The sequence below is a fragment of the Marinimicrobium alkaliphilum genome (assembly GCF_003259155.1).
In the GTDB taxonomy this organism is placed as follows: domain Bacteria; phylum Pseudomonadota; class Gammaproteobacteria; order Pseudomonadales; family Cellvibrionaceae; genus Marinimicrobium_A; species Marinimicrobium_A alkaliphilum.
The window spans coordinates 1-115,343 of the sequence record NZ_QGMQ01000010.1; the positions used below are offsets into that span (position 1 = coordinate 1).

Consider the following 115,343-nt stretch of genomic DNA (forward strand, 5'->3'; position numbering starts at 1 on the left):
ATCTATATAGTGCGCATGCGCAACAACACCCTGAACCAATTTATAAAAACCCTTCATAAAACATTGATTTAAAAAAGGATTCAACAGATTCAGATAAACCAAAGGAGGGATAAATATAAGCATGCTCATTTTCCCGCTGGCGCGTGCGCATTTACATCCCTGCCTCCATTGCTAAGTCCTTGACTATAAACCACCCTTTCCAAAATGCAAATGGGGATCTGCGCAATTTTAGGGGTAAAAATGCGCACCCAGCCTCGTCAATTTCCCGTCACGAACTACAGGACAACATCGAACACCCGGCCTTATGCCTTGCCCATTCCGGGCGTTTCGCAAAGTAATCTTCCTTGCCCGGTTGTTCGTCGTAGGGGTGGCGCAGCAGTTCGAGCAGGTTGTGTATCTCGGTGAAATCGCCCTGCTCGGCGCGGTCGATGGCTTGTTGGGCGAGGTAGTTGCGCAGGACGTATTTGGGGTTGGTGGCGTTCATGCGGGCGCGCCGGGTGCTGTCGTCGGTCCCGTGCAGTATCCGGTCCCGCTGCAGGCGTTCGCGGTAGTCGCGCAGCCATTGGGCGGTGCGTTTTTGCTGGTCGGGTTTCAGGGGTTGGTAGTAGGCCGGCTGGAGGGGTTCGATCAGTTCGGCATCACTACGTTCGTCGGTGTCCGTGTCCAGGCGTGGATCGAAGTCGGCGAGCAGGCGGTAGAAAATGGTCATGTCGGTTTCGGTGAGTTGCAGCACTTTGTGCAACTCCTCCACCCAGAGGTCGTCGTTCTGCAGTTGGGTCAGGCCCAGTTTGGCGGCGGTGTCGCGCTGGCGGCAGGTCTGGTATTCCTCGCGGTAGCTGTCCAGGGCGGCCTGCAGGGGCTCAACCTCGTCGATGAGTGGGTAGAGGGCGTTGCCCAGCTGGGCCAGATTCCACAGGGCGATTTGCGGTTGGTTGCCGTAGCGGTAGCGGCGGCCCTGGGCGTCGGTGGTGTTGGGGGTCCAGTTGGGGTCGAAGTCTTCGAGCCAGCCGTAGGGGCCGTAGTCGATGGTTTGCCCGAGGATGGACAGGTTGTCGGTGTTCATCACGCCGTGGACAAAGCCCACGCGCATCCAGTGGGCGATCATTTGGGCGGTGCTGCGGCAGACGTCTTCAAACATCGCCAGGTAGGCCGCCTTGCCCGGTTCGCCCAGGTGGGGGAAGTCGGCGCGCAGGGTGTAGTCGGTAAAACGTTTAAGCAACTCGTGTTCGCCCCGGGCGGCGTAGATCTCAAAGCTCCCGAAGCGGGTAAAGCTCTGGGCGACCCGGCACACCACGGCGCCCGGCTCAGGCTGGGGGTTGCCGTCGTAGAACATGTCGCGCACCACCTGCTCACCGGTGAGGGTCAGGCTGAGGGCGCGGGTGGTGGGCACCCCCAGGTGGTGCATGGCTTCGCTGCACAGAAACTCGCGCACCGAGGAGCGCAGTACCGCCAGGCCGTCGGCGCTGCGCGAATAGGGTGTGGGGCCGGCGCCTTTGAGTTGCAGGGTCCAGTGTTCGCCGCGCCGGTTGAGCACCTGCCCCAGGTTGATGGCCCGGCCGTCGCCCAGTTGTCCGGCCCAGTGGCCGAACTGGTGGCCGCCGTAGCAATTGGCGTGGGGATCCATGCCCGGCAGCAGGCGGTTACCGGTAAAGACCTGGGTAAAGGTGTCGGTCTCGCAGGCTTCCGGGGCCAGGTCGAGCAGCTCGGCCACCTCGCGGGCATAGGCCACGAGTTGGGGCGCTTTCACCGGTGTGGGTTTGACGCGGGAGTAACAGGCGCCGTACACCTGACGGCGGCTGTTGCTGTCGTCCGGGTCGGCGGGCAGCGCTTCGACAAACCGGTTGTCGAAGCGCAGTTGTGCGAGGTCGCTAATAAGGTCAGAAGTCATGGGCCCAGTCTAGCACCCTTTGACGGGCAATTGCCCTGGCCGTCAGGCTGCGGGATCGGCCAGTGCAGCGGAGCTGGCGTTGACCCGGAACCAGCCAGCGATACTGTAGCGCTCGCGCTGGGCGGCGAGCACTTCGTGGGGAAATTCCTCACTCAGAAAAATCACCAGCTTGCCGTATTCCGGCAGCACTTTTTCAAGTACCTGATCGGTGTTCGGGTCGTAAATCACCAGCTCGCCCCCATCGCCGGGCTGCCACACCGGGTTGAGGTAAAACACCGTCGACAGGACCCGGTTGGAGCGGCCTTTGAAAGCGTCCACGTGTTTTTTATAGAAGGCCCCCACGGGGTAGCTGGCGTAGTGGCATTCGTAGTCGAACAAGCCCAGAAACAGGCGCCGGTTGAGCGCCAGCTTGAGCGCTTCCATCCAGTCCAGAAATACCCGCGCCGACGGGGTTTCGCCGTCGAGCCAGCGCACCCGATCCGAGCGCACAAAGGGGTTGACCTGGAAGTCGCTCTGGCGGCCGATACCCGCGCGCTTGAACTCTTCCTCGTCGACGCTTTTCAGGTCCAGGAACAGGCCATCCACGGCGGCCAGGTCGAGCGCGTGGGGCAACACGATATAGCCATCGCGCTCCAGCGCCACGGCGATCTGCTCGTACAGGTCGCCATCGCCGGGGCCGCGGTCAAAAACAGGCTGTGTACTCATGGCGTTGCTCCAGGGAAATCGCGCCGACGGAAAGTTCTCGGGCGTATATACTACAAACACGCCTGCAAACCCAGCTTTTTCTGATTCGGAGCCGTCAGTGACTGACACCCCGCTGCACCTGTTGTTTGAACCTGAAGACCACGAGTTTGTTCACCAGTCTGTAGTGCCCCTGTTCGGGGCGCGAACGCCGATACTGATTCCCTACGGCGACGATGAAGCCCCCGTGCTGCCCGAGGGCGCCCGGGTGGTCACCTGGCTGAACGATCACCTGCTCAAACAGTTACTGCCCCTGTGCCTGACGCACCACTGGCAACTGGCGCTGCTGCCCCATCCGGACATGACCCACGCGCGCCTCGGTTTTGGCGTGGCCAATCGTCTGGAGCACGCGGTGGCGGATGTTCTCGCCAACGAGAGCGCGGTCGCCGTTGACCTGCTCTACTGCAACGATGAGCCGGTGCTGAACTCGGTGGTGATTGGCGATACCTACAGCCTGAAGCCGGCCCGGGTGGCGAGCGATTCGCTCTGGACCCGGCTCGGGCGCCTGGCCAAACTGCTGCCCAGCCTGACTCACCTGACCCTCAGTCCCTTTCGCCTGATTACCCAGAAGGACAAGGTAGTGGACACCGCCGCTCTGGGCATTGTCGCGGTCGAGCACGGGCGCAGCTCACCCCTGTCGCGACGTCTGCTGGACGACAGCAGCGCCAGCGACGGCATGCTCCACACCCTGGTTCTGGCTCCGCGCAGCGTCTTTGAGCTGATCCGGTTTTTGCTCACCTCGGCCGTCCTGCCCGCACGCAGCAGCCATAAACTGCCGCCCTTTGTCGGGCACATCAAAAGCCAGCGCCTGAGCATTACCAGCCCCAAACCGGTGCCCTACACCCTTGATGGCGTCAACCATGAGGAGAGCCAACTGTTGCTGCGAGTGGAGCAGAAACAGCTGCAACTGGTGCCCGGGCGCCATATCACCACCGAGAACGGCAACCAGGGCGATACCAAGGAGATCTTCAAGACCCAGGCGCTGCCCACCGGGGAGGCGCGCAACCAGTTGATCGCCCACCCCATGCCCTGGATTCACCACGCCGCCACCGAGGAGTTCCGCGAGCTGTTTTTGCTCCTGCGCGACAACGCCCGCACCTCCGAAGCCTATGTGATGTTGATGATCCTTTCGACGCTGCTGGCAACGGTGGGGCTGTTTGCCAATTCGGCCCCGGTGATTATCGGCGCAATGATTCTGGCGCCGTTGATGGCACCGATCATCTCCATGGCCATGGGCCTGCTGCGCCAGGACGAGCGGCTGATTTTCGACAGCGGTAAGGCCCTCGCGACAGGCATCGGCCTGGCCATCGCCTGCGCCATGCTCCTGGCGATCATCACGCCCCTGGAACATATCAACAGCGAAATCGGCGCGCGCCTGCGCCCGACCCTGCTCGATCTGGGTGTCGCGGTCATTTCCGGGGTCGCCGGTGCCTACGCCCACGCCCGCTCGGAGGTCGCCCGCAGCCTCGCGGGGGTGGCCATTGCGGTGGCGCTGGTGCCGCCGTTGGCGGTGACCGGGATCGGTTTGGGCTGGTTCAACTGGACGGTGTTTTCCGGTGCGCTGCTGTTGTTCCTCACCAACCTGGCGGGCATCATTCTGGCAGCGGCACTGACCTTTCTGTGGCTGGGCTACAGCCCTTTCAAGCGCGCCCGCCGGGGATTGCTGGTGTCGCTGGCGTTGGTGGTGTTGGTAAGCCTGCCGCTGGGGCTGGGCTTTCACCGGATGGTACAGGAGCACCGCATCATCAGCACCCTGACCGACTGGCAGACTCAGGGGGTGCGCCTGCGGGATATTCAGGTGCAGCTGGGCGACCCGCTCTATATTCAGGCCACGGTGGTCACCGAGGAGCCTCTGGCCGCCGGCCAGTTGAGCGCCATCAAGGCGTCGCTGGAAGCGCGGCTCAAGCGCCCGGTGCGCCTGGAAGCCATTACCGCTGTTGTGCGTTAGCCGCCTTGGGTACACTGGGATCATGATTGACTGGCAGCGCTGGCGCAGCGCGTTCAAACACCACTATACCGCCCCCCTGCACGCGAGCTTCAAACAGTTTCGCCTGGGTGTGGCGCTGTTTTTTCTCGGGTTGGTGATTCTCTACGGGGGCACGCAGATGCTCGAGCCCTCACTGACCCAGGAGTTGGTGGTCGCCCTGGCGGTGCTGGTGATCGCCTGTGGCTTTACCGTGTCCATGATGGCCCATGTGCGCATGGTGATCAGTCGGGTGTTGCGCTTCTGGTTTCGGCGTTGAGCCCGGCGGGCAGCGCTTTGAGTGGATAGATATCGTAACGGCTGGTCTTGCCCGCAAGCTGATAGCCCGGCTCTACCCCGGCCAGAAACGGCGCCTTGCGCGGGCGTTTGACCACCACCCGGTAGTGCGCCAGTGCCAGTGCCGGGGCCAGCAGGTCACCGGCGTCGTCATCGCGCCCCACCAGATCGTGAAACAGCGCCATTTCTTTTTTCACTTGCGCGCTTTTCTGGCGTTCGGGAAACATCGGGTCCAGGTACACCACATCCGGGCGCCAGGGCTGCGTCCAGTCCGCCAACGCCGAACGGGCATCCTGTGCATGCAAGGTCATACGCGCAACGATTCCGCGCAGCTCGCTGTCGCCCTCGGCGTACGCCCGTGCCAGGCCATCCGCCAGCAAGGTGGCGACCACCGGGGAGCGCTCAAACAGTTCCACCTGACACCCGAGGCTGGCCAACACAAAGGCATCGCGCCCAAGCCCGGCGGTGGCATCCAGCACCCGGGGGTAAACGCCGGCCTTGAGCCCCACGGCCTTGGCGATCATCTGCCCCTTGCCGCCGCCGAAGCGGCGCCGGTGATCCACGGCGCCCCCGGCAAAATCCACCCGCACGGCCCCCGGCGCCTTGCACCCGGTGGGTTGCAGAGCCCAGCCCTGGGCATCGCAGAGCAACGCCAGCGCGACCTCCCCCGGCAACTCGGTGGCGGCCGAGGGGTAAAAATCCAGACCGAGCTGTGTCGCCAGCGCCTGCGCTTCACTGTGGTGGGCGGTTGTCGGGCAGCACACCGCTACCGGTTTACTCTCTGTCACAAATAGGCTTCCACGGTTGACGTCGCCCGCTATCGGGCGGGCATTCCGTTGTGCATTGTCGTGCTATCCTGAAAGGCAATCAATACAAGGAGTCGGAGAGATCATGGCCAACTGGCTGAGCGCAACACTGACCGGAAAAACTGTGTGGAACGAGCGCCTCTGCTCAGTCCGATTTACGGCGGAGTTACCCCCCTTCGAAGCCGGGCAGTTCGTCAATCTGGCCTACACCATGGGGGACAAACAGATTGTGCGCCCCTACTCCCTGGTAAACCCGCCGGGCACCAAAGAACACGAGATTCTGTTCAACCTGGTACCCGAAGGCCAGTTGTCGAGCTGGCTCTGGACCATGACCCAGGGCGAGCAGTTTCTGTGCGGCCCGCGCGCGCAGGGTTTTTTTACGCTGGGGCATGTGCAACCCACTGAGGACCTGTGGCTGATGGCCACCGGCTCGGGCCTGGGACCCTACCTGAGTATGCTCGGCACCGATGCCCCCTGGGAGAAATTCCGCCAGGTAATTCTCGTGCATTCGGTGCGCGACCACCACGAGCGCGCCTATCTGGATGAGCTCAAGGCCCTGCAGCACCGCCACGCCGGACGCCTGCGGATTTTACACACACTGACGCGCGAACCCACCTGGCCGCTGCGCCAACGGATCCCGGCATTGATTGAATCGGGGTTACTGGAGATGGCGGCCAATACGCCCATCAGTGCCGAGCGTAGCCATGTGATGCTGTGTGGGAATCCGGGGATGGTAAAAGGCGCTCAGGCCCTGTTGGAGGTTCGGGGGCTGCGCCGTCACCAGCGCTTTGCCCCCGGGCAGATCAGCACGGAAATCTACTGATCTGCATCCTGTCGGCGATCAGTCACCGACGGGGATCAGTTCCAGCTCGACCCGACGGTTGGCTTCGCGGCCTTCGGCGGTGGCGTTGCTGGCGATCGGGTAGCGTGAACCGTAACCGACCGTATGGATACGGTCGCGCGATACGCGCTGACTGATCAGGTAATCGCCCACACTGCTGGCACGACGCTCACTGAGCGGATTGTTGATGGCATCGCTGCCGGTGGAATCGGTGTGACCACTCACTTCAATCACGGTTTTGTCGAACTCTTGAACCACCAGCGCCACAGAGTTGAGCACTTCAAAGAACTCGGAGCGCACGTGGTGACTGTTGACATCAAAGGTGATGTTGCCCGGCATAATCAGGTAGATGATGTCTCCTTCACGCTGAACCTGCACACCCGTGCCCTGCAGCTGCTCGCGCAATTTACGTTCCTGACGGTCCATGTAGGCGCCCACACCGCCACCAATGGCGCCACCGGCAATGGCACCGGTCACGGCACCGCGACGACGGTCGCTGCGGCTGGCTGAGGCCGCGCCAATCACGGCACCGGCCACGGCGCCGATGCCCGCACCGGCGGCGGTGCGGCTGGTCCGCTGCTCACCCGTGTAGGGGTCGGTGGTGGTACAAGCCACCAGGCCCAGGGCCGCTAAAATCACAATCCACGCTTTCATAGTCATTCCTCTTAACTCAAAAACACGTACGCTATTGTTAGACACTCATCGCTCAAAGTACGTACACAGGTTATACTTGGAGACGCCGCAACGCCATTTACCAAGACCCCTAGTTATAGCAGATTTCCCTATGTTGAGCGATAACCCACTTCGCACTTTGGCCCGCTGGCTCACCGCCCTGGCGCTGACAGCCACACTGACCGGGTGCGGCAACTATGCCCTGACCCTGAACGAGCAGGTGGTCTATATGCCGCCCTCGCTGCTGCGTGATATCGACGTCGCCGACGAGCGCCTGCGCGTGTGCATCGAGCAGACCATTCAGGACCAACGCATCACCGAGGCACGTCAACTCAAACACCTCAATTGCAGCAGCGCCGGCATTGAGACTCTGGCCGGGCTGGAACGTTTCAACGCCCTCGAGGAGCTGAACCTGGCCAGTAACGCCCTGGCGGAAGCGCCCGAGTTGGCCAAGCTCTCACGCTTGCGTATTCTGGTACTGCGCGACAACCCGCTGACCGACGCCGCGCCGCTGCTCAGTCTGTTGCGCCTGGAACAGCTCGATGTCAGCGACAATCCGGCATTGCCGTGCGGCGATCTGGCACAGCTCGCGGACGTCATGAACGGCGAATTGACCCTGCCCGAGCAGTGCGAATCCTGACCTTTCTTGAACTTGAGCGCGCCCCACAATCGTGAGCGCGTGCTCTACCGCGCACCAACCTCATGCACAAAGCCTTTGCATTTGCGTGCACCTTATCCCGCCTGAACAACCACTTTTCTCGTAAAAGCAACGACTTAACGTTGTTGGCACGAACTCTGCAAAATCCATTGTGACTCATCGTGAGTAGCCAACGTCGGCTTCTCCATAGCAGGTAATGATGCCCGCAGACCCCCGCCCTCAACGAGCGCGGTGATCTAGCGGGCTTTTTTTATGCGAGGAACAAACATGACTGACCGCACAAACAACAACGGACTGACCCGTCGGGGCGTACTCAAGGGCATGGCTCTGGCTGCCGGGGGCACGGCCCTCTCTGGTCTCACCGGACCCGGCTTCAATTCACTCGCCTGGGCCAGTAATGGCAAGCCCGAAACCCGCTCTGCGCGTTTGGGTTTTATTGCGCTGACCGATGCGGCGCCGCTGTTTGTCGCGGCGGAAAAAGGTCTGTTTGCCAAACACGGCATGGATGATGTGCAGGTACTCAAGCAATCATCCTGGGGCACGACCCGCGATAATCTGGTGCTCGGCTCCCGTCGCGGCGGTATCGACGGGGCGCATATTCTGACCCCCATGCCTTACCTGATGACTGCCGGCGCCATGAGCGATCAGGTGGACATGCGTATCGTTGCGCGTTTGAACCTGGCCGGACAATGCATCTCCGTGGGCAATGAATACAAGGACCTGAACGTCGGCCTCGACACCACCGAGTTTGCCAAAGCGCTGGCGGCGAAGCGCAGCGGTGGCGATGCCGTGCGCGCGGCCATGACTTTTCCCGGCGGCACCCACGATTTGTGGATTCGCTACTGGTTGGCCGCGGGCGGGATCGACTCCTATCGCAACATTGACACCATCGTGGTGCCCCCGGCGCAAATGGTCGCCAATATGCGGGTCGGCAGCATGGATACCTTTTGCGTATGCGAGCCCTGGAACCAGCAACTGGTGAACCAGAATATCGGCTACACCGCCAACACCACCGGCGAGCTGTGGCACAACCATCCGGAAAAAGCCCTCGGCCTGCGCGCCGATTATGTCGACAACAATCCCAACGCCACCCGGGCGCTGGTGATGGCGGTGATGGAAGCGCAGATTTTTTGCGAGCAAGCGGAAAACAAGGAAGAAGTCGCGCAGATCTGTTCGCGTCGTCGCTGGATTCACGCGCCTTACGCCGACATTATCGACCGCATGCAGGGCAACTTCGATTACGGCACCGGGCGCGTAGTGGAAAACCACCCGGATCAGATGCGTTACTGGAACGATCACGCCTCCTACCCGTTCAAGAGCCACGACCTCTGGTTCCTGACCGAGAACCAACGCTGGGGCAACCTGCCACTGGATCTGGATACCCAAAGCCTGGTGAACCGGGTCAACCGCGAAGATATCTGGCGCGATGCCGCCGCCCGTTTGGGGATCGACAAAGCGGATATTCCCGAGTCCACCTCGCGCGGTAAAGAAACCTTTTTCGACGGCAAGGTATTCGACCCGGAAAACCCCAAAGCCTATCTCGAAAGTCTGGCCATCACCCGCATGGGTTAAGCCGATTTACGTCAAGAGGAAGTCATTATGTCTGAATCAAAAACCCTTGCAGTGAGCTCGCCGGTGGCGCGCCTGCAACTGCCCAGTGCTGAAACTCTGGCCCAACACGGTCGGCGCGTCGGGCGGTTTTTCCTGCGTCAAATAGTGCCGCCGGTGGTGGTCATCGGTGCTCTGCTATTGCTCTGGGAAGTGCTCTGCTCACGCCCCGGCGCCATGCTGCCCGCGCCGTCGCAAATGCTGGACGACACCTGGGAGTTGATCGTCAATCCCTTTTACGATTACGGCGGCAACGACGTGGGCATGGGCTGGCAGGTATTGGCGAGCCTGGAACGGGTTGCCTACGGTTATTCACTGGCCGTGATTGTCGGCGTCGCCCTGGGCGTGTTGGTGGGCAAATCCACCTGGGCCATGCGCGGGCTGGACCCGCTCTTTCAGGTCCTGCGCACGGTGCCGCCACTGGCGTGGTTGCCCATTTCCCTGGCGGCCTTTCAGGCCAGTAATCCCTCGGCCATCTTTGTGATTTTTATCACCGCGATCTGGCCGATCATCATCAATACCTCGGTGGGTGTGCGCAATATTCCGGAAGACTATCGCAACGTTGCGCGAGTGTTACGCCTCAACGGTTTTGAAAACTTTACCAAGATCATGTTGCCCGCCGCCGCGCCCTATGTGTTCTCCGGTTTACGCATCGGCATCGGTCTGTCCTGGCTTGCGATTGTCGCCGCCGAGATGTTGATTGGCGGTGTCGGTATCGGCTTCTTTATCTGGGATGCCTGGAACGCCTCGCAAATCAGCGACATCGTGTTGGCACTGATTTACGTCGGACTGGTGGGTTATGCCCTGGATGCTCTGGTCGGTTTGGTCGGCAAGCGCGTCACCCGTGGCACCGCCTCTTAACCGCCACTGACTACTCGATTCCGCACAGGAGAAGATCATGAACAATCGTTACTTGAGTGTCGACAGCGTCGACAAGGTATTCGGCACCGAGCCCAACACCACCCGCGTTCTGGACAAGGTCAACCTGACGGTTGAGAAAGGCGAGTACATTTCCATCATCGGCCACTCGGGCTGCGGCAAGTCCACCTTGCTCAATATCATCGCCGGATTGCACACCGCCAGCAGCGGCTATGTGATTCTCGATGGCAAGGAAGTGAATGCGCCCGGGCCGGATCGCAGCCTGGTGTTTCAGAACCACTCGCTGCTGCCCTGGCTGACGGTGTACGAGAACGTGACGCTCGCCGTCAACAAGGTCTTCAAGAACAAAAAAAACGCCACCGAACGCAAAGCCTGGGCTCTGAAAAATCTGGAGATGGTGGGCATGTCGCACGCGCTCAACCGCTTGCCGTCGGAAATTTCCGGGGGCATGAAACAGCGAGTCGGTATTGCCCGGGCGCTCGCCATGGAGCCCAAGCTATTGCTGCTGGACGAGCCCTTTGGCGCGCTCGATGCACTGACCCGCGCCCACCTGCAAGACGAGGTGATGCGCATCCAGGCCGAACTGAACAATACCGTGTTGATGATCACTCACGATGTTGACGAGGCGGTGTTGCTATCTGACCGGATTGTGATGATGACCAACGGCCCGGAGGCCACCATCGGGGAAATTCTCGATATTCGCCTGCCGCGCCCGCGCGACCGCATCGCCCTGGCAGACAACCCCGAGTACAACCACTACCGGCGCGAGGTGCTGCGCTTCCTGCACGAGAAGCAACGCAAAGTCGCCCCGCTGCCCAAGGCCGATAAGGCCAACCCTGTCCCTCAGGCGAGCGCCAAGCGCGCCTGATACCCGGGAAACGGCCCCGATTACAGGCGTGTATCGGGGTCGGTTCTTTGGCTCAGCTTTTCGCGGTAAACAGATCTTCCATCGCCAGGGTGTCTTTGGCGACATCGGCCAGGCGGCGATTCTGCGCCATGGCGACCTTGCGTAAAAAGCGGTAGGCCTCGTCTTCGCTCAGGTCGCGACAGCGCATCAGCATGCCCTTGGCCTTCTCCACGCACTTGCGCTCTTCCAGTGCTGCCCTCGCCTGCTGTAATTCTTCGCTCATCGCCTGTAACTTGAGCGCCTGGCTCTGTACCAACTCAAACAGCGAGCGTCCGAGCTGGGTACCGGTGCATCCGGTGTCGTAGGTGTGGGGGGCACTTTCATTCAGGCCCGCCACCGAGTCGCGACTGAAGAACACCGCCATGGCGCCGGTGTCGCGGGCTTTCGCCAGCTGATCAATCTGTACTTTGTGGCAGGTAAGGTCCGAGCGCGCCGCCTTGATTTTGCATTGGCACAAAGCGGTGAGTGACAGCTCCAGAGTGTCCTCCAGAGCCTTCATGGCGTTGATCCGTTTTGAAGTGCAGGCGAACCAGGCATCGCTCAGATCCCGGTCGGCGACGCCATCGGCCACCGCGGCAAACGCAATTCGCCGAAAACGTTCCAGCTCGACCTGATGCACCGAGACGGTTTGCTGCCACTGCGCCAGAGCTTCGGATTCGGCAAAATCAAAAAAGATCTGAAAACAGCGTTCCTGATTGTCGATCAAGTGCCGCAATCGGCGCGAGAACTGTTGATCAAAGTTGCCCTGGGCAAACCCGGCCGAGCCCACAGCGCGCTCCTGCCCGGCGAACTCCTTGCCCTGCATCAGGTGAAACATGGCCACCAGACTGCGGGAGATGTCCGGATCCGAGGCCGAGTCCGCGGTTTCAAAAACAATCGCCAACAGGCTCTGTATCAACTGGCCGTAGCCATCGATGATACTACTGGGTTGGGGTTTGAGCTGATCAATGTCGATGCGTACCTGACCCAGTTCATCCAGCCCGTGCAGAGCACCGGCTATGCGGTTGAACAAACGGCTCGCGCCAGCGTTGCAGTGCGACTCGATATCGACTCCGGCAAGGCTTGCCCGAAACACCTGCTCGGCCACCCGGGCCTTGTCGATCTGGGTTTGCCGCACCTCGGCGCAACGCTGCCCGCCTGAGCCCAGGTACATGTTGGAGGCCCCGCGCTCCAGCTGCAGTGCATGTACCAGGTTGCTGATGGCCGCCACCAACTGGCCCGTCCCCAGAAGCAACTCCAGCCCGAGCAGGTCACAACGTTTGGAAGCCAGCAGGTATTCGGCCACGCCCGCTGAGGCGGGGGTGGCGACATTTGACGGCGTATCGCGCCGGGATTGATTCATGGCTCTGCCTCGCACAGGTAAGCGCACCCGCAACCGGGTACCACTGCCTATGACAAAGCAAATTTAAGACCAAAAGCGAAGAAGTGCCGACTTTTGGACAAAAGCGGCGGGTTTTGCACGCGTCCGATGCGCATTCAGGTCAACGCGCACCACTAGCGAACAAACGAGAGACCGATAGCGTTACGGTTTTGGTGCATAACGCGCATCCTGACCGGGTCCAGATTGATCGGACCCACGCTCTTTCGAAAGCGCACCTGTAGCTCGGTACCCACTGGCGGGCAAGGCTGGTTTTCGATTTCAACCCGGGCACCACCGTCGGATATGTCTTTGGTAAAGCCGACAATCAGGCCGATACTGGGATGCTGCATCTCCACCCGAATAGCGGCGGAGGTGCGCTTATATTGACGACGCTCTGGCATACAGGGCTCCTTGTTATAATGGCCGGGCAGCTCGTTGGCAGCCCGGCTTTTTCCTATGGAGTCTGGGGGGCCTGCGGGGTTAAAACGTCAATCCCAAACGTTGACCCACCAGCTCATAGGATTCAACCACATTGCCGAGGTTCTGGCGGAAGCGGTCTTTATCCAGCTTCTCGCGCGTGTCCTTGTCCCACAGGCGGCAGCCATCGGGAGAGAACTCATCGCCCAGAACGATTTCGCCGTTGAACAGGCCAAATTCGATCTTGAAGTCCACCAACAGCATGTTGCCACCGGCAAACAACTCCACCAACACATCGTTGACCTTGAACGTCAGCTCTTTCATTTTAGTCAATTGTTCAGGTTTCGCCCAGCCAAACGACTCGATGTGGTACTCGTTCACCATGGGATCGCCCAGAGCATCGTTTTTGAGAAAGAATTCAAAGGTTGGCGGCGTCAGGGCGATGCCTTCTTCAACACCGTAGCGGCGACAGATCGAGCCCGCCGCAAAGTTGCGCACTACACACTCCACCGGAATCATGTCGAGTTTTTTTACAAGACACTCGGTATCCGACAGCAGTTTTTCAAAGTGCGTGGGGATACCGGCAGCGGCCAGTTTTTCCATGATAAAGGCATTGAACTTGTTGTTGACCATGCCTTTGCGTTCGAGCTGCTCAATTCTTTTGCCGTCAAACGCCGAGGTGTCGTTGCGGAACAACAGCACCAGATAATCGGGGTTATCGGTGGTGTAAACGGATTTGGCCTTGCCGGCGTAAAGCTCGTCGCGCTTTTCCATGGGTGTACCTTTCAGTATCAATCGCTGTTAAGTCAGTGCCAGCCAGTCGAAGCCCTGGTCCTGGCACGCATAAATGGTTTGCTGGATGTCTGCCGTTACCCCGGCTAACGTCTGTTGCGCTACGGCCAGGCTATTGTTCTGCTGGCTGATATGGGCCACGACCAGATGTTGCAGTCGCTCGCGCTCCAGACGCTCAAGAAGGCCTGCAGCCTGCTGGTTACTCAGGTGCCCCCACTGTCCGCCTACGCGGCGCTTGAGTGACACCGGGTAAGGGCCGGAGGCAAGCATGCCCGGGTCGTGATTGGCCTCCAGCACCAGCGCGTCACAGCCCTGATAGCTGGCCTCTACGTGGGGCGTAATACTACCCAAATCGGTGAGGATTCCCAAGCGTTTGCCCGCCCGTTCGAGCACAAATTGTGTCGGTTCGCGGGCATCGTGGGGCACTGCGACAGGCTGAACCGCCAAACCGGCCAGCGAAAAGCGGCCGTAGCCTTCGATCAGGCGCAGATCGGGCAGACGCCCGTAGTCGCGGCTCTGGTAGGTGCCTGGGGTCATATAGACCGGCAGTTGATGGCGCCGGGCCAAGGCCGCGACGCCTTTGATGTGGTCCCCGTGTTCGTGGGTGACCAGTATCGCGAGCAGCTCATCGGCGCGACGGCCCAGGCGCTGGAGGCGGAGCTCCGCCTCTTTGGCGCTGAAGCCGCAATCAATCAGCAGCGCGCCCTCATCCCACTCCACCAGCGTGGCATTGCCACTGCTGCCGCTGCCCAGTGACGCAAAGCGCACTCGGCAGCGCCTTAAAGCAGGTTATTGCGCAGGATGGTCAGCAGCTCACGCGCCTGACGCGAGGGCAAGCGCTGGCCATAGGGGTCGCGCAAGTAGGCATCGACGCTGCCCGCTTCACCGCGCACCACCAGCAGGTAGCCGGGCGCATCCGGGGAAGCGCGTTCAGCACTGCCATCACCGGGTGCTTCGAGTACGTTCTCCGGCAGGTTGGCCAGCAGAGCATCCAAAGTATAGGGTGAGCTGGGTTCAGGCTGGGCCCGCCCCGCACGGGTAAAGGTACGCCGGAACCAGCCCGGCTCGGAATCCGGCGGACGGCGATAATGCAGATAATACACACCGGCACTGGAGTCACGATCAAGCTGGGTAAAGCCTTCCCGGTTGGTGGCATGGGTCAGGGTCGCGATGGCGCGCTCCATATCCAGCTCCAGGTTGAGCACCGGCTCGGCGCCGCGCATCTGCACGCCCGCCTTGGTGCGCCCGCCAATATCCTGAGCCAACAGCGAGGTGCCCACGGTATCGGCATCTGCCGCCAGGGTCGCGGCCAGCTCGTCGAGCAGCCAGCTTTCACGCTCGCCGCTGGAAGAGCGGCTCGGCCAGTCGGGAATATCGCCGGCCTGGACCTGCTCCTGCGGTGCGCTCATGTGCAGGATATGGATTTCCGTAGTATCCGCGTGAACGCCACGGTCAATCTGGATCCGGTAGCGATCGTAATTGGTCGGGTCGGTACGGAATTCCACCCAGCTGGTTTCCAGAAGCCCCAGACTGGTATCGGCGCGCTCCACACCCAGATCGTTCTGGTTCAGGAAGTGGCGCACCCGGGGCCATACTTCGCCGGGAGAAACATTCATCAGGATCCAGCGCTGCTCTTGCAGACGCTGAATACGCACCCGCTCTTCGAGCATGTTGGTGGACAGCGGTTGCGGCCGGGGTACGGCGTAGCGGTTGGCCTCCGGACGGAAGGCATCGTCGACCTCGGTAATGGGCGGAATCTCGTAGAGCTCGCCGATGCGGCCACTGTCGAGATCACTCGGAATGACCAGCGGCTGGATGTTATCCGCCTTCAGGTAGTCATCTTCGCGGTTGCGAAAGTAACCGTCGTCGCCCCAAAGGATACAGCCGTTGAGTGATGCCGCAGCAAAACCCAACAGCGCGAGGCGCCACAGGCGCGCCTTTTTAACACACATTATTGTCATGAAACGTCTCTTATAGCACTCCGGCGTTAACGAGGGCCGCACGGACCGGCTCGTGAAATTGTTCCGACAGGGGCGTCATCGGCAGGCGGATACCGCCCTGAATGAGGCCCATTTGCTGTACTGCCCATTTGGCCGGAATCGGGTTGGACTCCACAAACATGGCCTTATGCAGGGGCATCAACTCATCGTTGAGCGCCCGGGCGTCGTCGGCTTTGCCGTCGATCGCCAGCTGGCACAGGCGGGCAATGGCCTTGGGTACGACATTGGCGGTGACAGAAATATCCCCATCGCCGCCCAAAAGCATCAATTCCACGGCCGTAGCGTCGTCACCGGAGATGACCACGAAGTCCTTGCCGGTGTTCTCAATCAGGGTACGGGCGCGCACCATATCGCCGGTGGCTTCCTTGATACCCACGATATTGGGCACCTGGGCCAGGCGCAGGACGGTCTCAGGCAACATATCCACACCGGTACGGCCCGGCACGTTGTACAGCAATTGCGGCAACGCCACGGCCTTGGCGATATAGTCGTGGTGCAGAAACAGGCCTTCCTGGGTCGGCTTGTTGTAATAAGGGGTGACTGATAGACAGGCGTCTGCGCCCGAGTCCTTGGCGGACTGGGTCAGCTCCACGGCCTCGGCGGTGGAGTTGGCACCGGTACCGGCAATCACCGGGATGCGACCCTTGACCTGCTCGACCACGCGTTTGATGACCTGTTTGTGCTCTTTAAAGTCCAGGGTGGCCGATTCGCCGGTGGTGCCTACCGCCACCAGGGCGTTGGTACCTTGCTCGATATGCCACTCCACCAGACGCTCCAGACTGTCCCAGTCCAGGGCGTTGTCGGGGGTCATGGGGGTAACCAGGGCAACAATGCTGCCTCTAATCATCGCGGACTCCAGTGTCAGGGGTTGGCCCTTGGTGGGGCTGAGGTATCAAAACAAAGGCGCCATGGTACTGGCGCTACTTTTTGAAGTCCAGCATGCGTTGCAAGGGCACCATGGCCTGCTCCGCCAGGGCCGGGTCGACATGGATCTCGTTGTCGTCGCGCTCGAACACATCTGCCAGGTTTTCCAGGGCGTTCATGGCCATCCACGGGCAGCTGGCGCAGCTGCGGCAGGTGGCGCCGTTGCCGGCGGTGGGGGCGACATGAAAGGTCTTGTCCGGACACAGCTGCTGCATCTTATAGAAGATGCCCTGATCAGTCGCGACGATAAAGGTCTGGTTCGGCAGGGTCTGCGCCGCCTTGATCAGCTGCGAGGTAGAGCCCACCACATCCGCCAACGCCACCACCGAGTCCGGCGATTCCGGGTGCACCAGCACCGCCGCGTCCGGGTACAGGGTTTTCAGGTCTTCCACACCTTTGGATTTGAACTCTTCGTGCACGATGCAGGCGCCATCCCACAGGAGTACGTCGGCGCCGGTCTGCTTTTTGACGTAGTTGCCCAGGTGTTTGTCCGGTGCCCAGAGGATTTTTTCGCCGCGCTTGTCCAGGTAGTCCACCACGTCCAGCGCAATGCTGGAGGTGACCACCCAGTCGGCCCGGGCTTTGACTGCAGCCGAAGTATTGGCATAGACCACTACGGTGCGATCCGGGTGTTGGTCGCAGAAATCCGAGAAGGCCTCGACCGGGCAGCCCAGATCCAGGGAACAGGTGGCCTCCAGAGTCGGCATCAGCACGCGCTTTTCCGGTGTGAGGATCTTGGCGGTCTCGCCCATAAATTTGACCCCGGCGACAACCAGCGTGTCTGCCGGATGGTCCTTGCCGAAGCGGGCCATTTCCAGAGAGTCAGCCACGCAGCCACCGGTCTCTTCGGCCAAGGCCTGAATCAGAGGGTCGGTGTAATAATGAGCCACAAGCACGGCGTTATGCTGCTGTAACAGCACTTTAATCCGTTCGCGGTAAGCTTGTTCCTGCTCGGGTGTGTACTGGGGGGCGTGCCAGGCGCGCGCCAGATGCGCTTGAACCAATTCGCGCGCGGCCTCGCTGGCCACCTGCGCCTCCCGGCTCACCAGGGGTTGTTCAGCTGACATAACGTTCAATCCAGGTTGCAATAGCGGGCCATATTACCATAGACCGGGCGGGCCGCCCAAAGATCCAATTGCGCACAATTCAACGGCCAGAAACACAACAGGCGCCCGATTGGGCGCCTGTCACAAGATGGTGGGTCGTGATGGATTCGAACCATCGACCAATTGGTTAAAAGCCAACTGCTCTACCACTGAGCTAACGACCCGCAAAGCGGTGCTTTTTGAAAGACTCCGGCGGTGCCGAATGTCCGGGAATTGGGTGGTGGGTCGTGATGGATTCGAACCATCGACCAATTGGTTAAAAGCCAACTGCTCTACCACTGAGCTAACGACCCAACTCAAGGAGGCGCGTATATTAAAGATTTTGGCGAGAAATACAAGGGCTCAATCGCAGAAATTCGCTGATTTTTCCGCGCCTTACCCGCCAATCAAACCCGATAGCGGGTGGGGTCTGCGACCCCAGCCTGAACAAAGCCCTGGCGGCGCAAACGACAGGAGTCACAGCGGCCACAGGCGCGTCCATCCTCATCCGCCTGGTAACAGGACACGGTGAGCGCGTAGTCCACCCCCAGCGCCAGCCCCTGGCGAATGGTCTCGCCCTTGGTCAAGTCAATCAGCGGCGTACGGATGCTCAGGTGACCGCCTTCAGTGCCGACGCGGGTGGCCAGGTTGGCCATGGTTTCAAAGGCGGCAATATACTCCGGACGGCAGTCCGGGTAGCCGGAGAAGTCCACGGCGTTAACGCCGATAAAGATATCCTCGGCCCCCAGGACCTCGGCCCAGCCCAGTGCAATAGACAGGAAAACCGTGTTGCGCGCCGGCACATAGGTGACCGGCACGCCCTCGCTCTCTTCTTCGGGCACATCGATGCGGTCGTCGGTCAGGGCTGAGCCACCGATGCTGCGCAAGTCGAGCTTGACCACCTTGTGCTCCAGGCTGCCGTGGGCAGCGGCGGTGCGCTCAGCGGCGAGCAACTCGGCCCGGTGGCGCTGGCCGTAGTCGAAACTGATGGTGTAACAGTCATAGCCTTCGCTGCGGGCGATGGCGAGCACGGTGGTGGAATCCAGTCCGCCGGAGACCAGGACAACGGCTTTTTTACTCACGTCAGTATTCCTCGTTCGGTCAGTGGCCGGGCTTGTCGCCCCAGAGCAGTTTGTGCAACTGCATCTGGAAGCGCACCGGCAGGCGGTCCGCCAGGATCCAGTCCGCCAGGGTCGCGGGTTCGACCTCGCCGTGGCACGGGGAAAACAGCACCTCCCCGACCCGTTCAAGCAATTGGTGCTCATCGAGCTTAAGGCGCGCCCACTGGTAATCCTCGCGGCTACAGATCACAAACTTGACCTGATCCTGCGCCTGCAACAGGGGGATATTCTCCCAACGGTTGCGCGCCACCTCGCCGGAGCCGGGGGTTTTCAGATCCATGACTTTGCTCACCCGCTCATCGATGCCTTCCAGGGACAGGGCACCACTGGTTTCCAGAGACACCGCATAGCCGGCGTCGCACAGGGCATTGAGCAGGGGCAAACAGTCGGGCTGGGCCAGGGGCTCGCCACCGGTGACGCACACGTGCCGGGCACCATAACTGGCCACTTGGGCGAGAATTTCGTCCAGACTCAGGCGCTCGCCGCCGTAAAAGGCGTACTCGGAGTCACAATAGCCGCAGCGCAGCGGACAGCCGGTCAGGCGCACAAAGACCGTGGGCAGGCCCACAGTGCGCGCCTCGCCCTGGAGCGAGTAAAAAATTTCGGTGATCTTGAGGCTGGCCTGGCGAGTCATGGTCGGGCTACTGGGTGCGCGGAAAAATGAGAGCGCGCAGTTTACCCAAAAGCCACGCCGGATGCGAGGCTGGGGCGTTGCCGCCACCGGGCGCGACTGGTATTCTGGCCCGATGCCTCAAATTTTGCGCCCGGCGGGCCGCTAACGCCATGAAACCCACCAAAACCAAACACCAACTGCGCCAGGAGTTGAACCAGCAGCTGGACGCGTTTTTGCGTTCCGGCGGGAGTATCAATGAGGTTCAGCGGGGTTTGAGTGGCCGGGTAGATAACCAGCCCCTGAAGGAAGTCTTCCCTCCGCGCAGCGAGCCTGAGCCGCGCACCCTGGTCAACGAGATCGTGGCGGCCATCGAAGCCAGACGCAAACCCAAGCCACCCCTGACCGCCAAAGGTCAAGGGCATGGGCAGCGCCGGCGCGAACCGCGCAAAAAACTGATTATGGATGACTTTGGCCAGCCCCTGCGCTGGGAGTGGCGGGACGACTGAACCCTACCAGGGTAAATCGGTGCCGTCCCAGTGCACGAACCGGCCGTTGTCCTCGGCGCTGAGTTCTTCGATTACCCCGCACAGACGCTCTGCAGTCAGCTCGGCGCTGAACAGTTTTTCGGGTGGCAGGCTCTTGGAGAACGGCGCCGACAGCGGCGTTGCCGTCGTACCGGGATGGAGCGCGATGAGACAGGCCTTGCGGTGACTGCGGGCCAACTCGATGGACGCTGTTTTAATCAGCATATTGAGCGCCGCCTTGGACGCCCGATACCCGTACCAGCCACCCAACCGATTGTCGCTGATCCCCGCCACCTTGGCACTCAGAAAGACCACCCGGGCCGATGCCGCCCTATCCAGGCAAGGCACAAAATACTTGAGCACCATCGCCGGAATCACTGCATTGATTTCAAAATAATGACTCAGGGTCTCACGCTCAAGATCCGCGAGTTTTTTCTCCGGCATTTGGGTATCGCTGTGCAGGTGCCCGACGGCACAGAACACCAGTGTCGGGGCGCGCGGTGCGACTGCCAGCGCCACTCGGGCAAGACTGACTTCACTGTAATCACTCTGCCAGTACTCGTTCAAAGCACCGGGACCCGAAGGCCCCCGGCCAATACCGATCAATTCATAGTGGTCGCGCCAGCGCTCGATCATGGCTTTGGCGATTTGACTGTTGGCACCGACAATGACTGCCAGGGGCTTCATAGAACCTCCGCGGTTCAGGGTTAATCAACAGTCAGAGAATACGCATCGAACCTCTGCGCGGATAACTATGGCCCTACTTTCGTTTGCGCGGCGGGTACAGGGAAGGCTCGCCTTCCGGACGGGTTTTGAAGCGGCGGTGTACCCATAGGTACTGCTCGGGGCAACGGCGGATATTGGCTTCTACCACGCGATTGATTTGCGCGGCATCATCAACATCATCACCGCTGGGAAAGTTCTCCAGCGGCGCACCCAGCTCGATATGGTAGTGATTGTTGTCATCGCGGTAGTGGAACAGGGGAATCACAACGGCTTTGCCCATGGTCGCCAGGCGCGTCGCGCCGGTAATGGTCGAGGCCTGAATCCCGAAAAAGGGTGCAAACACGCTGTGGCTCGGACCGTAATCCTGATCCGGCGCGTACCAGACCGCATAGCCCTGACGCAGACGGCGGATCATGGTGCGGGTATCCTTGCGGTCGATGGAAATACCGGCAAAGCGCTCGCGTCGCTCGAGCACTCGCTGAAAAAATAATTTGTTGGGCTGGTCGCGGTAGATCATGTCGAACTTGACGTGCTGAGCAAGCATGCGCCCGGCGACATCCAGGGTGGTGTAGTGCCCGCCCACCAGTAAAATCCCCCGGCCTTCAGCCTGGGCGCGCTCGACATGTTCTGTGCCGGTGATGGTGTAGTGCGGCAAGCTTCTATTGGCACCACGCCACAAACTGATGGCCGTTTCCATAAAGCTCATACCAATATTTTCCATCAAGCGTTTGACCAGGCGCTCGCGCTCTTCCGGCGACTTCTCCGGAAAACACAAAGCAAAATTCACCTGGGCAATACGCCGACGAGAGCCCGCAACGCGGTAAAGCAATTTCCCCAACGCACGGCCCAGCGCCAACGAAACCGGCACCGGCAGGCGCCCCAAGACGTTAAACAGGCCGATCAACAACCAAGTGCCCCAATATTTGGGAGCCAGGTAAGCAAAGCGGAATTGCGCGTAGGGGTATTTAGTCAAGGCAGGCAAACTCTGTCGATGATCAAAAGCGGGATTATAGCAGGCGGATAAAAGCTACGCAGGGGCAAAGCGATCTGGTAGGGTTACCTTGACGCTGGGGACACAACTTCCGGAAGCTTTGGCCGGGTAGACCTTTCCGGGACCGTCTGCCGCCCGGACGACCCACAGGGAAGTGGGAAGTGTCCCGAAGCGCCTGGAGCGCGTAGGGACCGGCGGCAGTCGAGCCCCCAAGGATGGGTTTACGGCGTGTCCCGGAAAGGTCTACCCGGCCAAAGCTTCTAACCACCAAAAGTCACAAACTTCCCAGGTAAACAGATCTGGCCAACGAAAAAATAAACCGCCATGCAGATAGATGACCTCACCCAACGGGTAAACGACAAAATCAGTGAGCTGGACGAGACGCTGGAAGCGCGCCGCAAGGCGTTGCTGGCGAGTGAGGACAGTGACGAGCGTCAACAGTTGGCGGCGGATCTGGATGCGCTGATCGCCACCCGCCACAAGCTGCTCAAATCCCGGGATCTGGCCCGGCGCGCCCACGAACTGGCGCAGGCTTTGCCGGAAAGCCCCAGCCTGCGTCGTCGGCGACGCCTGGGACTGGGGTTATGCATCTTCAGCGCCGTCGCGCTGGTAGTACTGGCGGTGATCGCCGTGGCGATCAACCGCTAAGCGCGATTACTCGCTGGGCTCGTCGGCTGAGGCCTCGTCCAGTACCTTCTTCAGTTCACCGCTTTGGCTCATTTCCATAATGATGTCGCAACCGCCGATCAGCTCGCCCTTGACCCACAATTGCGGGAAGGTGGGCCAGTTGCCGTATTTGGGCAGGTTGGCGCGGATATCCGGGTTGGACAGCACATCGACATAGGCAAAGCGCTGACCGCAGGCCATGACCGCCTGGGAGGCTTGCTGGGAAAAACCACACTGAGGCGCGTTGGGGGCACCCTTCATGTAAAGAATGACCGTGTTGTCGGTAATCTGCTGCTTGATGGTTTCCATTATGTCCATAGGACGCGTTGTACCTCTTGGGTTCATCGAAAATTGGTGAGCTATTCTACCTTACTGACTGCCCGGCCACCAATGGGGTTACTCCTCTTGTCCCAACCGGCGCTTGGTCAGGGCCGTGGGCGCATGACCCAGCGGATCCTCGGGCCACGGATGCTTGGGGTAGCGCCCACGCATATCCTTGCGCACCTGGGGATAGGCCTGACGCCAGAAGGAGGCCAGGTCCGCCGTAATCGCCAGAGGGCTGCCATTGGGCGAGGCCAGGTGAATCCGCAGCGCCACCCGCCCTTCCGCCAGCCTCAGGGCTTCGCAGCCAAAAAACTCCTGCAATTTGGCGGAAATCTCCGGCAAACCCGCCTCCGGGTAACTGACCCGAACCGAACGGCCGCTGGGCAGGATCACCTGCTCGGGTAGCCAGCGATCGAGGGCCTCCTTGACCTCATAGCCCAGATAAAAGCTCAGCGCTTCGTGCCAGGGGAGCGAGTCGGGCCGGGTGTCGGCGCTGATAAACGGCAGCAGCCAGGTGTCCAGCGTGGCCAGCAGACGAGCGTCGTCAAGGGCCGGGATGTCGGCCAGCCCCTCGCGCTCGGCCAGCCGGGCGCGAGCGAGCAGTCGCTGGGCGGCTTCGCTCCACGGAAAGTGCGTCACGCCCTCGCGGACAATACGTGCGCACAGGGCGGGGCCGACCGCTTCCGGCGCCAGAGGCTCGAGCGCTTCGGTCACCACCTGCCCGCCCATCAACCACTGACAGCGGGCCTGCCAGCGCCCGCCCTTGTGAATCAGCTCGGTCACGGGTTCGCTCAAGGCCTTCTGCGTCGCCAGATCGAGGGTCAGCGCCAAACCGGCGCCCACATGCCCCTTACCCTGCGAGCGCACCTGGGGAATCAGGGCCCAGTCGCTATCGAGTTTACCGGCGCTGACACTGATGCCGCTGTTCAAGCGGTAGCGGCCAGAGCTTTGACGATAGCCGATGCGGTCGCTCATCACCTGCGCCAGGCGCACCGGATCGAGGTCACTGGCCGCGAGCTCGGCTTGCAGTACCCGCAGCCAGCGCTGGCGCTGCTGACGCCAGTGGGGATGACGCCCGGCTTCCTGCTTGGCCTGGGCCAGCCAACCCTCCACATCGTCGCCGGCGGGCAGGTCAAAGTGTAATGCCAAGGCGAGGGATAACACGTGTTCAGGCAGGCGACCCTTCTCAAGCTGACTCTGCAAGAGCGCGGCGATGCGCGGATGGGTGCCCAGGGCGCTGACCTGCGCGCCGGCCTCCGTCACCAACCCTTCAGCGTCCATCAGCCCCCAGCGTTGCAGGCGTTCCCGGGCCTGGGTCAGCGCAGTGGGGTTGGGCGCCTCAATCCAGGGCAAGTCCTCGGCGGCGCTGCCGGTGGCCGCCCAATGGCCCAGACGCAGCGTCAGGGGCAAATAATCGGTGACCCGAATTTCCGGCAAGTCGGCCGCCGCCAGGGCCTGATCCTGGGGCCAGAGGCGCAGGCAGTGCCCGGCCTGAACCCGCCCGGCCCGGCCCCGACGCTGCTCGGCACTGGCGCGGCTTACCCGCCCGGTGCTCAAGCGGCTGATGCCGGTACGCTGCTCAAAACTCGGGCGCCGTACCAGACCCGAGTCCACCACCAGGGTCACATCGGCGATGGTCAGGGACGTTTCGGCGATATTGGTGGCCAGAATCAGGCGCGGCCCTTGGGCGGGGTCGAGGGCCTGGCGCTGTTCAGCCGGCGGCACTCGACTGTGCAGGCGCAGCACCCGATGGCCCGGGTAACGCCGCGCCAACTCACCAGCGGCGGCTTCGATCTCGCGCCAGCCGGGCAGAAACACCAATACGGTTTCTTCCTTCCAGCGCGGGTAAATCGCCAGCGCCCGCAAGAGATGTTCGGACAAGGCCTCGGTGCGCCCGGCACTGATCTTCGCGGGCACATAGTCCACCGCCACCGGGAAGCAGCGCCCCGGCGCAAACAAGCGGGTATCCGCCTGCTGCTGGAGGGTCGGGTCGGGAGTCGCGGACATGAGTACCAGCGCCAGATCCTCACGCAGGATTGCGGCTTCCTGCAACCAGGCCCAGGCGGTGTCCTGATTGACCGAGCGCTCGTGAATCTCGTCGAGCATGACCGTGGCCACACCATCGAGCAGCGGGTCTGCCAACAGGTGCTGAAGCAGCACACCGGGCGTCATCACCAACAACCGGGTGGCGTCGCTGCACCGGCTGTCGTAGGGCACCTGATAGCCCACGCTCTGCCCCAAAGGCTCGCCCCGCAAGTCAGCCAAACGCGCGGCCACCGCTTGCGCGGCAAGTACCCGCGGCTGGACCAGCCAAACGGCCTGACCGACGGGTGCCATCGCCAGGGCCCACAAGGGCGTGAGTGTGGACTTACCCGCCCCCGGTTCCGCTTCCAGCAAGACGCTGCCCTGCCCGAGCGCCGCTTCGAACTCGGCCCGGTAGGCACTGATAGGCAATTCGGGCAGAGCCGGCAACCGGTTTAGCGTATCGGGCATCAGGCGTTACCAGACGTAGGTCAGATCGATACCGGCGCTGACATTGCGTTCCGGCGCCGGTTCAAAGGAGCGGCCATTGCCCTGATTGACGATCACCGAGCCCACATAGACCTCATCGGTGACATTGGCGAGCCGGGCCCAGCTGCGAATCTCAATGTCCTGCCAGCGGTGTTCCGCCGTCAGCGCCAGATCCACCGTGGTGGCTGAAGGCGCGAAATCGGTGTTGTCATCGCCGGTCGCCACGTCACCCCGGTGGCGCACCACCCCGGTAAGGGTCAGCACCGGAACCGGCTGCCAGTCGAGCTGGACATAGGCCTGGGTGCGAGCGATGCCCGGCAGACGATTGCCGCTGTACTCGCCTTCGGTGTATTCGGCATCGAGCCAGCTGGCGCTGTAACGGGCGCTGACACCGGGCGCCAGAAGTAAGCGCCCGCTGACCTCAAGGCCCTCGCGCTCGGTGGCTGCGGCATTGCGAAAGGTAGTGCGTCCGCCCACGGACTGGTCCACCACCAGTTCGTCGCGGCTGTCGATACGAAAGGCCGAGAGCACCAGCGCCTGGGCGCCCTGATAACGCAGGTTCAGCTCCTGCTGTCGGTTGCGGGACGGGTCCAGGTCGGTGTTGAGCCCGGTGCCGTCGCTGCGATAGGCCATCTCGGTCAGAGTCGGGGTCTCAAAACCCCAGCCGGCACTGACGCTGGCCTGCCACAGGGGCGCCAACTGATAGCTGAGAGAGAGCGCACCGGCGGCTTCGCGGTAATCGCGCGCGCCGCTGTCATCCGGGTTGCCGGGACTGTCGCCCTCGGGCGGCACAATAAAATAGTCGTCCACCTCAAACTCGAGCCAACTCTGGCGAGCCCCGCCCAGCAGCTCCCAGCGCTCAGCCGGTTGCCATTGCAAAATGCCATAGATATCCCGGCTGTCGACCCGCCCCAGTTCATCCCGGCGCAGGTCGCCGCTTTCGCCCTGATCGTTGACATAGCCCCGGCGACGATCCTTCTGCTGGGACCACTCGGCCCCGAAAGTGCCGCTGGCGGGGGTGTCGAGCAGACCAAAATCCCAGGTATGGCTGGCGTTGACCCCGGCAAAATCCCGGGTCAAATCTATCACCGCGCCGGAGCTGGTGATGGCGCCGCCCGGAAAAGCCAGCCACTGGTTGACCTCGCGCTGACCGCGCCAGGCGGCGGCCTGCCAGCGCTGATCGCCTTCGCGCTGGCGCACAGTGATCGAGCCCTGGCGGTGGGCTACAGTTTTGCGGGTATTGAAGGTTTGGGTGGCCGGGTTGCCCTGGCGGGGGTCCTCTCGCCAGTCCTCCGGGCTCAGGCCGAGCGGATCCTGCAGCAGCGGGTCACGGCTGGTGTCCAGGCGCACAACGGTTTCCAGACCGTTGGTCGACGTGTGATAGAAACTGCCCCCCAGGTGCTCGCGTTCAGCGCTGTTGTGAGGCCGATCGCCATCGGTGCTGAAGCGCGAAGCCTGGACGCGCGCGCCCAGATTATTTTCCCGCCACTGCCCGCGCAGTCCGGTGCGGGTGGCTCCGTTTTCGCCCGCCGAGGCACTCACCCGGGCATCGGTGCGCGTAGGCGCCTCGGTTTGAAGGGCGATAACGCCCCCGGCGCTGTTGCCATAGAGGGCCGATACCGGCCCTGTGAGCAGCTCGACCCGGCTGACTTCGTCGAGCAACACGCTCGAGAGCTGGCCCTGGCCATCGGGCGTCGACTGGGGAATGCCGTCGAGCTGTAAATCCACCCCGCGCACACCAAAGGCGGAGCGGGCACCGAAGCCGCGCACGGTGATCCGGGTATCCTGAGCATAGTTGGAGCGGCTGTCCGCCTGCAGGCCCGGCAGCCCCTGGAGCAGTTCAGCGCTGTCGATGCGGATACCGGGAATCTGTTCGTCGGCGCTGACGCTCACCGCACCCGCCCCCTGAAAGCTGTCGCTCGTCTGCTCGCCGCGCACCACCAGGGTGTCGATAATATCCGCCTGTGCAACGGGCGCCAGTGACCATGCAGCTACCAGAACCGGTAGTAATCGTCGTGTCGTTGTCATCAAAATTCCTGTGCAGTTAGCTGTCGGTACAGGCCTATACGCGCGTAAACGCCGACCCGATGAAGCACTCACTGTTCTCCGGGCAGCTATGGTACTCTTTTGCCGGAAGTCGTGAAAACAAACAGGATATACAACCGTCTCTATTGAGGAAGAACAGATATGACACGCACCCTTTTTTTGCTGGCAGGCCTGTGCTTGGCTCTGGTTGCCGGCTGCGCTACCCAGCCCTCCGCCGTCACCCCCAATACCCCCGCGCACCTGACCCTGGCCGATGAAACCCTGACCCTCGACATCGTCATTGAGCGCCCGGGTGCCTACGTGATCGAGACCCAGAGTGACCTGGATACCGTATGCCGCCTGCTCGATGCCAGCGGTGAGCAACTGGCCAGCGATGACGACAGTGGCGCCAACTACAATTGCCTGATGTTTGCCGCGCTTGAGCCCGGCCACTATAGCGCCCAGGTGTGGGGCTACGACAGCGACACGGATCGCGGCCCGGTGACCCTGCGGGTATTTGAGCCGCGCACCCCGGATTTGACGCTCGATACACCGACCTCGGTCGACCTGATGGACACCCAGACCCGGTTTTTCCGCTTGCACGTTGATACCGCCGGGCACTATCAAGTAAGCACTCGAGGCGAGCTGGATACCTTCTGTTATCTGTACGATGCCGAAGGCGGCTGGATCGCTTACAACGACGATATCGGGGAAGACCTCAACTGTACCGTGGCTGCCAACCTGGCGCCGGGGGACTACCTGGCACGAGTTTCCGCCTTTGATCCCGGCCGTTCGCGGGTGATCTTCGAGCCCCAGCAAGCCGAACAGCGCAGCATTCGCGTCGGCCGCACTATGCCCCTGCACTTCCCACTGCCGTTCGGGCTGGTGGACTTGACCGTGGATATCTGGGAAGACGGTGAGCACCGGTTTTACACCAGCGGCAGCACCGATACCGTGTGTGAGGTCTACAGCGAAGATGGCGAGCGACTGGCGGAAAATGACGACGACTTCGACCTTAACTGCGGTATGACCCTGGACCTGGAAGCCGGCCGTTACCGCTTCCGCATCTGGAGTTACGAAGGCGCCACCGGCCAGTTCAGCGCCCATGTGAGAGAGGTCCAGTGATTGCCGGGGTTACAAGCCATCTTGGGTGCCTCATTGTCGGATTACGCCCCTTCGGGGCTAATCCGACCTACTGGCGGATTGGCTCCAATGGGGTTGGAGGGTGTTTTTGTCGGATTACGCCCTTTGGGCTAATCCGACCTACGCAAACACTGGCACACCGTCTCAAGTAGGTCGGATTAGCGCAGCGTAATCCGACACCTGAGGCACCACCCCCGAACAATGCTCGCTCCGTGGGGCTTAACCTTTCCTGTAACCGCCGCCGCCCGGCGTCGCCACACTCAGGCGGTCGCCGGGTGCGACATTCAGGCTGACTTTGGGCGCCAAGCGCTCGCCGTTGAGCCGATTCTCCCCCATCGCGCCCGGCTCCCCTCCCGCCAGCCCCCAGGGGGCATGCCGGCGGCGCTCAGTGAGCAGAGTCACCTGGGTCGGGGCCAGAAATTCAAATTCCCGCACCAAACCCAAGCCGCCCGGAAATTGCCCGGCGCCGCCGGAACCGGGGCGCAATTCATAGCGCGTGATACGCAAGGGATAATGGGTTTCCAGGCTTTCAATCGGGGTATTGAGGGTGTTGGTCATATGGGTCTGCACCCCGGACCAACCCGGGCACTCGTGACCCGCGCCCATGCCGCCGCCATTGGTTTCGTAGTAATCCCAGGCGGGGCGTCCATCGACCGCCCGACTGCCCATGGCGACATTGTTCATGGAGCCGTTGCTGGCGGCTGGAATCCGCGCCGGGATCGCCTGGGCCAGCGCACCCAATACCGCATCCACCGTGCGGGTAGAGGTTTCCACATTGCCCGCCGCCACCGCCGCCGGGTAGCGGGCATTGAGCAGGCAGCCCTCGGGAGCATGCAGGCGGATAGGCCGGAAGCTGCCGGCACAGGCGGGGGTGTTGTCCGGCATCAGGCAGCGAAAGGCATAGAACACCGCCGCGGCAGCCACTGACAGGGGGCAATTGGTGTTGCCCGGCACCTGCCCGGCGGTACCGGTAAAGTCCACCTCGGCCCGATCGCCCGTCAGGCTGATGGTCACCGCAATGGCGATGTCGGTGTGGCCCAGTCCGTCGTCGTCCATCACATCGGTGAAGCGATAGACCCCGTCGGGAATTTCCGCCAAGGCCGAGCGCGCAAGACGTTCGGCATAATCGTTGAGCGCCACCAGGGCCTTGCCGTATTGTTCAACGCCCATGGCGTCAATCAGGGTCCCCAGGCGCTCGGCGCCCACCCGGCTGGCACTCACCTGCGCGGTAAAATCTCCCCGCGCCTGGGTGCTGTCACCGGCCAAGCGATCCATCACCTCTGGCACTGGTGCGCCAGCCCGGACGATCAGGGTCGGCGCAATCACCACGCCCTCCTCTTCCAGACTGCGGGAAATGGGCATGGAGCCGGGGCTGGTGGCCCCAATATTGGCGTGATGGGCGCGGTTGGCGGTAAAACCGAGCAGCACGCCGGCCACAAACACCGGGGCAATCACGGTGACGTCCGGCAGGTGCGTGCCGCCCATGTAAGGGTCGTTGACCACCGCCATATCCCCCGGCGCCCAATCGATACACCGAACCACATCGGCCATGGCATAGGCCATGCTGCCCAGGTGTACGGGGATGTGCGCCGCCTGGGCGCACAGCTGGCCCTCCGCATCGAATACCGCGCAGGAAAAATCGAGCCGGTCTTTGATGTTGGGCGAGAAGGCAGCGCGCTTGAGCACCGCGCCCATCTCGTCGCACACCGCCTCAATGCGGCTTGCGAAAACGCTCAACTGAATCGGATCCATCACTGGCTAGTCTCCGGGCTGCTGCTCATTCACGTAGCGCATGATGTTACGGTAGGTGTCGGTCCAGTAGATATCATCCGTGACCGACAGATACTGGAGTAACTGGTCGTGGGCATCCGTGCTCACCGACAGGTGATCACCGCCAATGCCGTGGAAGATGATATTGACCAGCGCATACTCGTCCGCCGCACGCTCCACAAAGGTGATCAGCTCTTCCCCGGTGATGTTCTCGGGTACCAGATAGGTGGCGAAGTTGGCGCGCGGGTAGCTCGCCGGGAAGGACTTGATGCCGATAAACAGATCCTGCACCGCTTCCACATAATTGCCGTCGGCAGCCTGCTGGTCGGTGCACGGGGGCGTAAACGTGCGCTCGGTTTCGCCGTCGATGGCGTACAGGAAGGCACTCGCCACTTCCACTTCCTTACGCATCTGCTGCACGCTGCGCTGGTCCAGGTCGTTGTCCGGGTCAACCCAGTCCCGACCCGGCTCGGAGCGCGAACAAGGGTGGAAGAGCGTGTGATTGCCCAGCTCGTGGCCATTGGCCGCCGCCGCACGCCACTCATCGAGCCGCTCGGTCAGCACCGGGGTATCCATAATAAGGTAGAAAGAGCCTTTCAAGCCGTAACGATCCAGCGCCGGAATCGCGTTATCCAGCTGGCTGTCGAGGGTATCGTCGTAAGACAGGCTCACCGCCGCCTCGACATTGTTAGGCCAACGGAAGTCGCTGGCGTTTGCGCCGGCAACCAGTAACAGCGACAGGGTCAGGCTGGCAGATACAGAGGAAACCAGAGCTTTCATCAGGGATATCTCCACATTCGGATAAGCTGCAAAACGATAATCATGCCACGAGCCTCCCCTTGGCGCCAACTGCCACAAACGCCAGCATTTGCCAAGAACCCGGTTTACTTATACTATTGAGGGCTTAATCTCCAGGCAGCCTTTTCGCTGCCTGTTTTGTTTTGCGTTCTGGACTACCCCCGCCCCTTATTGAATACAGCCCGGCCACGCACCGGGCGGTTGGCGGTTTTTCTGTTGGAGACCACAGACGGATGGGCACATTGATGAACACCTACGGCGCGCGCGCCGTGACCATTGCCAAGGGCGAAGGCAGCCGGGTGTGGGATACTGAGGGCAACAGCTACATCGACGCCATCAGCGGCATTGCCGTGTGTGGCCTGGGCCACTGCCACCCGGCGGTCACCCGCGCCATCAGTGAGCAGGCGGCAACCCTGCTGCACGTGTCCAACCTCTACAATATCCCCCAGCAGCAGCGCCTGGCCGACGCCCTGTGTGCCATTTCAGGCATGGACAAGGTGTTTTTCTCCAACTCCGGTGCCGAGGCCAACGAGGCCGCGATCAAGATCGCGCGTAAGTACGGCAACGAGAAAGGTGTGGCCAACCCCACCATCGTGGTAATGAACAACAGTTTCCACGGGCGCACCATGGCGACCTTGAGCGCCACCGGCAACACCAAGGTGCAGATCGGCTTTGAGCCGCTGGTGGAAGGTTTTGTGCGTGCTCCCTTTGATGACATCGCCGCCGTCGAGGCGCTGGCCGAGGCTCACGACAATATCGTCGCGGTACTGGTCGAGCCGGTACAGGGCGAGGGCGGCGTGCATGTGCCCGCAAGCGACTACCTGAACCGGCTGCGGGCGCTGTGTGACCGGCACGACTGGCTCTTGATGACCGACGAAATCCAGACCGGCAACGGCCGCACCGGGCGCTATTTCGCCTACCAGCACAACGACATCCTGCCGGACGTGGTCACCACCGCCAAAGGCCTGGGCAACGGTATGCCCATCGGTGCCTGCCTGGCGCGCGGCAAAGCCGCCGAGGTACTGCAACCGGGCAACCACGGCACTACCTTTGGCGGCAACCCCCTGGCCTGCAGCGCCGCACTGGCGGTGGTTGAGACCCTGCAACAGGATCAACTGATCGAGCGTGCCCGCGACCTGGGCGCGCAGCTGCTGACGCGTTTTAAGGCGGCCCTGAAAGACGAATCCGGTGTGACCGATATCCGCGGCAAGGGGCTGATGCTCGGCATTCAGCTCGACCGCCCCTGTGCGGAACTGGTGAGCCTGGCGCGAGACAAGGGCGTACTGCTCAACGTCACGGCAGGTAATACCGTGCGTCTGCTGCCGCCCTTTGTGCTCACCGAAGCTGAAGCCGACGAACTGGTCAACACCGTGAGCGCACTGGTGCGCACCTTTATTCACGCAACTTTTACTCATCAGTAATTGCAAAAAAGAGACGCCACCATGGCACAGATGAAGAAACCGAGACATTTTTTGACCCTGCTCGACCTGACCAAGGACGAGCTGAAGGCCGTGATCGACCGTGCTATTGAGCTTAAGGCTCTGCTGCGCGAGGGCAAGCCTCACGAGCATTTCAACAACCGCGTGCTGGGCATGATTTTCGAAAAGTCCTCCACTCGTACCCGCGTGTCCTTCGAGGCAGGCATGGCGCAAATGGGCGGCCACGCACTGTTCCTGTCGCCGCGCGACACCCAGTTGGGCCGGGGCGAGCCGATCGAGGACTCCGCCCGGGTGCTGTCGCGCATGGTGGATCTGGTCATGATCCGCACCTTTGCGCACGAAACCGTTGAGCGTTTTGCGGCTTACTCCAACGTACCGGTGATCAATGCACTCACCGACGCTCACCACCCTTGCCAGTTATTGGCCGACATTCAAACCTATGTCGAGCATCGCGGCAGCCTGAGTGGCAAAACCGTAGCCTGGGTAGGCGATGGCAACAACATGTGTCAGAGCTACATTCACGCCGCGGAGCAGTGCGACTTTGAATTGCGCATGGCGTGCCCGGATGGTTTTGCACCGGACGCCAATCTGCTGGAAAACTTCAAGCACCGGGTGGTGGTGTGCAGTACGCCGGAAGAAGCTGTGCGCGATACCGACCTGGTGGTCACCGACACCTGGGCCTCCATGGGCCAGGAAGACGAAAAACAGGCGCGCGAAAAAGCCTTTGCCGGTTATCAGGTGGACCACGAGTTGATGAGCTTTGCCAAGCCTGATGCACTCTTTATGCACTGCCTGCCCGCCTACCGGGGCAAGGAAGTCAGCAATGAGCTGCTTGAAGATCCGGAATCCGTGGTCTGGGACGAGGCGGAAAACCGCCTGCACGCCCAAAAAGCCCTGATGGAATTCCTCGACAAGCACAGCCGGTAACACGCACTAATGGCCCTGCTGGAACTGGACAAGATCGCCTGCCGCTACGACAACGATGAACCGGTCGTGGAGGAGTTTTCGTTTTCCCTGAACGAGGGCGATATCGCCTGCCTGCTGGGCCCGAGCGGTTGCGGGAAAACCACTGTGCTGCGTGCGATCGCAGGCTTTGTTCAGCCCAGTGCTGGCAGCATCAACCTGGCGGATGAGCAAATCGCCTCCGCCAAACGCTCCCTGCCCCCGGAAAAGCGCCGGGTGGGCATGGTGTTTCAGGACTATGCGCTCTTCCCGCACCTGAACGTATTCGACAACATCACCTTTGGCCTGCCCGAACTGAGCCGCCGGGAAAAGCACCGCACCTGCGAGGAGCTGCTGGCACTGGTCAAACTCGAAGGTTACGAAAAGCGCTACCCTCACGAACTCTCCGGCGGCCAGCAGCAGCGCGTGGCGCTGGCACGGGCGCTGGCACCCGACCCGATACTGTTGCTGCTCGACGAGCCTTTCTCCAGTCTTGATGTGGAGCTGCGTCGGGGCCTGTCTCTGGAAGTACGGGATATCCTTAAATCGCGTAACATCAGCGCCGTCATGGTGACCCACGATCAGGAAGAGGCCTTCGCCGTGGCCGACCGCATCGGCGTGGTCAACGAGGGTCTCATTCAACAGTGGGACACCCCCTATAACCTGTACCACGAGCCGGCCACCCGCTTCGTCGCTAACTTTATCGGCCAGGGTGTGTTTCTGGCGGGCTACGCCCAGGGCGAAAACGGTGTGCTCACCGAGCTGGGGCCGATCAAAGGCAACCGCTGCTATAACTGGGTGGAAAATACCCCGGTAGAAGTGCTACTGCGCCCGGATGACGTGGTCCACGATGACAGCAGCGATAAAAAGGCCGAGGTGGTGGCCAAAATTTTTGCCGGTACCGCCACCCTATATACCTTGCGCCTGCCCACGGGCAGCCTGATACAATCGGCTTTTCCGAGTCATCACGACTATGCAATTGGCGACTCGGTGGGCATCCGTATCGAAGCCGATCACCTGATCATCTTCCGCCGGGAGGACAAACCGGTGATGCACCCCAGTGCCGACAGCGAGTTGAACCATGAGCCGCCCGGCTTGTCCGAAGCCGACAGACCGGACTGACACCCTACATTCACGGTATAACAGTAATATTCAGGAAAGCCTGCATGAAAATAACCCCGATTCTGGCCTTGGCCGCCGTGTTCACCCTGACTGCCTGCGGCGGCAGCAGCGACCGAGACACCCGCCCCGAGCTACCCGTTCCGCCAGAAGTCAACACCGCCAGTTACTGCGAGCCCACCGACGACATGAGTCCGGGGGACTGGCCCGGTTTGATCGCGGCAGGCAGCAACGCGCCACGCAGCGTGGCTTTTGAATGGATGGCCGCCGACGGCGCCAGCCACTACCGCGTGCTGGAAAACCCTGACGGCGCCAGCGGCTTTGAAGCCGTGAGCGAAGACCTGGACAGCCCCGGGTTCAACCACCCGGTGAGCGTGCACCTGCATGACTGGCACAACGCCAGCTACATGGTCGACGCCCTGGATGAGGACGGCGAGGTACTGGGCAGCTCCGAGGAAGTCACCGCCGAGCGCGCCATGCTTGACGCCATTGGCTACCTCAAGCCCGATGACACCGATGACTTTTTCCGCTTCGGCAGCGCCGTGGCTGTTTCCGCCGACGGCACCACCATGGCGATCGGCGCCCCCGGTCGACCAACGTTCCGCCCCGCCGAGGACGTCGATGATGACCCCGAGCCCGAGGATGACAACGGCGATGGTGAAGAGCCCCCGGAGGAAGATCCCAACCTGGATGATCTGGACGAGGCCAACGGGGAAGACGAGGGCGAACTGGTAAGAGTCCCCAACGTTGGTGCAGTCTACGTGTTCCGCATGACGGACAACGGCTGGGTACAGCAGGCGCTCCTCGAAGCGGACAATGCCAATGCCCAGCATCGCTTTGGCAGCTCAATCAGCCTCTCGGAAGATGGCAACACCATCGCCGTGGGCGCCTGGCGCGAAACCAGTGCCAGCCTGGGTATCAACAGTGAGAGCACCCACAGTGTCTACGCTGCAGGTGCCGCTTACGTATTTGAGTTTGAAGAAGACGAATGGCACCAGGACGCCTACATCAAGCCCGCATTTTCCCACGGCAGCATGCGTTTTGGGTATCGCGTAGCGCTGAGCCAGGACGGCACCCGGTTGGCGGTAAGTGCCCCCGGCGACGCCAATCAGGCCACCGGCGTTGACCCCGAAGAGGAGCCTTCCGGCAACCAGCCGAACGTTGGCGGGATATTCGTGTTTGACAAAAGCGACGACTGGGAGCAGGCCGCGTATCTCAAGGCCTCCAATGCCCAGCCTGGCGATCAGTTTGGCTTTGGCTTGGCACTCTCGGCCGACGGCCGCACATTGGTGGCCGGCGCCAATCTGGAAGCCAGCAACGCCACCAGCATCAACGGCGACCAGGACAACAACAGTGCCCCCAACGCCGGTGCAGCCTACGTGTTTGTGGACAACGATGGCTGGGCACAGCAAGCCTACTTGAAGCCATCCAACGGCCGGCCGTTCTTCTTCTTTGGCAGCAGCACCGCCCTGTCTGCCGACGGCGATACCCTGGTGGTCTCTGCCACCGGCGATCGCAACAGCGGCTCGGGCATCAACGACGCCACCCCGGAAGACCAGTCCGCACCCAATGCGGGTGCCGCCTACGTCTTTACCCGCAGCAGCGGTGAGTGGAGCCAACAGACCTACATCAAGTCCTCGAACACGGCGGAAGGTCAGGAGTTTGGTTCGCGCATTTCCATGAGCGCAGACGGCCAGTGGCTTGCCGTGTCCGCCGTGCGCGAGCGCGGCATCGGCTGTGGTGTGGATGCCGATCAGGACGCTCTCGAAGGCACCAACACCGGCGCCGTCTATCTGTTCAGCCGTGCTGATGACAGCTGGGAGCAGTACCGGTACATCAAGTCCCCCACCACCCGCAACGGCCAGCGCTTCGGCCACGCCGTGGCCTTCTCCGCCGATGGCAGTTTGATGGCCGTGGGTGTGGAGCGCGAAGGCAGCAGTGCGACGGGGATTAACGGGGATCGTTTTGACAGCTCCCTGCGCCAGTCGTCAGGGGCGGTGTTCTTGTATTGATGGGATCGGCATCCCAGGGATGGGTGCCGTGGGTGTTGGGCCATTTTATGGTTTGGGTGCCTCAGGTGTCGGATTACGCTTCGCTAATCCGACCTACTCAGACAATGGCACACTGTTTCCAGTAGGTCGGATTAGCCCGAAGGGCGTAATCCGACAATCGCTTCAACCCTCCACCCGAAACGTCGGTACGCCAACCCTTATCGACGGGTTTGGCGCAAACTGCCTATCACTGACTCCAACGCGCGATCGAACAACATCCCGTCATCCAACACCTGCATCCGGCGCTGTTTGAGCGCCAATGCCAATGATTCGCGGGTTTCCTCGGCCACCTTCATGCCCGAGCGGTTCACAAATATATATTTACCGGTGGCGCGGATGATGGCCGCCAAACGACAGCGGTAATGCTGCCCCTCGGCATCGTGCATCTCAAACCAGCTCCCCTGGGTCATATTGGCCACCAGCGACCAATGGGGATCATTCTCAGGCAGCACATCCTCGGCAGACTCAGCCTCTTGAACCACTTCAGGCTCCACCTCGGGCAGTGCCTCCAGCTCCTGGGCGATCACCGCTTCAACCTGCTCCACCTCAACCGGCGCCTCGGCGACGGCTTCAGTTTCAATTTCCGGCTCAGGCTCAGCCACTTTTTTCACGTCGCGCCAATGGCTGTGCAGTTCAGCATTGATCGCCTTCAACTGCTCCGCCATGGCGTGGGGGTTCATACCCACTGACTGCAAACCTTCACGCAACGCCTTATTCAGGCCCGGCAACAACTTGCGCACCCGGTCCCGATTCTCGGCATCGGCCTCGGCCGTCAGCGACCAGGCCAGCTTGTAGGCCGTCTGTTGCTGCTCACGCCAGCTTTCGCTGTCGCTACCCTGGCTCAGACACGTCAGGTACAGAACCCGGCTCCAGTGCTCACTCAACAGGGTGTGGGTTGCTGGCGGCAATACCTTGTCGCGGGTAATCCGCGCCAGCGCCCGCTCGGACTCAGCCTGAGCGCGCTCGGCCTTGGCCTTGCCCTGCTCCGCATCCACCAGGCGCTGTTCCATGATGCGCGCGCGGTGGGCGTCTTTGTTCATGTAGCGGCGCAAGTCTGCCAGCAGATCGTCAAACAGACTGACATCGTCCTCAAACTCGCCCAGCACCCGTTGCACCAGCTCAGAAATCAACTGATAGAGGTTGTCTTTGTTGATGTCCTCTGGCTCCTGCCAGCCAATAGCCGCGCGGGCCATCTCGTTCAACAGCTGGCGCGCGGGGTGCAGACTCTTGGCGAGAAAGCTCTTGTCGGCGATAGCCACCTTGATCATCGGGATCTGCAGGCGGCTGAGCATCGCCTTCATGGGGGCCGCGAGGTTGCGATCGTCGAGAATAAATTCAAACAACATACTCACCAGGTTGATGACATTGTCATCCACCGAGCTGAGCGATTGCTGTTGACGGGATTGCACCTGATGACGCACCAGCGCGCCCACCTGAGCCGGCGCCAAGGGCTGCTCGGCCAACTGCTGGGCCTGCTGGACATCCGCCAACAGCGGCAAAATTTGATCGCTGGCCAACACACCGCCGGCAACACTGCCTGCGGCGGGACGACCAGAAGGGGCACTGTTGAGCCAGTTTTTGAGCAGGTTGAGCACCTCTTCCGGGGCCTGCTCAGCGGACTCCTCCAGTTCGTTCATGCCGCCAGAGGTGATTCCCGGCGCCCGGTGTCCGGTATCGGCAACCGGGCGGTATACCGGCCGGTTGCGCCGCTGAAGTTTCAGGTCTGGCATAATGCCGGCATCGATCAACAGCTGATTGGCCTCGCGGTAGCAGGTTTCCATCTGCCCCAGAAAGCATTGATCAAAGAGCTTGAACAGCACCAGGCGAGCGCCGATACTGAGCTTGATATCCGCCGTGGCTTTAGCAAAACTCTGGCTCAGGAAATCCGGGCCCAGGGGGTTGCTGGCGACGCCGACTTTGGACGCCGATAAATGGTCCATGCGGATACTGAGCAGCTGAATCGCCTCGGAATAGCGGTCGGCAGCTTTACGCGCCATAGTCTCGATGGCCACCTGCTCTTCCAGGGTATCGGTGTCCATCAGGGACAGTTCATCAATACCGGGCAAATCGCTATCGAAATCGTCTTTTGGATGGGTTTTAAGGCCGCCAAAACCCTGTAGCAGCTCCTGGGTAAAGCGTTGGCTGAGCACCTTTCGGCGCAAGCGCACTTCGCGCATGGCGTCAAAATAGATTTGCTGGTCCTGATTACTGCCCGCCGCTTCGGCGCGCTCGAAGAAGGCGTCGTCGGCACGATCCAGCACCAGGCGCAACAGCGGCTCAAGCCAACCCTCGGCGCGCTCGTGCAGGCGCCGAATGGGCTCGGGCAGGTCGGCTAGCACCTGAGGGTTACTCAGCTGCCGGTGAGCGTTTAGGCTGACGACCTTGTCACCTGGGTTGGCGGCGTGTTCGGCCATTTGACACCTCGGGAGCAACAAGTGAAGAAGGTTTTCGGGAAGTTGGTATGGATAAGCCTATAATGCGGAGTGTCAAAGTCCCAGCGCCAATATTTGAATTCGCGACAACTATCACACTTTGTGATAAAAAACTGGTTAGCTTAGAATATTTGGTTACCCGGGGTGTCGATTATCCTTACATAACGCTATAAAGTGACGCTGAAATGAACATAGAGAATTCGCCGCCCCCGCCGGGCCAGGGTATGGGCAAAGGCATGATTGTTCTGGTCTGGCTGGGTGTGCTGGCAGCGCTCACGTGGGCTTTTGGCCTGTGGGATCAGCGTCAGGACAACCCCAATACTCGCCCGGTCAGCTTCAGCAGCGAGACCCTGCGCGAGGTACAGTTGGAGCAGAATCGTCAGGGTCACTACCTCGCAAGCGGCGAAATCAACGGCACTCGGGCGATTTTCATCCTCGATACCGGCGCTACCGATGTGGTCATCAGTCAGGACCTGGCTGATAGTATCGGTCTGCCCCGGGGCCAGCCCCATATCGCCCAGACCGCCAACGGCCGGGTGCGGGTTTACGCCACCCGCCTGGACAGCCTGAGCCTGGGCAGCATCGACCTGCGCGACGTGCGCGCCAGCATTAATCCGGCCATGACCGGCGAACATGTGCTGTTAGGCATGAGCGCCCTCAAACAGGTAGAATTCACCCAGCGCGGCACCACCCTGACCTTGCGCCAACACCTCGATGACTGACGGACACCCCGTATGAGCAGACTACCTGAAGCGCTGGCCAGGGACTTGGCCCAGAGCGTTGCATTCACGTTGGCCGAAGATATCGGCAGTGGCGATATTACCGCCCAGCTGATTCCGGCCGAGCAGACTGCCCGCGCCACCATCATCACCCGCGAAGGCGGTGTGTTTTGTGGCCGCCCCTGGGTCGAAGAGGTTTTTCGTCAGCTGGATCCCAGCGTCAGTATCGAATGGCAGGTAGACGATGGCGATACCCTGGTGGCGGACCAGGTGCTGTTCAAACTCGAAGGCGCCGCCCGCAGCCTGCTCACCGGGGAGCGCGCCGCACTCAACTACGTACAGACCCTCTCTGCCACCGCCAGCGTGAGTGCTCACTACGCCCGCCGGGTAGCGCACACGCCAGTACACCTGCTGGATACCCGGAAGACCCTGCCGGGTCTGCGTCTGGCACAAAAATATGCCGTGACCTGCGGCGGCTGTCACAACCACCGCCTGGGCTTGTGGGACGCGTTTCTGATCAAGGAAAACCACATTATGGCCTGTGGCGGCATCGGTGAAGCCGTCGCGCAAGCACGCCGCATCGCCCCCGACAAACCCGTCGAGGTCGAGGTCGAAAACCGCAAAGAAATGGAGCAGGCCCTGGAAGCGGGCGCCGACATTGTGATGCTCGACAACTTCAACCTGGCGGAGCTGATGAAGTCCGTCAAACTCGCCGCCGGGCGTGCCAAGCTGGAAGCCTCCGGCAATATCACCGATGAAACGCTGGTGGCCGTCGCGGAAACCGGCGTGGACTATATTTCCATTGGTGCGCTAACCAAGCACTGCCGGGCGATGGATTTGTCGATGCGATTGGATTAGCACCAGAAACCGGCACCCAGAAATAAGGACGGGGCCACGCTTTCGCGTGGCCCCGAAAGACCCGTCACCACCTTGCCTATCACGTCCTATGACCCTCCCTGGATCCTCCTTGAACGGCTTTCATCCTGTCGCTACCTGCGTAAAGTGGGGCGCATCCATTGACCTTTCTTGGCCGACAACACTTCCTGTGTACCTCCCTGTTGATGAATATTCTCTCGAAAACCGGGCGATGCGAATAGTGGCAAAGGGCGGAATGTTTTGTGCGATATGTCGCACAAGGGGGGGCAGCCTAATGATCCATGTAATGGCAAACGTCACCCTGTCGAAAAGGAGTAAGGCCCCCAACGATCAGCAATCACGAGCGCGGCACCTGTGATGGTAAACATCATGCTACCTGCGAAAAACAGGGTCCCCAACACCCTATCGATAACCCGGGCATGCCGCTTGACATCGTCCGTGTTAACAATACGGTCATCTATCTCTTTGAAAAAACAACGCGGTAACGCGATGGGCCATGAATACAGGAATGCCCTATAGCCCATAGGGTCCCAGCGGTGGGCGATCAGCCGCCCCTCGGCAGATAGCGCTTTCTCTATCCTGCGAACCGAACAAAAATGGAATGTTGGCCACATGACGAGTGCCAGCAACAATGAAAATGCAGATACAGCCCGCCCAAACTCAAACCAATCCACGTCACCTCCTCAACGAAAGGCTATCCCAAACGAAATGACCTGCATCTTGACCCGCTTTATCCATTTGATAGGCAGCGATTGCACCAACAGCTATTGTAGACCCGACAAGCACGACCCAACCAACAGGTGTACTCGCAAGTGCAATACGCCCCAATAGAAACGCCGCACGACCTGTGGCGAAACCCGTGACACCCGCCCCCCCAAACCCACCACCCTGAGCCATCAGCTCACGCAGCCATTGTTCGTCATTATGGTAGGCACTCCGGACCTTTTGCCCTCGCACACCAATATCCACCGCAATAACACCCCGGCCCACATAACGCAAAGAGTCCGCAAACCGGCTCACCTTGCGTCCCTCGTGCATGTCCGCGATGTGTATACCTCGACCCCGGTTCCGCTCAGACAGGGTAATACCACGCTCAGCATTACTCAGGGCGTTACCGCGATTGCGGCTTCGCGAGGTGTCGGGGACGATGCGGCGCATTTCCTGGGCGTAGTGGCGATTCAGGTCTTCATAGGCCGACACCACCGCCCGCCGCAGTTCCGCGCGCCGCGATGCGGCCACACGCCCTACCCGGGTGTATTGATTCAGCTCCACCAAAGCGCTCTGGTAACGGCCCAAAGCGCCGTGAAAGCTCTGTACGCGGCCGGTAAATACCGCATTACCGACACTGGCGGTTCCCACAGAGGCCTGCCCCACATCCGCCAGGGTCACGTCCGCCAGGTGCCGATCATAGAACTCTGCGAGCAGTCGGGTATCATCACCATAGTCAGCAACACAGCTCGCGAGATTCCGACGTGACGCGGGAGAGAGATTGTTAAACGTGTCGGTAACCAGCCGCGACTGCACACTCGGTCGCCGAGAGACTGTATACGAGAAAGATTGAGGCAGTGTTGTATCAGCGCCCGGAACACGCGGATTGCACCGGAGAAACTCTTCCAGGGACTCTGGCGCATTATTGCAGATTTCAGAAGGGCGGGATGGTCTATCCAGAAAGTATACTTCGCTCATTTTATGGGCCTCAGCAAGATCCTTTGTACTGAGGAGGCGCGACCTCCTCCATGAGAGGTCACGACATTAGCGAGCGTTTATCAGTTCGTCAACGACTCGCCATTTTACGTCTCAAATCTGTGAGGGGAATCACAGATTCGCAAAGAGTTGACACAAGAGCAGAGTCGCCTGGTGGCCTTCTAGTCTTACTCACGGGAGTATCTTAGCCACATAAAGGACGGGGCCACGCTTTCGCGTGGCCCCGAGAGACCCGTCACCACCTTGCCTTGCACTCCTGTGCCCAATCCCTGGATCTTCCTTGAACGGCATTCATCCTGTCGCTACGTGCGTAAAGTGAGGCGCATCCATTGACCTTTCCTGGTCCACAAAACTTCCTGTGTACCTCCCTGTTGATGAGTATTCTCTCGAAAACCGGGCGGTGCGAATAGTGGCAAACGGCGGAATGTTTTGTGCGATATATCGCACACGCGGGTGACTACAAGTGATCCGTGCCGGACACGTCACCGAGCACCCGAAACCAACGCTCAAGCTGATAGCCATCGCCGTCGATAAGGCGAAGCCGGTGCCAACCGGGCTCAAGGTTAACGGCCTGCTCGTGATACACGCGGGTACGGCCCAGGTAGTGCCCATTGACGTGCCAGTGAAGTTCGCCTTCGGGGTTCCGATGTACGGCCTGCAGTATCGCCCGCCCCCGCCTACCGCTCAACTCCACAGGGATATAAACCTGACTGCCCTGACGCGGATAGAGCAGGTCCATCGGTTGATCGTCGGCGTAGCGATGCAACTGTCCCAGGCAATCCGGTCGCCAGGGCGGCATAGGGCGATAATCACTGTGATGCTGGCGCCAGAAATGCGCCTGGAGCGGCGGCAGGATAAACCAATCGGCAATCACCATTGCGCTTACCCGCTCACACCCGGCGTGAACCCGGTAGTGCTCGCTGGCATCGAGTTGAATACGCCGATGGTGTGGCGTTACTTGCTGGAAGTGGCTGATGCGGGGAACATCAATGTCACGCGCCTGACACTGGCCCCCGGCCAGATAACCGTCCGCCGTGCACACTGACGCCGTTCTTAATGCACCGGCCGGTCGTTCAAACCAGCGCTGGCGGCCCAGTTGTTCAAATACTTCAAACATGACCGGCGCGGCACTTTGCTGGCCACTGAGCGCTGACGCTGGCGCACCATCGGCGTTACCCGCCCACACCCCCACGGTGTAACGACCATTGCTGCCAATGGCCCAGGCATCGCGCAGACCGTAACTGGTGCCGGTTTTCCAGGCCACGGCCTGACTGCCACTGAAATCCCGCCACAGGGCATCGGTGCCCGGACGCACCACATTCAGAAACGCCTGAAGTGTCAGCCAGGCAGCCCCCTGCCCCAACCCGGGGTTACCCACGGGCGCATCCGATTCGTCGTGCAGCCGCCGAGCCTCGCCCGGCCAACGACCGTCGCGAGCAGCACTGGTCAGTCGGGCGTAAAGGTTGGCCTGTTCCCACAGCGTAGTTTCCGCTCCGCCCAGAATCAGACTGAGCCCATAGTCCTCTGCCGGACGGTGCAGCGTCGTCATGCCCAGCTCCTGGAGGCGATGGTGCAGGCGCTCGATACCGTAGTCCCTGAGCATGTGCACGGCCGGGATGTTGAGTGAGCGCGCCAGCGCCTGATGCGCCGGCACCGCACCGCGATACTGGCGATCAAAATTCTCCGGGCGATAACCACCAAAATAAGCGGGCACATCGGGCACCAGAGTGGTGGGCAGCAACTCGCCCTCTTCGAGCATCAGGCCGTACAGCAAAGGCTTCAATAAACTGCCAGAGGATCGGGGCCGCTGCACGATATCCACGTCCGGCGCATGATCATCACCCGCCGCCCAATTGCCCACATAGGCCCGGGTAACCATGCGCTGATGATCGATGACCACCAGCGACAGATTGCTGATCCCTTCGCGCATCAGACGCTCGCCATGCTGCTGGGCAATATCCAACGCCCGACGCTGCAACTGGGCATCGAGCGTGGTGGCAAACACGGCGCGTTCGGGCTGGGCCAAGGCCAATGTGGTCAAAAGGTGCGGCGCTAAACGCGGCAAGGGGCGGGGCCTTTCCGGCAGCGGTTCACGCAACGCCAGGGAGAGATCCAGTTCTTCGATAATGCCCGCCGCCGCCAGGTCGCGTAGCAGTTGATCCCGTTTAACCCTCAACCTGTCCCGGCTGCGTCCGGGATGAATCAGTGCCGGGCTGTTGGGCAGCACCGCCAGGGTTGCGGCTTCGGCCCAGGATAATGCCTCGGGCTCACGGCCAAAATAACGCCAAGCGGCCGCCCGCAAGCCCACCACATTACCGCCGAAAGGTGCATGACTGGCGTACAGGGTAAGCAGCTCATCCTTGCTGAAATGCCACTCCAGTTGCAGTGCCCTCAATGCCTCGCGGGATTTATGCCCAAGCGTGCGCGGCGGGTTTCCGTGGAGCATCCGGGCCAACTGCATGGTGAGCGTACTGCCTCCACTCACCACCCGACCTGCCCGTCGATTGTCGCGCGCGGCCCGGACGATGGCCAGGGGATCAATACCCGGGTGACGAGTAAAGCGCCGGTCTTCAAAGTGCAGCAGCGCCTGACGGTACTTGTCCGGGACTTCAGCCACCGGCTCAAACCACCACTGCTGATTGCCACCCACCCGCGCGCCCAACAGTTCACCGTCGTCCGCGAGTAACACTCGAGCATACGCCTGGTGCGCCAGATTTTGGGGCAGCGGCCAGAACTGCAGTAAAAGCACCGCTATTGCCGATGCCGCCAAAAACAGTCCAAGCAATACCTGGACAGAGCGGCGGGTCAATCGCAGGATACTCACAGCGTCAGCCCCCTAGTCGCCTTGGACGACCCGCACCCACTGACCCGCCGTGCCGGCATTGATACGCTCATCGTACATGGCTTCGGCGCGCCAGCCGGGCAGGTAAAACTCTCCGGCGTAAGAGGCGTTGAGCAGCACCCGCAGGGTGACCCGTTCCTGGCGCTCATCGTCGTAGCGCCACTGCCAAACGTGGTCACGCCACAGACTGAAATAACCCAGCACCCGGTCGTCGCGGATATCCAGATAGTCAAAACCTTCCGGCGCATCGCCACCCTCCAGACGCTCGTTGCGAATTTGCCAACCGCTGGGCATCACCAGACTGAGGGCAATATCCTCCAACCGGGCGCGACCGATGGCTGCAAAGTCGGCGGACACACTCACCTCGGCGACAAAGTCAGTGCCCTGAGGCAGCTCATTCACACTGAGAGGATCACCCGCTAACGACGCAAAACGCACCTGTAGATCAAGCCCTTCTGCCTCGGCCTGCTCCTGCGCCGCAGCGGGCGTCCCACGATTGCTGAGCAGAACGCGTAAATTCTGCTCACTGTCATTCCGTACGGCCACCTGTGTGCTGATCAAACGCTGACGATACCAATGATTGAGGCTCTCGACGTCCTGCCAATCACCATCGGTGTCGAGCGCAAAACGCATCGGTTGGTCCGCATCCAGCTCACCGGCAAAGGTCGAGAGTGCGACCAGGGACCAAGCCACAGACTGGGTGCTCAACCAATCGTTATCCGACAGCGCCCGAGCAACCCGCTCGGCCTGATCCCAGGCTTTTTCCGTGTTACCTGCCTGGACCTGGACCAGCAGGTCAATCGCCCGGTCACGCAGGGCCGAACCATAGGTGTACCCCGGATCATCATACATCGGCACCTGACCATCAGCGGGCATCAATGCCCGTCCGGCGTCCGACAGCCCCAGGTGAAAGTAAGCGCTCGCGAGGAGTCGCCGGGCGGTACTCGAGCGCTCATCATCGTCCTGCCGCAACTGCTCACGCAGGCGGTTCATGGCCGGCGTTTCCGCCTCACCCGCCAGGGCCAGTACATAAAGCCGGTAAGCCTGGACCTGCTGGCGATATCCCTCACCGCCAAATTGGCGCGCCAGTTGACGCTCGTGGCTGAGCCACCGGCTCAGCACCTCCGGCGAAACCCCATGGCCACTGCGACGCGCTTCGGTCAGAAAATGCCCCGCATACAGGGACGCCCACTCGTTGGCATAACGTTCTCCGGGCCAGTAGCTGAAAGCACCACTGCTCAACTGCAAGCGGCTCAAACGCTCTATCGCCGCTTGAAGGTTGACGTCGCGCTCTTGCATTTGAGCATCAGAAAGCGTCACCAGCCGATCGAGATACAACTGTGGAAAGGCGCCCGACGTCACCTGCTCCAGACACCCGTGCGGGTAGTTGAGCAGGTAACCCAAGCGCTGCTCCAGGTTGAGCGACGGCAGCCGACTCACTTCCACACTGGCGTCATTGGTGCCCGCCAACCCGTGAGCCTCAAGGCTGGACTGCCATTGTTCCCCAGGCGCCAGGAGCACCTGCTCCCGACGGACCGACGGCGGGTTGGGCGCGCGCGATTCGATGGTGAGGGTCTGGCTGGCGGTTTCATCGCCACTGCGGGCCGTTACCGTAACCTCGCCGAAACCCACCTGATCCTTGACCCGCAAACGCAGTTGCGCGATCGCCTCCTGCCGCCCGTCCATAGCGAGCTCTGCCTCCCCTTGCTCAAGGACAAACAAATCACTGGTACGGGTATCGAGGGTGACACTGTCGATGGTCTCATCCGTCGCAAAAACCTGAACCGGCAATGCAATGGTTTCGCCCGGGCCGACTACTCGGGGCAAAGTCGCGAGCAGACTGAGTGGCTGCGTTACCGTGACTGGGCGCTCGGCCTTGCCGTAAGCACCCTGATCCCCGGCCACCAGCATCAGGCGGACCTCGCCCAGATAGGGCGGCAGTTCAAGCGTATGCGTCTGAGTTTGCCCCGCGTCAAGCGTAAATGGCCCGAGAAATTTAACCACCGGCGGGAAACGGCGCTCGCGAGGGTTGGCGTCCGCCTCGTCGTCGGCGTCACTGCCACCGATGGCAAGCACACGCTGCAAGGAAGCACCGTAGGCTCCCACCACCTGATCAAACAAATCCCAGGTGTGCACGCCCAGGGCCTCACGTCGATAAAAATGGCCGTGTGGGTCGGGCGTCCGATAGCCGGTAATGCCCAGCAAACCTTCGTCCACCAGTGCCAATGTGTAAGTCATGGGTCGACCCGACGCTTCGTTCACGTGAACGTCGAAGCGCGATTCCGGACGAACCTCTTCCGGGGCATCCAACTCTGGCGTGAGACGAGTCGCAGGATCTTCCACTCGCAGAGGCACAACGCCGTACAGCCGCATGGGGGCATCACTGGTGCGTTGCTGGTGAGGCAACAGCAACGCAACGTGGACATAGACATTGGGCGTCATCGCCGTCGTGACGGGAATCGATAGCTCCGTTTGTCCGGGCGCCAGGTCGACCCAGCGCCGCTCAAGTACCCGCCGTCCGTTCTCCAGGCTGAGCAGCACACGACCGCTCGCCAGCTCCGGCAGCCGGACGCTCGCCGTGTCTCCAACGGCATAGCGTTCTTTGTCGGTCGACAACATCAACTGCGTGGCGCTTGCCGGGTTAACCGACTCGCGCGAACTCCAACCCAAGTACACCAACTCCCCGGCGCAATGGCCGCCCTCCGCATCGCACACCCGCAGAAGATAGCGGCCCCACTCGTACTGATCTTTGGCCAACAGCCATTGGGCGCGCCCCTGAGCATCCGTCTGCACGCGCTGATCGGCTACCGGTGCGCGACTTTCAGTGGCGACAAAGCTGGCGAGGTTATCGCGACCCCGATCCCACCACCAACGCCAATCGACTTTGTAGAGCGTGACATCCAGCTCGCGATCGGCCAGCGGTGTGCCACCACTGGACAGGCTCTGAAAGGTCACCTGATGATCCTGGTCGCGGGCAATCGCCCCGTGATAACCGCGTCCCTCTGGGACATGGACGCCGACCCACTGCTCAAAAGGCAAATAATCAAACCGGCGAAGGCCGGTGCTGAAGGCGCCACCCGGTTCGAAAACCCGATTGATAAAAACCGCCGACAACTGACCCGGCGGCGGCGAAGCCAGGGGTAAATTCACCGGAAACGTTACTTTGCCATCGGCGTCCAGACTGCCCTCAAACAGCGGCTGTGTCGCGCTGGCAAACTCCCGCGCCGGATCGTCAAAGGTGAACTGGCTGTAACCCTCAAACCGAGTGGCTTTGGGTTGCAGGCGCACCTCAGTGTCCGCCCGCAGGTGCGCCGCAGTCGCACCGTGCAACCACTGGGCGGACAGCTCGGCCTGAGCGGGCATCGCATCAAGCCGCAAGGGGGTTTCCTCGAAGGCCAAGTCCAACCGCAACCGATTGGGCATGATAGTTTCGATTTTAAGCAGTTTATCGAAGTACCGGTTACCAAGGTGTACCACCGCCCGCCAATTCCCGGTCGGCGCCGTGTCTTCAGTTCGCAGGGTGAAACGGTAAAAACCATTGACCGATTCCCGGGCCAACTGACTGTCGACTTTTCGACCCTGGGGGTCAAACAGATCCAGCGACACCGGGTGGTCTTCCGGCCACAGGCCGTCCTGGTCCTCAAGAATGAAGGTCAGGTGAATATCATCTCCCGGCCGCCAAACATCCCGCTCACCGTAAATAAAGCCCTTCAGGCCATCGCGTACCGGCTCACCCTGCACGTCAAATTGATTGGTGGGCAAAGCCTCATTGCGCGCCAGGCGCAAATACCCGCGACTGTCATCGTGCTCGGCCACCAGATAAAACGGCTGGCCGTCGGCGCGGATCGAAGCCATGCCGTAAGCATCGGTGCGTCCTTCACCAATGCGTTGCTGCTGAAAGTTGTATACCCGAATCCGCGTGTCGGGCATGGGCTCGGTATCGAGCAGACGGGTGACGACCACCTCTACCTGCCGGTCACCGCCAAGCTTGGCCAGCAGGCCCAGGTTGGATACCTGAAACGAGCGCCGGGCGCTGACTTGGTTACTGTACCGATAATAGCTTTCATGGCAGGGGTTGTTGCGCTCGCTGTACACCCAGTAACCCCGCGATTCGTAATACGCCCGGTACCAGCTCGGGTGGGCTGCGCCCTGATGCGACCAGTCGCCCTCGTGGCTCTCGGGCGCCGGGTCTTCTGGCCGGTCGGGCCGCGGGCCATCGCAGGGATAGAGTGAATTGCTGCGATCGACACGCAATACCAGTTGTACCAGTCCTTCCGGGTGCGCCGCCATCAGTTCGGTAAGGTCCAGGTTGAAGCGCTCCCAACCATCGGTGGCAGGCTCGGGCAAGGTGTAGGTCTTGCGCCACAGGTAGCGCCCGGTGCGGTCGTCCAACCGGGCATCGGTGAGGCTATTGTGCTGTAGGTGCTGCCCGATGTTACCTTCAAAGACTTTGAAAGCCGTGACCTGGACAGAATCGACACTGGCCGCCTCAAAGGGCACCGAGATCTGACGAGCCGGCGGCAGAATGCTGCTGCTACTCAAAAAACGTACGCCGGGGGAAATCAGCGTCAGCCTCAGCTCTTGCTCATGGCTCTCGCTCAAACGTCGCCCCCGGCTGCTGCGCAGCAGGTCGCTGACCTGCAAAAGTACCTGGCCGTCCAATTGCTCGCGTGGGAACAGGCGCAGGCGACTGCCGTCGACCCGGGTGCGCACCTCAGCGCCGCCGAGCTGCACCAGTCCGCCCAGGTTTTGATTCGGATCGAGCGGTTGGGAAAAGCTGACCTCCACATACATCTGACCCTCGCGCACCACGCGAGCACCGGTAACGGTGAATGTATCCCGCGCCGGGAGCGTCACATTGCGCTGACCGACCTGATCTGATCCGATTGCCGTGCCATCCCAGGAAATCCGCAGTTCCTGAGGCTGGTCGGTTTGCGTCATAGCCGAAAGAATAAACCCGAACCGCACCGAATCAGCCGTCTCGCGCCAGGTAATCGATACCGCCTCGTCCTCCAGCTCTGCACTCAGGATTTTTTTGATCGCTTCCAGGTCCGCCCCATCTGGGGTAAAGACCTCGCCGGAAAGCCGCAGCGAGTCACCGCTTGTGGTCGGCGCAAGACCTTCGATGGTCAGCTCAAAAATGGCGTGAGGTTTGACGGGCCCATCGCCAGCGACACCCCTGGGCGTCGACTCGCCCGGAGACTGCGCCGGGGCGGGTTCCTCTTGGGGGCTGCACCCCACGAATAATCCGACAAACGCGATCAGCAAAGCCCGACTCAGTCGCGCGATCACAATCCTGGTGAAGCCAAAGTACGTGTCCATGGAAGCCTCTGGGGTATTTTTTACTGGGTGGTCATTGAAGGCCTAGTGTAGCGAAAAAATGTCAGAAATAGAGGAAAACTGGGGGATATCGCTCATTATCACTCTAAAATCAGAGCGGCTGGCTGAGCTCTGGGGCCACACCAACACGCAACTCTCGACGGTCAAACCGCTCTGTTAGCAACAGCAATAACACATTGGGAAAAGTCATCAATAGCACGCCGAATAGTCGATTTGCTCGAAACAATACCGAGAAGGAGATGCCAAGCTAGTCCTGCATCCCTCTGAGATACCTGTTCACTTTATTGATATTGTCATCGGTCGGGTATCGGAGCATTCTCGCCAAGCCATCGTTGTTACAGTACGCTTTATCAGAAACCCAATAGCTCGTATGGATTTTCGGCGTGTAGAGGCTGTCCCGCATACCACACTTCACATAACCCGCGTCCAGTGCAGACTGATGCCAGTAATAGCTAAAACCCATCCCACCCAGAAAGATCAGTACAACACCAGCGATACTTGTCCAGTTGCAATAGGGAAGCAATTTTCGGTAAAGGTGCTTCCTATACAGAAAAGCAAACATGGACAAAGAAAATAGAAAAACGCCCCCCCCGGCAACTATTGCACCCGGCAGATATCCATGCGCTGTACGGACAGCAATAACGGCGTCTCCGCTACGCAAAGCTTGTAACTGTTTGCTCACATCTCCGATTAAGAAGTAGGACATTGCCACGACCAGGGCCCCGCTAATAATCGCCACCAGGCTGACCATAACGAGCTTTTTAGCTAAAACAGCCATTTTGAGTTTAGCCCCTGCCTTAGAGTTCTTACTTTGCTAAAAATAAAGCGCTTAACAGACTTTCGGACAGCTCTTCCCGTCTCTTCAATGACGTAATAGATGCCATCCGCTATGGTTTCATCGAGATTTCTGACGCTGTTTTCATAGTGCTCAATAAAACTCACTATTCTCTCTACTTCTTCATCAAAACCGCTTCGGTTTAGCATCCAAGCAACCCCAACACATACAACCAGCCCCGCAGCTATTGGAAGGATTACGGGCGAGGCTCCAAACACAGCAAGAGCCGTAGCGGCCGCACCCTTAGCCGCGAGGTAGCCTGCAATGCTAGCCAGCGCGATCTTCGTAGCATCAATCGAAACATTAACCACCCAATTGGACCAGCGATAGCTCTCTTCAAAAACCCAGTGAATAGTGTGAAGGCTTACGGAAAATATCATCGATATAACAAAACCGGATTTAGCCCCTCTCTTTAGAGCCTGCCCGCCTATTCCAAACTTCATTATCTTGGTGTTCGTCGCCAGGTATCGGGTTCCCTTTAGAACCGCGCGCAACTTATGATTACCCTTGAAAATAATATATTGCTTTCCAGCCCGAGAGGTAATGTAGTATTCAGACATTATATTGCCTGAACGAACCAAATCTCTTGCCAAGATAGTTAATACGGCTGCGCCCTTCGCATTAACAGCATGGTCTCGGGCAGCACCGAGAGATAGTTCAGAGAGCTCTACCCCAAGGTCTCGAAGGTCTTCGGCAACATTCCTTTCAGACCGTCCAGTGGAGCGCTGAAGCGCAATCCATACTTCGAGCAACTCATCAGCGCTCAACGTATAGATGTCTACTTCTTTATAGTCTGTCCGGGGTCTTAGCTTTCGATCGCGATAAGAGGTATGCGCTGGAGGCGGCGGGTAAATCATCAACTTACTCCCTGTTGAATGTCTTGAGCTTGGAAATATGTTATCCGACATCAACAACAACGATCAATAGATATCAGCTTTTTCATCGAGATCTCAGCGAATACCGTGACACGGTTCCCACCTTTCGGCACAAATTTATAAGCTAGCTGAATAGCCATGGGGTTGGTATATCTGACTTTTAGATTTCCATAAAAAAAAAGGGCCGCACGTTAGTGCGACCCTTTTTCAAGTGCCAGGAGGACTAAGGCGCCGGGTCCCAGCCCTCGCCGTTGTTGTAATCAGCAAAGATCTGCGCGCGGTTTGAGAAGCCGCTGTTGTACTCCTCTTCCGACAGCGTGTAGCTGACCCAGTTGCTGGTATTGATGGGCTCGCCCGCCAGGTTTTGGCTGTTGTACTCGCGCCAGCCGCTGGTCGCCGTCGCAACGGCGGGGTTCGGGGTGGGGCTGGTATGCCAGCCGGATGAGGTGATGTGGTCATCCATGCGGGTGTTGATAAAGACCACGTTGTCGAAATAGCCGGCATTACCACCACTGCGGGCCAGGGGGATGCTGTTGTTGGGCACATTGGTACCGGTGGGCCCGGGGCCTCGGGTCAGTTCGCTGTTAAGGAATACAAAGCCCTTGTCCTCTGCATTGACCGTGCGCGCCTGCAGGATGTAGCCGCCGCTGCCCGATGAACGACCCACGGTGCGAATCTCGCTGTCCTCAAAGAGCGCGACGCGGTTGCCACCCCAGATGTAATCCACGTTACCGGCAATCAGGGAGTCATAGAACCACGTATAGCCTTTGACCTGGATGGTGTCCTGCTCACTGAAAAAGCTGACCCGGTTGGCAATCATCCGACCCTGGCTGTTGAAGTAGATTGCTTCAGCTTGGCCACCCTCACCGATCAGAGTGGTATTCACAAAGGTCAGATCCTCAAGGGTGAGCATGTCCGCCGACTCCACCAGGAAGTTGGCGCGACCGGCGGTACCGGAGTTCAGCGCTTCGTTGTTGCGGTACTCGATCACAACACCGTCGCGACTCTGGCCGCGCAAGGTCACGTTGTTCTTGTTGCGCAGGTACAGCGGCTCGCGGTACACGCCATCGGCGATGGTGATCAGGGTCTGCTCATCGCGGCCCAGGTTGCGCATCGCATAGCTGAGCGCGCCCTGGACGGTGCGGAAGTCCGCCTCGCCTTCTGAGGCAACCGTCACTTCGTTGCCACTGACGTCGTTGGCGCCGGTGGTGAAGAACCAGCCGGCTGCCCGGCCCATGCCCTCAAACAGCACGCCACCGATTTCACCGCTGACGGCGTCCGGGGCGATGGCGACGTAATAGCGCGTCTCGGGCTCCAACACGTCGGAGTGTGGGGCGACGACCAGATCATTGCCGTCAACCCAGACCGGCTCGGTGTTGATGACCCGATCCCGATCCGATCCAGGCAAACTGTCCTGCTCCCCGGCCAGACTGATACTGTCGATCACCGCATCGTCGTCGGCCCGGTAAATTCGGATGGAGCCAACGTCCGCCAGGCTCGGCGGCGCATCAAAGGTCAAGCGCACGCGGGTGTCCGTATGCACATTCTCGGCATTCAAGGCTGGCGCCACGCGATCGGCGAGGGTATAGGTGGCTTCCGGCTGAACAAACGCTGGGCCAATGCTGGCCTCAAGTACACGCTTCAACGCCGGCTCGGAGCCGCTGGTGAAAGTGACCAGAGTCTCGCCTTCGGTCAGCGGTTCGAGGCTGACCTGATCCCCGTCGACGCTCACGCCCACGATCGCCGGGTCCTTGGACTCGACCGAGAAGGTATCCGGCTCACCGTTACCCTGCACCGCCGTCACTGTGACGATATAGGGGTCGGTTTCGGCCTCAGCCACCCAGGTCAGGCTGGCGGGATCGAGGGTCAACTGAGTCGGCTTGCTCGCGGGGTCACCCACGCGAATATCATCGATCTCAAAGGACTTATTGGAGGTAAACAGGCCGATCAGACCGCGCTCGGTATAGAGGCTATCCGTGGTGGACCCCACCGGCTCACCGTCAAAATAGACCGTCAGGTCAGGTCCGATCAACTCGAAGCGCACGGTGTACCACTGGCCGCCCTCAAGCGTATCCCGTGGGCCCTGAATAATAGGGCGACTGGTCTGCACCGGGCGGGAGATGGCCCCGTCGACGGAACGGGCGATTTCCACACGGGTGGCGTCAGTGGTGTTCTGCACGTTCAGACCCGCCGCCAGCCAGTTGCCCTCGCTTTCGTAGCGGGCCATCAGGTACAAAAACTTGTTTCCGGTGGTGCTGTTCTCACGCGGGCGAATGCGGGCCTCGACAAAGTAATCGGCGGTCGGCACATCGTCGAAGGCGTCGGGCTTCACCAAGGCCAGCTCGCCGCCCCGATTGGCCGCCGTAAAACGCAGCACAGTATTACCATCGTCATCGGCCAGATCAAACTGACCGTTGGGCGCAGGCTCCTCGTTGGTGGTCTGGGACAAAAACTCCCAGCGATCCACGCCATCCGAAAAGTCCTCGCAAAAATACAGGCTTGTATCTTCACAGCCACCTGCCGCCACCGACGAACTGCTGGAGCTGGAGCTGGAACTAGAGCTTGAATCATCACTCGACACACTGGACGAGGAGCCACTGACAGGAGGTTCATTGTTGGATGAGCTGCCACAGGCGAATAGCGCGCCACTCATCACAAACAGGGCGGCAAGGGGTAGAATTTTCATGGGGTACGTCTCTCAGATCTCGTGTATAGATTTATATTTGTGTTACGCAATCATTTCAGAGACGGGAGGGGGTGTCAACGAGTGTTTGGTTATATAGGGGGTTGTTGCGATGGGGCTTTCCGGACCTGGGGTCGATAGCGGGTAGCGTTAATTCCGCGTCAAAATAGCCACGACTCTCTGTGCCATCCGCTCCCGGTGATGAGGTTCAAGCGCTGCGCCCGGGGCAACCCAGACCAGGGTGTCGCCCTGCTCGTTCACCGCCACCAGCGAGCTGGCGCCGGGGAGATAGCCGTGCTGAACACCGACCACTCCCTTGTCGGTGTCGTACAGCGTAAAGGCGTAGGAGTAACAGCGCTCGATGCCCTTCTCTCGACAGTTTTCAATCCGGCCTGCCTGCAAAATGTCCGGATTTTTGATAAACAGATCCCGTATCAGGCGGGCGAACTCTTCCGGATTACCCATAAGCCCGGCAGCGGGCGCCAAAGCATTAAAATCCAGCCAGTGGACGTAGTCGGCATCAAAGCGAAAATCGTTGGAGAGGTCATAAATCGGCTCTTGCGGTAGATAGTCGCCCTGCGTAAAACTCAGAGATTCGTAACCCGCAAAGTAAGTATCCGATATATAGCGCTGATAATCAGCTCCAGCAGCCCGACTAATTATTTCGCCAGCCAAACAGTAAGCCACATTGTTATACCCATGATTTGAGCCAGGTTCACCCGCAAGACGAACCTTTTCCAGAACCGATATATCGTAAGGGCACCAGGGTTTCTCGCCCCGCGTGACCATATTGTCAGAACCAAAAGGTCCGCCCAAGCCTGAGGAATGATTGAGCATGTGCCAGAGCGTGATCTCGGCTACCCTAGGGTCTCGCAAATGATCGACATTGACCTCAGGGAAATAAGTCAACACCGGCGCATGCAAATCCAGCTTTTGCTCGCCCGCCAACTCCAGCGCGGCAAATGACGTAATAACCTTAGTCAAACTGGCAAAACGAAACAGGCCCATCCTTGTTCGCCCATCTTCATAAACCCCACAGCGCGCAGTCGCCCCGTCTCGACCAACGAAGACAGCTTCGCCATTGAGGGAAAAAAAAGGGAGAGAAGCGCGTTTGAGCAATCGATCCAACTCCGGCGGTGCGGTCGCATCGCACCGCACCGCAGCACCAGATTGCCAGGCCGCGAAAAAATAGGGGAGTCTTTTGACATATAGCGGGTTGGTTACGTAGAGATGTGCCAGCCAAGCAAACAGAAAAAGTAGGGCGCCGTACCCAACTAACCGACCGTACAGGGCCTTTATATGCATTTTTATCCCCGCCTACAAAGAAAAACCCCTCGCCGAAGCGAGGGGTTCAGCAGAAACACTCCAAAAGTTAACATTACAGGCGACTTTTGGACTCTCTCCCTAATTAAGTGGGTTCGCCATCTTCTCCGTCTACGTCGCCCAGATCAGCCTCACAGCCAGCCGGACGGTAACGAGTATCTACGTTCGTGGAGCAACCCCAAATTCCTGCTTCGGTGCGATTCCACTGCAGCTGTCCCTCACCAGTAGTCAACGCTGCAGCCGCATTGCCGCCGAATGTCGCTGTAATTTGCGCAGTATTGTCTTCGGTGATTGTAACATCAAGGCCGGGCTGCAGCTGTTCACCCAACAAGTTGCTAAAAGTCCAACCAACATTACACTCACCCGGGGCAGGATCGCCAGTAACGATAGTTGTTCGGCCTTGCAACATGCAGTTCTCAACCGCACTGCGCAGTGCGCCGGTCTCCTGCATCACACGAGAAACCTGTGAACCAGCAATATAGTTCTGGTACTGCGGGATAGCTACAGCGGCCAGAATACCAATGATCGCGACCACGATCATCAATTCAATCAATGTAAAACCTTTTTGTTTTTGCATAGTAATGTCTCCTAAAAAGACGTTGTTTGTTTTTGCTCCCCTGGGACAAAGCAACCCGAGTGCCAACTTGTCCCGCTCCGGGCCACGAGTCAGATTTCTGACACTAAACGAACGAAAAGCGTGACACTCGTCACACTACAGAGTTTATCCTTGAGCACTGATCTTCAGCCCGCTGCACAACTCACCTATTCAGTTCGCGAAAAATGGCCATAACCGGCCCCTTGACTGACATTTTTTGTCAGCCAAGCCTGCAAATCCTGACAAATCCCGTCAGCTTTCACACCAACGCTTACGGATCCTAGCCACCTCGGTCCCCTTTTCTCCCAAACCGAGTGCCAATAAGGTATAGAAATCACCAAGAGTAATCGTATACAGTAAGGAAAGTGCTAAAACTTCCGCCAGAACACTGATAAAAGAACAAGGTAGCTTGATGAATACCACTGTCCCTGTGCTCAACGGTCTCGCGCGACGCCTGGTCAACGAAGGCCTGCTGGATGCGGAGCTGGCCCAGCAGGCCATGGCTCAATCCGCCCGGGAAAAAGAACCTCTGGTGCAGCATCTGGTGCGCAATGGGACACTGGAGGCGCGGAAAATCGCCGAAATTGCCTGCGACGAATTTGGCACGCCGCTGTTTGATCTCGGCACCCTGAATCCTGAGATGATCCCCAAGGACCTGGTGAGCGAAAAGCTGATCCGCAAGCACCACACCCTGCCCCTGATGAAACGTGGCAGCCGCCTGTTTCTGGCAGTCGCGGACCCCACCAATCTGCACGCACTGGACGAGATCAAGTTCAATACCGGCCTGACCACCGACGCCATTCTGGTGGAAGCGGACAAGCTGGAACAGGCCATTGAACGCTACTTGAATGCCAACGAAGAGAGCCTGGGCGATGCGCTCGGCGGTATGGATGACGACGGCCTCGACAATCTCGATATCAGTGGGGAAGACGACAACAAGCCCGAAGATCCGGCCAAGAGCGAAGCCGACGAGGCCCCTATCGTCCGTTTTATCAATAAGGTACTGCTGGACGCCATCAAGATGGGGGCGTCGGATATCCACTTCGAACCCTATGAAAAAGCCTACCGGGTGCGCTTCCGGGCCGATGGCATCCTCCAGGAAATGGCCAAACCGCCGATCAACCTGGGCACGCGCATCGCGGCACGCCTGAAGGTAATGTCCCGCATGGACATTTCCGAGCGCCGCCTGCCTCAGGATGGCCGGATCAAAATGAAAATTTCCAAGACCCGGGCCATCGACTTCCGGGTCAACACCCTGCCCACCCTGTTTGGCGAGAAGGTTGTGCTGCGGATTCTGGACCCCAGTTCGGCGAAAATGGGGATTGATGCACTGGGTTACGAGGACTTCCAGAAAAAGCTGTATATGGATGCTCTGGAGCAGCCCCAAGGGATGATCCTGGTAACCGGCCCGACGGGTTCCGGTAAAACCGTGTCCCTCTATACAGGCCTGAATATTCTCAATACCGCCGAGCGCAATATTTCCACTGCCGAAGACCCGGTGGAGATCAACCTGGAGGGGATCAATCAGGTCCAGGTCAACACCCGGGTCGGTCTCACCTTTGCCGAGTCTCTGCGCTCTTTCCTGCGTCAGGATCCGGATATCGTGATGGTAGGGGAAATCCGGGACCTGGAAACCGCGGAAATCGCCATTAAAGCCGCCCAGACCGGTCACTTGGTGCTCTCTACCCTGCATACCAACTCCGCCCCGGAAACCCTGACCCGACTGATGAATATGGGGGTTCCGGCCTTTAACGTCGCCACCAGTGTGAGTCTGATTATCGCCCAGCGCCTGGCGCGGCGACTGTGCAGCAGCTGCAAAAAGCCCGCTGAGATTCCCGGTGACATCCTCACCGAAGAGGGCTTTGACGAAATCGGTATCGCGCGCAAAGACCTTGAAATTTACCAGCCCGTGGGTTGCAGCCACTGCAATAAGGGTTATAAAGGCCGTGTCGGGGTTTATGAAGTGGTTCGCATCACTGACCCCATTGCCAACCTTATAATGGAGGGAGGTAACTCCCTGCAAATTGCAAAAGCGGCCCGGGAAGCGGGCTTTAACAACCTCCGGGTGTCCGCCCTGCGCAAAGTTGCGATGGGCATGACCAGCCTTGAAGAAGCCAACCGCGTAACCAAGGATTAATCCTGATGGCAACTGCAACCGCACAAGCGACTCAGAAAAAGAAAGCCAGGGCCCCCAAGGGACCGGTCGCCAACACCTACGTCTACAACGGTACCGACCGGGGCGGCAAAAAGGTCCAGGGGGAAATAACAGGTACCTCGCCCGCCCTGATCAAGGCGCAACTGATCAAACAGGGTATTCGGGTCAAAGGCGTACGGAAAAAGCCCAAGCCCTTGTTTGGCGGTGGCGGCAAAGCCATTAAGGCTGCCGACATTGCGGTTTTTTCCCGACAGATGGCCACCATGATGAAGGCCGGTGTACCCCTGGTCCAGTCATTTGATATTGTCGCTGACGGTCTCGAGAACCCGCGCATGCAGAAGCTGGTTCTTGAGATTAAAGAGGATGTGGCTGCCGGCGGCGGTTTTGCGCCAGCACTGCGCAAGCACCCCAAGTACTTCGATAACCTCTTTTGCAACCTGGTAGAAGCCGGTGAGCAGTCGGGCGCATTGGAGACCATGCTTGACCGTATTGCCACTTACAAGGAAAAGACCGAAGCCCTCAAGAGAAAGATCAAAAAGGCAATGACCTATCCGGTGATTGTTGTCCTGGTAGCCATCATTGTCACAGGCATCCTGCTGGTCAAAGTCGTACCCCAGTTTGCAGAGACGTTTGCGGGCTTTGGCGCGGATCTGCCCGCCTTCACACTGTTTGTGGTGGCTTTATCCGATCTGGCGCAGGCCTATTGGTTTATGGCACTTATCGGGGCAGGGGTGTTCTTCTTCCTCTTCCGCGAGGCGGTCAGGCGTTCGGAAAAGTTCGCCTTCGTTGTCGACAGGTATATGCTGAGACTGCCGGTGATCGGTGAGATCGTTTACTTCTCAATTATGGCCCGTTTTGGCCGGACCCTCTCTACGACTTTCGCCGCGGGTGTGCCGTTAATTGATGCTCTGGACTCCGTCGCCGGCGCGGCAGGCAACCGCGTTTATTCCAAGGCGATCCACACGATTAAGGACGAGGTTTCTACGGGTATTCAGCTCAACACCTCTCTGCGCAACAGCGGCAAGTTTCCCACCTTGATGGTGCAGATGACCTCTATCGGTGAAGAGTCCGGTGCACTCGACGAAATGCTGGAAAAGGTTGCCGACTATTATGAGGAAGAAGTCGATAACCGGGTGGATAACCTGACCACCCTGCTAGAGCCTCTGATCATGTCGGTTCTCGGCGTATTGGTGGGCGGTCTGCTGGTCGCCATGTATATGCCGATCTTCCAGTTGGGGGCGGTGGTCTCCTAGTGACGGTTTTTCTCGACGCCCTGCAAACCTACCCTGCCCTTGCCCTCACCAGCGCCCTGATTCTCGGGTTGCTGGTGGGCAGTTTTCTGAATGTGGTGATCTTCCGCCTGCCGGTGATGATGCAGCGGGAGTGGAAACGCGATTGCTGTGACCTGCTGGATCAGGCGCCGCCGCCCGAGACTGGTGAGCGTTTTAACCTTGTGGTGCCCAATTCCCGCTGCCCCCAGTGTGGCCACAAGATCAAGCCCTGGGAAAATATCCCGGTGGTGAGTTACCTGTTCCTGCGCGGCAAATGCAGCCAGTGCGGTACGCGTATCTCGCCCCGCTACCCGATCATTGAGGCGGTTACCGGACTGCTGTCGGTGGTGGTGATCGCCTATTTTGGCGCGACCCTGGCCGGCTTGCTGGCCCTGGTGCTGACCTGGAGTCTGATCGCGCTCACCATGATCGATGCGGACACCCAGTTTCTGCCGGATTCCATCACCCTGCCCCTGCTGTGGTTGGGTCTGATCGCCAATGCCTTCGGCGTGTTTACCACGCTGGAGAGCGCGCTCTGGGGTGCGGTAGCCGGTTACCTGACGCTCTGGTCCATCTACTGGCTGTTTAAATTGCTCACGGGCAAGGAAGGCATGGGTTACGGCGACTTCAAGTTGCTCGCCGCCCTCGGCGCCTGGATGGGCTGGCAGCTGTTGCCGGTGATCATCCTTCTGTCATCGCTGGTGGGGGCAGTGATCGGTATCGGTATGATCCTGGCGCTCGGACGCGACCGCAATATTCCCATTCCTTTTGGCCCCTACCTGGCCATCGCGGGCTGGATCGCCCTGCTCTGGGGCGACACCCTGATGGCCCAGTACCTGCAAATCGTTGTCTAAGGTGCGGTTATGACGTGGGTCGTGGGGATTACGGGTGGTATTGGCAGCGGCAAGTCCGCGGCCACGCGACACTTTCAGGCGCTGGGTATCGAGGTGGTCGACGCCGACGCGCTGGCGCGGGTAGTGGTCGAGCCTGGCCGACCAGCACTGGCGACCATCGCCGGCCATTTTGGTGGACGCACCCTCACCGCCGATGGCCAGCTCAACCGCCCCTACCTGCGCGATCTGATTTTCAGCGATCCCAGCGCCAAACAATGGCTGGAGCAACTATTGCACCCGCTGATCCGCACAGAGATCGTCAGTCAGTTGAATGATGCCAGAAGCCCCTATGCCATCCTCTCCTCGCCGCTATTGCTGGAAACCGACCAGCACACCCTTACTCACCGCATCGCCGTGGTGGACCTGCCAGAGGCCCTGCAGATCGAGCGTGCCAGCCAGCGCGACGGCAACACCCCGGCACAGATCGAAGCCATTATGGCGAATCAGTTGTCCCGCGCGGAACGTTTGGCGCGCGCGGATGATGTGATTGATAACAGTGGGAGCTTGAGGGCGTTGAAGGAGCGGGTTGAGAATTTGCACGAGCGGTACTTGGCGATGGCCTCGGCGACAGGTTAGTTGTTCAAGGGCAGTGCCTCAGGTGTCGGATTACGCTCCGCTAATCCGACCTACTCAAACAATTGCGCACTGTTTTGGGTTGGGTGCCTCACTGTCGGATTACGCCCTGTGGGCTAATCCGACCTACATGAACAATGGCACCCTGCCCCCAGTAGGTCGGATTAGCGAAGCGTAATCCGACAGTGAGGCACCCAACCCAACCCAACCCAATCCCGCACACCACCGCTTGTCCGATCGCCGTGCGCGTGCCAAAATGCCGCCCATGAACAAAACACCTGATATTGCCCCCAAACTCCAATGCCCGACCTGTAAAACCACGGTTTACTGGCGCAGTGATTATCCCTATCGGCCGTTCTGCAGCGAACGCTGCCGGTTGATTGATTTGGGGGAATGGGCCAGCGAAGGCCACAAGATTCCGGGCAAGCCTGCCGACTGGTTTGATCCGGACGCAGAGCAACAGTAGATTTCGCTATACAGCGGTGCCTCATGTGTCGGATTACGCTTCGCTAATCCGACCTACTCAAACAATGGCACACGGCTTCCAGTAGGTCGGATTAGCCCGCAGGGCGTAATCCGACACACGAAGCACCCGTCAAGACATGATGTAAAACCAAAAAACTTCACACCCCCAAACCACCGGGCCCGGGCTCTACTGCCAAAAATACCCGATACCGGCAATACCCTGGCCGCCATTGGCCCGGGCGGTAGCGATGTCTTCTCGTTGCATTCCCCCCAGCGCGTAAACCGGCACTTTGGCATCCGCCACCAGGCGCGCGAAGGTATTCCAACCGATCGGTGGCTGGCCCGGGTGGGACCAGGTGGTGGCGACCGGGGACAAACACAGATAATCCACGCCAATCGCCTGAGCGCGTGCGATTTCCTGCGCATTGTGGCAAGACGCGCCCAGCAGGGCATCAGAAGGGATGGGGCGCGACTCACACGCAGCCAGCTGCCAACGGTTCAAGTGCAGACCACAGCCACGTGGCAAATGGGGGTATAAGTGGGCCGGAGCATTGACCTGTAACCCGGTTCCGGCGGCCTGGCAAAAAATCCAGGCATCGTGGGCCAGAAGTAACAAGGCCTGATCATCAATGCCCGGCACACGCAACTGGATCAGCCGAGGCTTGTGCTCAAGAAGAATCTGCTGCAAGCGCGCCAGCAAGGCATCAGTGTCCGGTGCGGCACCGGTGATCAGTAATTCGTCAGGAAGCTGCAGTGCGTGAATGATGGCGCGGTTGGCGGCGGGAAATTCATAATCGTTGAGGTTGTCCAGGCCCACCCACTGAACGGGCTGCCCTTCCCGCCCTTCGACCTCGCCATTGAAGACGGTCACCCGATACACATCCAAGAACACCCGCTTGTCACCGTAGTCGTGATGGATCTGAATCAGCGGCTCGGCGGCGCCCACACGCACGCCCACTTCTTCCCAGAGCTCGCGAGTCAACGCCTGGACCGGACTTTCGCCGGGTTCCACCTTGCCCCCGGGAAACTCCCACAACCCACCTTGGTGCACGGCTTCGGGGCGGCGCGCGATCAGCACCTGACGATCGGGGCCAATCACCGCACCCACAGCCACATGTACCTGTTTGCTCACGGCGTCCAGCCTCCTGTTAACGCTCTAGCTGCGATAGTCTGCGTTGATGCTCACGTATTCGTGGGACAGGTCGGTGGTCCACAGGTGCTCACGGGCGGCACCGCGCCCCAAATGCACCCGGATCTCGATGCGCGCTTGGTCCATCACCGCCTGCCCTTGGGCTTCGGTGTAGCTCGCGGCACGCCCGCCGTCCTCAACAATCAATACGTCGTTGAGCTGTACACGGACCTTCCTTGCTTCCAGGTCTTTGACCCCGGCATAGCCGATAGCGGCCACAATGCGCCCCCAATTGGGATCTGACGCAAAAAGTGCGGTCTTGATCAGGGGTGAGTGGGCGATGGCGTAGGCCACGTCCAGGGACTCCTGAGGGGTAGCGCCGCCATCGACATCGACGGTGACGAACTTGGTGGCGCCCTCGCCGTCCGCGACGATACTCTGGGCCAACCAGGTGTGCGCTTCCAGAACCAACTCTCGGACCGCCTGGTAGAGTGCACCGTCGGCCGCCGTGATTTCCGGCGCTGTGCTGCGGCCGGTGGCCATGAGCAGGCAGGCGTCGTTGGTGGAGGTATCACCGTCAATGGTAATACGGTTGAAGGAGGCATTGGCCGCCTCGCGCACCAGGGCGTCGAGCACCGGTTGGGCAATCGCGGCGTCGGTGGCGATATAGGCAAGCATGGTGCCCATATTGGGATTGATCATGCCCGCGCCTTTGGCGATACCGGTGACGGTAATGCTGTGGCCGTCCATGTCGATCTGCCGGCTGAACCCCTTGGGGCGGGTGTCGGTGGTCATGATCGCGCGGCCGGCGTCGTACCAGCCGTTCTCGGTGAGGCCGGCCAGGGCGGCGGGCACGGCAGCAATGATTTTGTCCGCGGGCAGCGGTTCGCCAATGACACCGGTGGAGAACGGCAGCACCTGCTCCGGCGCAAGACCGCGCGCATCGGCCACGGCGCGGCAGGTGGCGATGGCATCGTCCCGGCCCCGATCGCCGGTGCAGGCGTTGGCGTTGCCGGAGTTGATGAGTAAGTAACGGGGGGAAGCGCTGGCCAAGTGCTCCCGGCACAGGGTGACGGGAGCGGCGCAGAAGGCGTTGCGGGTAAAGACGCCAGCACTGCGGGCGCCTTCAGCCAATTCGATCAGGACCAGGTCCTTGCGGTTGGCGTATTTGATACCCGCCCCGACCGCGGCGAGTTTGATCCCGGCAACCGGGTGCATTGTAGGGAAAGGAAAGTCGCCGACGGCCATGGGTTGGGAGATCTCCGTAAGTAAGCTTGGGTGCCTTATGTGTCGGATTACGGCTGCGCCTAATCCGACCTACTCAAACAGTGGCACGACGTACCCAGTAGGTCGGATTAGCCCGTAGGGTGTAATCCGACAATCGGGCAAAAAACCGGCCAGGATCCAGTAGGTCGGATTAGCCCGCAGGGCGTAATCCGACATTTGAGGCTCGGTACTGGTTTAACTCAACTGCCCGTGGCATTGTTTGAATTTTTTACCTGAACCACACGGGCACGGGTCGTTGCGGCCCACTTTGCGGCCTTCGCGTACGAACGGCTCCGGCGCCGGGCGGGCACCGGCGGGGGCTTCGCCCTGGCCGCCGGGTTGCTCGCCGCTGAGCGCCGACACCTGGTCGTGACGCATCTGCATTTTCTGACGCTCGCGCGCTTCGCGCCGGCGCTGCTCCATCTCTTCCATCTGCTCGCGTGACACCGGTTCAACGCGGGCCAACAAGGTCACGGTCTCGCGTTTGATTTTGTCGAGCATGTTCTGGAACAGATAGAAGGCTTCGCGCTTGTATTCCTGTTTGGGGTTGCGCTGGGCGTAAGAACGCAGGTTAATCCCCTGGCGCAAATGGTCCATGCTCGCCAACTGCTCTTTCCAACTGGTATCGAGTACTTGCAGCATCACCTGACGCTCGATTTGCAGCATCACGTCACCAATGCGCTCGCACTTGGCATCGTAGGCGGTTTGCACTTCGTTCAAAACCCGCTCGCGCAGTTTCTCTTCGTGCAGGCGATCGTCTTCTTCCAGCCACTGACTGACCGGCAGCTTCAATCCGAAGTCGGTTTCCATCTGCTTTTCCAGGCCCGGCACGTCCCACTGCTCTTCCAGACTCTGGGGCGGAATAAACTCATCAATCACCGCGTTGACGACATCGCCGCGAATGTTGGTGACCGTATCGCGAATATCATCGGCTTCCAGCAACTGGCTGCGCTGGTTATAGATGATCTGACGTTGATCATTGGCGACGTCATCATATTCCAGCAGCTGTTTCCGGATATCGAAGTTGCGCCCTTCGACCTTGCGCTGGGCTTTTTCGATGGCGTTGTTCACCATGCGATGTTCGATCGCCTCGCCCTTCTCCATCCCCAGCGCCTGCATAAAACCTCGGATGCGCTCACTGGTAAAGATGCGCATCAGACTGTCTTCCATCGACAGGTAAAAACGGGTCAAACCCGGATCGCCTTGACGACCGGCACGACCGCGCAGCTGGTTGTCGATCCGGCGGGACTCGTGCCGCTCGGTACCAATAATGTGCAGGCCGCCCGCTGCCAGCACGGCATCGTGACGCGCTTGCCATTCGGCCTTGGCTTTTTCAACTTCCTCGGGCGTGGGGTTATTCATCTGGGCGACTTCCGCCTCCCAGTTCCCGCCGAGCACGATATCCGTACCCCGACCTGCCATGTTGGTGGCAATGGTCACGGCACCTGGACGACCTGCCTGGGCAATAATTTCGGCTTCTTTTTCGTGGAACTTGGCGTTCAGCACCTGGTGTTTGATGCCGGATTTTTTCAAACGTGTAGACATCTCCTCCGACGTTTCAATGGAGGCGGTACCCACCAGCACTGGGGCGTTCTTCTCGGTGTAGGTCTTAATGTCCTCAACAATCGCATCGTATTTTTCGGGGATCGTGAGGTACACCAGGTCGTTGAGGTCAACCCGCTGAGGAACACGGTTGGGCGGAATCACCACCACGTCGAGTTGGTAAATTTCCCGGAACTCAAAGGCTTCTGTATCGGCCGTACCGGTCATGCCTGACAGCGTCGGGTACAAACGGAAGTAATTCTGGAAGGTGGTGGAAGCCAACGTCTGGCTCTCACTCTGAATCTCCACCCCTTCTTTGGCTTCGATCGCCTGGTGCAAGCCTTCCGACAGGCGTCGCCCCGCCATGGTCCGGCCAGTGTGCTCATCAATCAGCACCACTTGCCCATCCTGGACGATGTATTCAACATCACGACGGAACAGCGTGTGCGCACGCAGCGCTGAGTTCACGTGGTGCACCAGCATCAAATTGGTGGCGGTGTAGAGACTTTCGTCCGACTTCAGCAATCCGGCGTCGATCAACAGCTGCTCAATGCGCTGATGGCCCTGCTCGGTCAACTCAACCTGGCGAGACTTTTCGTCGACTTTATAGTCGCCGGGCCCATCTTCAACGTCTTTGGCCAGCACTTTGGAAGATGCACCCTGATCTTCAGTGCTCTCCTCCACCCGCTCAAGCCGCGGAATGATCTTGGCCATACGCTGATACAGCTCCGAGCTGCTTTCGGTCGCGCCCGAGATCACCAGCGGTGTGCGTGCCTCATCAATCAGGATGGAGTCGACCTCATCCACCACGGCGAAGTTGAGGGACTTCTGGACCTTGTCGGACTTGCTCAAGGCCATGTTGTCACGCAGGTAGTCAAACCCGAATTCGTTGTTCGTACCGTACGTTATATCGGATTCATAAGCCTCGCGTTTGCTCTGGGTATCCTGCATAGAGCGAATCACGCCCACGGTCATACCCAAAGCTTCGAACAGGGGTCGCATCCAGTCGGCATCGCGACTGGCGAGATAATCGTTCACCGTCACCACATGGACGCCGCTCCCGGTCAGTGCATGCAGGTAGCTTGGCAGGGTTGCCACCAGGGTTTTACCCTCACCGGTGCGCATTTCGGCAATTTTGCCCTGGTGCAGCACCATGCCGCCGATCATCTGAACATCAAAGTGACGCAGCCCCAGCGTCCGACGGCTGGCTTCGCGCACAGCAGCGAAGGCCTCGGGCAATATCTGGTCCAGGGATTCGCCTTTTTCCAGGCGCTCACGATATTCGGTGGTTTTGGCTTTCAGCTGCTCGTCGGAGAGCTTTTCCATGTCCGCTTCCAGAGCATTGATCTGGGTGACGGTTTTATTCATGCGTTTGAGTTCACGCTCGTTTTTAGAGCCGAACAGACGTTTGGCGATCTTCGAAATCATGTGTTATTCCGTACTTTAAAATACTAAAGGCGGACCCGATACAGGTCCATGCACTTGTCAGCAAGGCTGCAAGTAAACCGAAAGGCGCCTGCTAAAGCAAGCGTAGGGGAGGAAGAATTATCGACTGGCGCGATGAATATAGGTCGAGGGATCGACCGCGCGGCCATTTTTGTAGACCTCGAAGTGCACATGAGGCCCAGTGGAGCGGCCGGTGGAGCCCACCAGCGCAATGACCTGGCCCTTTTTGACCACGTCACCCACTTTTACCAGGTTTTCTTTGTTGTGCGCATAACGCGTGGTGAAACCCGCGCCATGATTGATCTCAACCAGATTGCCATAACCGGCATTTTTGTCAGCGCGGGTCACAACACCTGCGGCCACGGAGTAGATCTCGGTGCCTTCTTTAGCGGCGAAGTCGACACCACCGTGCCAGGCTACCCGGCCCGTGAAAGGGTCTGTGCGCCGACCAAAGCGGGAGGACATCCAACCTTTTTTAACCGGCCGACCGGCGATAAACACTTCGTCCTGAAGCTTGCGCTTGGCCATCAGCGTGTCAAGCAGCTCCAACTGTTGCTCGCGATCAGCAATCTGGCGAGTCAGCTGGTCAATCACAGAGACAAAGTCGGGCGGCATGTAAGCATCGCCCAACACGGTGCCCTCGGGGCCACCCAAGGCGGGGGCTTGAGTGAAGTCAAACTCGCCTTCGTCGAGCTGTGCGATACCGGTGAGGCGTTCGCCCAGAGCATCAAGCCGCACCAGGCGGGCCTGCAGCTCGGCCATGCGCAGCGTCAGCGCGGAAATCTGGGTCTGGGCATCCTGGCGGGTGCGCTCTATCTCTTGCTTCTGGCGCTGCAGCGACGCTTCCCAGACCCGGCGGGTCTCGGCGGTGAAGACCTGGTTGCTGTTAGCGGCGACCTGCCATTGAAAGCCCAGTACGCCCACGGCGGACAGGGGAATCCCCAACAAACACACGGACAGCAGCGCTTTGGTCCACCCCCCAAGGGTGAAACTGCGCGTGCGAGTCTGGTCTTTGCTGACGATGATAATTTTCATAAACGCAATGGTACCGAGTTTTTCCCCTAGCGCCAGTGAACCGAGTGGCATTTTGGCGGATTTTTTTAGATCAGTTGGTTATCGTTAGCTCAACTTTATAACTTATCAAGACGAATTTGGCAATAAACCCGCCAACCTGATTATTTTGCGACCAGAGTCACACGCTTTCTGTGAAGCCCATCCCAGTTATTTCTCTCTCGATAACCCGAGTCTGACCAACGTCACAGTATTGATGAGAGCGTTAACTATCTGCCTCAAAACGCAAAAACCGCGCCAATCTCTTGACGCGGTTTTTACTGCAAACCCCGATCAGGCCGACACTATACGGCAAGCAGTGGCTTCATGTAAGAGATGGGCGCAGCCTTCTCATCATCGAAGGTTACCACTTCCCAGGCATCTTCCTGTGCAATCAACTGACGCAGCACCTTATTATTGAGGGCGTGGCCAGATTTGTGCGCCCGGAATTCACCGATCAGACTGTTACCCAACAGGTAGAGATCACCAATGGCGTCCAGCACCTTGTGCTTGACGAATTCGTCCTCGTAACGCAGACCGTCTTCGTTAAGGATGCGGTAGTCGTCAACCACAATCGCGTTGTCGACGCTACCACCCTTGGCCAAGCCTTTGGAGCGCAAGTATTCAATTTCGTGCATAAAGCCGAAGGTGCGAGCGCGGCTGACTTCCTTAACAAAAGAAGTGCTGGAGAAGTCCACCGAGGTGCTCAAAGCCCGACCCTGAAAGACAGGGTGGTCAAACTCGATCGAAAACGTGACTTTAAAGCCATCAAAGGGGAGGAAACTGGCTGTTTTGTCACCGTCTTCTACCGTGACCGGCTTCTTGATCCGGATAAATTTCTTGGCCGCCGCCTGCTCCTGAATACCGGCAGATTGGATCAGGAACACAAAGGGACCCGCGCTGCCATCCATAATGGGCACTTCCGGCGCGCTCACCTCAACGATCGCGTTGTCGATACCCAAGCCAGCCATGGCCGAAAGCAGGTGCTCCACAGTGGAGACCTTGACGTCACCTTTTACCAGCGTCGTGGATAAGGTGGTTTCGCCGACATTCTCCGCTTTGGCCTCGATCTCCACAACGGGGTCGAGGTCAACGCGGCGAAAGACGATGCCAGAGTCAACCGGCGCCGGCAGAAGCGTCAAATAGACCTTCTGCCCGGTGTGCAGGCCAACCCCTGTGGCACGGATGGCATTTTTGAGCGTGCGCTGTCTGATCATCGCTGTGTGTAATCCTACCTGTGACTAAAAATTGGCCTATCTTACCAGAGCGTAACTCTCCCCTCCACACCCTTTTGGTGCGAAATGTGTAAAGGATACTTTACACCTCTGGCCCGACGGGCCGACCTTATCAGTCGGCCTGGCGGCGCAAGAAAGCCGGAATATCCAGATATTCCACGTCCTTTTCGGCCATCGGGGCCGAGGCGGCACTGGCGGAACCCTGGGATCTACGCATAACCGGCGGGCGATCGTAGGCACTGTAGTCGATCTGGCCATCACCCGTGCGGCGGGTGTTGTCTACCACCACTTTGGTTGAACCGGGCTTGTCGGCTTTTGCTTCTGCCCCCTTGCCCAAACCAGTGGCAACCACGGTCACACGCAGTTCGTCTGACAACTCCGGATCGATAACAGTTCCCACGACCACGGTCGCATCCGCCGACGCGAATTCACCCACGGTGTCACCCACTTCGGAGTACTCACCCAGGGACAGATCGATACCGGCGGTGATGTTCACCAGGATACCGCGCGCACCTTGCAGGTCGACACCTTCAAGCAGCGGGCTGCGAATCGCCGCTTCGGCCGCTTCGCGTGCACGGTTTTCACCTTTGGCGGTACCGGTGCCCATCATCGCCATGCCCATTTCGGACATCACGGTGCGCACATCGGCAAAGTCGACGTTGATCATACCCGGGCGGATGATCAGATCAGCAATACCCTGGACCGCACCCAGCAGCACATTGTTGGCCGCCTTGAAGGCGTCCAGCAAGCTGGTGGCTGAACCCAATACCGCAAGCAACTTCTCGTTGGGGATGGTGATCAACGAATCGACCCGCTCTTCCAACTCTTTAATGCCCGCGTCGGCAATTGCCATACGTTTGCGACCTTCGAACGGGAAGGGTTTGGTCACCACGGCAACGGTCAGAATGCCCATGTCGCGCGCAATTTCTGCGACGACCGGTGCGCCCCCGGTACCTGTGCCACCACCCATACCGGCAGCGATAAACACCATGTCGGCGCCTTCCAGCGCTTCGGCGATGCGCTCGCGATCTTCCATCGCGGCCTGACGGCCGACTTCCGGATTGGCACCCGCACCCAGGCCCTTGGTCATACTGTGACCGAGCTGAAGCACCGAACGCGCTTCCAGATCTTTAAGCGCCTGGGCATCGGTGTTGGCACAGATGAAGTCAACACCTTCGACGTTGCTGTGGATCATGTGGCGTACGGCATTACCGCCGCCGCCGCCGACACCAACCACCTTGATTACTGCGTTTTGCGGCATATTGTCTACTAATTCAAACATAGCCATTTCCCCTTTATTTCCTTGAATGTCATTGCGTTAAACAGCGTTGTTAAAGAAAAACTAAAAATTACTCTGAAAATATTTCTTAAGCTTTGCCAATAGTGAGCCCTCCGTTCGTCGTGCTGTGGTGGATGTCACCTGCCCGCCCTGTTGCTTGGCGGCATAGTAGAGCAAACCTACCCCGGTTGCATAAATCGGGTTGTTTACAATGTCGGTCAGCCCACGCACATTCTGGGGTGCCCCCAAGCGCACGGGCATATGGAAAATTTCTTCGGCCAACTCGATCACACCTTCCATCTTTGAGGTGCCACCGGTGAGCACAATGCCAGCCGCGACAAGATCTTCGTAACCACTGCGACGCAGTTCCGCCTGTACCAGTGTGAACAGCTCGTCGTAACGCGGCTCAACCACTTCAGCCAACGCCTGGCGTGACAGATTGCGCGGTTGACGATCGCCGACGCTCGGAACCTTGATGGTTTCATCCGGACCGGTCAGCTTGGCCAGGGCGCAAGCGTATTTGATCTTGATGTCTTCAGCGTGCGGTGTCGGAGTACGCAGCGCCATGGCAATATCGTTAGTCACCTGATCCCCGGCAATGGGAATCACGCCGGTGTGCCGAATCGCGCCGTCGGTGAAGATCGCAATGTCGGTCGTACCACCACCGATATCCACCAGACACACACCCAGATCGCGCTCGTCATCGGTCAACACCGAATAGCTTGACGCGAGCTGTTCGAGAATGATGTCTTCAACTTCCAGGCCACAGCGGCGAATACACTTCTCAATATTCTGTGCAGCATTAACCGCACAGGTCACCAGATGCACTTTCGCTTCCAGGCGCACACCGGACATGCCCAGCGGCTCCTTGACCCCTTCCTGATCGTCGATCAAAAATTCCTGGGGCAGGATGTGCAGTATTTTCTGGTCTGCCGGAATCGCGACAGCCTGAGCGGCATCGATCACCCGCTCCAGGTCCTGTGTAAACACTTCGCGATCCTTGATGGCGACAATACCGTGCGAGTTCAGGCTGCGAATGTGACTGCCAGCTATCCCTGCATAAACCGAGTGAATCTGACAGCCGGCCATCAGCTCGGCTTCTTCCACAGCGCGCTGGATAGACTGAACGGTCGATTCGATATTGACCACCACACCCTTCTTAAGACCGTTGGAGCGGTGTGAGCCAATGCCCACAATCTCCAATCCGCCGTCGGGCGTGATCGAGCCGACAATGGCGACCACCTTGGAGGTGCCAATATCCAGACCAACAATCATGTTGTCTTCGTTAGCGCTTGCCATTGTGATAACCTCGTTGTTTTAACGTATCCATTGCGTTCGTTTTAACCACCTGTCAAATCACTCGTCATTGTCACTGTGCCAGCGCACCGCAACGCCGTTGCTGTACCTGACGTCTATCCCGACCACCTGATCCCAACGCTCGTCCAGATAGCGATCGTAAATCGTCAAAAACCGCTGTACCTTTTCCATCAGTTGGTCCCGTCCAATGGCAACCTCGATGCCGTCACTCAACTGCATACGCCACGCCCGCTTGTCGTCCTGGGCCAGTCGCGCAATCACCAGTCCGCGACTGCGCATCAACCGGGACAGATCCTGATAGCGCTGCATCATATGCAGGGCATGGCGATCGTCGCCTTCAAGCCAGGTCAGGTTGTCCAGCACCCGGTTGTCTTCCAGCTCAATGATCTCACCGCGCTGGTTTAAAAAACCCCGGTCACCCCAACGGGCAATCGGCTGTTGCTCGTAGATGCGCACTTCCAGTGTGTCCGGCCAGCGCCGCACCAGCGCAGCGCGTTCAACCCACGGCTCCCGCTCAAGCACCCGCTTCATCCGGCCCAGGTTGAGCTTAAGAAAATCCTCCGTCAGCTCATTGGCAATCACCTCGCTGACCCGCTCCCGGGTCATGTAGCGAAACTCTCCCTCGACCGCCACCCGCGCCACTGGGCGCTGCAACCACTGCTCTATCGCCGGACCGCCGAAGTGGTAGCCCCCGGCCACCACCACCGTCACCAGCAGGGCACCGATCCCCATGCGAAAGGCCTTGATCGCACCCGGCGTCCACTGCCGCCTGGGTTTGGGGCGACTCGCGCCCCGATACCCGGGTTGTGTCCTGTGCGGCTTCACGCTCGCCCCCTAAAGACTCGCAAGCAGCACAGCCAACACCAGTTGCGCAAAGTTCAAGCCCTGCGCCTTCGCGGCCATCGGCACCAGGCTGTGACTGGTCATGCCAGGCACGGTATTCACTTCCAGAACATAAAAACGTCCGGCACTGTCGGCCATCACATCCACGCGTCCCCAACCCGAACAACCCAGCGCTTCAAACGCACTCAGGGCGAGCTGCTTCAGCTCATGCTCCTTGCTCGCACTCAAGCCACAGGGGCAGAGGTAACGCGTATCGTCCGCCACATACTTGGCGTCGTAGTCGTAAAAGCGATGATCCGTTTCCAGTTTGATCGCGGGCAAGGCTTCACCATCGAGCAAGGCCACGGTGTACTCAGCGCCGGTAATAATCCGCTCGGCAAAAACACTGCCGTCATACTGGGCGGCATCGGCATACGCTTGAGCCAGCGCTTCGGCATTGTCGACCCGGGCCATGCCGATACTCGAACCTTCGTGCGCAGGCTTCACAATCACATCGCCACCGAGTTGCGAGAGCACGGCGGCCCAGTCACTGTCAGCGCGCAACACGGTAAAGTCCGGGGTCGAAACGCCCACGCCGCGCCACAACTGTTTGCTCCGACGCTTGTCCATCGCCAGCGAGGAAGACTGTACGTCGCTGCCCGTGAATGGAATACCCATAAACTCCAGCAGTGCCTGAATCCGGCCATCCTCACCACCGGGTCCGTGTAGAGCTATAAACGCCCGATCAATCTTCGCTTGCTGCAAGGCCGACACCACGTCGCCGCGGGTATCGATCGCAACGATCTCCACCCCCGCCTGCTCGAGAGCTTCGGTTACCGCCCGACCACTTTGCAGCGAGATCTCGCGCTCGGCCGACTGACCGCCGAAGAGCACACCCACGCGTCCGATGCGCTGTTTGAGCGCCGCGTCGACCGGAATATTCAATGCAGGCTTATCCACACATTACCTCTTACTGCAATTGCCGTTTGGCCAGTTCATTGGCCAGGGCACCGACATTGCCGGCACCCTGGGTTATCACGATATCGCCGGGACGAGCAATGTCCTTGATGATCGCCGGTACACCGTCAATGCCTTCCACAAAAATGGGTTCAACCGCTCCTCGTGTGCGAATACTGCGACACAGGTGACGACCGTCAGCACCGGGAATCGGATCCTCACCAGCGGGATAAACTTCAAGCATTACCAGCGCATCCACAGCCGACAACACCTCGACAAAATCCTCGTACAGGTCGCGTGTCCGACTGAAGCGGTGCGGCTGGTAAATCATCACCAGCCGACGCTCGGGCCAGCCATCGCGAATCGCCTTGATGGTGGCGGCCACTTCGGTCGGGTGGTGGCCATAGTCATCCACCAACATGGCTTCACCCTCACCCACCGGGTAATGGCCATAGACTTGAAAGCGTCGACCCACGCCAGCGAAGTTTGCCAGGCCCTGCTGTATAGCCTTGTCACTCAGACCTTCATCGGTGGCGACAGCGACCACGGCGGTGGCATTCAGAACGTTGTGCACCCCCGGAATATTCAGGGTAATCGCCAATGGCTCGCGGCCCGGGCGCAACACCTCAAAGTGAGAGCTCATCTGGTCCTGTCGGACATTGACGGCGCGCACATCATTGCCTTCGTCAAAACCGTACATAATGGTTGGGCGCGCCACCGAACCGGCAATATCCTGCACCACCGGATCGTCACCACACATCACAGCCAGACCGTAGAAAGGCAGGTTGTGTAAGAACTCGATAAAGGTCTTCTTCAACACAGAGAAGTCCCCACCGTAGGTATCCATGTGATCGGCGTCGATATTGGTGATCACCGCCACCATCGGCTGCAGGTGCAAAAAGGAGGCATCGCTCTCGTCCGCTTCGGCCACCAGGTAGCGACTCGCCCCCAATTGGGCGTTGCTGCCCGCACTGTTAACCAGTCCGCCGATAATGAACGTGGGGTGACTACCAGCGGCGGCAAACACCGAGGCCATCAAACTGGTGGTAGTGGTTTTACCGTGGGTGCCCGCAACCGCAATACCGTGGCGATAGCGCATCAGCTCGCCGAGCATTTCAGCGCGACGTACCACGGGTACGCGCAGCTCGCGGGCGCGTGCCACCTCGGGGTTGCTCTGGGTAACGGCGGAGGAGTTCACCACTACGTCCGCCCCTTCAATATTGCTGGCCTGATGACCGATGAAGATCTTTGCACCCATGTTTGCCAGGCGCTGGGTTACGCTCGACTCTTTCAAGTCCGAGCCCGAAATCTCGTACCCCTGGTTCAGCAGTACTTCCGCGATGCCACTCATGCCCGCGCCGCCAATCCCGACAAAATGAATGCGACGGATGCGGCGCATCTCAGGGACTTCGTAGTGTGCAATGGTTTTATCCACGGGCTACCTCTTCACAATGATCGGCTACCTGTTCGGCAGCGTCGGGTTGGGCCAGGCGGCGCGCCTTCTCGGCCATCGCACTCAAGCGCTGACGCTGCCCGCCCAACTCGGTTAACAGGGACGCGAGACTTCTCGGCGTCAGGTCGGCCTGAGGGCGCAGCAGTGCCGCTTCTTCGTCAGCCAGGATGCGTGCGTTGGCGCTCTGGTGGTCGTCGATCGCACTCGGCAAGGGAATCAATACCGAGGCCACACCCGCCGCCATCAATTCAGACACCGTCAGGGCACCTGCGCGGCACACCACCACATCGGCCCAGGTATAGGCATTGGCCATATCGTCAATAAAGGCATCGACCTGCGCCTCGATGCCCACGGCGCGATAACGCGCCCGGGTTGTTTCCGCGTGACGCTTGCCACACTGGTGCCACAGCATCGGTCGGTCGTTGGGTGCCAGCTCGGCCAGCGCCTGGGGCATCAGGGTATTGATGGCTTCGGCACCGAGGCTGCCACCCAATACCAGCACCCGCAAGGGACCGCTGCCACGCTCGTGGTAACGCTCGCGCGGCGACGGCAGGGCCACGATGTCGGCACGGACCGGGTTACCCACAACCTGTGCGCCCGGAAATACACCGGGGAACGCCGTCAGTACCCGGGTCGCCACCCGCGCCAAAAGGCGATTGGTGGTGCCGGCAATAGCGTTCTGTTCATGAATCACCAGTGGCTTGCGCAACAGCCGCGCCGCAACCCCGCCGGGGCCCGAGGCAAAGCCACCAAAACCCACGACAAGCTGCGGGCGCCGTTTGCGCAACGCTCGCAGCGATTGCCACAGGGCGCCGGTTAAAAGAAACGGCGCTTTAACCAGCCCGAAGACTCCACGCCCGCGTACGCCTTCAATGCGCAGATAGTCCAATTCAAATCCCGCCGCAGGCACCAGCTCAGCCTCGACACCCTGGCGCGTTCCAAGCCAGGAAATTTGCGCACCCCGTGCTTTCAGCGCACGCGCCACCGCAAGTGCCGGAAACACGTGGCCACCGGTTCCCCCGGCCATAATCACAACGCGCAAGAGAGGCTCGGTCATTGGGCCACCTCCGGCATCAGGCTCAGTTCACGTCGCACCCGCGGTGGCCGTTGAACGCTGGCCACATGCGCAGCACGCAGCTCCAGTTCTACGCGCATCACAAAGGCCATGGACAAGCAGCTGATCAGCAGACTACTGCCGCCGTAACTGATAAACGGCAGCGTCAAACCGGTAGTGGGCAGCAGCCCCGACGCTACACCGATATTGATAAACACCTGGAAGGTGAACAGGATCGCCACCCCGAAGGCCGCGAACCCGGAAAACAGTCGATCGGCGCGAATGCTTTCACGCGCGATCATAAACATGCGCCAAATCAGTACTGAAAACAGCACGATCACCAGTAACGCACCCAGCAAGCCAAACTCTTCCGCGATAATCGCGAAGATGAAATCCGTGTGTGCCTCGGGCAGGAAAAACAGTTTCTGCAAACTGTTGCCCAACCCCATGCCCGACCACTCACCCCGGCCAAAGGCGATCAGCGACTGTGTCAGCTGGTAGCCCGAGCCGAACTGATCCGCCCAAGGATCAGACACTGACAGCAACCGACGCAAACGGTAGGGCTGCGCATACGCCAGCGCCAACATTGCGCCACCGCCGCCAATGCCGAGCAGTAAGAGATGATGCAGGCGCACACCGGCAATAAACATGATCGCACCCACAGTGGCACACAGCACCACGGCGCTGCCAAAATCCGGTTCCAATATCAGCAACAGCACCATCAGACACAACACCACCACCGGCTTGAAAAAGCCCTGGCTGAAATAGCTCAACAGGTGCTGACGCCGCATGAAGTAACCGGCAAAAAAGATCACCGCCCCGAACTTGGCAATTTCCGACACCTGCACATTGAACATGCCGATACTGATCCAGCGGCGACTGCCGTTGACCTCGCGCCCGATACCAGGAATCAGCACCAGTACCAGAAAGATCAGACTGAAGATAAGCAACCAGCCGCTGTAACGCTGCCACAGCTGCATGGGCACCAAAAGCACCAAAAAGGCGAGGCTCAATCCCATCACGGCGTAAGTGATATGACGTTTCGTAAAGAACCAGGCGTCTCCGTAGTGCAGTGCGGCGCTGCTGACCGACGCCGAGGCCACCATGACCAAGCCGATGGAAATCAGCGCCAGGGTAATCAACAGCAGGATTCGATCCGGGCCGCTGAGCAACAGCTCGCGCTGTTCAGTGACAAACGCCATCGCTTTGTCGAAAAGGCTACGCACCATCGCACAACCTCCTTACCGCGCGGGCGAATACTTCACCGCGCTCCACAAAGCCGCTGTACATATCGAAACTGGCACAGGCGGGCGACAGCAACACGGTATCCCCCGGTTGTGCCAACCCGCGCGCTTGCGCTACAGCCTCTTCCATAGACTGAGCGCGCTGCACCGGCGCAGCTTCACCGAGAGCGTGCTCCAGCAAGGGCGCATCGCGTCCAATCAATACCAGTGCGCGCACATGCGCGGCGACTGCTGCGCGCAACGCACTGAAATCGGCACCCTTGCCTTCGCCACCGGCAATCAGAATCAGCTTCCCGTCCGGACGCGCCAGACCGTTGATGGCCGCAAGAGTCGCACCGACGTTGGTGCCCTTGGAATCGTTGATATAGTCGACATCTTCCCAACGACCGATCCACTCACAGCGGTGCGCCAAACCAGGGAAGGCGCGCAATGTTTCCAGCATGGCCGCCATCGGCAGGCCGACGGCTTGCCCCAAGGCCAGCGCCGCCAGGGCATTATCGATATTGTGCTTACCTTTAATCGCCAACTCGGCTACCGGCATCAGGGGCTTAAGCTCCCAGGCCAGCCATGACTTGCCATCGCGTTCCAGCACACCAAAGCTGCGGAACTCCGCCGGGCCACCAAAAAATACGGGCCGGGCACCCGCCGCCAGAGGCGGGTGTGTCAGAATGTCATTGCGATTGACCACGACCTGCTCGGCGCCGGTGTACACCCGCAGCTTGGCGGCGTGGTAGGCGGGCATACCCGCGTAACGATCCATATGATCGGCGCTGATATTGAGAATGGTCGCGACTTTGGCGTTGAGCTTGGTGACCGTCTCGAGCTGAAAGCTGGACAGCTCCATTACATACAACTCGACACTGTCGTCGATCAGATCCAGCGCGGGCGTACCCAAGTTGCCGCCCACGGCAACATTAATGCCTGCCTTGCGCGCCATCTCGCCCACCAACGTGGTCACGGTGCTTTTGGCGTTGGATCCGGTAATGGCCACCATGGGTGCATGAATGGCGCGCGCAAAAAGTTCGATATCGCCCACCAGGGCAACGCCAGCGGCTTTGGCCGCTTGCAGAGCCGGGGTCGACAGAGACACGCCTGGACTGACGATAATCTCATCAAAGCTTTCCAGCCCCTGCTGATCGAGTGCGCCGGTATGCACCGCCACCCCGGGGAAGTCCCGGGCGATCACGTCCAGGTTCGGAGCGTCGACACGGGTGTCAAAGAACACAAACGGCTGCCCCTGACGCACCAGATAGCGCGCCACAGACAAGCCCGTGGCGCCAGTGCCCACGATGGCTTTCAGTCTGCTTGTGGCAATCAGTTGGCTCACATTGCTCACCCGTTCTACAACTCCCGTTAACGCAGTTTCAGTGTCGCCAGCCCTACCAGGACCAGCATGACGGTAATGATCCAGAAGCGCACAATCACGCGCGGTTCCGGCCAGCCTTTCAATTCAAAATGATGGTGTAGCGGCGCCATACGGAAAATGCGCCGCCCGGTAAGCTTGTAGGAGCCCACCTGCAAAATGACGGAGACGGTCTCCACCACAAAAATCCCGCCCATGATGAAGAGCACAATCTCGTGACGCACAATCACCGCAATGATGCCCAGCGCCGCGCCCAGCGCGAGCGCACCCACATCGCCCATAAAGACTTGCGCGGGGTAGGTGTTGAACCAGAGAAAACCCAACCCGGCACCGATCAACGCCGCACAGAAAATCACCAGCTCGCCCGCACCCGGAACATGAGCAATATGCAAGTAAGTCGCGAACTCGATATGCCCGACCAGGTAGGCAATCACCCCCAGGGCGCCGCCGACCATGACCGTCGGCATAATCGCCAGACCGTCGAGACCGTCGGTCAGGTTTACCGCGTTGCTCGACCCGACCACCACAAAGTACGTGAGCACGATGTAAAACAGCCCCAGCTCGATGGCGATGTCTTTAAAAAACGGAATGAACAGCTGGGTTTCCACCGGGCTGACCGCTGTCATATACAGGAAGGTCGCAGCACCGAGACCGGCTACGGATTGCCAGAAGTACTTCCAGCGTGCCGGCAGGCCGCGGGAATTGGATTGCACCACTTTGCGGTAGTCATCCACCCAGCCCACCAAACCAAAGATACCGGTCACCAAAAGCACCACCCAGACATAACGGTTGCTCAAATCTGTCCACAACAGGGTACTGATAAAAATGGCGGCCAGAATCAGGGTGCCGCCCATGGTCGGCGTACCGGACTTACTCAGGTGTGACTGCGGCCCGTCGTCGCGCACGGCTTGACCAATCTGCAAATAATTCAGGCGGCGAATCATCCAGGGGCCGAGCATCAACGAAATAATCAATGCGGTCAGTACGCCCAGAATCGAACGGATCGATAAATACTGAAACACGGCAAAAAAGCGCAGGTGCTCCTGCAACTGTGCGGTCAGCCAAACTAACATGGGCGATTGTCTCCACGGTCCAGTAACGCATTGACGACATCATCCATGCGACTACTGCGCGATCCTTTAATCAAAATATTCATCTCTTTGTGCACGGATTCTTTGAGCGCCGCGATCAGGTCGCCGTGCGCTTGAAAATGTTTGGTCTGATGACCAAAGGCGGTACTCGCGTGTTCGCTCAAGGTGCCCAGAGTCCACAAGGCATCGATGCCGCGCTCGTGCGCATAGCGACCCACTTCTGCATGCATGGCGGCGGCGTCTTCGCCCAGCTCGGCCATATCCCCCAGCACCAGCCAACGCTCGCCTGGCTGGGCCGCGAGCACATCAATGGCCGCACGCACTGATCCGGGATTGGCGTTGTAGCTGTCATCGATAATCAGTGCACCGGCTGTACCGCGCAGGCGAGACATGCGCCCAGCCACCGGCGTAAAGTCGTTCAGTCCGGCGGCAATGGCCGCCAGTGTGGCGCCGGCCGCGTACGCACAGGCCGCTGCCGCGAGAGCGTTGCGTACATTGTGCTCGCCGTCGGCGGTCAACTGGACGGCGAGAGCCCCTTCCGGGGTCACCAGCTCAAACGTCTGTTGGCCCGCGCTCGCGCTCAGGTCGCGGACGAAAAAGTCGGCGCGCTCGTCGCGCAACGCATAGGTCAGCGGTTTAACTTCAGGCAACCGCTCCAGGTGGTAGCCGGCAAAGCTGTCATCGAGATTGATGATCGCCGTACCGCCCGCCTGCAAACCACGATAGATTTCGCCTTTGGCCTCGGCCACGCCCTGGAGCGAACCAAAACCTTCAATGTGTGCGGCCATGACGTTATTGACCAGAGCAATCTGCGGGCGGGCCAAGGTACACAAGTAGGCTATTTCGCCGGGACCACTGGCTCCCATTTCGATAATGCCGTAGCGATGTTCGGGTGCCAGCTCGAGTAGGGTCAGCGGCACACCGATGTGGTTGTTCAAATTCCCCCGGGTCGCCAGGGTGGGGCCGCACTGCGCCAGAATACCCGCAAGCATGGTTTTGACCGTGGTTTTGCCGCTGCTGCCGGTAATGGCCACCACCGGACCCTCAAACTGGGCACGGTTGTAGGCACCGATTCCGCCGAGTGCCAAGGTGGTATCTTTAACCACCCATTGCGGTGTCGCCAATCCCGAATCCGGAGTGTCCACCACCAGCGCGCAGGCTTTTTCGGCGGCCTGCGCCAAAAACCGGTGGGCATCAAAACGTTCGCCACGCAGCGCCACGAACAGGTCACCCGCCTGCAATTGGCGGGTATCGGTGCTCACCCGGGTAAAGCTGACACTCTGGCCTTGCAGCCAGCCCGGCAGCTGTTGCGCCAGTTCATTCAGGTGCAGCGGCCGCATCATGAGCGCACCTCCTGCAAGCGGGCGAAACGACGCTGCAACGCCAGACGGCTCTGCTTTACGTCGCTGAAAGGCAGGGTTTGATCACCAAAAATCTGATAGTCCTCGTGGCCCTTGCCCGCGATCAATACGGTATCGCCGGGGTGCGCTTGCTGCACGGCCAGGTCGATGGCCTGCGCCCGGTCGGCAATCACCAGACAACCGTTGGGGTTGTGCATACCGCGCACGATGTCAGCCACGATCGTGGCGGGATCTTCGGTGCGCGGATTGTCGTTGGTAACGACCACGCAATCACTCAAGCGTTCAGCACTGCGTCCCATTTCAGGGCGCTTACCGGTATCCCGATCACCGCCACACCCGAACACGCACCACAAGCGTCCCTGTTCACGGCGCCCCTGCAACGCCTGGAGTACGGTTTCAAGCGCGGCGGGTGTGTGCGCGTAATCGACGATGACGCCGACATCCTGGGCCGAGGCAGTATCGAGCGTGACAGCTTCCATGCGCCCGGGTGCGGGCTGCAGCAGCGGCAACGCTTCGACCAGCGCGGCAAAGTCCACGCCTTGCGCGCCCGCTGCAGCAATGACTGCCAACAGATTACTCAGGGCAAAGTCGCCCACCAGAGCAGTGCGTACACGCGCCTCACCCCAGGGGGACGTCAACATGAATTCGGTACCGGTTGCCTGCGCCTGCAGATCGCGCGCGCGCACGTCGGCAGCGGCATCCGTCAGACTGTAGGTGATACCCGTAACACCCTCAGGCAACTGTGTTTGCAGGCTGCTCGCCCAGGTGTCATCCAGGTTCAGCACGGCCGTCTGCAACCCGCGCGCCTTGAGTAGCTGCGCTTTGGCATCGCCGTAGCGGGTCATGTCACCGTGGTAATCCAGATGATCGCGACTGAGATTGGTAAAGATGGCAACATCAAAGCGCACACTCGCCGCCCGGTGCTGCACCAGGCTGTGAGACGACACCTCCATCACGACGGCGTCGGCGCCGCGCTCGCGCGCCTCAGCCAGGCGTTGTTGAACCGCAATGGCGTCCGGGGTCGTCAGACCGGTGGCATCCAGGCGACGGAGCGCACCGGGCAGGTCGTCAGCGCCCGTTGGCAGCACCCCAAACCCGAGCGTACCCAACACGCCTGCGGGCTGCCCGGTGAGCGCGAGCAGCTGACCGAGCAATAACGTGCAACTGGTTTTTCCGTTGGTACCGGTCACCCCAGTAACGTGCAGTTGGGCGCTGGGTTCGCCCCAGAAACGTCCGGCGATGGCGCTGAGCTCCGCCGCCAAGGTCGGCACACACAGGTGCGGTACCGACGATTCCACTTCCCGGTAGTCGTCATCATCGGATTGCGCCAGAATAGCCGCGGCGCCCGCCGTGATGGCCTGTTCGATAAACAAGCGGCCATCGTGGGCTTGCCCGGGAATGGCCACAAACACGTCACCGGTGCGCACCCGTCGACTGTCGAGGGTCAAACCTCTGACTTCGCAGCGTGCAGCGCACTCAGAAAGCGGTAGCCCCGGCAGCAGGTCTGCCAGGGCCAGGGCGGTGGGTTGCGCGGAAGCTGTCATCACGAGATCGGCCTCCGCGGTGGTAGTTTTTCCACATAGTTGTCGCGCTGACGCGGCGGCTCCTGCAACAAGCGCAGCGCGCCTTCGGCGACCCGGGAGAAAACCGGTGCCGCTACCTGACCGCCAAAGTAGGCTTCGGTAGCAGGCTCATCAATCACCACTACCGCGACAATGCGCGGATTCTCGGCCGGGGCATAACCGGCAAAGGAAGCGATATAGCGATCATCGTCATAACCCTGCAAGCCCACCTTGTGGACGGTGCCGGTTTTACCTGCCACTGAATAGGCATCGGTACGCGCGCGGTGACCGGTACCATCGCGGGTCACCGCCTGCTCAAGCATACGATTGATCTGGCTCACCAGCTCCCGATTGACCACGGGCTGCCCGGCGGGCGGCTCGTCCATGCGCAACAGACTGACGGGCCGCTTGATACCGCCGTTCGCCAATACGCCATAGGCTTGCGCCAACTGCGTCGTGGTAGCGCTGATACCGTAACCAAAGGAATAGGTCGCCTTCTGAATGGCGCGCCACCGATCATAGTTCGGCAGCGCGCCGACGCCTTCGCCGGGAAAACCGGTGCCGGTGCCCTGCCCCAGGCCCAGACGGTAGTACATACTGCGAATGACTTCCGGCTCCATATTCATGGCCATTTTTGCCATCGCCACCTGACTGGATTTCGCAATCACACCGGCCATATCCAGATCCCCGTAATTGACCGGGTCGGTCAGGGTGTGGCCGCCCACACGGATGTGGCCGGGCGCGGTATTGAAGCGGCTGTTATACCGGTAATCGCCAGATTCCAACGCCGCCATCACCGCAAAGGGCTTGACCGTAGAGCCGGGCTCAAACATATCGGTCAGCGCGCGATTGCGCAATAAATCGCCACGAAGATTACTGCGGTCATTGGGGTTGTAGACCGGCTGATTGACCATCGCGAGAATTTCACCGGTCTGGGCATCCATAATCACCATGGAACCGGCACGGGCACGGTTTTCGTGCACGGCCGAACGCAGCTCCCGATGCGCCAGGTATTGCAGGCGTAGATCAATGCTCAGTGTGAGGTTGTTGCCCGGGCGCGCGGAGCGCAGCAGTTGATGCTCGCGTACGGTGTGACCGTGACGATCCTTGATGACCTGGCGCGCGCCGTTTTCCCCTGCGAGCCAGGCGTCGTAGGCCAGCTCGATGCCTTCCTGACCCCGATCGTCGATATCGGTCATGCCCACCAGGTGTGCCGCCACTTCGCCCGCCGGGTAGAAACGCCGGTATTCGCGCTGGCTGTAAACGCCGGGAATGTTCAGCGCGAGAATTTCGTCCGCCGCGTGAGGGGTCATATGGCGCTGCAGGTACATGAACTCACGCCCGGCAAAACGCCCCATGCGCGACTCCAGATCGGCATTGGACCAGCCGAGCGCGCGCGCCAGCTCGCTCCAACGTTGCGGTGTTTCTGCCAGCTCGCGCGGATTGGCCCAGAGCGTTGTCACTGGCGTGCTCACCGCCAGCGGTTCGCCGTTGCGGTCGGTAATCACACCACGGGAGGCGTTGATAGTCTCAGTGCGTAGAGTGCGCGCCTGGCCCTGCCCCTGCAAAAAGGTAAAGCCACGCTCGTTGCCGGGCAGAACCTGCAAGTCCGCGACCCGCCAAACCAGCGAACCTGCCAGCCCGGCCAAAACAAGAATGACACCGTAGAAGCGCCAGCGCGCGATGGGAATACGTTTTGGGGCCTTCATGGTGTCACCACCAGAATCTGGTCGGCACTGGGCGTCTGCAATTTGAGCTCAGCGGTCGCGATGCGCTCAATCCGGCCATAGGCGGCCCAGGTGCTCTGCTCCAACAAGTACTTGCCCCACTCGACCTGGGCCTCGGCCGCGTCGCGCCGCAGACCTTCGAGGTGGTTCACCTGTTGGCGCACCTCATGGGTCGAGCTCACCACGGCCAGGGCCGAACCGACAACCAGCGCCCACAGCACCGCCAGTGCAAGAAATGCACGGAGGTTCAGGCGTTGTCGGTTAAGACTCGCTGCCATGGTGGTATTGCCCCTTGTTTGCCCGTTTAGAGTTTTTCCGCAACGCGCATAATCGCGCTGCGGGCGCGGGTGTTCGCCGCGATTTCTTCTGCGCCTGCCTTGATGGCCTTGCCACAGGAGCGCATGCGTTTGTTCAGCTGTTCATCCCTTATCGGTACCCCCTTGGGCACCGGGTCGCCTTTTTCCTGACGACGTATAAAACGTTTGACCACCCGATCTTCGAGTGAGTGGAAGCTGATAACCACCAGGCGCCCGCCCGGTGCCAACACCTCCAGCGCCTGCTGCAATACTGCTTCCAGGTCGCCCAACTCGTTGTTAATAAAAATGCGGATCGCCTGAAAGGCGCGCGTAGCCGGGTGCTTGCCTTTTTCCCAGGCCGGGTTGGCGACCTTGATGATCTCTGCCAGGCGCGCGGTGCGCACAATCGGCTCTTGCTCGCGCTCCGCCAACACTGCCCGCGCCATGCGTCGGGCAAAACGCTCTTCACCGTATTCCTTGAGCACCCGGACAATATCCGCTTCGTCAGCCCGGTTGATCCAGTCCGCCGCACTCTCGCCCCGACTCTGGTCCATGCGCATGTCGAGCGGGCCGTCGGCCAGGAAACTGAAACCGCGCTCGGCCTGATCCAACTGCGGAGACGACACCCCCAGATCCAGCAACAGACCGCTGACCTTGCCCGTCATGCCGCACTCAGCGACCCGATCGGCCAGCTCGGCGAAGGAGCCGCGCACCATCTGAAAACGCGGGTCGCCGGCAAAATTCTCTTTGGCGGCGGCCACCGCCTCGTGATCCTTATCAATCCCCAGCAGTCGGCCCTCGGGTGACAACTTCTGCAACAGCAGCCGGCTGTGGCCGCCGCGCCCAAAGGTACCGTCGACATAGAAGCCGTCCTGGTCGATCAACAGCGCCTCGACGGCCTCGTTAAGTAAGACCGTGATGTGTGTGGAGTCAGTCATGCGGCCCCCTAGAACGACAGAGACTGCATGACGTCCGGCAACTCATCGTCAACCGGTTCGTCCAGCAGGGCCAGCCAGGCGTCTTCACTCCAGAGTTCGAGCTTGTCGCCCAACCCCACCAACATCAATTTTTTGTCCAGACCCGCATAGGAACGCAGCGTGGGCGACACCGGGATACGGCCATTGCTGTCCATTTCCACCGGCGTGGCATAGCCCATCAGCAAGCGCTGGACCCGGCGGACGGCCCGGTTGGAGTTGGGCAGACTCTGGACATTGGCCAGGACCTCGTCCCACTGAGGCTCCGGATAGACCAGCAAACAGCGCTCATCCGGATGGGCAGTCAACACCAAACGCCCGGCACAGGCAGTCGCCAGCGAGTCTCTGACTTTCGCTGGAATCGCCATACGCCCCTTGGCGTCCATATTGATGGCATGACTACCTGTTAACACTTTCCACCACTCTGATTATTGGTTTTTCCAAAAAAAACCACTTTTATCCACTTTTCTCCACTATTGCACACTATAAATCCGAGCGCACCAAAGTCAAGCAACCTGTTGGCGAAAAACGCATAAAATGTCGCTAACGTGGAGTGAAAAGGCGTAATAAAGAAGGGAAAAGCCGATTACTTGGACGCCGGGGAAGCGCTTTAAATAATCAAAACAGAGGGTTGTGGGCGCAACTTAATGTAACACTTTAACTATGGGATTTTTTACTGCTAAGGAGGGAGGTTTTATATAGCTCAAGCACCTAGCGAAGAGCAAGCCGAGGGCCGTATCTCCTTCTGAGACACGCCGTAAACCCATCCATGGGGGCTCGACTGCCGCCGTCCGGGCGGCAGACGGTCTCAGAAGGAGATACGGCCCTCGGCCAGCTCTTCGCCCGCGCGTAATAAATGTGTCGGAGTCGGCCTATAAGCCGGGTTCTGTCGTGGACAGTCATTCATCTGGGACCTGCGTCACCGCAGGCCTCGAGCGACCTACCCGAACCCAGTGCGGGCCGCACCAATGGGTTCCTATTTGGTCTTGCTCCGGACGGGGTTTACCATCGCCACAGGCTGTTACCAGCTGCGCGGTGCGCTCTTACCGCACCTTTTCACCCTTACCGTTGCCCGAAGGCACTTAGGCGGTATACTTTCTGCTGCACTTTCCGTAGGCTCGCGCCCCCCAGGTGTTACCTGGCGCCCTGCCCTATGGAGCCCGGACTTTCCTCCCCGCCAATGGCGGAGCGACTGTCGGGCCGACTCCGAGCGCTTACATTAGCCGCAGGCGAGGGAAAGATCAATGGTTTTTGCGCCGTTATTCTTTTGTGCTTTGTCGTCGCGCAGTTTTGGGGGATCCCGTCTATAGATTAAGGAATAGCGAGACCCTGGCAGCTCAGTTGACAGCCCGGATATCCCTCATCATCGATAAATTTTTCGGGCAACCGCCCATCGTCAACCGCTCTCGCCCTCGACAACCTTCGGAAATCAAGATTGACCTTCTGACGAATGCAGTCCACTTTAGGGCCATAAACTTGGCTCCAGGAAATGTAGTTCTCGCCGCCATATGTATCCAGCCGATGGGGAATAGAACATCTCCGGAACTCATCAATGTATAGCCTCTCAATCTCTTCACTCAAGAGTATTTCAGATTCAAAATGGTTCGGATCCAACTGCCCTCCAAATTTTACATCCCTAAGAATCCCCAAGACTTGAGCTTGATCTTTTAACAGGTAGCTAACAAAACCACGATCGTTAACCTCATAAGGTATTCCCTTCGGCTGGATCACCGCACTCGTCGTAGGCGCTGAAAAACAGCAGTAATGGAGGCACCGGATTCGATTTCTCAGGCCAAACAGTTATTGTTGTCGTAGCTATAAGCCTTACCTGCCCCGGAAACCGTATGGGCCTTTCCTGTATGGCGCGGCTCTTAGGGAACCCGAGGGCGTTGCAATCGTAGATCGAATCCCACGACCGGCGTGTCGCGGAAATCACTGCACTGTTATGTGGCCTGGCGAACAGACCCGTTATAGCAATTCCGATTAAAAAAACATCAACTATAATTTTTAATTTTTCCTCCCACCTTTGAATACTTTCTAATTCTCTTTGAGGATAGTAGGCTTGGTAATTACTATAATTTGAGCTATTACTTACTTGATATAACTTGCTGCCAGGGCGCCGAGGACGGGGCTTGGGCACGACCACTATAGTGATAACACGAGGAGAAACCCGTGAAGAAACCTACGCTACGCCTGCTAGCCCTGCTGGTCGCCGCCCCGGCGACTGTGTCTGGAACCGCTACCTACGCACAAGGCCCCATGCTTGAAGAGGTGTTGATTACCGCGCAGAAGCGGGAACAACGCATGACCGATGTCCCCGTTTCCGTGAATGCCCTGCAAGGCGAGAAACTGGAGGAGAGCGGGATTACCAGCGTTGAACGCATGGCCGATTACATTCCCAGTCTGAATATGACCCAGACCGGGCTCGGCACCACCATTTCGATTCGCGGAATCAGTTCCGGCGTCAACCAGGGTTTCGAGCAATCGGCAGCCCAGTTTGTCGACGGCATTCACCACGGCCGCTCTCAGTTGGCGCGTGCACCCATGTTTGATTTGGAGCGAGTCGAAGTACTGCGCGGCCCCCAGAGTATTCTGTTCGGCAAAAACAGTACGGCGGGCGCGATCAGCATGATTACGGCCAAGCCTACGGACACCTTTCAGGGCCGGGTAAGCGCCCTGTACGAGCCCGAGCACGGCGAGCAGGATATCCGCCTGGTGGTGTCCGGGCCTTTCAGTGACACCCTGTCCGGTCGCCTGGCGATCATGGACCGACAGATGGATGGCTACTACCACAACACCACCTTGGGACGGGACGAAGCGCAGGAAGAAAGTCGCGTGATTCGCGGCAGCCTGCGCTGGCGCCCCAGTCCCGAGTGGGACATCAACCTGAAGGTGGAAGACAGCACCTTCGACAGTACCGGGCGCAACCTGGAGGTGATCAATCCGGTCGAATTGCCGGTGGAGGGCGCGGTGTCTTACGCCAATCTGTTGGCGGGGCTGACCGGACAGGTCTCAGGGGGCGAGTTCGTCTACCAACTGGATACCGATCAAAACTTTAACCGCCAGTCCAACGGCGATTACAGCTACAACGACAGTCAAAGCTTTGCACTGAGTATCGAACGAGGGATTGGCGATCACGACTTTACCTCGGTGACCGGCTACGCCAGCTATTCTTACGAGGAAATGTGCGACTGCGATTTTACCGGGCTGCCCATGTTCTTTATCGCCTCCAACGAGGACTACACCCAGTTCAGCCAGGAGTTCCGAATAGCCTCATCCCCGGCCCAGCAGGTCAGCTACCTGGCTGGGGTATTCTTCCAGACCAGCGAGATGGAGTTTGACGATGTCGTGGGCCTACCCCAGGACAGCTGGCTGGCCACCGCACTGTCGGTTCCGCCGGAAGAGGGTGGCATCGGTCCGGACCTGGCCAACCTCCTGCGCAGTGCATCCAGTAACAAGGACTTTACCCAGGACAGCGATACCGCCGCGATCTTTGCCCAGGTCACCTGGAACATCAACGACTTCAGCCGCCTGATCGTCGGCGGACGCTACACCCACGAAGAGAAGGACGGCACCCGCCGGCAGACCCATATCAACGCCGAGGGCCAGGCGCTGCCACCCTCCATCGAGGGCGATCCGACCGACCCGCCCCACAACATTCCTTTCGGGTTATTTGAGATCGAGCCCTACGACACCATCCGCGCCAGTCGCTCGGAGTCGAGCTTTACGCCCTCGCTGACCTATCAGTTCGATCTGAACGAAACCGATATGGTCTATGCCAGCTACACCACCGGCTTCAAGTCCGGCGGTTTTGATGTGCGCTCCAACGCCCACCCGGACCCCACGGTGGACAATGCGGTGAACGTCCAGCGCCAACAGCAGGGTCAGGACCCCACAATCACCGGCGTCTTCGAGTTTGAGGACGAGCAGGTGAAAAACTACGAGATTGGGGGCAAGTTCCTGCTTCGGGGCGGCGCCGCCGAACTCAACGTGGCACTGTTCCGCACCGAGTTCAGCGATCTGCAGACCAGTGTTTTTGACGGGGCTTTCAGCTTTAACGTCACCAACGCCGGTGAAGCCGAAATTCACGGTCTGGAGCTGGACGGCCGCTGGGCGCTGAGTAACACCCTGACCTTGAACGGCGGCCTGGCGTGGCTGGATTTTGAGTACACCGACTTCCCTACCGCCCAGTGCTACTTTGGCCAGACCTCCGACACCGCACCTCTGTGTGATGCCTCAGGCTCCACTCGGGAGTTTACCCCCGAATTGCAGGGCAACCTGGGCTTGAACCATCGCTACAGTTTGGGTAACGGCCTGCTGCTGAACTCCACGTTCGACGTGATCTTCAGCGACAGCTACCTGACCTCCCCGACCCTGGATCCGCGCACCGAGCAGGATGCCTACATGAAGCTCAACGCCCGGGTGGCCCTGAGCGGCAACCAGGATCAGTGGGAAGTGGCCCTGGTGGGCAAGAACCTGACCGACGAGTCGATCATCTCCCACTCCAACGGCATGCCCATCTCTACAGTCCTGACCCAGGGCACGGGCACCGCCTACTACGCCTTTTACGAGCGCCCGCGCAGCATTGCGTTGCAGGGTACTTACCGCTTCTAAGGCGACGGGTCTGAAACAACGTGGTGCGCTGGATCACTCGCGATCCAGCGCCCACTGGTACAGGCGGTTTTTCTTCAACCCGGTGAGCCGGGCGCCGATACTGGCGGCCTGCTTCACCGGTAACTCCTCCAGCAACACCCCCATCACCCGCTCGGCCTCGGCATCCAGATCCCCGGATTTCTTTGCCGGTGCACCGCGCATCAGCAAGACAATCTCGCCGCGCTGCTGATCGCTGTCCCCCGCCACCCACTCCGCCAGCGCCGCCACCGGGCCGCCGCGCAGGGTCTCAAAGGTTTTGGTTAATTCCCGCGCCAGCACCAGCTCGCGCTCGGGCCCTACGACCTCGGCAATGTCTTGCAGCGTCGCCAGAATCCGGTGCGGGGCTTCGTAAAAAATCAGGGTCCGGCTTTCCGCCGCCAAAGCGGCCAGGGTTGCACGCCGGGCGCCGCTTTTGCTCGGAAGGAACCCTTCGAAGGCAAAACGATCAGAGGGAAGTCCGGCTGCGCTCAAGGCGGCAACCAGCGCACAGGCGCCGGGGATCGGCACCACCCGGATGCCCGCCTGGCGCGCCGCGCGCACCAGACGGTAGCCGGGATCGGATACCAGAGGCGTGCCCGCGTCCGAGATCAGCGCCACCGTTTCGCCCGCCTGCAAGCGCGCGAGCAGCTGCTCGGTACGCTCCGGACCGCTGTGCTCATGGTAGGCCACCGCTTGGGTGGTGATCGAAAAGTGGGCCAGCAGGCGCGCGCTGTGGCGGGTATCTTCGGCGGCGATCACCGATGCCGATTGTAGAGCTTCTATCGCTCGCGGTACCATATCGCCCAAATTGCCGATGGGCGTGGCCACCACGTAGAGCACGCCGGCCGCATTATCGGCCTCCGGTAAACGCTGTGTCATACTAGGACCTTCATAGTCGGGGCCATTCAGCGGGTGATCGTCACCCTTACAGTCTAGTCTGTCGCCTTCCCGGCAGATCAGGAGAGCAACACACCATGGTTAAACAGGGATTATCCCTCGGCTTGATAGCCACGCTTTTAGCGCTGCTGGCCGCCTGCGGCACCCAGCCGCCGCACCCGGACGATGCCGAGCCGCACGACCCCGAGGCTGCCACCGCCGAAGCGACCCGGCAAGAGGCCAACGCGCTGGTGGAGCAGGCACGCGCCAGCCAATCCCCCGAGCGTGAGCAACAGCTGCTGCGCGCCGCCGAACTTCTGGCGGAACTCGAGGACACCAGCTGGGCACGCAACCTGCTGACGTCTATCGACAGCGGCCGCCTCGACAACCAGCGCTATGTGCGTCACACGCTGCTGCTGAGCCGCATCGCCGTGGCCGACGGCTCCTATTTTCTGGCGCAACGCATTCTAACCAACCCCCGCCTGGAACAACAGTGGCGCGCCATGAACCCGGACCAGGAAGCGGAGCTGCGCGAACTGCGTGCCCAGACCTTTGCCTATCTGGGCGATACCGGCGATAGCCTTGAGGAGCGGGTACGCCTCGGGGCTCTGCTCACGGATCCGACACGCGAAGCCGAAAACCGCGAGTCCTTGTGGCGCAACCTGATGGCACTTTCGCGGCAGGACCTTACAAGCCGGGCAGAGAGCACCGAAGACGCCACCTTGCGCGGCTGGTATCAGTTGGCCGCCATTGCCATGCAGCAGCAATCCAACCTGGAGCAGCAATTGGCCGATGTCGACGCCTGGCAGGCGGAATGGCGCGGCCACCCGGCAGATCAGAACCTGCCCGATGACTTGCGCCTGCTGCGCGAGCTGGTCGCCAACCAGCCGCGCCAGATCGCCCTGCTACTCCCCCAACAAGGCCGCTTGGCGCAATCCGCCGACGCCGTGCGCGACGGCTTTTTCGCCGCCTACTATCACGCCCGGGAGCAAGGGATTCGTGTACCGCAGGTACGCCAGTACGACACCAGCAACGGCGACGTTCTCGAACTCTACGACCAGGCCGTGGCCGAGGGCGCAGAGTTGGTGATCGGTCCTCTGGACAAGGATCAGGTCAACGAGCTGGCGCTGATGCCCGGGCTGCCGGTGCCGGTGCTGAGCCTGAATTACTCCGACTACACCGACGACACAACCGCCACGGGCCTCTACCAGTTTGGCTTGGCAGCCGAGGACGAAGCCCGCCAGGCGGCTCGCCAAGGCTACCTCGATGGCCATCGCCGGGCGCTGGTACTGACACCCAATTCAAGCTGGGCCGAGCGCAGTGCCGCTGCCTTCGCCGATACCTGGCACGACCTGGGCGGCGACGTGGTCCACAGCAGCCATTACTCCAGCGAAGTAAGCTATTCGGGTCTGGTGCAGCGGGTGTTGCTCACCCGGGAAAGCGAGAACCGTCGCCAGGATCTGCACCGGCTGTTTGGCACCCGGGTCGAGTTCGAGCCACGCCGGCGCCAGGACGTGGACATGATTTTCCTGATTGCCAGTCCGGCGCAGGCGCGCCAGATCAAGCCAGCACTGGCATTTCATTACGCCGGCAATCTGCCCGTGTACTCAACCAGCCATATTTACGCGGGTGTCGCCGACGCCGGCAGCGATCGGGACTTGAACGGTATTCGCTTCAATACCCTGCCCTGGCTCTTCGACGACAGCAATCCCGAGCGCCAGAGTCTGGACGAACACGCGCGCGGTGCCTCTGTATACGGCCGCTTGCACGCTCTGGGGGTCGACGCATTCCGCCTGCTGCCGCGCTTGCCGCAGCTGGAGCAGATTCCCCAGTCACGGCTCTACGGGGCCACTGGCACTCTGCGCCTGCTCGAAGACCGGCGCATCGAGCGCGAGCAGATCTGGGCTGAGTTTCGCAGTGGACTGGCCCGCCCTCTGCCCACTCTGGCCATCGAGCAGCCGGAAGCGGACGAGGAGTGACCACCACCAGTGCCCGGGGCGGGCTGGCCGAAGCGCAAGCGGAAAGTTATTTGCAGGAACAGGGCCTGACGCCCTGGACCCGCAACTACCGTTGCAAGGTGGGCGAGCTGGATCTGATCATGCGCGACGGTGACTATTTGGTATTTGTCGAAGTGCGCCTGCGCAATAACCGGGATTACGCCGATGGCCTCGAAAGCATCACGGCCAGCAAGCAGCGTAAGCTGGTACGCGCCGCGCAGTTTTATCTTCAGCAGCATCAGCTGACCGATAAACTGCCTTGTCGCTTTGACGTCATCGCCATGCATTACACTACCGAACAGCAACCGGTATTCACCTGGTTGCGCAACGCCTTCGATGCCTATTAAGCCTCTTTAACCGCAGGAATCTGACACTATGGACCAACGGGTCATCACCCTGTTTCACGAAAGCATTGAAGCCAAGATGCAATCGGGCGAACAACTCGCGCCACTGATTGCCAGTGCCAGCGAATTGATCGTCGCCAGTTTACTTAACGAGGGCAAGGTACTTACCTGTGGCAATGGCCTGGCCGCGGCGCAGGCGCAAATGTTTACCGCCAGCCTGGTCAACCGCTTTGAGCAGGAGCGACCGAGCTTACCCGCCCTGAGCCTGGCCACCGACTTCACCACCCAGACGGCCATTGCCAGCGACTATTCCTACAACGACATTTTTGCCAAGCAGGTTCGCACCCTCGGAAACGAGGGCGACGTACTGGTGCTGGTCACCACCACCGGCAACTCCAGCAACCTGCTGCAAGCCATCAGCGCCGCCCATGACCGGGGCATGTCCGTCATTGCCCTGACCGGAGGCGAAGGCGGTGACACCGCCGCGCTCCTCGACCACAACGACCTGGAGCTGCGCGCGCCACTGACCAGCAAACCGCGCATCCACGAGGTTCACTTGCTGACCCTGTTTTGTCTCTGTGACCTGATTGATTTACAGCTGTTTGGAGGACACGAATGATCACTCGGCTGTTTTTACTCTCACTCTTGGCTCTGACCAGTGCGCTCAGCCTGAGCGCCTGCACCAGCGTGCTCTCGGCCACCACCCGCGAGCCCATTACCATCAACCCGGGCAAACGCACCATGGGGGCACGCATCGACGACCGCCAGATCACGACCGTAGTGCGGGTCAATATCAACAAGGCCCATGAAGACCTGCGCACCGCCCAGTTGCGAGTATTCAGCTACAACGGCGTGGTGCTACTGGTAGGCCGGGTACCCAACAACGAGCTCAAGCGGTTGGCAGGCGAAACCGCTCTCAAGGTCACGCCTGTGCGCCAGGTCAACAACGAGCTGGAAGTGGGCGACGCCAAGAAGGTCTGGTCGCGCTCGGTGGACAGCTGGATCACCACCAAGGTGAAAAGCAAACTCCTGTTCAACCGGGATGTGGAGAGCGGACGGATCCGCGTGATCACCCGCAACAACACTGTCTACCTGATGGGCCTGGTATCGCGCGCCGAGGCCAATCGCATCGCGCAGATCGCCAGCCAGACCAAACACGTGCGCAAAGTTGTAAAAGTCTTCGAATACATAGACTAGATTCAAGTTAGCGGACGAAACGCTCATTAGTCGGGTACGTCGAAGCCGGGCATCCCTATCCGGGACACGCCGTGAACCCATCCCTGGGGGCTCGACTGCCGCCGTCCGGGCGGCAGACGGTCCCGGATAGGGATGCCCGGCTTCGACTTGTGCCAGCAGGAGGCGTTTCGTCCTCTGACGTGAATCGCCGAGCGCGCGGTAGGTCACAATTTTGCACCCCGCCCCCACACAACCGCTGGCAGGCGCCGGAAGCCGTGTTACTATCCCTGCTCGAACGATAATCGTGAGGTTGGTGTTATGGAAATTTCAACCATTGTCATCCTGGTAATCATCGCCGCGCTGGTGATCTACCTGGTCGGTATTTACAACCGCCTGGTCACCCTGCGCAACCGCTTTCAGAATGCTTTTGCCCAGATCGAAGTGCAGCTCAAACGCCGCTACGACCTGATCCCCAACCTGGTGGACACCGCCAAGGCCTATCTCAAGCATGAGCGCGAAACCCTTGAAGCCGTAACCCAGGCCCGCGCCCAGGCCATGAGCGGCCTGAAAAAAGCCGCCGCCGCTCCGGGCAGCCCTGCAGCCATGGCCGAGCTCGGCGGTGCCGAAGGCGCGCTGACTGGCGCACTCGGTCGGCTGAATATGGTGATGGAAGCCTACCCGGACCTGAAAGCCTCCCAGAACATGCAGCAGGTGTCTGAAGAGCTGACCAGCACCGAAAACAAAATCGCCTTCGCCCGGCAGAGTTTCAACGACGCGGTCATGACCTACAACACCTACAAGCAGAGCTTTCCGCCGGTGTTTTTTGCCGGTTTCTTTGGTCACCGGGAGGACGCCTCGCTGCTGGAGTTTGCCGACAGCGCCGAAATCCAGGCGGCACCCAAGGTGTCTTTTTAAGTACCCGGCTGAGTGCCTGCCATGAACTTTTTTGAGCACCAGGATCAGGCCAAGCGCAACACCCGACGCCTGATCGTTCTGTTCGCGCTGGCGGTGATCGCCCTGGTGATCGCAGCCACCGTGCTGATCGGCGGCATCATGTTCTATCTGCGCGCGCCCTCCACTGTGGAAGACATCCGCCTGGGTACCGGCTTTGAGATTCTGACCTGGGTGGCCGTGTTTATGGTCATCCTGGTCAGCTTCGGCAGCCTGTACAAATGGTTGCAGCTGCGCGGCGGCGGCAAAGTGGTGGCCGAAGCGCTGGGCGGACGTCTGATCAACCTCGATACCCGCGACCAGGACGAGCGCCGGGTACTCAACGTGGTCGAGGAGATGGCGATTGCCTCGGGCGCGCCCGTACCTCCGGTGTATGTGCTCGAGGAAGACGGCATCAACGCCTTTGCGGCGGGCTACGGTCCCCAGGACGCGGTCATCGGCGTCACCCGCGGCTGCATCCGCCTGCTCAACCGGGACGAGTTGCAAGGGGTGGTCGCGCACGAGTTCAGTCATATTTTCCACGGCGACATGCGCCTGAACATGCGCCTTCTGGCAGTACTGAACGGCATCCTGCTCATCGGTCTGCTGGGGCAACTGCTGATGCGCAGCGCTGCCATGCGCGGCTACCGGCGTTCGAGCAGTCGCGACAACTCGCCCATGGTGATGCTCAGTGCCGGTGCAGGCTTGATGCTGGTCGGCTACGCCGGCACCTTTTTCGGTGGGCTGATCAAATCCGCTGTCAGCCGTCAGCGCGAATACCTGGCCGACGCCTCGGCCGTGCAGTACACCCGCAACCCCACCGGCATCGCCGGGGCACTGCAAAAGATCGGTGGCTACAGCAGCGGCTCGCGCCTGGAGGCGGATAACGCCGCAGAATTTACCCACATGTTTTTCGGTGCCGGGCTCAAATCCTCCATGAGCGGCATGATGGCCACGCACCCGCCTCTGAATAAACGCATCAAACGCATACTGCCATCCTGGAATGGCACCTACCCCACGGTTGAAATCACCACCGCGAAAGCGGAGCCTGAGACCCAAGGGCAGCCCGATGCGCGCCGTGCCGCCATGATGGGCGCCCGCATCGCCGCTGTGGAGGCAGCCCTGTCCGCCCCCGAGGGTGCGCCTGAAGCGCTCGACGCCAGTGTTGAGCATATCGGTCAGCCGACCCCCGAACATTTGGCCCACGCCCATCACCTGATCGAAAGCCTGAACCCGGCACTGCGCGAAGCCGCACATGAGACCTTCGGCGCGCGCGGCATCATTTACGGCTTGCTGCTCAGCGCAGACCGCCAGGTTCGCCAAAAACAATGGCGCGACCTGCTCAGTGAACACACCAAAGATGAACTCAACAGCCTGAAAACGGTGGTGGGTGCGGCGGTCAAGTGCGCCCCGGAACAGCGCCTGCCACTGGTTGAGCTGGCCCTGCCCGCGCTCAAAGACCTGTCGGAAATTCACTACCAGAGTTTCCGTCGCTCGGTCGGCCAGCTGATTCGCGCCGATCAGCGCGTGAGCCTGCAGGAGTGGTCGCTGTTTCGTATTCTGGTGCATAACCTGGAGCCCCAAAGCCGCACTTGGCGCGCTCACCCGTTGGCCAAGCAAGCGGACAACTGCCAGCTGCTGCTGTCCCTTATGGCCCGCGCCGGGCATGAAGATGAAGGCGAAGCCGAAGCGGCGTTTACGGCGGCGTGGCGCGCCCTGCCCTTCGACACTCGCGCACTGCTTCCCGCCGATGCCATCCAGCTCCCCAAAGTCGACGAAGCTCTGGACGCACTCAATCGCCTGAAGGCACTGGAAAAACCGCAAGTGCTGAAGGCCATGCGCGAGAGCATCGTCCATGCCGGGCAGATCACCGGTACCGAAGCCGAGCTGTTCCGCGCCATCGCCGACAGCCTCGACTGCCCCATTCCACCGGTAGTGGCCGGAGCCGCGCCCACCAACGGTTAAAACTTCGTCCCGGGCGCGCTATAATGCGCGTTCTTTGGGCCCTTTCGCCAATCAACTACCGAGGTACTCACCTTGCAACTGGATAAAGCTACGCCGGAACAACTGCGCCAGTGGGAAAGCCAACTGGCTGCCGATTACCAAGCTATTGTCGACAAGAAGCTGAGTCTGGATCTTACCCGCGGCAAACCCTCTGCCGAGCAACTGTCCCTGTCCGACGCCCTGGACGGCATCCTCAAGGGCGACTACAAGGCCGCCGATGGCACTGATAGCCGCAACTACGGCGGTCTCGATGGCCTGCCCGAGGCCAAGCAACTCGGCGCCGACGTCATGGGGCTGGACGACGCCTCCCAGATTCTTGTGGGCGGCAACAGCAGTCTGACCCTGATGTTCCAGGCCATGCTGACCGCGCATCAGTTCGGCCTCAAAGACGCTGCCAGCGCCTGGAAAAATGACGGTGACGTCAAAGTGCTCTGTCCGGTACCGGGTTACGATCGCCATTTTACGGTGTGCGAGCAGTTGGGCATCGAGATGGTCACTGTACCCATGGGGGCCTCCGGTCCGGATATGGATGCGGTCGAGGCCATGATCAAAGCCGACGACAGTATCAAGGGCATTTGGTGTGTCCCGAAATACTCCAACCCGACCGGGGTTGTCTACAGCGACGAGACCGTCGAGCGCATGGCCAAACTGGGCAAAATCGCCAGTGCCAATTTCCGCATTTTCTGGGATAACGCCTATTCGGTCCACGATCTGGTAGACGACGCGCCGCAACTGGCTTGCATCATGGCGGCCTGTAAGCGCAACGGCACCGAAGACAGCGTGCTGCAGTTTGCCTCCACGTCAAAAATCACCCATGCCGGAGCCGGCGTGGCCTTTATGGCGGCCTCTGCCACCAACCTGGCGGGCCTGAAGCGCTTCCTGAGCACCTGCACGATCGGCCCGGACAAGGTTAACCAGATCCGCCACACCCGGTTATTGCCCAACCGCGATGCTCTGCTGGCCCATATGAAAAAGCACGCGGAACTGCTCAATCCCCGCTTTGAGGCCGTGCTGAGCGCGCTCGACGCCGCCTTTGGCGATAACGACCTGGGCGCCTGGGAAAAACCCGTTGGTGGCTATTTTGTGTCTTTCGATACCCGCCCGGGCTGCGCCGGCGAAACCGTGCGCCTGGCCGCAGAGGCCGGGGTCAAACTGACCCCCGCCGGGGCCACCTTCCCGTACGGCAAAGACCCGGAGAACCGCAACATCCGCATCGCCCCCTCAGTTCCAGCAGTGAAGGAAGTGGTTGCCGCGATGGACGTGTTTGTCATCTGCGTCAAACTGGCCTCGGTGCGCCAAAAACTGGCGAGCTAACGGCTGTGGAACCAACGCTCACGACAAAACCGCCGAGGGTAAACCCCGGCGGTTTTTTTGTGGGGGTACCGTTCACACACTCACACCGATATTCCAAAAAAGCATAACCTCACTGTGCTCAAATCTAAAAACTCTGCACGTTTCCGGATTTGCCTCGTATACTCAGAGTAAGTGACCGCTTTACGCGGTCCAAGTTGTTGAGTCCGCGGCAAGTGAGGTGTCTATGAGCATTGCCAAACGCGTTGAGAAGTACCTCGAAAGCCAGCGTGTGCCCTACCGGTTGCACCGGCATGATTACAGCGAGGGTTCATTCAATACCGCCCAGGCGGCGCAGATTGATGATGCCGCGCTCGCCAAGGCTGTGCTGTTGCGCGATGAGGACTTCGGTTATCGGTTGTGCGTACTGCCAGCCCAGCACAAGATTCTGCGTCACACCCTCAACCAGATTTTTGACCGACACCTGGAGCTGGTAGACGAAGATGAACTGGCGGAGGTCTTCCCGGATTGCGCGCCCGGTGCTGTGCCCGCCTTGGGTCAGGCTTACGGCCTTGAGGTCATCTGGGATCCGACACTGTTGGCTCACGAAAATATCTACCTGGAGGCAGGTGACCACGAGCACTTGGTGGTATTGCGGCGCAACGACTTTGAAAGATTGATGCATGGCGCGCTGAGTGATGCATTCAGCTCCAAACGTAAGCGCCACACCTTCCGGCGCAAAGGCGGCCGCCGGTCCTTGGCAAGCCCTGGCTACGCCTTGAGCGAGGGCCTCTAGCGCTCCAGAGGTGTCCCTCAGGCCAAAAAACAGACAAAAAAAACCACCGCAGAGCGGTGGTTTTTTTATCGCTGGAGGCCTCTACTATTGCGGTCCGCCCACCGGCACCAACACAATGTTGGGGGCTTGCGCTGCCCGGGCAGCATCGGCCACGGAAACGTAGGTTCTGGCGTTGGCGGCACTCTCAGCCTGGATAATCACCGCAGCCTGAGGGAACTCAGCGCGCAGACGCTCGATATTGGAGCGCACTGCCTGCTCGTCAACCCGGCGGTCATCCATCCAGATCTGGTTATCACTGGTGATCCGCACCATGATATTGCGCTCGGCATCTTCCGGCGGGGGCTGGTCTGAATCTTCCGGTACGTTGACGTCAAGGCCCATCTCACGCACAAACGAGGCCGTCACAATAAAGAAAATCAGCATAATAAAGACCACGTCCAACATTGGCGTCAGGTCAATATCATTGCCCTCTTCGGCTTTACGGCCTTTCTTTCTTCGACTCACCGTATTACTCCCGTCGTTATCATCTGGTGGACTAAACCGCCGCAGGTCGGGGCCTGCAGCCCGGTCACGGGCATAAAAACATGCACCGGGAACGGATCAAGGGCTGCATATTAACAGCTTTGCACCCGTTTTGACCAACATTTTGCAGGACTGCGCCACCACAAAAAGGTCATGGTGACCATTATTTGACCCAGGGGTCCGGCCAAAGTTCTAGTCACCAAAGAGCGGCAACTGGTAATACGCCCGATCCTCACGCAAGTCCACAAAGCGTACCCCCAGCCCCAACAGGCGAACCGCACCGCCCTGGCGAGCGTACGCCTCGGCGCACAGCTCTCTGAATGCACTGATCCTGATATGTTTGCCCGCGCGCTCAAGGGTGGTTTGGGTAAAATCGGCAAACTTGATCTTCACAAAGAGTTTGACCACCCGATAGTCATCATCCAGGTCTTCGAGACGGGCAAACAGCTTCTCCAACAAGCGAGGCAAACCCGCCAGGCAGGACTCAAGACCTTGCAGGTCCTCAGACCAGGTCTTTTCCACACTCAGCGATTTGCGCCGACGACTGGCATTGACCGGGCGGTCGTCCTCTCCTCGACATAACTGATGCAGCCGGCGCCCCATCGCACCAAAACGCTCGCTCAATTCAAAAATACTGTAATGCTGCAGGTCGCCACAGGTCGTCACCCCCAACTCTCCAAGCCGGGCCGCCATGGCCTTGCCAACGCCGTGGATCTTACGCACCGGCAAGCGCGCAACAAATTCGGATACCTGCGCTGGCGTGATAACTGTCAAACCGTCAGGTTTCTGCCAGTCGCTGGCAATTTTGGCGAGAAATTTATTGGGCGCAACACCCGCGGAAACACTGATTCCCAAATCCTTGCGCACCCGTGCTCGAATGTCCTGGGCGATCAGTGTGGCACTGCCGCGACACTGTTCAGATTCGCTGACATCGATAAAAGCTTCATCCAGGGACAGCGGCTCTACCCGCTCGCTGTAGTCGTAAAATATTTGGCGCATCGCCTGAGAGACATCCCGATAAACATCCATTCTATGCGGCAGAATAATCAGGTCCGGGCACAGGCGTAAGGCGTGCGCTGCCGGCATAGCCGAATGAATGCCGTAACGCCTTGCCTCATAATTACAGGTGGACAATACGCCGCGCCTATCCGGATTGCCCCCAACGGCAATGGCACGCCCCTGCAGCCTCGGATCGTCCCGAATTTCAACCGCCGCAAAAAAGCAGTCGGCATCACAGTGAATAATTTTGCGCATAAACTCCTCGCCAGCACTGTGATTATATACAGACATTAAACGAGAAAATAGCAAAGTCGGCGTTATTTCGGTGTTATTCGTGCAAGTACACACGAAAATGCTTGAATTTTTATGATAATTGCTTATGTTATACAGCGTAAGTAGTACTCTTTACGTCTTTATTTTTTTCACAGTGAAAACAAAGGAACACCACCATGGCAGCACGCAAGAAAAAAGCGGTCAATCAAATCGCCGAGTTGGAGCAACAGCTGGCCCAACTTAAAACTCAATTGTCCAAGGCTCGCGCCGCCCAGGAAGCTGACGCTCAGAAGGCAGCGGACAAACTTAACAAAGAGGTCAGCAAGGCCAACACTGCGGTTAAAAGTGCACGCACCAAGCTGGCTGCAGCACGCAAAAAGAAAACCCCTGCTGCTGCCCGTCAGGCAAGTGCTGCCCAAACCAAGCTGAATGCAGCGCTCAAAGTTGCCGACAGCGCCAAGCAACAGCTGGCCGACGCCAAGCAGAAACTGGCTGACACCAAAGCTGCCAACAAGCTGGCTAGCGCTCACGAAAAAGCCGTAGCCAAAGCTGAAGCTGCCATGGCAAAAGTACAACAGGCAGCAGAGAAGAAAGCCGCCGCCAAGGCCAAAATCGCCGCCAAGAAAGCCGCTACACGTGCCAAAGCCGCCGAGAAAAAGGCTGCCGCCAAAGCCAAGGTCGCGGCCAAGAAAGCCGCTGTAAAAGCCAAGGCTGCCGCCAAGAAGGCCGCTGCCAAGCAAAAAGCGGCCGAAAAGAAAGCCGCCGCTAAGGCCAAAGCCGCCGCCAAGAAAGCCGGCACTAAAGCCAAAGCAAAGACCCGTAAAGTAAAGCGCAAGGTCACGAGCAAGAAGCCGGCCGCCAAAAAAACCGCCGCCAAGCGCCGTCCGCGTAAGGCCAAGGCCAAAGCAAGCAGCTAAACCGTACCTTTAGGTGAGCACAAAAAAGGGCGCCCTCGGGCGCCCTTTTTTGTGCCTGTATGCCAGACCCACGCTAGTCCGCAGGCTGCACCGCCTCAACACGCGGACGGAGTCTCAACTCAGTATCTGCGGCGGTACTGCCCACACAGCTGGCCCGGTACTCGAGCAACTGACGGCGCGGATCGCGCGCATTAAAATCCACTTCAAAACGCATAACACCATCGCCGACCATCTCGGGCTCAGGCATCGTTTCCGTTAGCCAGTGCACCTCTGCCAGGGTCTGGGCTCGCTCAATCAGTGCCGACCGACACGCACGCCACACCTGTATTCGCCTCGCCAGCGCCGCCTCAAGATCCTCTTCATCCATCTGTCCAAGCGCATCCTGCAAAGCCTGCAGCTGCTCCCGCACCTTGGCGCGCTCCTGTTCACGGGCCAGATCGCGGGCTCTTTCACGCTCGCGCTCAGCCGCCAGGTCGGCAAAACTGATCTGACCCTCGGGGCGACTTTCATCCAGCAGCTTGAGACTCAAACCGTCCACTAACCAGGAAAACAGGCGTCGATCATCGTCCCGACAGCTGAATCGAAAGATCGGGTGTTCGGGGGTGCTGCGATCGGTATGCACCTCACCGGCAATGAGTGTCACACAGGTCTCATCGGCTTTGACCAGGCGCGCGGCATCGACCATTGGGGGCAAGTAGCGGACATAGGTTTGCGGCACCGTGAGTTTGTCCAAATCGACACCCAACTGTGCCTGGGCGGATCCCAGCCCCACCAGAGCAATCAGCGGCAAGGCCCGCTTAAGCCGAGGTATCTTGAGCCAGCTCATGGTAAACATAGGCACACAATACCAACCGCTGTTCGTCGTCGGGCTCGGCAAACTCGACCCCATGAACCGCCGGTACTTGCTGTTGTTTTTCCTGGGTGCTGCGCTCAACCCGCGAGCGCAAAATGCCGTCCAGCTTCAAAGTGCGCTGCAAACCACAAAACTCGACCTGGGCCTGAAGCTGAACCTTGTCGCCGATATCGCCTGCAGGTTGCTCCAGTTCGAGGCGGCACCCTGACAAACTGATATCACCGATCCGGGCATCAAAGGTCTGATCTTCCAGTTGACTGCGATTGGTGACTTTGACTGCCAGATCTACCCCGACCCGGGTCGAGTTGCGTACGCCCTTAAAAACCACCTCTTCGGGGTAGTCGACAAACACCAAGGGGTAAGGATCAGTAATCTGGGCCTGCACCACAGTGGTAAACACGCTCACGCCGTTGGCGGCCATGGTCCGGACAATGACCTTCTGGCCCGGACGGAAGCGCACACTGCGACCATCGAGGCGTGGCACGGCGACAATCAAGGCATGCTTTGCGACACTGCCCACCAGGCGTGAACCCAGACGCTCCGGGCGGCCATCGGGGGCATTCACCTGCATTTGCAGGGGATAACCCAGGTCGAGCTTCAAGTCTTCAAATTTCATCACGTAGGTTGCTCACACTCCATGGAACGCGCCGGGCTAGCCGCACTAGCGCTCAAACGTCAGTATGCCGCAAAAGGCTGCACTGCACAAAAACCTGACCCCGGCCACAAAGCCCGACCAATGTGCTTGAACTTGGCAACCAAAGTTCGTTAGAGTTACCGATGGCAGATCGAATCGCCAGGGACCAAACAATAAGTGTTTCATTCCTTTTAGCTTGGCCACAGGATGAACACCTGACAAAAAGTTATAAGAGCCTATTATGCGAAAATATTCCCTATTATCGGCAGGACTGACACTTCTTTTACTCTTTTCAATCCAGGCCGCCAGTGCCGCGCCGAGAATTAATGGGCTGGCCGTGCACCAGGAACTGGGCAACGACCTGTTTATTGGCGCAGTATTCACGGAGGAGCCGACCGACAGTGCTTCGACACTGATCAGTAGCCAGGGTGAAAAGCGCATGGAACTGAAAATCCTATCGGAGGGGGGAATTCCGCCCAGGCGCTTCAGCCGTCTTTGGATCGAGGGTATGGCGATCAACAACCCCAACGCGGTGCTCACGGAGCAGGCGGACAACATGGTGGAGTTCAGCAACCTGTTCCGCGGTCGCCTGCGCCAGAATGACCATGTCGTTTTTCACCTGCTGCCCGGCGAAGGGGTCAACATCGAAACCAACGGCAACTTGCTGGGGACGATTGAGGACACGACTTTTTTTGCGCTTCTACTGCGCACCTGGGTCGGTGCTGTGCCGCTATCGTCGAGCTATCGCGACAGCATCCTCAGTGCTGGCAACGTCAACGCCGACCTGCGTTTTCGCTACGACCGCATCCAGCCCGATGAGGCTCGCATTGAGGCGGTAGCCCAGTGGCATGCACCCGAACCCGAACCTGAGCCTGAGCCGGCACCCACACCGACGCCAACACCCCAACCTACCGCCGCACCGACGGCCGCCCCCGCCGTAGCGACGCCGCCACCCGTGGCCCTGACGCGCCCGCAGCGCCAACCGGAACCTGAGCCAGAGCCCGAACCGGAACCAGAACCTGCCCCCGCCGTGGCCCAAGAGGATGACGAGGACGATGACGACCTGGAGGTATTGACAGCAGAGTCGCTGTTGGCCCAGCAGTTTTATCACTCCGACCTGCTGCGCGCGATCAACGGGCAAATCAGTTATCCACGCCGGGCACTCCAGCGCGGCATAGAAGGGGGCGTTCGTATCGGTGTGGTGATCAACCGGGACGGCACGATTGCGGATATGAGCTGGCTTGAGGAGAGTAACCACGCCGTGCTCAACCGTGAAGCCTGGCGGGCCATTGAAAACGCTGCCCCCTTCGCGGCCATTCCTGATGCCATCCGTGACGATCGCTATGAGTTCACTGTGCCGATCAACTTCCGGCTGCCCTGAACAGCCAGCGCGGGCACTTACGTGCCCGCGCTCAGGACTCCTCCCGCTGGCGCAACTCTTCAAGAATCACGGCCAGCTCCTCCAGCCCCTTCGCGGTGAATAAATAAGGCGTCTGTCCACCGCTGGCATATTCCCGTTCTTCAATCTCCAGGCAGCGATCGCGCACCTCATCGAGGTAGGGGTCGTGACGCAGTGGAATCGCCGAGAATAACCGCCAGTCATTGTCGCCGGCCCTACCTTCAAGCACGAGCTCCAGAAGCGAGATGACATTTTCGGTTTTGATCCGATAGTTGGGTTTCTTTGCCCATATCAACAAACCGGCGATCACCAAAAAGATCACCATGGTCAGCACAATAGTAATCAGTAGTTGGGCCATCAGTGCTCCCGAGTGGCCCGGAAAAGCACCTCGGGGTAGCGCTCTTCGGTCAGCGACAGATTCACCCGGGTGGGCGCCAGGTAGGTCAGGTGGCCACCGCCATCGATCGCCAGGTTATCCCGGCACTTGTGGCGAAAATCCTCCAGCTTCTTACCATCATCACAGTCTGCCCAGCGCGCGGTGGCGACGTTGACCGGCTCATAAATCGCTTCCACTTTGTACTCGTCCTTGAGTCGGTAGGCCACCACTTCAAACTGCAGCACCCCAACCGCCCCCACCACAATGTCGTTGTTGTTGATGGGGAAAAACACCTGGGTGGAGCCCTCCTCCGAGAGCTGTTGCAACCCCTTCTGCAACTGCTTGGTTTTGAGCGGGTCCTTGAGGCGGATACGACGAAACAGCTCCGGCGCAAAATGCGGGATGCCGGTAAATTTGAGATCCTCGCCTTCGGTAAAGGTATCGCCGATCTGAATGGTGCCGTGATTGTGCAAGCCAATAATATCCCCGGCGCGCGCCTCTTCAACGGTGCTGCGATCGCCCGCCATAAAGGTCACCGCATCGGCAATCTTGATGTCCTTACCCAGGCGCACGTGACGCATCTTCATACCCTGGCGGTAAGTGCCCGAACACACCCGCATAAAGGCAATACGGTCGCGGTGCCGGGGATCCATATTGGCCTGAATCTTAAAGACAAAACCGGAGAATTTTTCCTCCGCCGGCTCGACGGTGCGCGTGTGAGTCTCCCGGCTCAAGGGGGTCGGCGCCCACTGGACAAAGCCATCAAGCATTTCACGCACACCAAAGTTCCCCAATGCCGTGCCGAAAAATACCGGGGTCATCTGCCCGGCTAAATAGGCGTCCAAATCAAATTCCGGCGTGGCACCTCGCACCAGGTCGATTTCCTCACGAATCGACTCGGCGTCGCTGCCCAGCAGCTCAGTGGCCTCGGCACTGTTGAGCCCTTTGATCTGTACATCCTCGGGAATGGTATGCCCCTGCCCCGATTTGAATACGTGAATCGTATCGGTATAAAGGTTATAAACTCCCTTAAACTCCCGACCCATACCCAGTGGCCAATTGATCGGGGCGGCGGCAATTTTGAGTACCTCTTCGACTTCGTCGAGCAGCTCTACTGGCTCGCGAATTTCCCGGTCCATCTTGTTGATGAACGTCAGAATCGGGGTGTCGCGCAGGCGGCACACATCCATCAGCTTGATGGTGCGATCCTCGACGCCCTTGGCGCCGTCGATCACCATCAACACCGAGTCAACCGCAGTGAGTGTGCGGTAGGTATCCTCGGAAAAGTCTTCGTGCCCGGGAGTGTCGAGCAGGTTGACGATCCGGTCTTTGTAGGGGAACTGCATCACCGACGAGGTGACCGAGATACCCCGCTCCTGCTCCATGGTCATCCAGTCAGACTTGGCATGAGGGCCGCGCTTCCCTTTGACCGACCCGGCCAACTGAATGGCGTTACCGAACAACAGTAGCTTTTCGGTAATGGTGGTCTTACCCGCATCCGGGTGAGAAATAATGGCGAAAGTGCGGCGTTTGGCCAACGCGGGCGGTAAAGAGGTCATAAGCTCGGCAATATCAGGTCGGTGAATGCAAAATGGCATATTCGGAATGGGCGCCAGTATAACGCAGACGCCCCCGCATTTAACCCGCTTTACCCGACCGCAACCGGGATTTGTTCACGGGCCGCACGCAGGTGCCGATTGAGCCAGCTCCAGGCCCAGGCACCAACGACAAGGTTGGCCATGGCGGTGGCCAGAAACAGCCCGTGCAGCCCCCAGAGCCACTGCGCCATCCACGCCAGAGGCAAGAATACGATCAGTACTCGGGCACAGGAAAGCAACATGGCTGGCCAGGGACGGCCAAGGCCGTTGAACGCCGCGCACACGGACATCACCAAGCCGTAGGCCCCGTAGCTGAGCGGCACGGTGGCCAGATAAAGCGCCGCCACGGCGATGATTTCGGGGTCGCTGCTGAACAACCCGGCAACGATACCCCCCGCGAACCACAGCACCAACGCAAGCAACAAGCCAAAGCCCAGACTGAACACGCCGAGCACCCACAAGGCTTCACGCAGTCGGTCGTCGCGCCCGGCACCGTAGTTCTGACCGAAGAAGGGACCGACAACGCCGGAGAGTGCGTAAAACACTATCAGGCACAGCGGCTCGATACGCACCGCGATTCCCAGCCCCGCAACCGCATCGGTGCCGTAACCGGCAACCATCATCAGCACAACCCCGCTGGCCACCGGAACAATGACGTTGGCGGCCACCGCCGGCAACCCCACATGCACGATGGCGGCCCACGAGCGACGCAGTTGCCACCAGGGAATCAGCGGGTTGACCAGTAAGTGCACCCGCCAGTGCAGAATCCCAAAGGCCACCAACATGATCATGACCCGGGTGATCAGGGTCGCCAGTGCGGCGCCCTGAAGGCCTAGCGCGGGCAACCCGAGCAAGCCAAAAATCAGGAGCGGATCGAGGACGGCGTTGAGTAGCGCCCCGGCGCTCATCAGGTAGCCCTGCACCCGACTCATGCCCATGGCCCGTAAAGCGGCCAGACTGACCATCGGCACCAACAGGCAGGGGGCGCTGATATACCAGATCGCCATATACTCATGAATCAGGGGAATCAGCTCCGGCGTTGCCCCCAGTGCCAGGAACAAGGGCTCAATGGTCCACCAGCCGACGAAACAAATCAGCACTGACAACAACAAGACCAGAGTCGTCGCGTCGGTCGCCAGGCGTCGGGCTTTGACCTCATCGCCCTCGCCGATGGCGCGCGATACCGCCGAGGAGGTGCCCGCCCCCACTCCGATGCCCACGGCGGTGAGCACCATGATCACCGGAAATGTAAAACTCATCGCGGCCAGGGGTGCCGAGCCCAGTTTCGCGACAAAGAAGGTGTCCACCACGTTAAACGACATGGTCGCCAACAACCCCCACACCATCGGCAGAGCCAGGTCGCGCAGCTGGCGCGCCACCGGGCCTTCAGTCAATGTGGGTTGCAGGGGGGTTGCCATGAATAAGGGGAGCCTTTGGTGGGCGAACACAAAAGTCCGCCATTATACATGAGCGTGTGCGGACCCCGGGTGAGCGTTGCGACAAGATGCCACAGGCACAGAGCCCCGGCTTGGGTATAATGGCTCCATGACCCCGACTCCTCCATTGACGCTCGCCGGCCCGGCCCAGCACCTTTATCACCTGGTAGTCATACGCAGCCTGGTGCTGGTCGGACTATCCCTGGCGGCCCTGTCCAGCGCGTACTGGGTGCCCGACGAGCTGCCTTACGGCGCCATCCTCGGGTTATTGCTGGTGTTCGGCACCTTGAACGTGCTCAGCTTTGTACGCTTGAGCCAGCCCTTGCCGGTGTCCGAAGGGGAGTTCTTTATCCAGCTACTGCTGGATGTGGGCATGCTCAGCGCACTCTTCTACTTCAGTGGCGGCGCCACCAATCCGTTCATTTCCTATTTTCTGGTGCCCATCTGCATCTGTGCGGCCACCCTGAGCGGCATGCAGACGGGTATTCTCACCGGGCTGTCACTCTTGAGCTACACCCTGCTGATGCACTTTCATGTGCCCCTGCCGCTGCTGGCCCCGCATCAACAGCACGCCGGACAGGCGGTGGTCAATTTGCACACCCTTGGCATGTGGCTCAACTTTTTTATCAGCGCCCTGCTGGTGAGTTTTTTTGTGGTGCGCATGGCCCGGGATCTGCGTCGTCAGGAGCAGTGGCTCAACCAACGCAAAGAAGACGACCTGCGCAACGAACAGGTGCTGGCAGTAGCGACCCTGGCCGCCGGCACCGCCCATGAGCTGGGCACGCCCCTTTCCACCCTGAAAGTGCTTCTGGGCGAATTGCGCGCTAGCGCCGACCGGGAGGTCGACCCCGCCGACTTGGCGCTACTCGAGCAACAGGTGGACAGCTGCTCGAGCACGCTCCGCCGCCTGGTGGCTACCGCGGAGCGCACCGACGACGGCCAGGAGCGGATCCAGTCGGTGGCGGACTTCTGCCGCGAACTGATCGATAATTGGCGCGTGATACGCCCAGACGTCGTGGCCGAGGTGATTGTCGCCGAAGGCTGCCCTACAGTCACTGGGCGATTTCATCCCACTGTGGCCCAGAGTCTGACCAACCTACTCGACAACGCCGCGGATGCCAGCCCGGAGGCGGTCAGGGTAAAGGTGCGCTGGGATCGGGACACGCTTTTCTGGACGATTCGCGATCGGGGCCCCGGCGTGCCGCTGGCGGTGGCCAATCAGCTCGGCAAAACTTTTGTTACCACCAAGGGCGCAGGCCTGGGACTTGGCCTGTTGCTCACTCACGCGACCCTGAGCCGCTACGGCGGTCAAGTGCGCCTCTACAACCAGCCCGAGGGAGGCACGCTCACCGATGTGCGCTTGCCGTTACAACCCGCTGATCAAGGATAAACTGACGTGACCCGCATTCTGTTGATTGATGATGATATTGCCCTGGCGAGCGTTCTCACCCGCGCGCTAGCCCGGCGTGGTTATGAGGTCGCCAGCGCCCACAACACTGACGATGCCCTGGGACAGGTCAACGCCGGGCGTTTTGATTGGGCACTGCTGGATTTGAAGCTGGGGGAGGAGTCGGGACTGGTGCTCTTGCGTCAGCTGAGAGCCTGTGCCCCCAATCTGAAAGTGGTGATTCTGACCGGCTATTCAAGCATTGCCACCGCCGTGGATGCCGTCAAGCTGGGCGCCCACAACTATCTCTGCAAGCCGGCGGATGTGAGCGCCATTCTGGATGCCTTTGAAGCACCTGAACGGAGGGAGCCGGCGGACATTCCCGAGCAACCGCCGTCGGTGGATCGCCTGGAGTGGGAGCATATCCAGCAGGTCCTAAAAACCCACGATGGGAACGTATCTGCCACCGCCCGCAGCCTGGGAATGCACCGGCGCACCTTGCAGCGCAAATTGCAAAAACGCCCGGTGCAGCGCTGAATTTCAACCTGCGAGTCGGCGCATCATCACCAAGGCATCTTCCCGGCCCTCATAGGCTGGGTAATAGTCCTTGCGCCGACCGACCTCGATGAAGCCGGAAGCACTGTAGAGAGTAATCGCTTTCTGGTTCGATACCCGCACCTCCAGAAAAAGCACTTCCGCCCTCGGGGCTACTTGGGTCACCACAAAGTTCAACAGGCTGCGGCCGATGCCCTTGCCCTGCCAGCGCGGCGCAACCACCAGGTTGAGCAATTCGGATTCATCGGCACTCTGGGTGAACACAGTACAGCCCACAACGTCGTTGCCCACCCTCGCCACCCAGCACTGCTGGCGCCCGCCCAGACAATCCTCGTAGCTGTCGACGCTCCAGGGGTGGGTATGGGCTTGCGCCTCAATGCTTTCAATACGGAACAGGTCCGCGCGGGTCAGGGGGCGTAACTTCAACCCGGTACCGTCAGACAGGGTCAGTGTGTAACTGGCCATTTAAGGTGCTTCCAAAGCTGGCGCTTGAGCAGTGGCTCGCGCAGCAGACTGATCAAATCCGGCAACACCCACGCGGGGTGTGTGCCGGGCGCGAGGGTCACCGACTGCCATAGCTCGGCATCGGTTTCGGCCGACAAACTGTAACGCACTGCCTGAGTGCCAAAGAGCCACACCTGATGAACCGTGCGCTTGGCCAGCTCGGTCTCGAGCCAGGTTTGCACAGCGATGCGCGCATCGGCATCGGTCCGGGGCAAGTGCCCACCGCTACCCGGCGGCCAGTGCCACACGGTTTCTGCGCCCGCGCTCTGGCCGGGCGCCAGGGCAGCCACCAGGTTATGTACCAACCGTTCAGTGGGCAAGCCCGAGCCCGACGCGCGGTCGGCAACAATCAATAAGCCCGGCTCGGGACGCCACAGGCTCAAGGAGAAGGCCGGTGCCGGTTCCGCTGGAGACTCGGTCTCGAGGGACGGAGCGTGTGTTGTGGAGTCGGGGGCGGCCTTGGCGCCGGTCAGACTTTCCAGCACCGCCGCAATAGGTGCGGGTCCAGTCCGGGTCGCAGCGACACTGTCACCGGTAGCCGGCGCCTGAGCGGTCGCCTTTACCGGCGCAGGCTCGGCGGCACGTGCCGCCGGACGCGCGCACGCTACCGGTACCGGTGCCTCCGGCAGGCGCCAGCGCGGGACATAGGTGTCTATCCCCAGGCTCGACAAATAGCTCTGCCGCTGTAACTCATCCACCGTACTGTATCCTCACCCAAGCGCTATCAGATGCCGCCATGCTGCGGGTGCGATTTGCCGCCTTCGGTGGCGAGCAGGTTGAGCGCATGCATGTAAGCTTTGGCAGAGGCTACCACAATGTCGGTATCGGCACCCACACCGTTGACGATATGGCCGTTTTTCTCCAAGCGCACAGTGACATCCCCGAGCGAGTCTGTGCCCTGGGTGATGGCATTGACCGAATAGAGTTTGAGGCTGGTACCACTGTTGACCACCGACTCGATCGCTTTGAAGGTGGCGTCCACCGGACCGCTACCCTTGGCTTCTGCAGTGAAGTCCTCGCCATCGACGCTCATCAACACGGTCGCATGCGGCTTGGTTCCGGTCTGGGTATTCAGGGACATGGAGGTCAACTGATAGTGATCCACGACATCCTGAGGTTCCATTTCGCTGACCAGTGCCTGCAAGTCCTCATCAAAAATCTCATGCTTCTTGTCGGCAAGATCCTTGAAGCGCATGAAGGCCGCGTCCAACGCATCCTTGTTATCAAAGATAATGCCCAAGGCTTCAAAGCGCGCTTTGACGGCCGCGCGCCCGGAATGCTTACCCAACACCAGCTTGTTGGTGTTCCAGCCCACGTCTTCGGCACGCATGATTTCATAGGTTTCCCGGTGCTTGAGAATCCCATCCTGGTGAATACCGGATTCGTGCGCGAAGGCATTGGCCCCGACAATTGCCTTGTTCGGCTGTACCGGGAAACCGGTAATGCTGGATACCAGGCGCGAGGTGGGCACGATGTGCTCGGCGTTGATGCCGGTTTCCACCGGCATCATGTCCTGCCGGGTGCGCACAGCCATAACGATTTCTTCGAGTGCGGCGTTACCGGCACGCTCACCCAGACCGTTGATCGTGCACTCCACCTGACGCGCGCCGTGCATCACCGCCGAGAGCGAGTTGGCGACTGCCAGCCCCAAATCGTTGTGGCAATGCGTTGAGAAAATCGCCCGATCGGCATTGGGAATGGCTTCAATCAAGCGCTTAAACATTCTCCCGTATTCGCCGGGCTCACCGTAGCCGACGGTATCGGGCAAGTTGATGGTACCGGCTCCGGCCTTGATGGTGGCCTCGATAATACGGCACATGAAGTCAAAGTCTGAGCGGCTTGCATCCTCGAGCGAGAACTCGACGTCGTCGGTAAAGTTGCGCGCCAGGGTGACCGCCTTGACCGCTTCGTCCAATACCTGTTCGGGCTGCATCTGCAACTTGTATTTCATGTGAATGGGCGAAGTGGCAATAAACGTGTGGATGCGCCCACGATTCGCCGGCTTGATGGCTTCAGCCGCGCGTTCAATATCTCCCTTGACGGCGCGTGCCAGGCTACACACGGTGGAGTCTTTCACCGCCTCGGCGACGGCCTTGACCGCCTCAAAGTCACCTTTGCTGGCAATCGCAAAACCCGCCTCGATCACATCGACGCGCATTTTTTCCAGCATTTTCGCAATGCGGACTTTTTCATCTTTGGTCATGGAGGCGCCCGGGCTCTGTTCCCCGTCACGCAAGGTGGTATCGAAAATCACTAACCGGTCTTTGGCTGCGCTCATGGCTTAGCTCCTTGGGGTCGCCCTACTCTGGGGCGAATAATGTGCAATGAAAAAATGGGGGGTTGCCGTCGCTGACGGCACACGGGTGCAGGGGCGTGAGCCCTAACGCAGTCGTAGCAGGACCGGGCGGCCGCAGGCAGGGAGGTACTGGGAAGAAAAGACTGTGTTCACTGTTCACCCGTTTGTCGAAAAATGTCGTTCGGTTAATAGCTATTATAGCCGGGCGATCAATTAAAACAACAGTTTATCCCAATGAAAGCGATATATTAGGACAATAATTATGAAGAGAGGATTTAATGGCCAACTTTTAGGATAACCATCCTAAAAATTGGCCATGCATAACCGACTGCTCAGTCGCTCTGCGTCTTACGGAATTGATGCAGCGTATAGTAGGCGTGCAGCCGCTCAGGTGCCTGCTTTGCCAGCCCGTCGGTCGCCAGACTCAGGTGATACACACGACCGACCTGCTGGGGATGGACATCCGGTATCTCGGCGGATGCCAGCTCGACACGAAGACTGCGCCGATCCGACGACAACCGGATGCCCGCCACCTTCTCCTCGCGACCATCCAACTCCGGCGAGCCATAATCCGGCGCATCCCTGTAGGTCCAAGACTCAATTCGCAAGGCCTCCAGCAACTGGGCCTCGGTCACCTCCCGGGGCAACGCCCAGGTCAGGGTCACGTCAAAGCCGGAGTTCCGTGCCGAAACCTCGTAGATGCTCTCCGGAAGGGTCTCACCGTCCCAGACAATACGCTGCAGGCTCGCCACATGGCCGCCGCGCGCGCGCCAGCCCCGCCCGGTCTGACCGATCAGCAGGCTACCGTCAGGCAGGAATACCGGGCGCATGACACCCGACTCCATATTGGCCGCAAAGGGGATGATCGCACCCTGCTTGACACCGTTGACCTCCTCCAGCACCAAACGCAGCAGGTTAGACTGAGTCTGGTCGCCCACCCAGAGGTGTCCCCCAAAGGGGCCGAATTTGCCTTCGGTGGTGTCCCACGCAATATGCCCCGGCGAATTGGCCACCTTGTTTTGGGGGAACAGCAGGACTTCACGGGCGCGGGTGTCGGCCACCTTTTCCCAGGCGAGCTCAGGCGAGTCCGGTGTCAAGCCGGGCTTATCCACCAACGCGGAGGGATGACCGTAAAAAGTATCCCGCTCCAGGGTAAACAGCTTCGACGTGCTGACAAATTCACCCTGGTTTTCGGTGTA

97 protein-coding genes, 2 tRNA genes, 1 other RNA gene and 1 pseudogene (1 of these 101 running past the window's edge) are annotated in these 115,343 nt (G+C 59.9%); 34 read left to right on the plus strand and 67 right to left on the minus strand.

The genetic code is table 11. From position 1 onward, the window contains the following. Positions 1-268: 268 nt before the first annotated feature. Complete coding sequence (locus DKW72_RS14650) at positions 269-1,888, minus strand: protein adenylyltransferase SelO (protein ID WP_111643142.1); 1,620 nt, start codon at positions 1,886-1,888, stop codon at positions 269-271. Positions 1,889-1,930: 42 nt separating this feature from the next. Beyond that, complete coding sequence (locus DKW72_RS14655) at positions 1,931-2,593, minus strand: 2OG-Fe(II) oxygenase (RefSeq protein WP_111643143.1); 663 nt, start codon at positions 2,591-2,593, stop codon at positions 1,931-1,933. 97 nt (positions 2,594-2,690) lie between these two features. On the opposite strand from DKW72_RS14655, the gene DKW72_RS14660 reads away from it, so the two are divergent. Both DKW72_RS14660 and DKW72_RS14665 read left to right on the plus strand, forming a co-directional pair. Then, positions 2,691-4,577 (plus strand): TIGR00341 family protein, encoded by a 1,887-nt coding sequence (locus tag DKW72_RS14660; RefSeq protein WP_198411383.1) that lies wholly within the window; start codon positions 2,691-2,693, stop codon positions 4,575-4,577. Between the two features lie 22 nt (positions 4,578-4,599). Next, positions 4,600-4,872, plus strand: coding sequence for a hypothetical protein (locus DKW72_RS14665; protein WP_111643145.1), 273 nt, complete (start codon positions 4,600-4,602; stop codon positions 4,870-4,872). Here the strand turns inward: DKW72_RS14665 and DKW72_RS14670 are convergent. Then, a complete protein-coding gene (locus DKW72_RS14670; RefSeq protein WP_111643146.1) occupies positions 4,838-5,677 on the minus strand; it encodes a class I SAM-dependent methyltransferase in 840 nt (279 codons plus the stop codon). The genes DKW72_RS14665 and DKW72_RS14670 overlap by 35 nt on opposite strands. A 103-nt stretch (positions 5,678-5,780) precedes the next feature. Between DKW72_RS14670 and DKW72_RS14675 the strand changes: the two genes are divergently transcribed. Then, positions 5,781-6,518: a ferredoxin--NADP reductase gene (locus tag DKW72_RS14675; protein ID WP_111643147.1), complete on the plus strand. Its 738-nt coding sequence runs from the start codon at positions 5,781-5,783 to the stop codon at positions 6,516-6,518. Between the two features lie 18 nt (positions 6,519-6,536). Here DKW72_RS14675 and DKW72_RS14680 read toward each other — a convergent pair whose 3' ends face one another. Continuing rightward, positions 6,537-7,190: an OmpA family protein gene (locus DKW72_RS14680; protein ID WP_111643148.1), complete on the minus strand. Its 654-nt coding sequence runs from the start codon at positions 7,188-7,190 to the stop codon at positions 6,537-6,539. A 130-nt stretch (positions 7,191-7,320) separates the two neighbouring features. Here DKW72_RS14680 and DKW72_RS14685 point away from each other — a divergent pair, with 130 nt between their 5' ends. The 4 genes from DKW72_RS14685 (at position 7,321) to DKW72_RS14700 (ending at position 11,221) form a co-directional block, all read left to right on the plus strand. Further along, positions 7,321-7,848 (plus strand): leucine-rich repeat domain-containing protein, encoded by a 528-nt coding sequence (locus tag DKW72_RS14685; protein ID WP_232522424.1) that lies wholly within the window; start codon positions 7,321-7,323, stop codon positions 7,846-7,848. 285 nt (positions 7,849-8,133) lie between these two features. Then, positions 8,134-9,438, plus strand: a complete 1,305-nt coding sequence (locus DKW72_RS14690; RefSeq protein WP_111643149.1) for a CmpA/NrtA family ABC transporter substrate-binding protein — start codon at positions 8,134-8,136, stop codon at positions 9,436-9,438. 27 nt (positions 9,439-9,465) lie between these two features. Next, complete coding sequence (ntrB, locus tag DKW72_RS14695) at positions 9,466-10,335, plus strand: nitrate ABC transporter permease (protein ID WP_111643150.1); 870 nt, start codon at positions 9,466-9,468, stop codon at positions 10,333-10,335. A gap of 37 nt (positions 10,336-10,372) precedes the next feature. Beyond that, on the plus strand, positions 10,373-11,221 hold the full coding sequence (locus DKW72_RS14700; protein ID WP_111643151.1) for an ABC transporter ATP-binding protein: 849 nt from the start codon (positions 10,373-10,375) through the stop codon (positions 11,219-11,221). Positions 11,222-11,273: 52 nt separating this feature from the next. Here DKW72_RS14700 and DKW72_RS14705 read toward each other — a convergent pair whose 3' ends face one another. From DKW72_RS14705 to queE, 11 genes are all read right to left on the minus strand, one after another. Next, on the minus strand, positions 11,274-12,602 hold the full coding sequence (locus tag DKW72_RS14705) for a nitrate regulatory protein (RefSeq protein WP_111643152.1): 1,329 nt from the start codon (positions 12,600-12,602) through the stop codon (positions 11,274-11,276). Between the two features lie 152 nt (positions 12,603-12,754). Continuing rightward, a complete protein-coding gene (locus tag DKW72_RS14710; protein WP_111643153.1) occupies positions 12,755-13,021 on the minus strand; it encodes a PilZ domain-containing protein in 267 nt (88 codons plus the stop codon). A 79-nt stretch (positions 13,022-13,100) separates the two neighbouring features. Next, positions 13,101-13,811, minus strand: a complete 711-nt coding sequence (gene purC, locus DKW72_RS14715; protein WP_111643154.1) for a phosphoribosylaminoimidazolesuccinocarboxamide synthase — start codon at positions 13,809-13,811, stop codon at positions 13,101-13,103. Between the two features lie 27 nt (positions 13,812-13,838). Next, on the minus strand, positions 13,839-14,597 hold the full coding sequence (locus DKW72_RS14720) for an MBL fold metallo-hydrolase (RefSeq protein WP_111643155.1): 759 nt from the start codon (positions 14,595-14,597) through the stop codon (positions 13,839-13,841). An 11-nt stretch (positions 14,598-14,608) separates the two neighbouring features. After that, on the minus strand, positions 14,609-15,790 hold the full coding sequence (gene bamC / locus DKW72_RS14725) for an outer membrane protein assembly factor BamC (RefSeq protein ID WP_232522425.1): 1,182 nt from the start codon (positions 15,788-15,790) through the stop codon (positions 14,609-14,611). 10 nt (positions 15,791-15,800) lie between these two features. Next, entirely contained in the window at positions 15,801-16,676 is an 876-nt protein-coding gene (gene dapA, locus DKW72_RS14730; protein ID WP_111643157.1) for a 4-hydroxy-tetrahydrodipicolinate synthase, read from the minus strand. Positions 16,677-16,749: 73 nt separating this feature from the next. Next, positions 16,750-17,820, minus strand: a complete 1,071-nt coding sequence (gene nadA, locus DKW72_RS14735; RefSeq protein WP_111643158.1) for a quinolinate synthase NadA — start codon at positions 17,818-17,820, stop codon at positions 16,750-16,752. A gap of 128 nt (positions 17,821-17,948) precedes the next feature. Then, positions 17,949-18,023 (minus strand) — tRNA-Lys (locus tag DKW72_RS14740). Positions 18,024-18,077: 54 nt separating this feature from the next. Beyond that, a tRNA-Lys gene (locus DKW72_RS14745) sits at positions 18,078-18,152 on the minus strand. A gap of 93 nt (positions 18,153-18,245) precedes the next feature. Then, positions 18,246-18,920, minus strand: coding sequence for a 7-cyano-7-deazaguanine synthase QueC (queC, locus tag DKW72_RS14750; RefSeq protein ID WP_111643159.1), 675 nt, complete (start codon positions 18,918-18,920; stop codon positions 18,246-18,248). Positions 18,921-18,939: 19 nt separating this feature from the next. Next, positions 18,940-19,593, minus strand: a complete 654-nt coding sequence (gene queE / locus DKW72_RS14755) for a 7-carboxy-7-deazaguanine synthase QueE (protein ID WP_111643160.1) — start codon at positions 19,591-19,593, stop codon at positions 18,940-18,942. A 149-nt stretch (positions 19,594-19,742) separates the two neighbouring features. Here queE and DKW72_RS14760 point away from each other — a divergent pair, with 149 nt between their 5' ends. Continuing rightward, positions 19,743-20,078 carry a hypothetical protein gene (locus DKW72_RS14760; RefSeq protein ID WP_111643161.1) on the plus strand — a complete coding sequence of 112 codons (336 nt, stop codon included), beginning with the start codon at positions 19,743-19,745 and terminating at the stop codon, positions 20,076-20,078. Positions 20,079-20,081: 3 nt separating this feature from the next. Here DKW72_RS14760 and DKW72_RS14765 read toward each other — a convergent pair whose 3' ends face one another. Both DKW72_RS14765 and lpxL read right to left on the minus strand, forming a co-directional pair. Continuing rightward, on the minus strand, positions 20,082-20,783 hold the full coding sequence (locus tag DKW72_RS14765) for an SDR family NAD(P)-dependent oxidoreductase (RefSeq protein ID WP_111643162.1): 702 nt from the start codon (positions 20,781-20,783) through the stop codon (positions 20,082-20,084). A 73-nt stretch (positions 20,784-20,856) separates the two neighbouring features. Continuing rightward, complete coding sequence (lpxL, locus tag DKW72_RS14770) at positions 20,857-21,795, minus strand: LpxL/LpxP family Kdo(2)-lipid IV(A) lauroyl/palmitoleoyl acyltransferase (protein WP_111643163.1); 939 nt, start codon at positions 21,793-21,795, stop codon at positions 20,857-20,859. A gap of 342 nt (positions 21,796-22,137) precedes the next feature. Here lpxL and DKW72_RS14775 point away from each other — a divergent pair, with 342 nt between their 5' ends. After that, the gene (locus DKW72_RS14775; protein ID WP_111643164.1) at positions 22,138-22,461 is read left to right on the plus strand and encodes a hypothetical protein; all 324 of its coding nucleotides are present in this window, start codon (positions 22,138-22,140) and stop codon (positions 22,459-22,461) included. 6 nt (positions 22,462-22,467) lie between these two features. Here DKW72_RS14775 and grxD read toward each other — a convergent pair whose 3' ends face one another. The 3 genes from grxD to DKW72_RS14790 all read right to left on the minus strand — a co-directional run bounded on the left by grxD (position 22,468) and on the right by DKW72_RS14790 (position 27,342). After that, on the minus strand, positions 22,468-22,797 hold the full coding sequence (grxD, locus tag DKW72_RS14780) for a Grx4 family monothiol glutaredoxin (RefSeq protein WP_111643165.1): 330 nt from the start codon (positions 22,795-22,797) through the stop codon (positions 22,468-22,470). Positions 22,798-22,875: 78 nt separating this feature from the next. Further along, complete coding sequence (gene hrpB / locus DKW72_RS14785) at positions 22,876-25,296, minus strand: ATP-dependent helicase HrpB (protein WP_111643166.1); 2,421 nt, start codon at positions 25,294-25,296, stop codon at positions 22,876-22,878. A gap of 6 nt (positions 25,297-25,302) precedes the next feature. After that, entirely contained in the window at positions 25,303-27,342 is a 2,040-nt protein-coding gene (locus DKW72_RS14790; protein WP_111643167.1) for a TonB-dependent receptor family protein, read from the minus strand. A gap of 159 nt (positions 27,343-27,501) precedes the next feature. On the opposite strand from DKW72_RS14790, the gene DKW72_RS14795 reads away from it, so the two are divergent. Continuing rightward, positions 27,502-28,464 carry a hypothetical protein gene (locus DKW72_RS14795; protein ID WP_111643168.1) on the plus strand — a complete coding sequence of 321 codons (963 nt, stop codon included), beginning with the start codon at positions 27,502-27,504 and terminating at the stop codon, positions 28,462-28,464. Positions 28,465-28,701: 237 nt separating this feature from the next. On the opposite strand, the gene DKW72_RS14800 is transcribed toward DKW72_RS14795, so the two are convergent. Both DKW72_RS14800 and DKW72_RS14805 read right to left on the minus strand, forming a co-directional pair. Next, positions 28,702-30,234, minus strand: coding sequence for a hydantoinase B/oxoprolinase family protein (locus DKW72_RS14800; RefSeq protein ID WP_111643169.1), 1,533 nt, complete (start codon positions 30,232-30,234; stop codon positions 28,702-28,704). 6 nt (positions 30,235-30,240) lie between these two features. Beyond that, positions 30,241-31,032 carry a polysaccharide deacetylase family protein gene (locus DKW72_RS14805; protein ID WP_111643170.1) on the minus strand — a complete coding sequence of 264 codons (792 nt, stop codon included), beginning with the start codon at positions 31,030-31,032 and terminating at the stop codon, positions 30,241-30,243. A gap of 251 nt (positions 31,033-31,283) precedes the next feature. Between DKW72_RS14805 and DKW72_RS14810 the strand changes: the two genes are divergently transcribed. Genes DKW72_RS14810 through DKW72_RS14825 form a run of 4 tightly spaced genes read left to right on the plus strand, consistent with a single transcriptional unit; the run spans position 31,284 to position 36,562 of the window. Further along, positions 31,284-32,471, plus strand: coding sequence for an acetylornithine transaminase (locus tag DKW72_RS14810; protein WP_111643171.1), 1,188 nt, complete (start codon positions 31,284-31,286; stop codon positions 32,469-32,471). Positions 32,472-32,492: 21 nt separating this feature from the next. Then, entirely contained in the window at positions 32,493-33,416 is a 924-nt protein-coding gene (gene argF, locus DKW72_RS14815) for an ornithine carbamoyltransferase (protein ID WP_232522426.1), read from the plus strand. Between the two features lie 9 nt (positions 33,417-33,425). Further along, on the plus strand, positions 33,426-34,553 hold the full coding sequence (locus tag DKW72_RS14820; protein WP_111643172.1) for an ABC transporter ATP-binding protein: 1,128 nt from the start codon (positions 33,426-33,428) through the stop codon (positions 34,551-34,553). A 44-nt stretch (positions 34,554-34,597) separates the two neighbouring features. After that, complete coding sequence (locus tag DKW72_RS14825; RefSeq protein ID WP_111643173.1) at positions 34,598-36,562, plus strand: FG-GAP repeat protein; 1,965 nt, start codon at positions 34,598-34,600, stop codon at positions 36,560-36,562. Between the two features lie 197 nt (positions 36,563-36,759). Here the strand turns inward: DKW72_RS14825 and DKW72_RS14830 are convergent, their stop codons facing one another. Beyond that, positions 36,760-39,015, minus strand: coding sequence for a DUF1631 domain-containing protein (locus DKW72_RS14830; protein WP_111643174.1), 2,256 nt, complete (start codon positions 39,013-39,015; stop codon positions 36,760-36,762). A gap of 203 nt (positions 39,016-39,218) precedes the next feature. Here DKW72_RS14830 and DKW72_RS14835 point away from each other — a divergent pair, with 203 nt between their 5' ends. Next, positions 39,219-39,755, plus strand: a complete 537-nt coding sequence (locus DKW72_RS14835; protein ID WP_111643175.1) for a retropepsin-like aspartic protease family protein — start codon at positions 39,219-39,221, stop codon at positions 39,753-39,755. 12 nt (positions 39,756-39,767) lie between these two features. Continuing rightward, entirely contained in the window at positions 39,768-40,610 is an 843-nt protein-coding gene (gene nadC / locus DKW72_RS14840; RefSeq protein ID WP_111643176.1) for a carboxylating nicotinate-nucleotide diphosphorylase, read from the plus strand. Positions 40,611-40,924: 314 nt separating this feature from the next. On the opposite strand, the gene DKW72_RS14845 is transcribed toward nadC, so the two are convergent. From DKW72_RS14845 to DKW72_RS16810, 10 genes and pseudogenes are all read right to left on the minus strand, one after another. Beyond that, the gene (locus DKW72_RS14845; RefSeq protein ID WP_111643177.1) at positions 40,925-41,302 is read right to left on the minus strand and encodes a hypothetical protein; all 378 of its coding nucleotides are present in this window, start codon (positions 41,300-41,302) and stop codon (positions 40,925-40,927) included. 1 nt (position 41,303) lies between these two features. Continuing rightward, positions 41,304-42,152, minus strand: coding sequence for a hypothetical protein (locus DKW72_RS14850; RefSeq protein WP_111643178.1), 849 nt, complete (start codon positions 42,150-42,152; stop codon positions 41,304-41,306). A 637-nt stretch (positions 42,153-42,789) separates the two neighbouring features. Continuing rightward, positions 42,790-45,156 carry a penicillin-binding protein 1C gene (gene pbpC / locus DKW72_RS14855; RefSeq protein WP_232522427.1) on the minus strand — a complete coding sequence of 789 codons (2,367 nt, stop codon included), beginning with the start codon at positions 45,154-45,156 and terminating at the stop codon, positions 42,790-42,792. A 12-nt stretch (positions 45,157-45,168) separates the two neighbouring features. After that, positions 45,169-50,496, minus strand: a complete 5,328-nt coding sequence (locus DKW72_RS14860; protein WP_111643179.1) for an alpha-2-macroglobulin family protein — start codon at positions 50,494-50,496, stop codon at positions 45,169-45,171. Between the two features lie 265 nt (positions 50,497-50,761). After that, positions 50,762-51,292, minus strand: coding sequence for a hypothetical protein (locus tag DKW72_RS14865; protein ID WP_111643180.1), 531 nt, complete (start codon positions 51,290-51,292; stop codon positions 50,762-50,764). Further along, positions 51,280-52,206 (minus strand): hypothetical protein, encoded by a 927-nt coding sequence (locus DKW72_RS14870; RefSeq protein WP_111643181.1) that lies wholly within the window; start codon positions 52,204-52,206, stop codon positions 51,280-51,282. Before DKW72_RS14870 ends, DKW72_RS14865 begins: the two co-directional genes overlap by 13 nt. A gap of 241 nt (positions 52,207-52,447) precedes the next feature. Continuing rightward, complete coding sequence (locus DKW72_RS14875; protein WP_111643182.1) at positions 52,448-54,910, minus strand: pectinesterase family protein; 2,463 nt, start codon at positions 54,908-54,910, stop codon at positions 52,448-52,450. A gap of 147 nt (positions 54,911-55,057) precedes the next feature. Beyond that, positions 55,058-56,212 (minus strand): serine hydrolase domain-containing protein, encoded by a 1,155-nt coding sequence (locus DKW72_RS14880; RefSeq protein WP_111643183.1) that lies wholly within the window; start codon positions 56,210-56,212, stop codon positions 55,058-55,060. A 103-nt stretch (positions 56,213-56,315) separates the two neighbouring features. Beyond that, entirely contained in the window at positions 56,316-56,681 is a 366-nt protein-coding gene (locus DKW72_RS14885) for a pilin (RefSeq protein ID WP_408631117.1), read from the minus strand. Between the two features lie 14 nt (positions 56,682-56,695). Further along, positions 56,696-56,807: pseudogene (locus DKW72_RS16810) on the minus strand (pilin); the annotation flags it as partial. Positions 56,808-57,237: 430 nt separating this feature from the next. Here DKW72_RS16810 and pilB point away from each other — a divergent pair. The 5 genes from pilB to yacG all read left to right on the plus strand — a co-directional run bounded on the left by pilB (position 57,238) and on the right by yacG (position 62,183). Beyond that, entirely contained in the window at positions 57,238-58,962 is a 1,725-nt protein-coding gene (gene pilB / locus DKW72_RS14890) for a type IV-A pilus assembly ATPase PilB (protein WP_111643185.1), read from the plus strand. Positions 58,963-58,967: 5 nt separating this feature from the next. Next, positions 58,968-60,233, plus strand: a complete 1,266-nt coding sequence (locus DKW72_RS14895; RefSeq protein ID WP_111643186.1) for a type II secretion system F family protein — start codon at positions 58,968-58,970, stop codon at positions 60,231-60,233. Then, the gene (locus DKW72_RS14900) at positions 60,233-61,105 is read left to right on the plus strand and encodes a prepilin peptidase (protein ID WP_111643187.1); all 873 of its coding nucleotides are present in this window, start codon (positions 60,233-60,235) and stop codon (positions 61,103-61,105) included. Before DKW72_RS14895 ends, DKW72_RS14900 begins: the two co-directional genes overlap by 1 nt. Before the next feature lie 9 nt (positions 61,106-61,114). Next, positions 61,115-61,720 carry a dephospho-CoA kinase gene (gene coaE / locus DKW72_RS14905; protein WP_111643188.1) on the plus strand — a complete coding sequence of 202 codons (606 nt, stop codon included), beginning with the start codon at positions 61,115-61,117 and terminating at the stop codon, positions 61,718-61,720. A gap of 262 nt (positions 61,721-61,982) precedes the next feature. Then, the gene (gene yacG, locus DKW72_RS14910; protein WP_111643233.1) at positions 61,983-62,183 is read left to right on the plus strand and encodes a DNA gyrase inhibitor YacG; all 201 of its coding nucleotides are present in this window, start codon (positions 61,983-61,985) and stop codon (positions 62,181-62,183) included. 186 nt (positions 62,184-62,369) lie between these two features. On the opposite strand, the gene DKW72_RS14915 is transcribed toward yacG, so the two are convergent. From DKW72_RS14915 to DKW72_RS15020, 22 genes are all read right to left on the minus strand, one after another. After that, positions 62,370-63,314, minus strand: a complete 945-nt coding sequence (locus DKW72_RS14915) for a Nudix family hydrolase (protein WP_198411385.1) — start codon at positions 63,312-63,314, stop codon at positions 62,370-62,372. A gap of 24 nt (positions 63,315-63,338) precedes the next feature. Continuing rightward, on the minus strand, positions 63,339-64,559 hold the full coding sequence (gene argJ / locus DKW72_RS14920) for a bifunctional glutamate N-acetyltransferase/amino-acid acetyltransferase ArgJ (RefSeq protein ID WP_111643190.1): 1,221 nt from the start codon (positions 64,557-64,559) through the stop codon (positions 63,339-63,341). A gap of 213 nt (positions 64,560-64,772) precedes the next feature. Continuing rightward, positions 64,773-67,547 carry a preprotein translocase subunit SecA gene (secA, locus tag DKW72_RS14925; RefSeq protein WP_111643191.1) on the minus strand — a complete coding sequence of 925 codons (2,775 nt, stop codon included), beginning with the start codon at positions 67,545-67,547 and terminating at the stop codon, positions 64,773-64,775. A 117-nt stretch (positions 67,548-67,664) separates the two neighbouring features. Then, positions 67,665-68,600, minus strand: a complete 936-nt coding sequence (locus DKW72_RS14930; RefSeq protein WP_111643234.1) for a M23 family metallopeptidase — start codon at positions 68,598-68,600, stop codon at positions 67,665-67,667. Positions 68,601-68,920: 320 nt separating this feature from the next. Next, complete coding sequence (lpxC, locus tag DKW72_RS14935; RefSeq protein ID WP_111643192.1) at positions 68,921-69,832, minus strand: UDP-3-O-acyl-N-acetylglucosamine deacetylase; 912 nt, start codon at positions 69,830-69,832, stop codon at positions 68,921-68,923. A 130-nt stretch (positions 69,833-69,962) separates the two neighbouring features. After that, entirely contained in the window at positions 69,963-71,132 is a 1,170-nt protein-coding gene (ftsZ, locus tag DKW72_RS14940; RefSeq protein ID WP_111643235.1) for a cell division protein FtsZ, read from the minus strand. A gap of 60 nt (positions 71,133-71,192) precedes the next feature. Next, positions 71,193-72,428, minus strand: a complete 1,236-nt coding sequence (gene ftsA, locus DKW72_RS14945; RefSeq protein ID WP_111643193.1) for a cell division protein FtsA — start codon at positions 72,426-72,428, stop codon at positions 71,193-71,195. A 57-nt stretch (positions 72,429-72,485) separates the two neighbouring features. After that, complete coding sequence (locus tag DKW72_RS14950; protein WP_157960512.1) at positions 72,486-73,271, minus strand: cell division protein FtsQ/DivIB; 786 nt, start codon at positions 73,269-73,271, stop codon at positions 72,486-72,488. A gap of 9 nt (positions 73,272-73,280) precedes the next feature. Then, positions 73,281-74,228 (minus strand): D-alanine--D-alanine ligase, encoded by a 948-nt coding sequence (locus DKW72_RS14955; protein ID WP_232522428.1) that lies wholly within the window; start codon positions 74,226-74,228, stop codon positions 73,281-73,283. Between the two features lie 10 nt (positions 74,229-74,238). Beyond that, positions 74,239-75,624: a UDP-N-acetylmuramate--L-alanine ligase gene (gene murC, locus DKW72_RS14960; RefSeq protein WP_232522434.1), complete on the minus strand. Its 1,386-nt coding sequence runs from the start codon at positions 75,622-75,624 to the stop codon at positions 74,239-74,241. A gap of 28 nt (positions 75,625-75,652) precedes the next feature. Then, a complete protein-coding gene (gene murG, locus DKW72_RS14965; RefSeq protein ID WP_111643196.1) occupies positions 75,653-76,735 on the minus strand; it encodes an undecaprenyldiphospho-muramoylpentapeptide beta-N-acetylglucosaminyltransferase in 1,083 nt (360 codons plus the stop codon). After that, on the minus strand, positions 76,732-77,961 hold the full coding sequence (gene ftsW, locus DKW72_RS14970) for a putative lipid II flippase FtsW (protein WP_232522429.1): 1,230 nt from the start codon (positions 77,959-77,961) through the stop codon (positions 76,732-76,734). The genes murG and ftsW overlap by 4 nt, the downstream gene beginning before the upstream one ends. Further along, complete coding sequence (gene murD, locus DKW72_RS14975; RefSeq protein ID WP_198411386.1) at positions 77,951-79,303, minus strand: UDP-N-acetylmuramoyl-L-alanine--D-glutamate ligase; 1,353 nt, start codon at positions 79,301-79,303, stop codon at positions 77,951-77,953. The genes ftsW and murD overlap by 11 nt, the downstream gene beginning before the upstream one ends. Before the next feature lie 26 nt (positions 79,304-79,329). After that, a complete protein-coding gene (gene mraY, locus DKW72_RS14980) occupies positions 79,330-80,412 on the minus strand; it encodes a phospho-N-acetylmuramoyl-pentapeptide-transferase (RefSeq protein WP_111643197.1) in 1,083 nt (360 codons plus the stop codon). Beyond that, on the minus strand, positions 80,406-81,773 hold the full coding sequence (locus tag DKW72_RS14985; RefSeq protein ID WP_111643198.1) for a UDP-N-acetylmuramoyl-tripeptide--D-alanyl-D-alanine ligase: 1,368 nt from the start codon (positions 81,771-81,773) through the stop codon (positions 80,406-80,408). The genes mraY and DKW72_RS14985 overlap by 7 nt, the downstream gene beginning before the upstream one ends. Next, complete coding sequence (locus tag DKW72_RS14990) at positions 81,770-83,335, minus strand: UDP-N-acetylmuramoyl-L-alanyl-D-glutamate--2,6-diaminopimelate ligase (RefSeq protein ID WP_111643199.1); 1,566 nt, start codon at positions 83,333-83,335, stop codon at positions 81,770-81,772. The genes DKW72_RS14985 and DKW72_RS14990 overlap by 4 nt, the downstream gene beginning before the upstream one ends. After that, complete coding sequence (locus DKW72_RS14995; RefSeq protein WP_111643200.1) at positions 83,335-85,062, minus strand: peptidoglycan D,D-transpeptidase FtsI family protein; 1,728 nt, start codon at positions 85,060-85,062, stop codon at positions 83,335-83,337. Before DKW72_RS14995 ends, DKW72_RS14990 begins: the two co-directional genes overlap by 1 nt. Next, positions 85,059-85,358, minus strand: coding sequence for a cell division protein FtsL (ftsL, locus tag DKW72_RS15000; protein ID WP_111643201.1), 300 nt, complete (start codon positions 85,356-85,358; stop codon positions 85,059-85,061). The genes DKW72_RS14995 and ftsL overlap by 4 nt, the downstream gene beginning before the upstream one ends. 26 nt (positions 85,359-85,384) lie before the next feature. Next, the gene (gene rsmH / locus DKW72_RS15005; protein ID WP_111643202.1) at positions 85,385-86,314 is read right to left on the minus strand and encodes a 16S rRNA (cytosine(1402)-N(4))-methyltransferase RsmH; all 930 of its coding nucleotides are present in this window, start codon (positions 86,312-86,314) and stop codon (positions 85,385-85,387) included. An 8-nt stretch (positions 86,315-86,322) separates the two neighbouring features. After that, the gene (gene mraZ, locus DKW72_RS15010; protein ID WP_111643203.1) at positions 86,323-86,763 is read right to left on the minus strand and encodes a division/cell wall cluster transcriptional repressor MraZ; all 441 of its coding nucleotides are present in this window, start codon (positions 86,761-86,763) and stop codon (positions 86,323-86,325) included. A 446-nt stretch (positions 86,764-87,209) separates the two neighbouring features. Further along, positions 87,210-87,558: RNase P RNA component class A (gene rnpB, locus DKW72_RS15015), an RNA gene on the minus strand. A gap of 103 nt (positions 87,559-87,661) precedes the next feature. Further along, entirely contained in the window at positions 87,662-88,081 is a 420-nt protein-coding gene (locus DKW72_RS15020) for a hypothetical protein (protein WP_111643204.1), read from the minus strand. A gap of 441 nt (positions 88,082-88,522) precedes the next feature. On the opposite strand from DKW72_RS15020, the gene DKW72_RS15025 reads away from it, so the two are divergent. Then, positions 88,523-90,964 (plus strand): TonB-dependent receptor, encoded by a 2,442-nt coding sequence (locus DKW72_RS15025; protein ID WP_232522430.1) that lies wholly within the window; start codon positions 88,523-88,525, stop codon positions 90,962-90,964. 33 nt (positions 90,965-90,997) lie between these two features. On the opposite strand, the gene rsmI is transcribed toward DKW72_RS15025, so the two are convergent. Then, positions 90,998-91,861, minus strand: coding sequence for a 16S rRNA (cytidine(1402)-2'-O)-methyltransferase (gene rsmI / locus DKW72_RS15030; protein ID WP_111643206.1), 864 nt, complete (start codon positions 91,859-91,861; stop codon positions 90,998-91,000). 95 nt (positions 91,862-91,956) lie between these two features. Between rsmI and DKW72_RS15035 the strand changes: the two genes are divergently transcribed. The 8 genes from DKW72_RS15035 to DKW72_RS15070 all read left to right on the plus strand — a co-directional run bounded on the left by DKW72_RS15035 (position 91,957) and on the right by DKW72_RS15070 (position 100,395). Beyond that, positions 91,957-93,837, plus strand: a complete 1,881-nt coding sequence (locus DKW72_RS15035) for a penicillin-binding protein activator (RefSeq protein WP_111643207.1) — start codon at positions 91,957-91,959, stop codon at positions 93,835-93,837. Further along, on the plus strand, positions 93,834-94,202 hold the full coding sequence (locus tag DKW72_RS15040; protein ID WP_111643208.1) for a YraN family protein: 369 nt from the start codon (positions 93,834-93,836) through the stop codon (positions 94,200-94,202). The genes DKW72_RS15035 and DKW72_RS15040 overlap by 4 nt, the downstream gene beginning before the upstream one ends. Before the next feature lie 28 nt (positions 94,203-94,230). Beyond that, positions 94,231-94,818, plus strand: a complete 588-nt coding sequence (locus DKW72_RS15045; protein WP_111643209.1) for an SIS domain-containing protein — start codon at positions 94,231-94,233, stop codon at positions 94,816-94,818. Continuing rightward, positions 94,815-95,396 carry a BON domain-containing protein gene (locus DKW72_RS15050; RefSeq protein ID WP_111643210.1) on the plus strand — a complete coding sequence of 194 codons (582 nt, stop codon included), beginning with the start codon at positions 94,815-94,817 and terminating at the stop codon, positions 95,394-95,396. The genes DKW72_RS15045 and DKW72_RS15050 overlap by 4 nt, the downstream gene beginning before the upstream one ends. A 297-nt stretch (positions 95,397-95,693) precedes the next feature. Beyond that, a complete protein-coding gene (locus DKW72_RS15055) occupies positions 95,694-96,290 on the plus strand; it encodes a LemA family protein (RefSeq protein WP_111643211.1) in 597 nt (198 codons plus the stop codon). A 21-nt stretch (positions 96,291-96,311) separates the two neighbouring features. After that, entirely contained in the window at positions 96,312-98,270 is a 1,959-nt protein-coding gene (locus DKW72_RS15060; protein WP_111643212.1) for a M48 family metallopeptidase, read from the plus strand. Between the two features lie 72 nt (positions 98,271-98,342). Next, the gene (locus tag DKW72_RS15065; RefSeq protein ID WP_111643213.1) at positions 98,343-99,623 is read left to right on the plus strand and encodes an aminotransferase class I/II-fold pyridoxal phosphate-dependent enzyme; all 1,281 of its coding nucleotides are present in this window, start codon (positions 98,343-98,345) and stop codon (positions 99,621-99,623) included. Between the two features lie 223 nt (positions 99,624-99,846). Further along, positions 99,847-100,395 (plus strand): aminoacyl-tRNA deacylase, encoded by a 549-nt coding sequence (locus DKW72_RS15070; RefSeq protein WP_111643214.1) that lies wholly within the window; start codon positions 99,847-99,849, stop codon positions 100,393-100,395. An 84-nt stretch (positions 100,396-100,479) separates the two neighbouring features. Here the strand turns inward: DKW72_RS15070 and DKW72_RS15075 are convergent, their stop codons facing one another. Together DKW72_RS15075 and dinB are read right to left on the minus strand one after the other, a co-directional pair. Next, complete coding sequence (locus DKW72_RS15075) at positions 100,480-100,899, minus strand: ExbD/TolR family protein (RefSeq protein ID WP_111643215.1); 420 nt, start codon at positions 100,897-100,899, stop codon at positions 100,480-100,482. A gap of 210 nt (positions 100,900-101,109) precedes the next feature. Continuing rightward, the gene (gene dinB, locus DKW72_RS15080; RefSeq protein ID WP_111643216.1) at positions 101,110-102,171 is read right to left on the minus strand and encodes a DNA polymerase IV; all 1,062 of its coding nucleotides are present in this window, start codon (positions 102,169-102,171) and stop codon (positions 101,110-101,112) included. Positions 102,172-102,365: 194 nt separating this feature from the next. Here dinB and DKW72_RS15085 point away from each other — a divergent pair, with 194 nt between their 5' ends. Next, the gene (locus tag DKW72_RS15085; protein ID WP_111643217.1) at positions 102,366-103,106 is read left to right on the plus strand and encodes a hypothetical protein; all 741 of its coding nucleotides are present in this window, start codon (positions 102,366-102,368) and stop codon (positions 103,104-103,106) included. 73 nt (positions 103,107-103,179) lie between these two features. On the opposite strand, the gene DKW72_RS15090 is transcribed toward DKW72_RS15085, so the two are convergent. Then, on the minus strand, positions 103,180-103,941 hold the full coding sequence (locus DKW72_RS15090; RefSeq protein ID WP_157960513.1) for a hypothetical protein: 762 nt from the start codon (positions 103,939-103,941) through the stop codon (positions 103,180-103,182). After that, positions 103,904-104,575: a flagellar brake protein gene (locus DKW72_RS15095; RefSeq protein WP_111643219.1), complete on the minus strand. Its 672-nt coding sequence runs from the start codon at positions 104,573-104,575 to the stop codon at positions 103,904-103,906. Before DKW72_RS15095 ends, DKW72_RS15090 begins: the two co-directional genes overlap by 38 nt. Before the next feature lie 259 nt (positions 104,576-104,834). Here DKW72_RS15095 and DKW72_RS15100 point away from each other — a divergent pair, with 259 nt between their 5' ends. Continuing rightward, positions 104,835-105,974, plus strand: a complete 1,140-nt coding sequence (locus DKW72_RS15100) for a TonB family protein (RefSeq protein ID WP_111643220.1) — start codon at positions 104,835-104,837, stop codon at positions 105,972-105,974. A gap of 31 nt (positions 105,975-106,005) precedes the next feature. On the opposite strand, the gene DKW72_RS15105 is transcribed toward DKW72_RS15100, so the two are convergent. The 3 genes from DKW72_RS15105 to DKW72_RS15115 form a co-directional block, all read right to left on the minus strand. Next, positions 106,006-106,350, minus strand: coding sequence for a hypothetical protein (locus tag DKW72_RS15105; protein ID WP_111643221.1), 345 nt, complete (start codon positions 106,348-106,350; stop codon positions 106,006-106,008). After that, the gene (locus DKW72_RS15110) at positions 106,350-107,927 is read right to left on the minus strand and encodes a peptide chain release factor 3 (RefSeq protein WP_111643239.1); all 1,578 of its coding nucleotides are present in this window, start codon (positions 107,925-107,927) and stop codon (positions 106,350-106,352) included. Before DKW72_RS15110 ends, DKW72_RS15105 begins: the two co-directional genes overlap by 1 nt. Positions 107,928-108,016: 89 nt before the next feature. Next, the gene (locus DKW72_RS15115) at positions 108,017-109,384 is read right to left on the minus strand and encodes an MATE family efflux transporter (protein WP_111643222.1); all 1,368 of its coding nucleotides are present in this window, start codon (positions 109,382-109,384) and stop codon (positions 108,017-108,019) included. 127 nt (positions 109,385-109,511) lie between these two features. Between DKW72_RS15115 and DKW72_RS15120 the strand changes: the two genes are divergently transcribed. Both DKW72_RS15120 and DKW72_RS15125 read left to right on the plus strand, forming a co-directional pair. After that, complete coding sequence (locus DKW72_RS15120) at positions 109,512-110,792, plus strand: ATP-binding protein (RefSeq protein ID WP_111643223.1); 1,281 nt, start codon at positions 109,512-109,514, stop codon at positions 110,790-110,792. Positions 110,793-110,798: 6 nt separating this feature from the next. Further along, on the plus strand, positions 110,799-111,326 hold the full coding sequence (locus tag DKW72_RS15125) for a response regulator transcription factor (protein WP_111643224.1): 528 nt from the start codon (positions 110,799-110,801) through the stop codon (positions 111,324-111,326). Between the two features lie 3 nt (positions 111,327-111,329). On the opposite strand, the gene rimI is transcribed toward DKW72_RS15125, so the two are convergent. The 4 genes from rimI to DKW72_RS15145 all read right to left on the minus strand — a co-directional run. Next, positions 111,330-111,809: a ribosomal protein S18-alanine N-acetyltransferase gene (gene rimI / locus DKW72_RS15130; protein WP_111643225.1), complete on the minus strand. Its 480-nt coding sequence runs from the start codon at positions 111,807-111,809 to the stop codon at positions 111,330-111,332. Beyond that, on the minus strand, positions 111,791-112,546 hold the full coding sequence (locus tag DKW72_RS15135; RefSeq protein WP_111643226.1) for a hypothetical protein: 756 nt from the start codon (positions 112,544-112,546) through the stop codon (positions 111,791-111,793). The genes rimI and DKW72_RS15135 overlap by 19 nt, the downstream gene beginning before the upstream one ends. A gap of 26 nt (positions 112,547-112,572) precedes the next feature. After that, positions 112,573-114,126, minus strand: a complete 1,554-nt coding sequence (locus DKW72_RS15140) for a 2-isopropylmalate synthase (RefSeq protein WP_111643227.1) — start codon at positions 114,124-114,126, stop codon at positions 112,573-112,575. Between the two features lie 350 nt (positions 114,127-114,476). Next, positions 114,477-115,343 carry the end of a family 16 glycoside hydrolase gene (locus DKW72_RS15145; RefSeq protein ID WP_111643228.1) on the minus strand. 2,499 nt of this gene lie beyond the right edge of the window, so the window shows 867 of its 3,366 coding nt (coding positions 2,500-3,366); its start codon lies beyond the right edge, outside the window; it ends in the stop codon at positions 114,477-114,479.

Excerpts from the sequence above, each read along its gene's own strand:
- DKW72_RS14650 (WP_111643142.1), bottom strand. The coding sequence starts at position 1,888 with ATGACTTCTGACCTTATTAGCGACCTCGCACAACTGCGCTTCGACAAC.
- DKW72_RS14655 (WP_111643143.1), bottom strand. The coding sequence starts at position 2,593 with ATGAGTACACAGCCTGTTTTTGACCGCGGCCCCGGCGATGGCGACCTG.
- DKW72_RS14665 (WP_111643145.1), top strand. The coding sequence starts at position 4,600 with ATGATTGACTGGCAGCGCTGGCGCAGCGCGTTCAAACACCACTATACC.
- DKW72_RS14675 (WP_111643147.1), top strand. The coding sequence starts at position 5,781 with ATGGCCAACTGGCTGAGCGCAACACTGACCGGAAAAACTGTGTGGAAC.
- DKW72_RS14680 (WP_111643148.1), bottom strand. The coding sequence starts at position 7,190 with ATGAAAGCGTGGATTGTGATTTTAGCGGCCCTGGGCCTGGTGGCTTGT.
- DKW72_RS14685 (WP_232522424.1), top strand. The coding sequence starts at position 7,321 with ATGTTGAGCGATAACCCACTTCGCACTTTGGCCCGCTGGCTCACCGCC.
- DKW72_RS14690 (WP_111643149.1), top strand. The coding sequence starts at position 8,134 with ATGACTGACCGCACAAACAACAACGGACTGACCCGTCGGGGCGTACTC.
- ntrB (WP_111643150.1), top strand. The coding sequence starts at position 9,466 with ATGTCTGAATCAAAAACCCTTGCAGTGAGCTCGCCGGTGGCGCGCCTG.
- DKW72_RS14700 (WP_111643151.1), top strand. The coding sequence starts at position 10,373 with ATGAACAATCGTTACTTGAGTGTCGACAGCGTCGACAAGGTATTCGGC.
- DKW72_RS14705 (WP_111643152.1), bottom strand. The coding sequence starts at position 12,602 with ATGAATCAATCCCGGCGCGATACGCCGTCAAATGTCGCCACCCCCGCC.
- DKW72_RS14710 (WP_111643153.1), bottom strand. The coding sequence starts at position 13,021 with ATGCCAGAGCGTCGTCAATATAAGCGCACCTCCGCCGCTATTCGGGTG.
- purC (WP_111643154.1), bottom strand. The coding sequence starts at position 13,811 with ATGGAAAAGCGCGACGAGCTTTACGCCGGCAAGGCCAAATCCGTTTAC.
- bamC (WP_232522425.1), bottom strand. The coding sequence starts at position 15,790 with ATGACAATAATGTGTGTTAAAAAGGCGCGCCTGTGGCGCCTCGCGCTG.
- dapA (WP_111643157.1), bottom strand. The coding sequence starts at position 16,676 with ATGATTAGAGGCAGCATTGTTGCCCTGGTTACCCCCATGACCCCCGAC.
- nadA (WP_111643158.1), bottom strand. The coding sequence starts at position 17,820 with ATGTCAGCTGAACAACCCCTGGTGAGCCGGGAGGCGCAGGTGGCCAGC.
- queE (WP_111643160.1), bottom strand. The coding sequence starts at position 19,593 with ATGACTCGCCAGGCCAGCCTCAAGATCACCGAAATTTTTTACTCGCTC.
- DKW72_RS14760 (WP_111643161.1), top strand. The coding sequence starts at position 19,743 with ATGAAACCCACCAAAACCAAACACCAACTGCGCCAGGAGTTGAACCAG.
- DKW72_RS14765 (WP_111643162.1), bottom strand. The coding sequence starts at position 20,783 with ATGAAGCCCCTGGCAGTCATTGTCGGTGCCAACAGTCAAATCGCCAAA.
- DKW72_RS14775 (WP_111643164.1), top strand. The coding sequence starts at position 22,138 with ATGCAGATAGATGACCTCACCCAACGGGTAAACGACAAAATCAGTGAG.
- grxD (WP_111643165.1), bottom strand. The coding sequence starts at position 22,797 with ATGGACATAATGGAAACCATCAAGCAGCAGATTACCGACAACACGGTC.
- hrpB (WP_111643166.1), bottom strand. The coding sequence starts at position 25,296 with ATGCCCGATACGCTAAACCGGTTGCCGGCTCTGCCCGAATTGCCTATC.
- DKW72_RS14790 (WP_111643167.1), bottom strand. The coding sequence starts at position 27,342 with ATGACAACGACACGACGATTACTACCGGTTCTGGTAGCTGCATGGTCA.
- DKW72_RS14795 (WP_111643168.1), top strand. The coding sequence starts at position 27,502 with ATGACACGCACCCTTTTTTTGCTGGCAGGCCTGTGCTTGGCTCTGGTT.
- DKW72_RS14800 (WP_111643169.1), bottom strand. The coding sequence starts at position 30,234 with ATGGATCCGATTCAGTTGAGCGTTTTCGCAAGCCGCATTGAGGCGGTG.
- DKW72_RS14805 (WP_111643170.1), bottom strand. The coding sequence starts at position 31,032 with ATGAAAGCTCTGGTTTCCTCTGTATCTGCCAGCCTGACCCTGTCGCTG.
- DKW72_RS14810 (WP_111643171.1), top strand. The coding sequence starts at position 31,284 with ATGGGCACATTGATGAACACCTACGGCGCGCGCGCCGTGACCATTGCC.
- argF (WP_232522426.1), top strand. The coding sequence starts at position 32,493 with ATGGCACAGATGAAGAAACCGAGACATTTTTTGACCCTGCTCGACCTG.
- DKW72_RS14820 (WP_111643172.1), top strand. The coding sequence starts at position 33,426 with ATGGCCCTGCTGGAACTGGACAAGATCGCCTGCCGCTACGACAACGAT.
- DKW72_RS14825 (WP_111643173.1), top strand. The coding sequence starts at position 34,598 with ATGAAAATAACCCCGATTCTGGCCTTGGCCGCCGTGTTCACCCTGACT.
- DKW72_RS14830 (WP_111643174.1), bottom strand. The coding sequence starts at position 39,015 with ATGGCCGAACACGCCGCCAACCCAGGTGACAAGGTCGTCAGCCTAAAC.
- DKW72_RS14835 (WP_111643175.1), top strand. The coding sequence starts at position 39,219 with ATGAACATAGAGAATTCGCCGCCCCCGCCGGGCCAGGGTATGGGCAAA.
- nadC (WP_111643176.1), top strand. The coding sequence starts at position 39,768 with ATGAGCAGACTACCTGAAGCGCTGGCCAGGGACTTGGCCCAGAGCGTT.
- DKW72_RS14860 (WP_111643179.1), bottom strand. The coding sequence starts at position 50,496 with ATGGACACGTACTTTGGCTTCACCAGGATTGTGATCGCGCGACTGAGT.
- DKW72_RS14865 (WP_111643180.1), bottom strand. The coding sequence starts at position 51,292 with ATGGCTGTTTTAGCTAAAAAGCTCGTTATGGTCAGCCTGGTGGCGATT.
- DKW72_RS14870 (WP_111643181.1), bottom strand. The coding sequence starts at position 52,206 with ATGATTTACCCGCCGCCTCCAGCGCATACCTCTTATCGCGATCGAAAG.
- DKW72_RS14875 (WP_111643182.1), bottom strand. The coding sequence starts at position 54,910 with ATGAAAATTCTACCCCTTGCCGCCCTGTTTGTGATGAGTGGCGCGCTA.
- DKW72_RS14880 (WP_111643183.1), bottom strand. The coding sequence starts at position 56,212 with ATGCATATAAAGGCCCTGTACGGTCGGTTAGTTGGGTACGGCGCCCTA.
- DKW72_RS14885 (WP_408631117.1), bottom strand. The coding sequence starts at position 56,681 with ATGCAGGAGACCGGCGCACTGCGCAGTGCGGTTGAGAACTGCATGTTG.
- pilB (WP_111643185.1), top strand. The coding sequence starts at position 57,238 with ATGAATACCACTGTCCCTGTGCTCAACGGTCTCGCGCGACGCCTGGTC.
- DKW72_RS14895 (WP_111643186.1), top strand. The coding sequence starts at position 58,968 with ATGGCAACTGCAACCGCACAAGCGACTCAGAAAAAGAAAGCCAGGGCC.
- coaE (WP_111643188.1), top strand. The coding sequence starts at position 61,115 with ATGACGTGGGTCGTGGGGATTACGGGTGGTATTGGCAGCGGCAAGTCC.
- yacG (WP_111643233.1), top strand. The coding sequence starts at position 61,983 with ATGAACAAAACACCTGATATTGCCCCCAAACTCCAATGCCCGACCTGT.
- argJ (WP_111643190.1), bottom strand. The coding sequence starts at position 64,559 with ATGGCCGTCGGCGACTTTCCTTTCCCTACAATGCACCCGGTTGCCGGG.
- secA (WP_111643191.1), bottom strand. The coding sequence starts at position 67,547 with ATGATTTCGAAGATCGCCAAACGTCTGTTCGGCTCTAAAAACGAGCGT.
- DKW72_RS14930 (WP_111643234.1), bottom strand. The coding sequence starts at position 68,600 with ATGAAAATTATCATCGTCAGCAAAGACCAGACTCGCACGCGCAGTTTC.
- lpxC (WP_111643192.1), bottom strand. The coding sequence starts at position 69,832 with ATGATCAGACAGCGCACGCTCAAAAATGCCATCCGTGCCACAGGGGTT.
- ftsZ (WP_111643235.1), bottom strand. The coding sequence starts at position 71,132 with ATGTTTGAATTAGTAGACAATATGCCGCAAAACGCAGTAATCAAGGTG.
- ftsA (WP_111643193.1), bottom strand. The coding sequence starts at position 72,428 with ATGGCAAGCGCTAACGAAGACAACATGATTGTTGGTCTGGATATTGGC.
- murC (WP_232522434.1), bottom strand. The coding sequence starts at position 75,624 with ATGCGCCGCATCCGTCGCATTCATTTTGTCGGGATTGGCGGCGCGGGC.
- murG (WP_111643196.1), bottom strand. The coding sequence starts at position 76,735 with ATGACCGAGCCTCTCTTGCGCGTTGTGATTATGGCCGGGGGAACCGGT.
- ftsW (WP_232522429.1), bottom strand. The coding sequence starts at position 77,961 with ATGGTGCGTAGCCTTTTCGACAAAGCGATGGCGTTTGTCACTGAACAG.
- mraY (WP_111643197.1), bottom strand. The coding sequence starts at position 80,412 with ATGTTAGTTTGGCTGACCGCACAGTTGCAGGAGCACCTGCGCTTTTTT.
- DKW72_RS14985 (WP_111643198.1), bottom strand. The coding sequence starts at position 81,773 with ATGATGCGGCCGCTGCACCTGAATGAACTGGCGCAACAGCTGCCGGGC.
- DKW72_RS14990 (WP_111643199.1), bottom strand. The coding sequence starts at position 83,335 with ATGACAGCTTCCGCGCAACCCACCGCCCTGGCCCTGGCAGACCTGCTG.
- DKW72_RS14995 (WP_111643200.1), bottom strand. The coding sequence starts at position 85,062 with ATGAAGGCCCCAAAACGTATTCCCATCGCGCGCTGGCGCTTCTACGGT.
- ftsL (WP_111643201.1), bottom strand. The coding sequence starts at position 85,358 with ATGGCAGCGAGTCTTAACCGACAACGCCTGAACCTCCGTGCATTTCTT.
- rsmH (WP_111643202.1), bottom strand. The coding sequence starts at position 86,314 with ATGACTGACTCCACACACATCACGGTCTTACTTAACGAGGCCGTCGAG.
- rsmI (WP_111643206.1), bottom strand. The coding sequence starts at position 91,861 with ATGACACAGCGTTTACCGGAGGCCGATAATGCGGCCGGCGTGCTCTAC.
- DKW72_RS15035 (WP_111643207.1), top strand. The coding sequence starts at position 91,957 with ATGGTTAAACAGGGATTATCCCTCGGCTTGATAGCCACGCTTTTAGCG.
- DKW72_RS15045 (WP_111643209.1), top strand. The coding sequence starts at position 94,231 with ATGGACCAACGGGTCATCACCCTGTTTCACGAAAGCATTGAAGCCAAG.
- DKW72_RS15050 (WP_111643210.1), top strand. The coding sequence starts at position 94,815 with ATGATCACTCGGCTGTTTTTACTCTCACTCTTGGCTCTGACCAGTGCG.
- DKW72_RS15055 (WP_111643211.1), top strand. The coding sequence starts at position 95,694 with ATGGAAATTTCAACCATTGTCATCCTGGTAATCATCGCCGCGCTGGTG.
- DKW72_RS15060 (WP_111643212.1), top strand. The coding sequence starts at position 96,312 with ATGAACTTTTTTGAGCACCAGGATCAGGCCAAGCGCAACACCCGACGC.
- DKW72_RS15070 (WP_111643214.1), top strand. The coding sequence starts at position 99,847 with ATGAGCATTGCCAAACGCGTTGAGAAGTACCTCGAAAGCCAGCGTGTG.
- dinB (WP_111643216.1), bottom strand. The coding sequence starts at position 102,171 with ATGCGCAAAATTATTCACTGTGATGCCGACTGCTTTTTTGCGGCGGTT.
- DKW72_RS15085 (WP_111643217.1), top strand. The coding sequence starts at position 102,366 with ATGGCAGCACGCAAGAAAAAAGCGGTCAATCAAATCGCCGAGTTGGAG.
- DKW72_RS15090 (WP_157960513.1), bottom strand. The coding sequence starts at position 103,941 with ATGTTTACCATGAGCTGGCTCAAGATACCTCGGCTTAAGCGGGCCTTG.
- DKW72_RS15095 (WP_111643219.1), bottom strand. The coding sequence starts at position 104,575 with ATGAAATTTGAAGACTTGAAGCTCGACCTGGGTTATCCCCTGCAAATG.
- DKW72_RS15100 (WP_111643220.1), top strand. The coding sequence starts at position 104,835 with ATGCGAAAATATTCCCTATTATCGGCAGGACTGACACTTCTTTTACTC.
- DKW72_RS15105 (WP_111643221.1), bottom strand. The coding sequence starts at position 106,350 with ATGGCCCAACTACTGATTACTATTGTGCTGACCATGGTGATCTTTTTG.
- DKW72_RS15110 (WP_111643239.1), bottom strand. The coding sequence starts at position 107,927 with ATGACCTCTTTACCGCCCGCGTTGGCCAAACGCCGCACTTTCGCCATT.
- DKW72_RS15115 (WP_111643222.1), bottom strand. The coding sequence starts at position 109,384 with ATGGCAACCCCCCTGCAACCCACATTGACTGAAGGCCCGGTGGCGCGC.
- DKW72_RS15120 (WP_111643223.1), top strand. The coding sequence starts at position 109,512 with ATGACCCCGACTCCTCCATTGACGCTCGCCGGCCCGGCCCAGCACCTT.
- rimI (WP_111643225.1), bottom strand. The coding sequence starts at position 111,809 with ATGGCCAGTTACACACTGACCCTGTCTGACGGTACCGGGTTGAAGTTA.
- DKW72_RS15140 (WP_111643227.1), bottom strand. The coding sequence starts at position 114,126 with ATGAGCGCAGCCAAAGACCGGTTAGTGATTTTCGATACCACCTTGCGT.